Origin of the sequence: Blastococcus saxobsidens DD2, from assembly GCF_000284015.1 — a bacterium.
GTDB classification, from domain to species: Bacteria; Actinomycetota; Actinomycetes; order Mycobacteriales; family Geodermatophilaceae; genus Blastococcus; species Blastococcus saxobsidens_A.
Genome location: NC_016943.1, coordinates 518054 through 630790, shown reverse-complemented (window position 1 = coordinate 630790; position 112737 = coordinate 518054). Strand labels below are relative to the sequence as shown.

Annotated in this window: 114 protein-coding genes, 2 tRNA genes, 3 pseudogenes and 1 riboswitch (2 of these 120 only partly in view); of the genes and pseudogenes, 48 read left to right on the top strand and 71 right to left on the bottom strand. The window is 74.7% G+C overall.

The window, feature by feature from the left end; all coding sequences use genetic code 11:
- A protein-coding gene (locus BLASA_RS02970; protein WP_014374523.1) for an NCS2 family permease crosses the window boundary here: on the bottom strand, nt 1-609 show its start. Its footprint begins 951 nt before the window's first position; only the first 609 of its 1560 coding nucleotides appear in the window; it begins with the start codon at nt 607-609; the stop codon falls past the left edge of the window.
- A 159-nt stretch (nt 610-768) separates the two neighbouring features.
- On the opposite strand from BLASA_RS02970, the gene BLASA_RS02965 reads away from it, so the two are divergent.
- Nucleotides 769-1035, top strand: coding sequence for a DUF2530 domain-containing protein (locus BLASA_RS02965; RefSeq protein WP_014374522.1), 267 nt, complete (start codon nt 769-771; stop codon nt 1033-1035).
- Nucleotides 1036-1047: 12 nt separating this feature from the next.
- Here the strand turns inward: BLASA_RS02965 and BLASA_RS02960 are convergent, their stop codons facing one another.
- A complete protein-coding gene (locus tag BLASA_RS02960; RefSeq protein WP_051004786.1) occupies nt 1048-1857 on the bottom strand; it encodes a DUF3027 domain-containing protein in 810 nt (269 codons plus the stop codon).
- A gap of 64 nt (nt 1858-1921) precedes the next feature.
- Between BLASA_RS02960 and BLASA_RS02955 the strand changes: the two genes are divergently transcribed.
- Both BLASA_RS02955 and BLASA_RS02950 read left to right on the top strand, forming a co-directional pair.
- Complete coding sequence (locus BLASA_RS02955) at nt 1922-3442, top strand: MFS transporter (RefSeq protein WP_014374520.1); 1521 nt, start codon at nt 1922-1924, stop codon at nt 3440-3442.
- Nucleotides 3439-3903 carry a DUF2771 family protein gene (locus BLASA_RS02950; protein WP_231839536.1) on the top strand — a complete coding sequence of 155 codons (465 nt, stop codon included), beginning with the start codon at nt 3439-3441 and terminating at the stop codon, nt 3901-3903. Before BLASA_RS02955 ends, BLASA_RS02950 begins: the two co-directional genes overlap by 4 nt.
- 216 nt (nt 3904-4119) lie before the next feature.
- Here BLASA_RS02950 and BLASA_RS25755 read toward each other — a convergent pair.
- A pseudogene (locus BLASA_RS25755) lies at nt 4120-4320 on the bottom strand (cold-shock protein); the annotation flags it as partial.
- 123 nt (nt 4321-4443) lie between these two features.
- Between BLASA_RS25755 and BLASA_RS02940 the strand changes: the two are divergent.
- A complete protein-coding gene (locus BLASA_RS02940) occupies nt 4444-4800 on the top strand; it encodes a YidH family protein (RefSeq protein WP_014374517.1) in 357 nt (118 codons plus the stop codon).
- A gap of 11 nt (nt 4801-4811) precedes the next feature.
- Nucleotides 4812-5123: a DUF202 domain-containing protein gene (locus BLASA_RS02935; protein ID WP_014374516.1), complete on the top strand. Its 312-nt coding sequence runs from the start codon at nt 4812-4814 to the stop codon at nt 5121-5123.
- Here the strand turns inward: BLASA_RS02935 and BLASA_RS02930 are convergent.
- On the bottom strand, nt 5110-5679 hold the full coding sequence (locus BLASA_RS02930; protein ID WP_014374515.1) for a hypothetical protein: 570 nt from the start codon (nt 5677-5679) through the stop codon (nt 5110-5112). The two genes, BLASA_RS02935 and BLASA_RS02930, sit on opposite strands and share 14 nt — an antisense overlap.
- Nucleotides 5680-5757: 78 nt before the next feature.
- On the opposite strand from BLASA_RS02930, the gene BLASA_RS02925 reads away from it, so the two are divergent.
- Together BLASA_RS02925 and BLASA_RS02920 are read left to right on the top strand one after the other, a co-directional pair.
- Nucleotides 5758-6525 carry an endonuclease/exonuclease/phosphatase family protein gene (locus tag BLASA_RS02925; protein WP_014374514.1) on the top strand — a complete coding sequence of 256 codons (768 nt, stop codon included), beginning with the start codon at nt 5758-5760 and terminating at the stop codon, nt 6523-6525.
- Nucleotides 6526-6574: 49 nt separating this feature from the next.
- The gene (locus BLASA_RS02920) at nt 6575-6880 is read left to right on the top strand and encodes a hypothetical protein (protein ID WP_014374513.1); all 306 of its coding nucleotides are present in this window, start codon (nt 6575-6577) and stop codon (nt 6878-6880) included.
- Here the strand turns inward: BLASA_RS02920 and BLASA_RS02915 are convergent.
- The 3 genes from BLASA_RS02915 to BLASA_RS02905 all read right to left on the bottom strand — a co-directional run bounded on the left by BLASA_RS02915 (nt 6877) and on the right by BLASA_RS02905 (nt 9399).
- Complete coding sequence (locus BLASA_RS02915) at nt 6877-8532, bottom strand: AMP-binding protein (protein WP_014374512.1); 1656 nt, start codon at nt 8530-8532, stop codon at nt 6877-6879. The genes BLASA_RS02920 and BLASA_RS02915 overlap by 4 nt on opposite strands.
- Entirely contained in the window at nt 8529-8759 is a 231-nt protein-coding gene (locus BLASA_RS02910) for a hypothetical protein (RefSeq protein ID WP_014374511.1), read from the bottom strand. The genes BLASA_RS02915 and BLASA_RS02910 overlap by 4 nt, the downstream gene beginning before the upstream one ends.
- A 115-nt stretch (nt 8760-8874) precedes the next feature.
- A complete protein-coding gene (locus tag BLASA_RS02905) occupies nt 8875-9399 on the bottom strand; it encodes a hypothetical protein (RefSeq protein WP_014374510.1) in 525 nt (174 codons plus the stop codon).
- Between the two features lie 52 nt (nt 9400-9451).
- On the opposite strand from BLASA_RS02905, the gene BLASA_RS02900 reads away from it, so the two are divergent.
- Nucleotides 9452-11713 (top strand): helicase C-terminal domain-containing protein, encoded by a 2262-nt coding sequence (locus tag BLASA_RS02900; RefSeq protein WP_014374509.1) that lies wholly within the window; start codon nt 9452-9454, stop codon nt 11711-11713.
- A 64-nt stretch (nt 11714-11777) separates the two neighbouring features.
- A complete protein-coding gene (locus tag BLASA_RS02895; protein ID WP_014374508.1) occupies nt 11778-13463 on the top strand; it encodes a DNA repair helicase XPB in 1686 nt (561 codons plus the stop codon).
- Nucleotides 13464-13530: 67 nt separating this feature from the next.
- Here BLASA_RS02895 and BLASA_RS24785 read toward each other — a convergent pair whose 3' ends face one another.
- Nucleotides 13531-13668 carry a hypothetical protein gene (locus tag BLASA_RS24785; protein WP_014374507.1) on the bottom strand — a complete coding sequence of 46 codons (138 nt, stop codon included), beginning with the start codon at nt 13666-13668 and terminating at the stop codon, nt 13531-13533.
- Between the two features lie 567 nt (nt 13669-14235).
- Here BLASA_RS24785 and BLASA_RS02885 point away from each other — a divergent pair.
- From BLASA_RS02885 to BLASA_RS02875, 3 genes are read left to right on the top strand one after another with little or no spacing between them, the layout of a single operon-like run.
- Nucleotides 14236-15993 (top strand): DEAD/DEAH box helicase, encoded by a 1758-nt coding sequence (locus BLASA_RS02885; RefSeq protein ID WP_231839535.1) that lies wholly within the window; start codon nt 14236-14238, stop codon nt 15991-15993.
- Nucleotides 15994-16015: 22 nt separating this feature from the next.
- Nucleotides 16016-16273 carry a type II toxin-antitoxin system Phd/YefM family antitoxin gene (locus BLASA_RS02880; protein ID WP_014374505.1) on the top strand — a complete coding sequence of 86 codons (258 nt, stop codon included), beginning with the start codon at nt 16016-16018 and terminating at the stop codon, nt 16271-16273.
- A complete protein-coding gene (locus BLASA_RS02875; protein ID WP_014374504.1) occupies nt 16270-16674 on the top strand; it encodes a type II toxin-antitoxin system VapC family toxin in 405 nt (134 codons plus the stop codon). Before BLASA_RS02880 ends, BLASA_RS02875 begins: the two co-directional genes overlap by 4 nt.
- 334 nt (nt 16675-17008) lie before the next feature.
- Here the strand turns inward: BLASA_RS02875 and BLASA_RS02870 are convergent, their stop codons facing one another.
- On the bottom strand, nt 17009-17719 hold the full coding sequence (locus tag BLASA_RS02870; RefSeq protein ID WP_014374502.1) for a phospholipid scramblase-related protein: 711 nt from the start codon (nt 17717-17719) through the stop codon (nt 17009-17011).
- Nucleotides 17720-17781: 62 nt separating this feature from the next.
- Between BLASA_RS02870 and BLASA_RS02865 the strand changes: the two genes are divergently transcribed.
- Together BLASA_RS02865 and BLASA_RS02860 are read left to right on the top strand one after the other, a co-directional pair.
- Entirely contained in the window at nt 17782-19047 is a 1266-nt protein-coding gene (locus BLASA_RS02865) for an ArgE/DapE family deacylase (protein ID WP_014374501.1), read from the top strand.
- On the top strand, nt 19044-19700 hold the full coding sequence (locus tag BLASA_RS02860) for a metal-dependent phosphohydrolase (RefSeq protein WP_014374500.1): 657 nt from the start codon (nt 19044-19046) through the stop codon (nt 19698-19700). Before BLASA_RS02865 ends, BLASA_RS02860 begins: the two co-directional genes overlap by 4 nt.
- Here BLASA_RS02860 and BLASA_RS02855 read toward each other — a convergent pair.
- On the bottom strand, nt 19642-19917 hold the full coding sequence (locus tag BLASA_RS02855; RefSeq protein WP_014374499.1) for a DUF4031 domain-containing protein: 276 nt from the start codon (nt 19915-19917) through the stop codon (nt 19642-19644). The two genes, BLASA_RS02860 and BLASA_RS02855, sit on opposite strands and share 59 nt — an antisense overlap.
- Before the next feature lie 38 nt (nt 19918-19955).
- Here BLASA_RS02855 and BLASA_RS02850 point away from each other — a divergent pair, with 38 nt between their 5' ends.
- From BLASA_RS02850 to BLASA_RS23250, 3 genes are all read left to right on the top strand, one after another.
- The gene (locus BLASA_RS02850) at nt 19956-20951 is read left to right on the top strand and encodes a Gfo/Idh/MocA family protein (protein ID WP_014374498.1); all 996 of its coding nucleotides are present in this window, start codon (nt 19956-19958) and stop codon (nt 20949-20951) included.
- Entirely contained in the window at nt 20948-21769 is an 822-nt protein-coding gene (locus BLASA_RS02845; protein WP_014374497.1) for an SDR family oxidoreductase, read from the top strand. Before BLASA_RS02850 ends, BLASA_RS02845 begins: the two co-directional genes overlap by 4 nt.
- A 100-nt stretch (nt 21770-21869) precedes the next feature.
- Complete coding sequence (locus BLASA_RS23250; RefSeq protein ID WP_014374496.1) at nt 21870-22511, top strand: hypothetical protein; 642 nt, start codon at nt 21870-21872, stop codon at nt 22509-22511.
- A 5-nt stretch (nt 22512-22516) separates the two neighbouring features.
- On the opposite strand, the gene BLASA_RS02835 is transcribed toward BLASA_RS23250, so the two are convergent.
- Complete coding sequence (locus BLASA_RS02835; RefSeq protein WP_014374495.1) at nt 22517-23299, bottom strand: DUF72 domain-containing protein; 783 nt, start codon at nt 23297-23299, stop codon at nt 22517-22519.
- A 55-nt stretch (nt 23300-23354) separates the two neighbouring features.
- Here BLASA_RS02835 and BLASA_RS02830 point away from each other — a divergent pair, with 55 nt between their 5' ends.
- Complete coding sequence (locus tag BLASA_RS02830) at nt 23355-23717, top strand: VOC family protein (RefSeq protein WP_014374494.1); 363 nt, start codon at nt 23355-23357, stop codon at nt 23715-23717.
- 185 nt (nt 23718-23902) lie between these two features.
- Here BLASA_RS02830 and groL read toward each other — a convergent pair whose 3' ends face one another.
- From groL to thrC, 3 genes are all read right to left on the bottom strand, one after another.
- Entirely contained in the window at nt 23903-25528 is a 1626-nt protein-coding gene (gene groL / locus BLASA_RS02825; RefSeq protein WP_014374493.1) for a chaperonin GroEL, read from the bottom strand.
- 381 nt (nt 25529-25909) lie between these two features.
- Complete coding sequence (locus tag BLASA_RS02820) at nt 25910-26110, bottom strand: cold-shock protein (protein ID WP_014374492.1); 201 nt, start codon at nt 26108-26110, stop codon at nt 25910-25912.
- Between the two features lie 200 nt (nt 26111-26310).
- Nucleotides 26311-27612 (bottom strand): threonine synthase, encoded by a 1302-nt coding sequence (gene thrC / locus BLASA_RS02815; RefSeq protein ID WP_014374491.1) that lies wholly within the window; start codon nt 27610-27612, stop codon nt 26311-26313.
- Nucleotides 27613-27624: 12 nt separating this feature from the next.
- A riboswitch (SAM riboswitch) is annotated at nt 27625-27758 on the bottom strand.
- Nucleotides 27759-27815: 57 nt separating this feature from the next.
- Between thrC and BLASA_RS02810 the strand changes: the two genes are divergently transcribed.
- Nucleotides 27816-28637: an HAD family hydrolase gene (locus tag BLASA_RS02810; RefSeq protein WP_014374490.1), complete on the top strand. Its 822-nt coding sequence runs from the start codon at nt 27816-27818 to the stop codon at nt 28635-28637.
- Nucleotides 28638-28747: 110 nt separating this feature from the next.
- Here BLASA_RS02810 and BLASA_RS02805 read toward each other — a convergent pair whose 3' ends face one another.
- From BLASA_RS02805 to rarD, 5 genes are all read right to left on the bottom strand, one after another.
- Nucleotides 28748-29620, bottom strand: a complete 873-nt coding sequence (locus tag BLASA_RS02805) for an ABC transporter permease (protein WP_014374489.1) — start codon at nt 29618-29620, stop codon at nt 28748-28750.
- 25 nt (nt 29621-29645) lie between these two features.
- The gene (locus BLASA_RS02800; RefSeq protein WP_041776046.1) at nt 29646-32513 is read right to left on the bottom strand and encodes an alpha/beta fold hydrolase; all 2868 of its coding nucleotides are present in this window, start codon (nt 32511-32513) and stop codon (nt 29646-29648) included.
- Between the two features lie 77 nt (nt 32514-32590).
- On the bottom strand, nt 32591-33757 hold the full coding sequence (locus tag BLASA_RS23245) for a LytR C-terminal domain-containing protein (protein WP_166486458.1): 1167 nt from the start codon (nt 33755-33757) through the stop codon (nt 32591-32593).
- Between the two features lie 296 nt (nt 33758-34053).
- Complete coding sequence (locus BLASA_RS02790; protein ID WP_014374486.1) at nt 34054-34392, bottom strand: DUF3263 domain-containing protein; 339 nt, start codon at nt 34390-34392, stop codon at nt 34054-34056.
- Nucleotides 34393-34508: 116 nt separating this feature from the next.
- On the bottom strand, nt 34509-35426 hold the full coding sequence (gene rarD, locus BLASA_RS02785) for an EamA family transporter RarD (RefSeq protein WP_014374484.1): 918 nt from the start codon (nt 35424-35426) through the stop codon (nt 34509-34511).
- Between the two features lie 35 nt (nt 35427-35461).
- On the opposite strand from rarD, the gene BLASA_RS02780 reads away from it, so the two are divergent.
- On the top strand, nt 35462-35899 hold the full coding sequence (locus BLASA_RS02780; RefSeq protein ID WP_014374483.1) for a DUF5313 family protein: 438 nt from the start codon (nt 35462-35464) through the stop codon (nt 35897-35899).
- Nucleotides 35900-35906: 7 nt separating this feature from the next.
- On the opposite strand, the gene BLASA_RS02775 is transcribed toward BLASA_RS02780, so the two are convergent.
- From BLASA_RS02775 to BLASA_RS02765, 3 genes are all read right to left on the bottom strand, one after another.
- Nucleotides 35907-36467: a hypothetical protein gene (locus BLASA_RS02775; protein WP_014374482.1), complete on the bottom strand. Its 561-nt coding sequence runs from the start codon at nt 36465-36467 to the stop codon at nt 35907-35909.
- A gap of 48 nt (nt 36468-36515) precedes the next feature.
- Nucleotides 36516-36588, bottom strand: a tRNA-Thr gene (locus tag BLASA_RS02770).
- A gap of 208 nt (nt 36589-36796) precedes the next feature.
- A complete protein-coding gene (locus BLASA_RS02765; RefSeq protein WP_014374481.1) occupies nt 36797-37492 on the bottom strand; it encodes a hypothetical protein in 696 nt (231 codons plus the stop codon).
- Nucleotides 37493-37745: 253 nt separating this feature from the next.
- Between BLASA_RS02765 and BLASA_RS23240 the strand changes: the two genes are divergently transcribed.
- The 4 genes and pseudogenes from BLASA_RS23240 to BLASA_RS02750 all read left to right on the top strand — a co-directional run bounded on the left by BLASA_RS23240 (nt 37746) and on the right by BLASA_RS02750 (nt 41716).
- Nucleotides 37746-38642, top strand: a complete 897-nt coding sequence (locus tag BLASA_RS23240; protein ID WP_014374480.1) for a universal stress protein — start codon at nt 37746-37748, stop codon at nt 38640-38642.
- A 255-nt stretch (nt 38643-38897) separates the two neighbouring features.
- Nucleotides 38898-39083 (top strand): annotated as a pseudogene (locus BLASA_RS26185) (ABC transporter permease); the annotation flags it as partial.
- Nucleotides 39084-39124: 41 nt separating this feature from the next.
- Nucleotides 39125-40393, top strand: a complete 1269-nt coding sequence (locus tag BLASA_RS02755; protein ID WP_014374479.1) for a trypsin-like peptidase domain-containing protein — start codon at nt 39125-39127, stop codon at nt 40391-40393.
- A gap of 42 nt (nt 40394-40435) precedes the next feature.
- Nucleotides 40436-41716 (top strand): DUF445 domain-containing protein, encoded by a 1281-nt coding sequence (locus BLASA_RS02750; protein ID WP_014374478.1) that lies wholly within the window; start codon nt 40436-40438, stop codon nt 41714-41716.
- A 108-nt stretch (nt 41717-41824) separates the two neighbouring features.
- Here BLASA_RS02750 and rlmB read toward each other — a convergent pair whose 3' ends face one another.
- The 5 genes from rlmB to BLASA_RS02725 are packed head-to-tail and all read right to left on the bottom strand — an operon-like array spanning nt 41825 to nt 45922.
- Nucleotides 41825-42811 carry a 23S rRNA (guanosine(2251)-2'-O)-methyltransferase RlmB gene (gene rlmB / locus BLASA_RS02745; protein ID WP_014374477.1) on the bottom strand — a complete coding sequence of 329 codons (987 nt, stop codon included), beginning with the start codon at nt 42809-42811 and terminating at the stop codon, nt 41825-41827.
- Nucleotides 42811-44214: a cysteine--tRNA ligase gene (gene cysS, locus BLASA_RS02740; RefSeq protein ID WP_014374476.1), complete on the bottom strand. Its 1404-nt coding sequence runs from the start codon at nt 44212-44214 to the stop codon at nt 42811-42813. Before cysS ends, rlmB begins: the two co-directional genes overlap by 1 nt.
- A 10-nt stretch (nt 44215-44224) precedes the next feature.
- Nucleotides 44225-44749 carry a 2-C-methyl-D-erythritol 2,4-cyclodiphosphate synthase gene (ispF, locus tag BLASA_RS02735; RefSeq protein WP_051004784.1) on the bottom strand — a complete coding sequence of 175 codons (525 nt, stop codon included), beginning with the start codon at nt 44747-44749 and terminating at the stop codon, nt 44225-44227.
- Nucleotides 44746-45405 carry a 2-C-methyl-D-erythritol 4-phosphate cytidylyltransferase gene (gene ispD, locus BLASA_RS02730; RefSeq protein WP_041775570.1) on the bottom strand — a complete coding sequence of 220 codons (660 nt, stop codon included), beginning with the start codon at nt 45403-45405 and terminating at the stop codon, nt 44746-44748. The genes ispF and ispD overlap by 4 nt, the downstream gene beginning before the upstream one ends.
- Before the next feature lie 34 nt (nt 45406-45439).
- A complete protein-coding gene (locus BLASA_RS02725; protein ID WP_014374475.1) occupies nt 45440-45922 on the bottom strand; it encodes a CarD family transcriptional regulator in 483 nt (160 codons plus the stop codon).
- Nucleotides 45923-46052: 130 nt separating this feature from the next.
- Between BLASA_RS02725 and BLASA_RS02720 the strand changes: the two genes are divergently transcribed.
- The 5 genes from BLASA_RS02720 (at nt 46053) to BLASA_RS02700 (ending at nt 50792) form a co-directional block, all read left to right on the top strand.
- Nucleotides 46053-46901, top strand: a complete 849-nt coding sequence (locus BLASA_RS02720) for a UbiA family prenyltransferase (protein WP_014374474.1) — start codon at nt 46053-46055, stop codon at nt 46899-46901.
- A gap of 162 nt (nt 46902-47063) precedes the next feature.
- Nucleotides 47064-47636, top strand: coding sequence for a copper chaperone PCu(A)C (locus BLASA_RS02715; RefSeq protein WP_014374473.1), 573 nt, complete (start codon nt 47064-47066; stop codon nt 47634-47636).
- 76 nt (nt 47637-47712) lie between these two features.
- The gene (gene radA, locus BLASA_RS02710; RefSeq protein ID WP_014374472.1) at nt 47713-49080 is read left to right on the top strand and encodes a DNA repair protein RadA; all 1368 of its coding nucleotides are present in this window, start codon (nt 47713-47715) and stop codon (nt 49078-49080) included.
- 116 nt (nt 49081-49196) lie between these two features.
- The gene (gene disA, locus BLASA_RS02705; RefSeq protein WP_014374471.1) at nt 49197-50282 is read left to right on the top strand and encodes a DNA integrity scanning diadenylate cyclase DisA; all 1086 of its coding nucleotides are present in this window, start codon (nt 49197-49199) and stop codon (nt 50280-50282) included.
- A gap of 78 nt (nt 50283-50360) precedes the next feature.
- Nucleotides 50361-50792, top strand: a complete 432-nt coding sequence (locus BLASA_RS02700; protein WP_166486457.1) for a hypothetical protein — start codon at nt 50361-50363, stop codon at nt 50790-50792.
- 38 nt (nt 50793-50830) lie between these two features.
- Here BLASA_RS02700 and BLASA_RS02695 read toward each other — a convergent pair whose 3' ends face one another.
- Entirely contained in the window at nt 50831-51517 is a 687-nt protein-coding gene (locus tag BLASA_RS02695; protein WP_014374469.1) for a hypothetical protein, read from the bottom strand.
- A gap of 77 nt (nt 51518-51594) precedes the next feature.
- Between BLASA_RS02695 and BLASA_RS02690 the strand changes: the two genes are divergently transcribed.
- Nucleotides 51595-52509: an A/G-specific adenine glycosylase gene (locus BLASA_RS02690; protein WP_014374468.1), complete on the top strand. Its 915-nt coding sequence runs from the start codon at nt 51595-51597 to the stop codon at nt 52507-52509.
- A 138-nt stretch (nt 52510-52647) separates the two neighbouring features.
- Here the strand turns inward: BLASA_RS02690 and BLASA_RS02685 are convergent, their stop codons facing one another.
- From BLASA_RS02685 to BLASA_RS02655, 7 genes are all read right to left on the bottom strand, one after another.
- Nucleotides 52648-55176, bottom strand: coding sequence for an ATP-dependent Clp protease ATP-binding subunit (locus BLASA_RS02685; RefSeq protein ID WP_014374467.1), 2529 nt, complete (start codon nt 55174-55176; stop codon nt 52648-52650).
- A 357-nt stretch (nt 55177-55533) separates the two neighbouring features.
- A complete protein-coding gene (locus BLASA_RS02680) occupies nt 55534-55884 on the bottom strand; it encodes a histone-like nucleoid-structuring protein Lsr2 (protein WP_014374466.1) in 351 nt (116 codons plus the stop codon).
- Between the two features lie 145 nt (nt 55885-56029).
- The gene (gene lysS, locus BLASA_RS02675) at nt 56030-57487 is read right to left on the bottom strand and encodes a lysine--tRNA ligase (protein WP_197536299.1); all 1458 of its coding nucleotides are present in this window, start codon (nt 57485-57487) and stop codon (nt 56030-56032) included.
- A gap of 77 nt (nt 57488-57564) precedes the next feature.
- Nucleotides 57565-58371, bottom strand: a complete 807-nt coding sequence (locus BLASA_RS02670) for a type III pantothenate kinase (RefSeq protein WP_014374464.1) — start codon at nt 58369-58371, stop codon at nt 57565-57567.
- Nucleotides 58372-58387: 16 nt separating this feature from the next.
- On the bottom strand, nt 58388-58813 hold the full coding sequence (gene panD / locus BLASA_RS02665; protein WP_014374463.1) for an aspartate 1-decarboxylase: 426 nt from the start codon (nt 58811-58813) through the stop codon (nt 58388-58390).
- Nucleotides 58810-59667, bottom strand: a complete 858-nt coding sequence (panC, locus tag BLASA_RS02660) for a pantoate--beta-alanine ligase (protein WP_014374462.1) — start codon at nt 59665-59667, stop codon at nt 58810-58812. The genes panD and panC overlap by 4 nt, the downstream gene beginning before the upstream one ends.
- Nucleotides 59664-60641 carry a Rossmann-like and DUF2520 domain-containing protein gene (locus tag BLASA_RS02655; RefSeq protein WP_014374461.1) on the bottom strand — a complete coding sequence of 326 codons (978 nt, stop codon included), beginning with the start codon at nt 60639-60641 and terminating at the stop codon, nt 59664-59666. The genes panC and BLASA_RS02655 overlap by 4 nt, the downstream gene beginning before the upstream one ends.
- A 281-nt stretch (nt 60642-60922) precedes the next feature.
- Between BLASA_RS02655 and BLASA_RS02650 the strand changes: the two genes are divergently transcribed.
- Nucleotides 60923-61675: an SDR family oxidoreductase gene (locus BLASA_RS02650; protein WP_014374460.1), complete on the top strand. Its 753-nt coding sequence runs from the start codon at nt 60923-60925 to the stop codon at nt 61673-61675.
- Here BLASA_RS02650 and BLASA_RS02645 read toward each other — a convergent pair.
- Nucleotides 61591-63132, bottom strand: coding sequence for a DUF6779 domain-containing protein (locus BLASA_RS02645; protein ID WP_014374458.1), 1542 nt, complete (start codon nt 63130-63132; stop codon nt 61591-61593). The two genes, BLASA_RS02650 and BLASA_RS02645, sit on opposite strands and share 85 nt — an antisense overlap.
- Nucleotides 63133-63214: 82 nt before the next feature.
- On the opposite strand from BLASA_RS02645, the gene BLASA_RS02640 reads away from it, so the two are divergent.
- Nucleotides 63215-63823 carry a DUF1684 domain-containing protein gene (locus BLASA_RS02640; protein WP_014374457.1) on the top strand — a complete coding sequence of 203 codons (609 nt, stop codon included), beginning with the start codon at nt 63215-63217 and terminating at the stop codon, nt 63821-63823.
- A gap of 100 nt (nt 63824-63923) precedes the next feature.
- Here the strand turns inward: BLASA_RS02640 and BLASA_RS02635 are convergent, their stop codons facing one another.
- From BLASA_RS02635 to BLASA_RS02625, 3 genes are all read right to left on the bottom strand, one after another.
- Nucleotides 63924-64922, bottom strand: coding sequence for a glycine betaine ABC transporter substrate-binding protein (locus tag BLASA_RS02635; protein ID WP_014374456.1), 999 nt, complete (start codon nt 64920-64922; stop codon nt 63924-63926).
- A 146-nt stretch (nt 64923-65068) separates the two neighbouring features.
- Entirely contained in the window at nt 65069-65818 is a 750-nt protein-coding gene (locus tag BLASA_RS02630) for an ABC transporter permease (protein ID WP_014374455.1), read from the bottom strand.
- Nucleotides 65794-66492, bottom strand: a complete 699-nt coding sequence (locus BLASA_RS02625; RefSeq protein WP_014374454.1) for an ABC transporter permease — start codon at nt 66490-66492, stop codon at nt 65794-65796. Before BLASA_RS02625 ends, BLASA_RS02630 begins: the two co-directional genes overlap by 25 nt.
- A gap of 26 nt (nt 66493-66518) precedes the next feature.
- On the opposite strand from BLASA_RS02625, the gene BLASA_RS02620 reads away from it, so the two are divergent.
- On the top strand, nt 66519-67706 hold the full coding sequence (locus tag BLASA_RS02620) for an ABC transporter ATP-binding protein (protein WP_014374453.1): 1188 nt from the start codon (nt 66519-66521) through the stop codon (nt 67704-67706).
- A 97-nt stretch (nt 67707-67803) separates the two neighbouring features.
- Here BLASA_RS02620 and BLASA_RS02615 read toward each other — a convergent pair whose 3' ends face one another.
- From BLASA_RS02615 to dacB, 10 genes are all read right to left on the bottom strand, one after another.
- A complete protein-coding gene (locus tag BLASA_RS02615) occupies nt 67804-68316 on the bottom strand; it encodes a DUF3180 domain-containing protein (RefSeq protein WP_041775568.1) in 513 nt (170 codons plus the stop codon).
- 8 nt (nt 68317-68324) lie between these two features.
- Nucleotides 68325-68828, bottom strand: coding sequence for a 2-amino-4-hydroxy-6-hydroxymethyldihydropteridine diphosphokinase (gene folK / locus BLASA_RS02610; protein WP_014374451.1), 504 nt, complete (start codon nt 68826-68828; stop codon nt 68325-68327).
- Nucleotides 68825-69202: a dihydroneopterin aldolase gene (gene folB, locus BLASA_RS02605; RefSeq protein ID WP_041775567.1), complete on the bottom strand. Its 378-nt coding sequence runs from the start codon at nt 69200-69202 to the stop codon at nt 68825-68827. The genes folK and folB overlap by 4 nt, the downstream gene beginning before the upstream one ends.
- Complete coding sequence (gene folP / locus BLASA_RS02600) at nt 69195-70049, bottom strand: dihydropteroate synthase (protein WP_014374449.1); 855 nt, start codon at nt 70047-70049, stop codon at nt 69195-69197. The genes folB and folP overlap by 8 nt, the downstream gene beginning before the upstream one ends.
- 13 nt (nt 70050-70062) lie before the next feature.
- The gene (gene folE, locus BLASA_RS02595; protein ID WP_014374448.1) at nt 70063-70680 is read right to left on the bottom strand and encodes a GTP cyclohydrolase I FolE; all 618 of its coding nucleotides are present in this window, start codon (nt 70678-70680) and stop codon (nt 70063-70065) included.
- Between the two features lie 13 nt (nt 70681-70693).
- Nucleotides 70694-72670, bottom strand: coding sequence for an ATP-dependent zinc metalloprotease FtsH (gene ftsH / locus BLASA_RS02590; RefSeq protein WP_014374447.1), 1977 nt, complete (start codon nt 72668-72670; stop codon nt 70694-70696).
- A gap of 407 nt (nt 72671-73077) precedes the next feature.
- Entirely contained in the window at nt 73078-73602 is a 525-nt protein-coding gene (gene hpt / locus BLASA_RS02585) for a hypoxanthine phosphoribosyltransferase (protein ID WP_041776036.1), read from the bottom strand.
- Nucleotides 73603-73709: 107 nt separating this feature from the next.
- Nucleotides 73710-74687, bottom strand: a complete 978-nt coding sequence (gene tilS / locus BLASA_RS02580) for a tRNA lysidine(34) synthetase TilS (protein WP_014374445.1) — start codon at nt 74685-74687, stop codon at nt 73710-73712.
- A gap of 7 nt (nt 74688-74694) precedes the next feature.
- Entirely contained in the window at nt 74695-75783 is a 1089-nt protein-coding gene (locus BLASA_RS02575; protein WP_014374444.1) for a zinc-dependent metalloprotease, read from the bottom strand.
- Between the two features lie 126 nt (nt 75784-75909).
- Entirely contained in the window at nt 75910-77337 is a 1428-nt protein-coding gene (gene dacB / locus BLASA_RS02570) for a D-alanyl-D-alanine carboxypeptidase/D-alanyl-D-alanine-endopeptidase (RefSeq protein WP_014374443.1), read from the bottom strand.
- A gap of 56 nt (nt 77338-77393) precedes the next feature.
- On the opposite strand from dacB, the gene BLASA_RS02565 reads away from it, so the two are divergent.
- Nucleotides 77394-77888 (top strand): inorganic diphosphatase, encoded by a 495-nt coding sequence (locus BLASA_RS02565; RefSeq protein WP_041775566.1) that lies wholly within the window; start codon nt 77394-77396, stop codon nt 77886-77888.
- 224 nt (nt 77889-78112) lie between these two features.
- On the opposite strand, the gene BLASA_RS02560 is transcribed toward BLASA_RS02565, so the two are convergent.
- From BLASA_RS02560 to tmk, 3 genes are all read right to left on the bottom strand, one after another.
- Nucleotides 78113-78185, bottom strand: a tRNA-Thr gene (locus tag BLASA_RS02560).
- A 58-nt stretch (nt 78186-78243) separates the two neighbouring features.
- Nucleotides 78244-79443, bottom strand: coding sequence for a DNA polymerase III subunit delta' (locus BLASA_RS02555; protein WP_014374441.1), 1200 nt, complete (start codon nt 79441-79443; stop codon nt 78244-78246).
- On the bottom strand, nt 79440-81689 hold the full coding sequence (gene tmk, locus BLASA_RS02550) for a dTMP kinase (protein ID WP_014374440.1): 2250 nt from the start codon (nt 81687-81689) through the stop codon (nt 79440-79442). Before tmk ends, BLASA_RS02555 begins: the two co-directional genes overlap by 4 nt.
- A 204-nt stretch (nt 81690-81893) precedes the next feature.
- Between tmk and BLASA_RS02545 the strand changes: the two genes are divergently transcribed.
- Entirely contained in the window at nt 81894-82550 is a 657-nt protein-coding gene (locus BLASA_RS02545; protein WP_014374439.1) for a methyltransferase domain-containing protein, read from the top strand.
- A 43-nt stretch (nt 82551-82593) separates the two neighbouring features.
- On the opposite strand, the gene topA is transcribed toward BLASA_RS02545, so the two are convergent.
- Nucleotides 82594-85455 carry a type I DNA topoisomerase gene (gene topA / locus BLASA_RS02540; RefSeq protein WP_014374438.1) on the bottom strand — a complete coding sequence of 954 codons (2862 nt, stop codon included), beginning with the start codon at nt 85453-85455 and terminating at the stop codon, nt 82594-82596.
- Between the two features lie 263 nt (nt 85456-85718).
- On the bottom strand, nt 85719-87983 hold the full coding sequence (locus BLASA_RS02535; protein ID WP_014374437.1) for a sodium-translocating pyrophosphatase: 2265 nt from the start codon (nt 87981-87983) through the stop codon (nt 85719-85721).
- Nucleotides 87984-88365: 382 nt separating this feature from the next.
- Between BLASA_RS02535 and BLASA_RS02530 the strand changes: the two genes are divergently transcribed.
- Nucleotides 88366-90849 (top strand): DEAD/DEAH box helicase, encoded by a 2484-nt coding sequence (locus tag BLASA_RS02530; RefSeq protein WP_014374436.1) that lies wholly within the window; start codon nt 88366-88368, stop codon nt 90847-90849.
- A gap of 44 nt (nt 90850-90893) precedes the next feature.
- On the opposite strand, the pseudogene BLASA_RS26480 reads toward BLASA_RS02530, so the two are convergent.
- The 7 genes and pseudogenes from BLASA_RS26480 to ssd all read right to left on the bottom strand — a co-directional run.
- Nucleotides 90894-91229: pseudogene (locus BLASA_RS26480) on the bottom strand (Rv3654c family TadE-like protein); the annotation flags it as partial.
- Nucleotides 91226-91600 (bottom strand): TadE family type IV pilus minor pilin, encoded by a 375-nt coding sequence (locus BLASA_RS02525; protein ID WP_041775565.1) that lies wholly within the window; start codon nt 91598-91600, stop codon nt 91226-91228. The pseudogene BLASA_RS26480 and the gene BLASA_RS02525, both read right to left, overlap by 4 nt.
- 4 nt (nt 91601-91604) lie before the next feature.
- The gene (locus BLASA_RS02520; protein WP_014374434.1) at nt 91605-91850 is read right to left on the bottom strand and encodes a DUF4244 domain-containing protein; all 246 of its coding nucleotides are present in this window, start codon (nt 91848-91850) and stop codon (nt 91605-91607) included.
- A gap of 114 nt (nt 91851-91964) precedes the next feature.
- Nucleotides 91965-92711, bottom strand: a complete 747-nt coding sequence (locus tag BLASA_RS02515) for a type II secretion system F family protein (RefSeq protein ID WP_014374433.1) — start codon at nt 92709-92711, stop codon at nt 91965-91967.
- Nucleotides 92708-93511: a type II secretion system F family protein gene (locus tag BLASA_RS02510; RefSeq protein ID WP_014374432.1), complete on the bottom strand. Its 804-nt coding sequence runs from the start codon at nt 93509-93511 to the stop codon at nt 92708-92710. Before BLASA_RS02510 ends, BLASA_RS02515 begins: the two co-directional genes overlap by 4 nt.
- Entirely contained in the window at nt 93508-94647 is a 1140-nt protein-coding gene (locus BLASA_RS24775) for a TadA family conjugal transfer-associated ATPase (protein ID WP_014374431.1), read from the bottom strand. The genes BLASA_RS02510 and BLASA_RS24775 overlap by 4 nt, the downstream gene beginning before the upstream one ends.
- Nucleotides 94644-95726, bottom strand: coding sequence for a septum site-determining protein Ssd (gene ssd, locus BLASA_RS24770; RefSeq protein WP_014374430.1), 1083 nt, complete (start codon nt 95724-95726; stop codon nt 94644-94646). Before ssd ends, BLASA_RS24775 begins: the two co-directional genes overlap by 4 nt.
- 126 nt (nt 95727-95852) lie before the next feature.
- On the opposite strand from ssd, the gene BLASA_RS02495 reads away from it, so the two are divergent.
- Together BLASA_RS02495 and BLASA_RS02490 are read left to right on the top strand one after the other, a co-directional pair.
- A complete protein-coding gene (locus tag BLASA_RS02495) occupies nt 95853-96692 on the top strand; it encodes an HAD family hydrolase (RefSeq protein ID WP_014374429.1) in 840 nt (279 codons plus the stop codon).
- Nucleotides 96693-96753: 61 nt separating this feature from the next.
- Complete coding sequence (locus BLASA_RS02490; RefSeq protein WP_014374428.1) at nt 96754-97020, top strand: hypothetical protein; 267 nt, start codon at nt 96754-96756, stop codon at nt 97018-97020.
- A gap of 6 nt (nt 97021-97026) precedes the next feature.
- Here the strand turns inward: BLASA_RS02490 and BLASA_RS02485 are convergent, their stop codons facing one another.
- Both BLASA_RS02485 and BLASA_RS02480 read right to left on the bottom strand, forming a co-directional pair.
- Nucleotides 97027-97995, bottom strand: coding sequence for an aldo/keto reductase (locus BLASA_RS02485; protein WP_014374427.1), 969 nt, complete (start codon nt 97993-97995; stop codon nt 97027-97029).
- A gap of 10 nt (nt 97996-98005) precedes the next feature.
- A complete protein-coding gene (locus BLASA_RS02480; protein ID WP_014374426.1) occupies nt 98006-98794 on the bottom strand; it encodes a hypothetical protein in 789 nt (262 codons plus the stop codon).
- Between the two features lie 68 nt (nt 98795-98862).
- Here BLASA_RS02480 and BLASA_RS02475 point away from each other — a divergent pair, with 68 nt between their 5' ends.
- The gene (locus tag BLASA_RS02475) at nt 98863-99414 is read left to right on the top strand and encodes a histidine phosphatase family protein (protein WP_041775564.1); all 552 of its coding nucleotides are present in this window, start codon (nt 98863-98865) and stop codon (nt 99412-99414) included.
- A 335-nt stretch (nt 99415-99749) separates the two neighbouring features.
- On the opposite strand, the gene BLASA_RS02470 is transcribed toward BLASA_RS02475, so the two are convergent.
- The 3 genes from BLASA_RS02470 to BLASA_RS02460 form a co-directional block, all read right to left on the bottom strand.
- On the bottom strand, nt 99750-100253 hold the full coding sequence (locus BLASA_RS02470) for an FKBP-type peptidyl-prolyl cis-trans isomerase (protein WP_014374424.1): 504 nt from the start codon (nt 100251-100253) through the stop codon (nt 99750-99752).
- A 137-nt stretch (nt 100254-100390) separates the two neighbouring features.
- On the bottom strand, nt 100391-100717 hold the full coding sequence (locus BLASA_RS02465; protein ID WP_014374423.1) for a tetratricopeptide repeat protein: 327 nt from the start codon (nt 100715-100717) through the stop codon (nt 100391-100393).
- A gap of 40 nt (nt 100718-100757) precedes the next feature.
- A complete protein-coding gene (locus BLASA_RS02460) occupies nt 100758-101936 on the bottom strand; it encodes a glucose-1-phosphate adenylyltransferase family protein (protein ID WP_014374422.1) in 1179 nt (392 codons plus the stop codon).
- 124 nt (nt 101937-102060) lie between these two features.
- On the opposite strand from BLASA_RS02460, the gene BLASA_RS02455 reads away from it, so the two are divergent.
- Nucleotides 102061-103263, top strand: coding sequence for an IS30 family transposase (locus BLASA_RS02455; protein WP_014374421.1), 1203 nt, complete (start codon nt 102061-102063; stop codon nt 103261-103263).
- A gap of 57 nt (nt 103264-103320) precedes the next feature.
- Here the strand turns inward: BLASA_RS02455 and def are convergent, their stop codons facing one another.
- Entirely contained in the window at nt 103321-103878 is a 558-nt protein-coding gene (gene def, locus BLASA_RS02450; RefSeq protein ID WP_014374420.1) for a peptide deformylase, read from the bottom strand.
- A gap of 67 nt (nt 103879-103945) precedes the next feature.
- Between def and BLASA_RS02445 the strand changes: the two genes are divergently transcribed.
- The 4 genes from BLASA_RS02445 to BLASA_RS02430 all read left to right on the top strand — a co-directional run bounded on the left by BLASA_RS02445 (nt 103946) and on the right by BLASA_RS02430 (nt 108090).
- The gene (locus BLASA_RS02445; RefSeq protein WP_014374419.1) at nt 103946-104959 is read left to right on the top strand and encodes a cobalamin biosynthesis protein; all 1014 of its coding nucleotides are present in this window, start codon (nt 103946-103948) and stop codon (nt 104957-104959) included.
- A gap of 107 nt (nt 104960-105066) precedes the next feature.
- Nucleotides 105067-105789, top strand: coding sequence for an ANTAR domain-containing response regulator (locus BLASA_RS02440; RefSeq protein WP_014374418.1), 723 nt, complete (start codon nt 105067-105069; stop codon nt 105787-105789).
- 121 nt (nt 105790-105910) lie between these two features.
- Nucleotides 105911-106576 carry a lysophospholipid acyltransferase family protein gene (locus BLASA_RS02435; protein WP_014374417.1) on the top strand — a complete coding sequence of 222 codons (666 nt, stop codon included), beginning with the start codon at nt 105911-105913 and terminating at the stop codon, nt 106574-106576.
- Nucleotides 106573-108090 (top strand): cobyric acid synthase, encoded by a 1518-nt coding sequence (locus BLASA_RS02430; protein ID WP_014374416.1) that lies wholly within the window; start codon nt 106573-106575, stop codon nt 108088-108090. Before BLASA_RS02435 ends, BLASA_RS02430 begins: the two co-directional genes overlap by 4 nt.
- Here the strand turns inward: BLASA_RS02430 and BLASA_RS02425 are convergent.
- On the bottom strand, nt 108077-108466 hold the full coding sequence (locus BLASA_RS02425) for an acyl-CoA thioesterase (protein WP_014374415.1): 390 nt from the start codon (nt 108464-108466) through the stop codon (nt 108077-108079). The two genes, BLASA_RS02430 and BLASA_RS02425, sit on opposite strands and share 14 nt — an antisense overlap.
- A gap of 38 nt (nt 108467-108504) precedes the next feature.
- Between BLASA_RS02425 and BLASA_RS02420 the strand changes: the two genes are divergently transcribed.
- Nucleotides 108505-109104, top strand: a complete 600-nt coding sequence (locus BLASA_RS02420) for an MSMEG_1061 family FMN-dependent PPOX-type flavoprotein (RefSeq protein ID WP_014374414.1) — start codon at nt 108505-108507, stop codon at nt 109102-109104.
- A gap of 7 nt (nt 109105-109111) precedes the next feature.
- Here the strand turns inward: BLASA_RS02420 and BLASA_RS24765 are convergent, their stop codons facing one another.
- Complete coding sequence (locus BLASA_RS24765) at nt 109112-109309, bottom strand: hypothetical protein (RefSeq protein ID WP_166486456.1); 198 nt, start codon at nt 109307-109309, stop codon at nt 109112-109114.
- Nucleotides 109310-109480: 171 nt separating this feature from the next.
- Between BLASA_RS24765 and BLASA_RS02415 the strand changes: the two genes are divergently transcribed.
- A complete protein-coding gene (locus BLASA_RS02415) occupies nt 109481-109981 on the top strand; it encodes a type II toxin-antitoxin system PemK/MazF family toxin (RefSeq protein ID WP_014374411.1) in 501 nt (166 codons plus the stop codon).
- 6 nt (nt 109982-109987) lie between these two features.
- On the opposite strand, the gene BLASA_RS02410 is transcribed toward BLASA_RS02415, so the two are convergent.
- Both BLASA_RS02410 and BLASA_RS02405 read right to left on the bottom strand, forming a co-directional pair.
- Nucleotides 109988-110203, bottom strand: coding sequence for a hypothetical protein (locus BLASA_RS02410; RefSeq protein ID WP_014374410.1), 216 nt, complete (start codon nt 110201-110203; stop codon nt 109988-109990).
- Nucleotides 110204-110324: 121 nt separating this feature from the next.
- Entirely contained in the window at nt 110325-111386 is a 1062-nt protein-coding gene (locus BLASA_RS02405; protein ID WP_014374409.1) for an AbrB family transcriptional regulator, read from the bottom strand.
- 197 nt (nt 111387-111583) lie between these two features.
- Between BLASA_RS02405 and BLASA_RS25750 the strand changes: the two genes are divergently transcribed.
- Together BLASA_RS25750 and cobA are read left to right on the top strand one after the other, a co-directional pair.
- Nucleotides 111584-111757 (top strand): L-threonine O-3-phosphate decarboxylase (fragment), encoded by a 174-nt coding sequence (locus tag BLASA_RS25750; RefSeq protein WP_014374408.1) that lies wholly within the window; start codon nt 111584-111586, stop codon nt 111755-111757.
- Nucleotides 111758-111798: 41 nt separating this feature from the next.
- Nucleotides 111799-112737, top strand: partial view of a uroporphyrinogen-III C-methyltransferase gene (gene cobA, locus BLASA_RS02400; protein WP_014374407.1) — the 5' portion only. The gene runs 255 nt beyond the window's last position; the window shows 939 of its 1194 coding nt (coding positions 1-939); it begins with the start codon at nt 111799-111801; its stop codon lies beyond the right edge, outside the window.

The window sequence follows — 112737 nt, the reverse complement described above, 5'->3', positions numbered from 1 at the left end:
CCCGATGATGGTGAGGAAGAAGCCGATGCCGACGGCGATGGCGGTCTTCAGCTGGGGCGGGATCGCCTCGAAGACGGCCTTCCGGAAGCCGGTGAGCACCAGCACGGTGATGAGCAGACCCTCGAGCACGACCAGGCCCATGACCTCCGGCCAGGACAGCTGCGTGGCCGCGAAGACCGCGACGATCGCGTTGATCCCCAGCCCGGTGGCCAGCGCGAAGGGGTACCGGCCGACGACGCCCATGAGGATCGTCAGGGCGCCGGCGAGCAGCGCGGTGACGGCGGCGATCGAGCCGAACGGGAGCACCGTGCCCTCGACGTCGGCACCGGGCACGCCGTCGGGCCCCGCGATGCTCGTCAGGATGATCGGGTTGAGCACCACGATGTAGGCCATCGTGAAGAACGTGGTGAGCCCGCCGCGGACCTCACGGCTGACGGTCGACCGGCGGGCGCTGATCTCGAAGTACCGGTCCATGCCGTTCTTCGGCTTGACCCGGGGGCCCTCGCTGCGGCGTGGCGTGGTCGGGGGGGTGCCGGCCGAGACGTCGGCAGGGGTGTCGCCGGTGGCGGTGACGGAGGCACCCGCGGACGGGCGGGACTTGTCGGGCATGCGGTCTCCCGGTGACGAGGCTGCGGAACCTGGCGGGCGGCCCTGCCCGCGCCCGGCCGGTCGGGCGGCATCGAGCGGCGACAGCGTGCCACACGATCGTTGCGGTCTTGCAACAGCCGACCTCACCCCGCCGGAACCCTGACGCCCTAAGGTCGCGACGTGCCCCGCCCGACGAAGCAGGCCCCGCCGCCGCTGCAGGTGGACACCCTCCGGGTGGTCCTCGTCGGGATCGCCGTCTGGGCCGTGGCGCTGGTCGTGCTGCTGATCCTCGGCGACCGGGTCGACCGGATGTGGACCTGGACCTGCCTGGCCGCCATCGGGCTGGCCGGCCTCGGCATCTGGGTCATGCACGCCCAGGGGCAGCTGCGCCCCCGGGGCGACCGGACGCCGCCCCCGGCGACCGACGACGGAACCCCGGAGGGCTGAGCGGCCGCCTGGCTAGTCGCTGATGACGTCGTACTCGGAGGTGTCGTAGCGGGCGGAGGTGACCACCTCGGTCTCCTCGACCACCACGAGCGTCGCCTGGCTGTGCGCGCCGCACCCGTAGTCGGCGGTCACCACCCGGCCGTCGGCGGGGGCGTAGGCGTTGCCGCAGGCCCCCAGCACCTGCCGCAGCGAGCCGGCCAGCGGCAGGTAGAAGCCACAGGTCACGCAGGGGCCCGGCGCCTGCCGGGCCATCGGTGCGGACGGGCCGAAGTTCCCGGCGGTCCAGCGGGCCACCGCCGCCGAGCGGCCGTCGCGGGACATGACCCGCTCGCGGCCGAGCCCGATCTCGCGCGCGACGACGCGCCCTTCCGGATCGTCCGCGGCGTCATCGTCGACCGTGTACGCCGGGGCCAGGCGGGAGTCGTCCTCGGTGGCCGGCAGGACGTCGCCCACCGCCAGGTCCCCGGGGCGCAGCCGCTCGTGCCACGGCACCCAGGCCGGCGCGAGGAGCGCCTGCTCGCCGGGGAGCAGCACCACCTCGTCGACGGTGACGCCGTCCTCGCCGGGAACACGCGCGATCGTAACCGCCCAGTGCCAGCCGACGTAGCCGGGGAGGCGGCTGGCGAAGGTGTGCGTGAGCACCTCGCCCAGGCCGGCACCGACCTCGGCCTCGGCGACGGCGACCAGGTGGTCGCCCACCAGATCGGGGTCGCCGGCCGTCTCGACGGCGGCCGCGCGGGCCGGCTCGATCGCGGCGGTCAGCGGGTCGACCGCCGCAGAGGCGGGCCGGACGGCTGCGAGGGACTCGGACACGCCCCCCATTGTGGCGGACGACCGCTCGAACGTCTCCGACCGGACTCCTCCGCCGGTGCGGCACCATGGTCACGTGTCCGCCGCCCGCCGTCCGCCCGGAGCGCCCCGGCGGTCCCGGCTGTCCCGGCGCGCGGTGCCGCCCGCCCCGGACCGGCTGGACACCACCCCGCTCGGGGTACCGCGGCCGCAGACCCGGCCCATGCCCGCCGCAACCGCCACTCCCCCGCTGCCGGGCGGCCCGAAGGTCACCGTCACCCGCGTGGCCGCCGCCCGCAGCCGGGAGCTCACCGTCGCCGCCGCCCGCCGGGTGCGTGCGGCCAGCCGGGCCGACGGTGCCGCCGAGACCGGGCTGGCCCAGCTGCTCTGGGTCAACGCCCTGCACATGGCCGGCGATGCGATGATCGCCGTCTCGCTGGCCGGCACGCTCTTCTTCGCCGCCACCACCGACGCCCAGCGGGGCAACGTCGCGCTCTACCTGCTGGTGACCATGGCGCCGTTCGCCCTGCTCGCCCCGGTGATCGGCCCCGCGCTGGACCGGCTGCAGCGGGGCCGCCGGTGGGCCCTGGCGGTGTCCCTGGGCGGCCGGGCGGTGCTGGCGCTGGTCATGGCGGCGCACTTCGACGACCTCTGGCTCTACCCCGCGGCGCTCGGGGTGCTGGTGCTGTCCAAGGCGCACAACGTGCTGCGGGCCGCGGTCGTCCCCCGGGTGCTCCCTGGGGCGATGTCCCTGACGTCGGCCAACGCGCGGCTGTCGGTGTTCGGCCTGGCGACGGCGGGGGTCGCCGGCGGCCTGGCCGCCGGGGTCGCCGCATTCCTCGGCTTCGACTGGGAGCTCTGGGCCACCGCGGCGGTGTTCGTCAGCGGGGCGGTGCTCGCCGTCCGGCTGCCCCGCCACGTCGACGTCCCCACCGGCGAGGAGCCGGCCGACGTGCTCACCACCACGACCGAGATCCCGCGGCCCGGCCGGCGCCGCCGCCGGGTCAGCCCGCACGTCGTCCTCGCGCTGCGGGCCAACGCGGCGCTGCGCGGGCTCGGCGGGTTCCTCACGATCTTCTCCGCGTTCCTCGTCCAGGCCACCTTCGCCGACGGCTGGGAGGCCACGCTGGCGCTGGGTGCGATCGCGGCGGCCGCCGGGGCGGGCAGCTTCGCCGGGACGGCCGTCGGCTCGCGGCTGCACACCGCCGCCCCCGACCGGCTGGTGCTCTACGCCGCCGGGACGGCCGCGGCGATCACGGTGGTCGCCGCGGTGTTCTACGGCTTCGGCATGGCGGTGCTGGTGGCCGGCGTCGCCGCCGTTGCCAACGCGCTGGGCAAGGTGTCCCTGGACGCGATCATCCAGCGGGAGGTGCCCGAGAGCCTGCGGGCCTCGGCGTTCGCCCGGTCGGAGACGATGCTGCAGCTGTCGTGGGTGGCCGGCGGTGCGCTGGGGATCGCCCTCCCGCCCACCGGCTGGCTGGGGTTCACCGTCGCCGCGGTGCTGCTCGGCCTCGCCGTGGCGCTGATCCTGTGGAGCCTCCACCGCAGCCGGCGACCGGCCGCGCCGGCGGGGCCCCCGGAGCTGCCGACGACGCCGGTGGGACCGTCGTGGTCGTGAGACGCCCCGCCCCCGCACTCCTGCTCGTCCTCTGCACGGCCGGCACGCTCGCCGCGTGCGCCGGGGAACCCGAGGCCCCCGGCGACGTGCGGGTGCGGGCCGGTGGCCAGGACATCACCGCCCAGCCGACCCAGTACTGCCTGGACGGCGAGGGACAGCGCTACGAGACCACGCCGCCGGTCGTCGAGGTCTCCCCCGACACCGCGATCCGCCTCACCGTGCCGGAGGGCATCGCCGAACGCGGCTGGCAGGTGCAGGTGTTCGACGAGTCGCTGCAGGAGGTGATCGGCGAGGTCGACGTGCCGCAGGGCACGGAGACCTTCGACGGGATCAACTCCTCCGATGTCCTCCCGCCGGCCTTCTACCTCGTCGTGGTCGAGGACAAGGGCGGGGACTGCGGCGAGTTCAGCGCCGCCTGGCCGATCGGCTTCCTGCGGGCCGGCGGTGACCTGGGGACCTGACCCCGGTCAGCCCTCCAGGTCGGTGGCCACGGCGCGCAGCACCGAGGCGACCTTGCGCGACTCGGCGCGGTCGGGGTGCCGGCCGTGGCGCAGGCCCTCGCCGACGTCGTCGAGCAGCTTGATCAGGTCCTCGATGATGGGGACCAGCTCGTCGGGCTTCTTCCGGCTCTTCGCGGCCACGGTGGCCGCCACCGACGGGAGCGGGTCGAGGATGCGCACCTGCAGCGCCTGGTCACCGCGCCGCCCGGCGACGATGCCGAACTCGACCCGCTGCCCCGGCTTGAGCTCCGACGTCCCGGCCGGGAGCGCGTCCTTGTGCACGAAGACGTCGGGCCCGTCCTCGCGGGACAGGAAGCCGAAGCCCTTCTCCGCGTTGAACCACTTCACTCTGCCGGTGGGCACGGTGGGATCCCTCATCCTCGATGGGCACGGCCACGCGGGCCGGGGAACGACGGCGGCACAGCACCGCTCGTTGCACAGGTTAACCGTCCGCCGCCCGCGCCCCGTCCCGCCTTTTCCGGCAGTCCCTACCCTGACCCGGTGCCCGAGCCCACCGACGGCCCCGACCACCCCGACTACCGGTTCACCCTGGCCAACGAGCGCACCCTGCTCGCCTGGCTGCGCACCGGGCTGGCGCTCGTCGCCGGCGGGGTCGCCGTCGCCACCTACGCGCCCGACCTCGGGGTGTCCTGGGGCAGCGCGGCGATCGCTCTCGCGCTGGTGCTGATCGGGCTGGGAGCAGCCCTGGCGGGATACCACCGCTGGCGGCAGAACGAGGCCGCCATCCGCGCCGACCAGCCCTTGCCCCAGGGCTGGGTGATGCCCGCTGCGACCGCCGCCGTCGCCGCTGTGGTGGTCGTGGTGGGCGTGCTCGTCGCCCTCGAGGTGCTCCGCTGACCCGGCCGGAGGTGCCCGGGGCGGCGGGTGAGCGCACCGACCTGTCCTGGCAGCGCACGGGGCTGGGGGTCCTGGCCGTCGCCGGGCTGATCGGGTTCCGGGCGGTGGCCGCCGACCGCCCCGCCCTCGTCGTCGCCGCCGGCCTCGCCGCCCTCATCGGTCTGGGCATCCTGGGCGGCCTGGCGCCGCTGCGCTACCGGCGACTCCGCGACCACCGGGCCGCGGGCGCCGGCGTGTCCTGCCCCGCGCTGATCCGGGCCGTCACCGCCGGCGTCGTGCTCACCGCGCTCGCCGCCGCGGTGGCCGTGCTCATCCCGGGCTGACGCCCGGCACGATGTCCAGCCGGTCGAGCAGCGCCAGGAAGACGACGGCGAAGTCGTTCTCGGCGACCTCGCGCGACACCTGCGCCCAGTCGACCTGCTCGCGCACCGCCCGGGCCACCGGCAGCAGCCGGCCGAAGTCGCAGTAGTGCTCGTCGAGGGCCATGAGCTTCGAGGCGATCAGGTCGGTGGCGTCGAGCACCGGCATCTGCACCGAGAGGACGGGCAGCGTCTCCGCCCGCTGGATGAGGTCGGTCTCCACGGGGCGGCCGCACGTCCGCCAGATGACGTCGACGAAGGCCTCGCCCTGGACCACCTTGAGCAGCCAGTCCTCCGCGGGGTCGACCACCTGCAGCCCGGCGTCGGCCAGCGCCTTCGCCGCCCGCTCGGACTCGGCGGCCGGCACGATGAAGTCGGCGTCGTGGTCGGGCTCGGGGGCGCCGCGCACCCACGCGGCGTAGCCGCCGCACAGGGCGAAGGGCACCTCACCCTCCTTGAGCGCGACGGCGGTCCGCTTCAGCAGGTCACGCACCTGGTCGCGGGGGAAGAGCGGCTCCACGCGTCCCTCGCTACCCGCTGGTAGCGCCGGCACGCACGGCCCCGGGTAGATGCGGCGGTGACCGGGCACAGGGACCGGATGCGCATCGCTACGTTCAACCTCCTGCACGGACGCTCGCTCGACGACGGCCGGGTGGACGTGGACCGGCTGGCCGCCGCGGTCAAGACCCTGGACGCCGACGTCCTCGGCCTGCAGGAGGTCGACCGCGACCAGCCGCGCTCGCTGGGTGCCGACCTGACCGCGGTCGCCGCCGAGGCGATGGGCGCCCCGGAGCACCAGTTCGTGGCCGCGCTCTCCGGGACGCCCGGCGGCACCTGGATGGCCGCGACCGGCGACGAGCAACCGGGGTCGGCCAGCTACGGGGTCTCGTTGCTGTCGCGCTACCCGGTGGTGTCCTGGCGGGTGGTCCGCCTGGCACCGCTGCAGGTGAGCGTGCCGCTGTGGTCCCCGCAGTCCCGGCGCCCCTTCCTGGCCCGCGACGAACCGCGGGTCGCCGTCGCCGCCGTGCTGGACGGGCCGTTCGGGCAGTTCACCGTCTGCAACACCCACCTGTCGTTCATCCCGCGGTGGAACGCCCACCAGCTGCGCACCCTCGTCCGGTCGCTGGAGGGCACCCGTGAGCCGCTGGTGCTGATGGGCGACCTCAACATGCAGCAGCGCGCGGCGGCCCGGCACAGCGGGCTGCGGCCGATCGCCACCGCGGCCACGTTCCCGGCGCCCCGGCCCACCCGGCAGCTCGACCACGTCCTGGTTCGCGGGAGCATCCGGGCGAGCGGACCGGCCGAGGCGGTCCACCTGCCGCTGTCGGACCACCGGGCGCTCGTGGTGCCGGCCGAGAGCGCCTGACCAGCGACGACGGGTCGCGGATCGGGGCCGCGCAGTGGATCATGCCCGCATGGCCCGTGTCCTCTCGCTCCTCGCCACGGTCGTCCGGGTCGTCGCCTCGGTGATCGCCGGGCTGATCGTGGTGTACGCCGTCTTCGTCTTCTTCGAGGCCAACCCGGCGAACCCGCTGGTCGAGCTCACCCGGGGCGTCCGGGAGGACTTCGGCTGGTTCACCCAGGACCTGTTCGCGCCGGAGGACCCGAGGATCGCCGAGACGGTCAACGCCGCGCTCGCCGCCCTCGTGTGGGTGGTCGCCGGCACGCTGATCTCGAAGCTGATCGTCCGGCTGACGCCCGCGTCCCGGGCGAGGGTCTAGGCGTTCCGGACCGCCGCCGCTCCCTGGAGCCCGAGCTCCTCGACCGACACCTGGCGCATCTCGACCTTGCGGATCTTGCCGGTGACGGTCATCGGGAACTCCTCGACGACCTTCACGTAGCGGGGCACCTTGTAGTGGGCGAGCTTGCCGGAGCAGTACTCCTTGAGCGCGTCGGCGGTGAGCGGCTCGGCGCCCTCGCGCAACCGCACCCAGGCCATGAGCTCCTCGCCGTACCGCTCGTCGGGGACGCCGATGACCTGCGCGTCGACGATGTCGGGGTGGGTGTAGAGGAACTCCTCGATCTCCCGCGGGTACACGTTCTCCCCGCCGCGGATCACCATGTCCTTGATCCGGCCGACGATGTTCAGGTAGCCGGCCTCGTCCATGACGGCGAGGTCGCCGGTGTGCATCCAGCGGGCCGAATCGATGCTCTTCGCAGTGACGTCAGGTTCCTCCCAGTACCCGAGCATCACCGAGTAGCCGCGGGTGCAGAACTCCCCCGGGGTGCCGCGCGGCACGGTGAGCCCGGTGGCCGGGTCGACCACCTTCACCTCGAGGTGCGGGTGCACCCGGCCGACGGTGGCGGTGCGCCGCTCCAGGTCGTCGTCGGCGCCGGTCTGGGTGGAGACCGGTGAGGTCTCGGTCATCCCGTAGCAGATGGTCACCTCGGTCATGCCCATCTCGGCGACCACCCGCTTCATCACCTCGACCGGGCACGGCGAGCCGGCCATGATGCCGGTGCGCAGGCTGGACAGGTCGTACTCGGCGAAGTTCGGCAGCCCGAGCTCCGCGATGAACATCGTCGGGACGCCGTACAGCGAGGTGCAGCGCTCGTCCTGGACCGCCCGCAGGGTCAGCGCGGGGTCGAAGCCCGGCGCCGGGATGATCATCGTCGCGCCGTGCGAGGTGGCCCCGAGGTTGCCCATGCCCATGCCGAAGCAGTGGTAGTACGGCACCGGGATGCACACCCGGTCGGCCTCGGTGTAGCCGCAGCCCTCGCCCACGAAGAACCCGTTGTTGAGCAGGTTGTGGTGGGTGAGCGTGGCGCCCTTCGGGAAGCCCGTCGTCCCTGACGTGTACTGGATGTTGATCGGGTCGTCGGCGGAGAGCTGGGTCTCCCGCTCGGCGAGGAGCGCGCGGTCCCCCGCCCGGCCGGTGTCCAGCAGCCGCTCCCACTCCGGGGAGCCGAGGAAGACGACCTCGCGCAGGTCGGGGCAGTCACCCCGCACCTCCGCGACCATCGCGCGGTAGTCGCTGGTCTTGAACTCCGGGGCCGAGACCAGCACCGAGATGCCGGCCTGCTTCAGCACGTAGGCCAGCTCGTGCGTCCGGTAGGCCGGATTGATGTTGACCAGGATTGCGCCGAGCTTCGCCGTCGCGTACTGGACGAAGACCCATTCCGCGCAGTTGGGCGCCCAGATGCCGACCCGGTCGCCCTTCCGCACCCCGACGGCGTCGAGGCCGAGCGCGCAGGCGTCGACGTCGGCGACCAGCTGCGGATAGGTCCAGCGGCGACCCGAGGCGCATTCGACCAGCGCCTCGTGGTCGCCCACCCGCGCTGCCGTCCGGTCGAGGTTCGCCCCGATCGTGTCGCCGAGCAGGGGAACCGTGGCGGTTCCGCTGCTGTAGGACGGCAGCACGGGAGCGCTCACCGCCGACGCCGCCCCTCGGGCGTCTGGAGACCGGCGCGGTTGGGCTTGTCGGTCGGGTGCGCGTAGCGCAGCCGCTCCGCCGGCAGCGGGAAGCTGTGGTCCTGCCCGAAGGGGGACAGCGAGCCGGCGACCGAGGCCGAGAGCTCGGTCAGCGGCGGGCCGCCGTCCTCGGACTCGCCCCAGGTCGGTTCCACCAGGTGGGCGTGCTTCTCGTTGCGCTTGGCCATGACGCCTCCGTCTGCGGTACCGGCGCACCGCGCGGTGCGCCTTCTCCGCTCATCTTGGCCGATCACCCCCCGCGGGCGCACGCCACCGCCCCGGGCGGGCGACCCGGTGTCGTCCTCAGCGCCGGCCAGGCACCTCGCGGGCGCCCCAGACGGTGCCGGCGCCATCGGCGGTGAGGACCCACCGGTCGCCCCCCACCGGCGCGGCGCGGACCGTTCCCCCGTCGAGGGCCTGCACCGCCCGGGTCCGCCACACCGCCGTGCTGAGCAGCCGCAGCCGGACCGGCTCGTCGGCCAGCTCGTCGTAGCCGGCGGGCTCGAAGGACAGCGCGGCCGGCCCGGCGATCCGCAGCGTCCCGGTGCGCCAGGTGGTGGCCGCCAGGGCCTGGCGCCAGCGGTGGGTGCGCAGCAGGGCGCCGGCACCGACGCCGACGGCGACCAGCCCGCCGACCACCAGGACGACGACGGCGACCCCGGCGGCGGGCACCCGCCGGCCGTCGTCGCCCGCCATGGCCACCGCCGCGACGGCCAGCAGCACCCCCAGGACGACGGCGATGACCCCGCCACCGAGCCAGCGCAGCGCGCCGACCTGGTGGGTGGCCAGGGCGGTCCGGGTGTTCGGGTCCTCGCTCGCGGGGTGCACCTGCCCATGCTGGCAGCAGCGTCGGCGGGTACCGCGACGTAGCGTGGACCGGATGTCCACGGATGCTCCTGCGACGCTCGCCGCCTGGCTGCGCACGCGCAGCGACGAGCAGCTGGGCGCCTTGCTGGCGGCCCGGCCCGACGTCGCCCGCCCCGCGCCCTCCGACGTCGTCGCGCTGGCCAGCCGGCTGGCGGTACCGGTGTCGGTCGACCGGGCGCTGGACGAGCTCGACGCCGCCACCCTGCAGGTGCTCGACGTGGTCCTGCTGGCGCCGACCGACGGCCTGGCCCCCGACGAGCTGATCGCGGCGCTGCCCGAGGTGCCCGACGACGTGCTCGAAGGCGCGCTGGAGGCGCTCACCACCCGGGCGCTGCTCTGGGGCGACGACGTCCTGCACGCCCCCGACCCGGTGCGCCGCGCCGTCCGCCACCCGGCGGGCCTGGGCCGGCGCGCCACCGACCTGCGCGTCCAGCTGCCCGCCGACCTGCCGGCCGCCGTCGCCGAGCTCGCCCCGGAGGAACGCGCCGTCCTGGAGAAACTGGCCGGGGACCGTCCCGTCGGCCACCTCCCGGACAGCCCGAGCGGTGGATCGACGCCGGCCCGGCGCCTCCTGCAGCGCGGCCTGCTCGCGCGCATCGACGCCCTCAACGTCGAACTCCCCCGCGAGATCGGTCTGCTGCTCCGCGGCGACTCCCCCTACGGCCCACCGCGGCGCCGTCCCGAACCTGCCGTGGTCACCCGCGACCCGCAGGTGACCGACCGGCAGTCCGCCGGCGCCGCGCTGGAGAGCGTCGGCCGGATCGGGGAGCTGCTGACGTTGCTGGAGGAGGAGCCGGCCGGGCTGCTGCGCAGCGGTGGGGTCGGCGTGCGCGACCAGAGGCGGCTGGCCCGGTCGCTGCACGTGACCGAGCCCGACCTCGCGTGGTTGCTGGAGCTGGCCTTCGCCGCCGGGCTGCTGGACGTGGGCGGCCCGCACCGCGACGAGTGGCTGCCCACCCGCGCCTACGACGTCTGGCGGGAGCAGGACCTCGCCGACCGGTGGGCGGCGCTGGCCGCCGGCTGGCTGGACGGCGTACGGCTGCCCTCGCTGGTCGGGGTGCGCGACCTCGCGGGCAAGGCGGCCAACGCGCTCGCCCCCGATCTGGTGCGGCACACCGCACCGGCGATCCGGCGCTCGGCGCTGCGCGTGCTGGCCGAGCAGCCGGCCGGCTCGGGCCTGGCACCCGACGACCTCACCGCGCTGCTGCGCTGGCGCACCCCGCGACGGGCCGACCGGCTCGCCCCGGTGCCGGACATGCTGGCGGAGGCGGCGCGGCTGGGCGTCCTGGTGTCGGGGGTGCTCTCGACCGCCGGCCGCGGGCTGCTGAGCGGCGGTGCGGACGGCGCGGCGATGCGGATGCGCGGGCTGATGCCCGAGCCGGTGGACCACGTGCTCGCGCAGCCGGACCTCTCGCTGATCGCGCCCGGGCCGCTGGTCGCCGAGCTGGCCGACACCCTCGCCGTCGTCGCCGACGTCGAGTCCTCCGGCGGGGCGACGGTGTTCCGGGTGTCGGAGGGCAGCGTGCGCCGCGCGCTGGACGCCGGGTGGTCGGCGACCGACCTGCACGACTTCTTCGCCAAGGCGTCGCGCACCCCGGTGCCGCAGGCGCTGGACTACCTGGTCGACGACGTCGCCCGCCAGCACGGCCGGCTGCGGGTCGGGGCGATCGAGTCCTACGTCCGCTCGGACGACCACGGGTTGCTGTCCCAGGTGCAGGGCGACCGGCGGACCGCATCGGCCGAGCTGCGCCGGCTGGCGCCGGGCGTGCTGGTCAGCGCCCTGGGTGCCGACGAGGTGCTCACCGTGCTCCGCGAGGCCGGCTACGCGCCGGCCGGGGAGCACCCCGGGGGCACCGTCCTCACCCGGCCGCCGGCCCGCCCGCGCGCCACCGGCCGCCGGACGGGGAGCGAGTCGCACCCGGCACCGCGGGCGTTGAACGCGGAGGACCTGGCCGCCACGGTGCGCGAGATCCGGGCCGGCGACGCCGCGCTGGCCGCCCGCCGCGGCGAGGCGGTGCGCCAGGTGCCCGGGGTGACGACGGCCTCGACGCTGGAGCTGCTGTCCCGGGCCGTGCGCGAGGGCGTACCGGTGTGGCTCGGGTACGTCGACGCCCAGGGCAGCGGCAGCCAGCGCGTGGTGCAGCCGGTGTCGCTGGCCGGTGGCTTCCTCTCCGGCTACGACGAGCGGCGCGGGGAGAACCGCACCTTCGCCGTGCACCGGATCACCTCGGTGGCCCTGGTCGAGGGGGAAGCTCCCGAGGGCTCCGGCGGTTGACCCCGACGAGCCCGCCGGCCGCGCCGGTACGCACGATCCCCAGCCCCTGCCAGGAAGGCCTGCGTTGAACGACGGTCCGCTCATCGTCCAGTCGGACAAGACCCTGCTGCTCGAGGTCGACCACCCGCTGTCCCGTGACTGCCGGGCGGCGATCGCCCCGTTCGCCGAGCTGGAGCGCTCACCGGAGCACGTGCACACCTACCGGGTGACGCCGCTCGCGCTGTGGAACGCCCGGGCCGCCGGCCACGACGCCGAGCAGGTCGTCGACGCGCTGGTGCGGTACTCGCGCTACCCGGTCCCGCACGCGCTGCTGGTCGACGTCGCCGACACGATGGACCGGTTCGGCCGGCTGACGCTGGCGAACCACCCGGTGCACGGGCTGGTGCTCACCACCACCGACCGCGCGGTGCTGGAGGAGGTCATCCGCTCCAAGCGCGTGGCCCCGATGCTCGGTGCGCGGATCGACGCCGACAGCATCGCCGTGCACGCCGCGGAGCGCGGCCGGCTGAAGCAGGCGCTGCTGAAGATCGGCTGGCCGGCCGAGGACCTCGCCGGCTACGTCGACGGCGCCGCGCACCCGATCGAGCTCGACCAGAGCGGCTGGCACCTGCGCGACTACCAGCAGGAGGCCGTCGACGGCTTCTGGGCCGGCGGATCCGGCGTCGTCGTCCTGCCGTGCGGAGCCGGGAAGACGCTGGTCGGCGCGGCGGCGATGGCCGAGGCGAAGGCCACGACGCTCATCCTGGTGACCAACACCGTCTCCGGCCGGCAGTGGAAGCGCGAGCTGATCGCCCGCACATCGCTGACCGAGGAGGAGATCGGCGAGTACTCCGGGGAGCGCAAGGAGATCCGCCCGGTCACCATCGCGACCTACCAGGTGATCACCACCCGCCGGAAGGGCGAGTACCGGCACCTGGACCTCTTCGACGCCCAGGACTGGGGCCTGATCGTCTACGACGAGGTGCACCTGCTGCCCGCACCGATCTTCCGGCTGACGGCCGACCTGCAGTCCCGCCGCCGGCTGGGCCTCACCGCCACCCTGGTCCGCGAGGACGGGCGGGAGGACGACGTCTTCTCCCTCATCGGCCCGAAGCGGTACGACGCGCCGTGGAAGGACATCGAGTCGCAGGGCTACATCGCACCGGCCGAGTGCGTGGAGGTGCGGGTCTCCCTCGACGACGAGGAGCGGATGACCTACGCCGTCGCCGAGCCCGAGGAGCGGTACCGGATCGCGGCGACCGCGCAGTCGAAGCTGCCGGTGATCCGCCGGGTGCTGGAGCGGCACCCCGAGGAGCAGAAGCTCGTCATCGGCGCCTACCTGGACCAGCTCGAGGAGCTCGGCACCGCGCTGGACGCCCCGGTGATCCAGGGCTCGACGACGAACAAGGAGCGCGAGCGCCTCTTCCAGGCATTCCGAGTCGGGGAGATCAAGACCCTCGTCGTCTCCAAGGTCGCGAACTTCTCCATCGACCTGCCCGAGGCCGCGGTCGCCGTACAGGTGTCGGGGACGTTCGGCTCGCGGCAGGAGGAGGCGCAGCGGCTCGGCCGGGTGCTGCGGCCCAAGGCCGACGGGCGGCAGGCGCACTTCTACACGGTGGTCAGCCGGGACACCCTCGACAGCGAGTACGCCGCCCACCGGCAGCGGTTCCTCGCCGAGCAGGGCTACGCCTACACGATCGTCGACGCCGCCGACCTGGCCGGCCCCGGTGAGGTCAACGGCCCCGACTGGGTGGACGAGCCCGCCGACTGAGAACTGCCGAGCGTGTGCGCCGACGCCCCGTTCCGATCATGTGGGTCCGAGGAGTCGACGCACCTCGTCAGGCCTGGAGCCGGCGCGCGAGGTCGAGCCCCATCAGCACCTCGTCGCGCCGGTCGTCCGGGGTGATCTGCAGCGCGCCGGGCCAGCAGCCGGTCACCGCCCAGCCGAACCGCTCGTAGAACGCCTCCAGGCCCATCCCGCCGCGCACCTCGAGCCGGAGGGAGTCAGCCGACGGGCGAACCCGCCCGCTCCCCCGGCGTTGGCGACATCCCGCCAACAGGCGACGAGGGCGGATCGCAGGCCGTCCTCGACCGGCGGCGAGGTCGACCAGCGCAGCGACACGGGAACCACCGGCGCAGTCTGCCAGCGGGGGTTCCGGGCTCCGCGCCGATCACCGACCGCATCCTGCGGCGGCGCCGAAGCCGCGCCGGGCAGCCCTGTGCTGCTGCTCCGCCGACAGTCCGTCTCTGCCCAACTCCACTGGGCAGAGGCCGACTCGCCCGGGGAACGTCATCACTCCAGGGCGATCACAGGAGGCGGTTGGGATGCCCGTGACCGGCGGGACGTGACGTTCCGGTCCCTCACGAGCATGAGGATCCCCACAGGTCGGCCCTGTTGACACGCATCAGCGCAGGTCAGCGGCTCACGCGCTGTCCCCATACGTCGTGGGCGGCGGCGCGCGCGGGAGGCATCCGGTTGGGCGTGTTGGCCTCCCGCCGGTGAAGATGGTCCCGACATGGGGAGCGCAGCACGTGCGGAGGCCTTGAGCCCGCAGACGACCAGCCGACCGCTCCGGGCGTGGCAGCAGACCGCGCTCAGCCAGTACGAGGAGAGCTCCCCCAAGGATTTCCTGGTCACCGCTACGCCGGGCGCCGGCAAGACGACCTTCGCCCTGACGCTCGCCGCGCGGCTGCTCTCGCGGCGCGAGGTCGCCCGGGTCGTCGTCGTCTGCCCGACCGACCACCTGCGGTTGCAGTGGGCCGAGGCCGCCGATGCCATGGGCATCGTCCTCGACCCGAACCTGACCAACGCCGTCGGCCCGGTCCGCGCCGGTACCCAGGGCTACGTGACCACCTACGCGCAGGTGGCGGGCAAACCGATGCTGCACGCGGCCCGGTCCACCGCCGTCAAGTCGCTGGTGATCCTCGACGAGGTGCACCACGCCGGTGACGGCCTGTCCTGGGGTGAGGCGGTCGAGGAGGCGTACAGCATGGCCGCGCGCCGGCTCTGCCTCACCGGGACGCCGTTCCGCACCAAGCCCGACGAGCGCATCCCCTTCGTCCGCTACGAGGAGGACAGCTTCGAGGGCGACGACGGCTCCGGTGGCATCGGGCTGATCAGCCGGGCCGACTACACCTACGGCTACAAGGAGGCGCTGGCCGACAGCGTCGTCCGCCCCGTCGTCTTCGCCGCCTACACCGGGACGTCGCGCTGGCGGAACTCCGCCGGCGAGGTCGTCGCCGCGTCCCTGAGCGAGGCCGGCACCAAGTCGGTCGAGATGCAGGCCTGGCGCACCGCGCTGGACCCCAAGGGCCAGTGGGTGCCGCACGTCATCGCCGCGATGGACGACCGGATCACCCACCTGCGCGAGGAGGGCGGCATGCCCGACGCCGCGGGCCTGATCCTCGCCAGCGACCAGGACGACGCGCGCGCCTACGCCAAGATCGTCCGCCGGGTGACCGGCAAGGCCGCCGAGCTCATCCTCTCCGACGACCCGAAGGCGTCGAAGAAGATCGAGCGCTTCGCCACCGGGTCGGCGCGGATCGCCGTCTGCGTGCGCATGATCTCCGAGGGCGTCGACGTCCCACGGGCCGCCGTCCTGGCGTGGATGACCTCCTACCGGACGCCGCTGTTCTTCGCCCAGGCCGTCGGCCGCGTGGTCCGCTCCCGGGCGTCGCACGAGTCGGCGACGGTGTTCCTCCCCGCCGTCCGCCCGCTGCTGTCGCTGGCCGCCTCCATGGAGGAGCAGCGCAACCACGTCATGCCGCCGCCGAAGACGGTGCAGGGCGACGAGCTCGACCTCGAGCCGCTGCCGCCCAAGGAGAAGGACCCGGACGGCATGAAGCAGTGGGAGGCCCTGGAGGCCGACGCCCGCTTCGCGCACGTCCTCCACGGCGGGACGGCGCACACCGGCGAGGGCCGCCCCGCGCTGGTGGCCCCCGAGGAGGAGGACTTCCTCGGCATCCCCGGCCTGCTCACCCCCGAGCAGACGGCGTCGCTGCTGGCCAAGCGGGACGAGGAGCTGCGGGTCCGCATCGCCTCCCGCCAGCACTCCGACGACGAGGAGTTCATGCTCGTCGAGGACCACCCCGACGAGGACGACACCGGCCGCTCGTGGCGCGACGCCGCGGAGCTGCGCCGGGAGGTCAACCGCCTGGTCAACCGGGTGGCCGCGCGCACGTCCCAGCCGCAGGCCGTGGTGCACACCCAGCTGCGCCAGTCGGTGCCGGGCCCGCCCTCGGCATCGGCGTCGGTCGACGTGCTGCGCGCCCGCCGCGAGCGCCTCCGTACCATGCTGTAGCAACCCTGCTACGCTCATGCTCGTGAGTACGGACGTTCCCGCTCGCGAGCTTCGTAACGACGTCAGCGGCGTGCTGCGCCGGGTCCAGGCAGGAGAGCGTCTGCGGGTCACGGTCAGCGGTCGCCCCGTCGCCGAGCTGGTCCCGTTGCCCAGCCGCCAGCCCAGCATGGCGTGGGATCACTTCGTGCGGCACATCTCCGGAGGGCTGGCAGACGCTGCGCTGGCCGACGATCTGGCCGCCCTCCTTCCCGACACCACCGACGACGTGCCCGTCCGATGACGATCGATGCGGACCGAGCGGCTCTCGGTCTCGCGGACACGTCTCTGTTCAGCGCCGTCGAGCAGCAACGCCCGCTGTCCGGACATCCGCCTGAGCGGATCGCTGTCTCGGTCGTCACGATCGCGGAGCTACGGCTCGGCGTGCTTGCGGCCCCTGATGGCGCGACCCGCGCCCGGCGGCTCGAGACGCTGACACTCGCGGACGACCTGGAGCCGTTGCCGATCGACCGGTCCGTCGCAGCCGCTTGGGCCGGCCTGCGCCTGACTCTGCGCGACACCGGCCGGCGGATGCCGCTCAACGATTCGTGGATCGCCGCCACGGCACTCGCGCTGGACCTACCCGTCGTCACGCAGGACGCCGACTACGACGGCGTGCCGGGTCTCCAGGTCATCCGCGTCTGAGGAAAAGCCCTGTTCCCCCTTGCAACGATCGGCCTCACCCGGAGATGGGGCCGATCGGCAGCTGAGGTCCGGACCGGATGACGGCCGCCTCGCGGCGAGATGCACAACACGGCTCCAGGCCCCCGACCGAAGTCGGGGCGGTAGTCCGTGAAGGCGTAACCAAATGGCACCCGGGGGCACGTGGCACCCGGCCCGGACACAGTCGAGGCTACCCGCGCAGGGCGGATCGTGTCGTGCCGAGTGGGGGCACGGAGGATTCCGCGCAGGCGCGACGAAGCGGCTCCACGCGCGCCGGGGCGGCACCTGGCCGCGGTGCGGTCCGGAGGATCGCGATCTAGTTGAAGCCGCGCTCGTCCTGCTTGAGAGCGGTGTCCACGGTCAGCGCCGAGGCGATCACCATGCTGGCCAGCGGCTCGGGCAGCCGGTAGTGCACCAGGACGACGTACCGGTCGGCCGTGGTGAACATCGTTCTCGCCAGGCCCTCCCACTTCTTCGTGATCCGGGCGACCTCGGTGCCGGCCGCGTCGGTGATCGCGAAGTCCCAGGCCCGCCAGTTCTCCGCCTGGATCGCCCCCACCAGCTGACCGCCGGCGACCAGGTCGAACCGGATCCTGCCGAACACGCCGGCCTGCACGATCTCGCCGATCGGCTGCCCGTCGGGCCGCTCCACCACCACCCGTGACTTCACCAGCTTCGCCGGCCGGGTGAGCACCAGCACGGGCCCCCGGGCGTCGCGCACCTCCAGCCGGTGGGTGAGGAACTGGTCCAGGCTCGACAGCAGCCGGACCGCCTTCTGCACGCCGCTCTGGCCCACCTGGACGACGGCGCCGATCTGCCGACCCTCGCCGTCGAGAACGGCGTACTCGTTGGTGAGCTCGACCAGCTTGGTCTTCTGGTTCACCAGGAGCACCGGCTGGTCGTAGAGCGACGGGCCGGCCGGCGCCTGCTGGACGTGCCCGGTCCAGCTCTGGCCGTCCCACCAGCGGGTGCCCGGGCTGCCGGCGGGGTCGGGGTACCAGCCGGGCGGCGGCGGGGCTTGGCTCACGGCCGCCAAGTTAGTTGCCGGCACCGCCCGGGACCGTCGGCGACGCGTGCCAGACTCCGAGCGTGGCCGAGCTGACCGCCGTCGAGGCGCGCGTGCTCTCCGCTGTCGACGAGCGGTGGGCGGTCGAGCGGCTGTGCGCGCTGATCGCCGTCCCGTCGGTCGGTGGCACGCCCGCCGAGAGCGAGGTGCAGCAGCTGCTCGGCGACTGGCTGGAGGAGCTGGGCTGCACGGTCGATCGCTGGCCGATCGAGCTCGCCGAGGCGTCCGCGGCTCCCGACGCCCCGGGCCAGGAGGTCCTGCGCACCGAGGCGTGGGGCGTCGTCGGCACGGTGGGCGGTGCGGGCAGGCCCGCGCTGGTCCTGTCCGGGCACACCGACGTCGTCCCGCCCGGCGACCCCGCCCGCTGGGCCGGCGACCCGTTCGTGCCCCGGATCGCCGACGGCGCGGTGCACGGCCGCGGCGCCTGCGACATGAAGGCCGGCGTCGTCGCCTCGCTGGCCGCCGTGCACGCCCTGCGGGCGGCGGGGGTGCGCCTGGTCCGGCCGCTCGCGCTGCACGGCGTGATCGGCGAGGAGGACGGCGGGCTCGGCGCATGGGCCACCCTGCGCCGCGGCCACACCGGCGACCGCTGCGTCATCCCCGAGCCCACGGCGCAGGCCGTCGTCACCGCCAACGCCGGGGCGCTGACCTTCCGGCTGGAGATCACCGGGCATGCCGCACACGCCGCCATGCGCGACCGGGGCGTCAGCGCGGTCGAGCTGTTCGCGCACGTGCACGCCGGGCTGATCGCGTACGAGGCCGAACGGCAGCGCGACGCCGACCCGCGGTTCGGCGACGCGCGCTTCCCCTACGGCATCTCGATCGGCCGGGTGCAGGCCGGCGACTGGGCGAGCTCCGTACCGGACCGGCTGGTCGCCGAGGGCCGGTATGGCGTCCGCGTGGGCGAGCCGGTGGGGACGGCGAAGGCGGCGCTCGAACGCCGGCTGGCCGAGATCTCCGCCGGCCACCCGTGGCTGGCCGAGCACCCGGTGCGGCTGACCTGGACCGGCGGGGCGTTCGCCAGCGGCCAGCTCCCGGCGGGGCACCGGTTGCTGGACGACGTCCGTGCGGCCGTCACCGACGCCGGCGGTCCGCACCCGGGGGAGGGTGCGGTCGCCGCGGGCAGCGACCTGCGCCAGTACGCCGCCGCCGGCATCCCCACCCTGCACTACGGCCCCGGCGACCTGCACCTGGCGCACGGCCCGCTGGAGCAGGTGCCCATCACCGAGCTGGTCACCGCCGCCCGCGCCTTCGCGCTGCTGGCGCTGCGCACCTGCGGGGTGCGGTGAGCGGCCCCGTCGGGTTCGACGCCTGGGCGGCGCTGGCCGACGACTCCCCCACCTCGCGCACCGAGTGGGCCGCCGTCCTCGCCGCGTGGAGCGAGCCGCACCGCCGGTACCACGACCTCGCGCACCTGGCGGCCGTCCTGGGGTTGCTCGACCGGCTGAGCACCGACGTCCCCGACCCCGCCGCGGTCGCGCTGGCCGCCTGGTACCACGACGTGGTGTACGACCCCCGGCGTCCGGACAACGAGGAGATCAGTGCCGCCCGCGCGCGGGCCGGGCTGCGCGGGCTGGCGCCCGACGAGCGGGTCGACGAGGTCGTCCGGCTGGTGCTGCTCACCGCCGGGCACGATCCCGAGCCCGGCGACGCCAACGGCGCGGCGCTGTGCGACGCCGACCTGGCCGTGCTGGCCAGCCCGCCGCAGGCCTACGCCGGCTACGCGTCGGCGGTCCGCGCCGAGTACGGCCACCTCTCCGACGAGGTCTTCACCGCCGGCCGGATCGCCGTCCTGGAACGGCTGCTCGCTCTCCCCCGGCTCTACCGGCTGCCCGCTGCCAGGGAGTGGGAGCCCCTGGCGCGCGCCAACCTGGCCGCCGAGCTCACCCTGCTGCGGTCGCGCGCTTCCGCTGACGGAGCCCTGCCGCCAGCAGCCGGCTGAGCAGCTCCCGGCACTCGACCGGCTCCGCCCCGGCGGCGACGGCGACGGCGTAGAGGTCCTCCGGGATGTCGTAGTGGTCGCCCTGGAACGCCCGGCGCGGGATGCCCAGCTCGGCCGCGACGAAGGCGTGCAGCTCGTCGTAGCTGACGTCGCTCACCAGGTGCGACCAGCGGCGGCCGCGCCACGGCCACACCGGGGAGTCGATGAGCACGGCCACGGCGAGCAGTCTGCCTCGCCCCGACTAGCGTCTGCCGGGTGAACAGGGAGATCCGCTGGGGTGTCGTCGGGCCGGGCCGCATCGCGGAGAAGGTGGTCGAGGACTTCGCCGTCGTCCCCGATGCACGCGCGGTGGCCGTCGCATCCCGCTCGCAGCAGCGGGCCGACGCCTTCGCCGCCCGCCACGGACTGGAGCGGGCCTACGGCTCCTACGCCGAGATCATCGCCGACCCCGACGTCGACGTCCTCTACGTCGCGACCCCGCACCCGCAGCACCACGCGATCGCGCTGGCCGCCCTGCGGGCGGGCAAGGCGCTGCTGGTGGAGAAGGCGTTCACCGCCACCACCGCCGGCGCCGTGGAGGTGGTCGACACCGCACGGCAGGCCGGCGTCTTCGTCATGGAGGCGATGTGGACCCGGTTCCAGCCGGCCGTCGTCGCGCTGAACGAGCTGGTGGCCGACGGCGCCATCGGCGAGGTGCGGTCGGTGCAGGCCGACCTCGGCGTCGCCCGCGAGTACGACCCGGTCGACCGGCTGTTCGCCCTCGCGCTCGGCGGCGGCGCGCTGCTGGACCTGGGGGTGTACGTGGTCTCCTTCGCCCAGATGCTGCTGGGCACTCCCGACCGCGTCGTGGCCACGGGCTCGCTCTTCCCCTCCGGCGCCGACGCCGAGGCGGCGATCCTGCTCGGCTGGGACGACGGCCGCAACGCCGCGCTCACCACCTCGCTGAAGTACGCCCTACCCGGGACGGCGCGCGTCGTGGGGACGACGGGCTGGATCGACGTCGTCCCCCGCTTCCACCACCCCGACACGATCGTGCTGCACCGGACCGGCGCAGAGCCCGAGACGATCGCCCGCCGGCAGACCGGCGCCGGGTACGCGCACGAGCTGATCGAGGTCACCGAGTGCCTGCGGGCCGGCCGCACCGAGAGCGCCGTCATGCCGCTGGCCGACACCCTCGCGGTGCAGGAGGTGCTCGGCCAGGCCGCCGAGCAGCTCGGGGTGCGGCACGCCGAGGCCGTGGAGGCCCCGTGATCGCCGTGACCGCAGCCGGCGGGGTCACCGGCACCGCCGTCGTCCGGGCGCTGATGGCCCGCGGTAAACGGGTTCGCGCGGTGGTCCCGTCCCGGCGCCCGCGGCCGGCACTCGATGCGCTGGGCGCCGAAGTGGTCGTCGGCGACCTCACCGGCGACCTCACCGCCGCGCTGACCGGCGCCGAGGCCCTGTACCTGATCTGGCCGAACTTCGACCCGGCGGAGGCGACCGGCGCGCCCGCCGTCCTGGCGGCAGCCGCACACGCCGGGGTGCCGCGCCTGGTCTACCACTCGGTGCTCCGCCCCCAGACCCGGGCGATGCCGCACCACGCGGCCAAGGACCGCGTCGAGGAGGCCCTCGACGGCGCGGTCGCCGGCACGGCCGCGCGGTGGCGGGTGCTGCAGCCCTGCGCCTACGCCGACAACCTCGACGGGCAGCTGCCCGGAGCCGTGGAGACCGGCGAGCTGCGCAGCCCGTGGGGCCTCGAGCAGGCGCAGTCGTTCGTCGACCTGCGCGACGTCGCCGAGGCCGCCGCGGTCCTGGTCACCGAGGACGGGCTCGACAGCGGGACCTTCGAGGCCGCGGGCCCCGAGGCGCTCACCGCACCCGACGTCGCGGCGCTGCTGTCCCGGCACTCGGCGCGCCCGGTGACCGCCGTCGACGTCGCGGCGATGGACGACGGCACCTACGCCGGCCGCTGTCGCACCGCGATGTTCGACTGGTACCGGGCGCACGGCTTCGCCGGCAGCCCCCGGGTGCTCACCACCCTGCTCGGCCGGCCGCCGCGCACCGTCGCCGAGCACCTGGAGACCATCTGAACGGGTGATTCCTTCCCGACGACTCCAGCCGCCTGCCGGAGGTGCCGATACCGGACGAAGGAGCCGCACCCGGCGGCCGACGTTCGGAGGAAACCGCTCGATGGCACTTCTCGAAAGCCTGGCCGTTGTCGCCGCCAAGATCGCCGGCGCGAGCACCGTGGCGCAGGTGGCGACCGGGCTGGGCATCGCGGCCGCCGGGGTGACCGGCGCCGGTGCCGCCGGCGTGCTGCCGGAACCGGTGCAGGACGTCGTCGCCGACGCCGTGGAGACCGTGTCCCCGTTCGAGCTGCCCGACTCCGGCGACCCGGACCCGGACGACGCGACGGAGACGGATGACTCCGGCGTGGACGGCCCCGGGGACGTCGAGGGGACCGACGACTCCTCCGCCGACAGCACCGAGGCCCCGACCGGCGACTCGACGGACGACGCGACCGCCGACGACGGCGCCGGCACGCGCGGCCTGGACAACGCCATCGCGCACGCCGACGAGCACGCCCAGGAGGCGCTGGAGGCGGCGAAGGCGCGTCAGGACGCTCACGACGCGGAGAAGTCCGCGCGGGACGCCGCCAAGGAGGCCGAGAAGGCGGCCCGTGAGGCCGCCAAGGCCGCGCGCGACGCCGCGCAGGAGACCCGGAAGGCCGCCGAGCAGGCCGCCGAGCAGGCTCAGGAGGACGTCGCCGAGGCCGCCGACCAGGCCCGTAGGAACGCCGAGCGCCCCGCCCAGGGGTCCAGGGGCGACTGACCGCGTCAAGCAGGCGCCCAGGCCAGCCCGGTCGCCTGGTCGGCCGTGGGCACGCGCGTCGGGTTGCCCCCGGCCCGGCGGACCGCCTGGGCGAACACCACCGCGTCGATGACGGCGTTGCAGCCGGGGTCGTTGTTGAAGTAGACGAGCACGTCCTCGTCGCCGTAGGCGGCCACGATCCGGTCGGCCCACAGCTGCAGCGTCTGCGGGCGGTACCCCCAGCCCTCGAACCCGTGGTGGAGCCGCAGGTACCCCCAGTCGGTGGTGCGCCACAGCGGCGCCACCGGCTGCTCGTCGCGGTCGGCCCAGCACAGCGCGGCGCCGTAGCGCTCCAGCAGCGCGCGGACCTCGTCGGTCCACCACGACTCGTGCCGCGGCTCCACGGCCACCCGGGTGCCGGTGGGGAACTGCGCGAGGCACTCGCGGAGCAGCTCCGGGTCGGCCTTCAGCGTGGGCGGCAGCTGCAGCAGGATCGTGTCGAGCTTGTGCTCCAGGCCCGCGACCCGGCCCATCAGCCGCGCGACCGGCTCCTCGGGTTCACGCAGCCGCTTGATGTGGGTGAGGAAGCGGCTGGCCTTGACCGCCCACCCGAAGTCCGGCGGCGTGCGCTCCCGCCACTTTCCGAACGTCTCGTGCTCGGGCAGCCGGTAGAAGGCGTTGTTGCTCTCCACGGTCGCGAAGTGCTGGACGTAGTGCTCCAGCCACAGCCGCTGCGCGAGCTTCGGCGGGTAGAAGGCACCGCGCCAGTCGCGGTACTGCCAGCCCGAGGTCCCGATGATCACAGCCACGCCGATGATCGTTCCCCGGGTGCGGCCGGCTCGCCTCCTGTGCTGAGCTGGTCGGGTGACTGCTCCGGCCCGCTTCAAGGACCTCTGCCTCGACGCCCGTGACCACCAGGCCCTCGCGAACTGGTGGTGCGCCGCCATCGGCTACACCCGCAAGGACACGCTCGACGACGGCACGCCCCGCGAGGACGACTGGCCGGCGCTGATCATCGACCCGTCGGGCGCGGGGCCGGACATCTGGATCAACCCGGTTCCCGAGCCGAAGACGGCGAAGAACCGCCTCCACTTCGACGTCGACGGCGACCGGGACGCGCTGCTGGCCGCCGGCGCCACGCTCGTGCGGGGACAGGACGACGACATCGACTGGGACGTGCTGGCCGACCCCGAGGGAAACGAGTTCTGCGTCTTCGCGCCGGAGTGAGGAGCGCCGCCGGTCCGGGTCGAGCCGCGTCGCCCGACGTACGGCCGGACCGTGGCGCGGCTGCACGTCCGCCCGGCCGGACCGAGCCGGGCGGCGGCACCGGCCCGTGGAACGCCGACAGGGACGGCCCGCTCGGAAGCGGACCGCCCCTGCCGGGCAGTGCTGGTGTTACGGAGAGACCGGACTCAGAAGTCCATGCCGCCCATGCCGTCGCTGTTCGGCATCGCCGGCGCGTTCTTCTCCGGCTTGTCCGCGATGACGGCCTCGGTGGTGAGGAAGAGCGCCGCGATGGAGGCGGCGTTCTGCAGCGCCGAGCGGGTCACCTTGGCGGGGTCGATGATCCCGGCGGCGACCAGGTCCACGTACTCGCCGGTGGCGGCGTTGAGGCCCCAGCCGGTCTCGGAGTTGCGGACCTTCTCCGCGACGACGCCACCCTCGAGGCCGGCGTTGATCGCGATCTGCTTCAGCGGCGCCTCGAGCGCGACGCGCACGATGTTGGCACCGGTGGCCTCGTCACCCTCGAGCTCGAGCTTGTCGAACGCGACGGTGGTGGCCTGCGCCAGGGCGACGCCACCACCGGCGACGATGCCCTCCTCGACGGCGGCCTTGGCGTTGCGCACCGCGTCCTCGATGCGGTGCTTGCGCTCCTTGAGCTCGACCTCGGTCGCGGCACCGGCCTTGATGACGGCGACGCCACCGGCCAGCTTGGCCAGGCGCTCCTGCAGCTTCTCGCGGTCGTAGTCGGAGTCCGACCGCTCGATCTCGCTGCGGATCTGGTTGACCCGACCCTGGATCTGGTCGGCGTCACCGGCGCCCTCGACGATCGTCGTCTCGTCCTTGGTGACGACGACCTTGCGGGCGCGGCCGAGCAGCTCGACGCCGGCGGTGTCGAGCTTGAGGCCGACCTCCTCGCTGATGACCTGGCCACCGGTGAGGATGGCGATGTCGCCCAGCATGGCCTTGCGGCGGTCACCGAAGCCCGGGGCCTTGACGGCGACGGACTTGAAGGTGCCACGGATCTTGTTCACGACCAGGGTCGCGAGGCCCTCGCCCTCGACGTCCTCGGCGATGATGGCCAGCGGCTTGCCCGACTGCATGACCTTCTCCAGCAGCGGGAGCAGGTCCTTGACCGAGCTGATCTTCGAGTTGACGACGAGCACGTACGGGTCGTCGAGGACGGCCTCCATGCGCTCGGCGTCGGTGACGAAGTAGGGCGAGATGTAACCCTTGTCGAAGCGCATGCCCTCGGTGAGCTCGAGCTCGAGGCCGAAGGTGTTGCTCTCCTCGACGGTGATGACGCCTTCCTTGCCCACCTTGTCCATCGCCTCGGCGATGAGCTCACCGATGGCGGGGTCGGCGGCGGAGATCGACGCGGTGGCGGCGATCTGCTCCTTGGTCTCGACGTCCTTCGCCGTGGCGAGGAGGTACTCGGTGACCGAGGCGACGGCCTTCTCGATGCCCTTCTTCAGGGCCATCGGGTTGGCACCGGCGGCGACGTTGCGCAGGCCCTCGCGCACGAGCGCCTGGGCGAGCACGGTGGCGGTGGTGGTGCCGTCACCCGCGACGTCGTCGGTCTTCTTGGCGACCTCCTTGACCAGCTCGGCCCCGATCTTCTCCCACGGGTCCTCGAGCTCGATCTCCTTGGCGATGCTCACGCCGTCGTTGGTGATCGTGGGGGCGCCCCACTTCTTCTCCAGCACGACGTTCCGGCCCTTGGGACCGAGGGTCACCTTGACGGCGTCGGCGAGGGTGTTCATGCCCCGCTCGAGGCCGCGGCGCGCCTCTTCCTCGAAGGCGATCATCTTGGCCATGTGGTGATGTCCTCCATGCATTGATCGCTGCACGGCCGGGTTGGTGCCCGCGACGGACGACACCAGCGACGTGGGCGCTCCGTCGGCCCACGGACCGGTGCCTCACCGTTCCGACCTGATTGGCACTCAGGAGCCCCGAGTGCCAGAAACGAGTTTGGCACTCGACCCCGGCGAGTGCAAGAAGTGGGGGTAGCGAGGCCCCGCTCCCGGCGCATCCACGGCCCGGCCGGCGCTCAGGCATAGGAGGCTTTGCCTACGGATGCGGCCCCGGATGCATAGGCAAAGCCTCCTATGCCCGGAGGGCGCGGGCAGCACCCTGGCTGACCAAAGGGGCCCGGTTCCCCTCTCAGGGGGAACCGGGCCCTCAGTGCTGGTGCGGGCTCAGGCGGCGGTGACCGCGTCGGCCTGCGGGCCCTTGGCGCCCTGGACGACCTCGAAGCTGACCCGCTGGCCCTCCTCGAGGCTCTTGTACCCGTCCATCTGGATGGCCGAGTAGTGGACGAAGACGTCCTGGCCGCCGTCGACGGCGATGAAGCCGAAGCCCTTCTCGGCGTTGAACCACTTCACGGTGCCCTGTGCCACGTGTGCTCCCACGTTTCGTGCGTACGGACGGTCCCTCTGGGTCGGGGAACCGGGTCTAGCTCTTCCGCCCGTCGATCACGAACCTGGAACTGAAACCGCGCGAGAACGTACAACAGGAGACACCTGGTCGCGTACATGGTTGCCGGACCGTTGCCCGGATCGGACGACGTGTCCGGCGGCCGATCCGCGGTCGGCGCCGCTCAGCCGATGAGCCCGGCTGCCCGCGCCGACTTCAGCGACGGCTCGACCCGGTGGGTCGGGCCGACGACCGGCTCCAGCGGGTCGAGGGTCTTGAGGCCCTCACCGGTGTTGAGGACGACGGTCTCCTTGGCCGGGTCCAGCCGCCCGTTGCCCACCAGCTGGCGCAGGACGGCGACGGTCACACCGCCGGCGGTCTCGGCGAAGACGCCGGTGGTGCGGGCGAGATCGCGGATGCCCTGGACGATCTCGTCGTCCCCCACCCGGCCCACGGCGCCACCGGTGCGGCGGATGGCATCGAGGGCGTACGGGCCGTCGGCGGGGTTGCCGATGTTCAGCGACTTGGCGATGCCCGTGGGCTTCACCGGCTTGACGACGTCCCAGCCGTTGTCGAAGGCGGTGGCGATCGGGTCGCAGCCGGCCGACTGCGCGCCGAAGATGGTCCACTCGGTGGCCTCGACGATGCCGGCGGCGACCAGCTCGCGGAACGCCTTGTCCACCTTGGTCAGCAGCGAGCCCGACGCCATCGGGATGACCACCTGGGCCGGGATCCGCCAGCCGAGCTGCTCGGCGAGCTCGTAGCCCATCGTCTTGGAGCCCTCGGCGTAGTACGGCCGGACGTTCTGGTTCACGAAGGCGGTGTCCTCGAACTCGTCGGTCTCGGCGAGCTCGCTGGTCAGCCGGTTGACGTCGTCGTAGGACCCGTCGACGGCGACCAGCGTCTGCCCGTAGACCGCGGACTGGACGACCTTGCCCGGCTCGAGGTCGGCGGGGATGAACACGTAGGACGGCAGCCCCATGCGGGCGGCGTGCGCGGCCACGGAGTTGGCCAGGTTGCCGGTGGAGGCGCAGGCGATCTTCCGGTAGCCCAGCCCCTTGGCGGCGGTGGCGGCGAGGCTGACCACCCGGTCCTTGAACGAGTGGGTGGGGTTGGCCGAGTCGTCCTTCACCCAGAGGCCGCCGGTGAGGCCCAGCTCCGCGGCCAGCCGGTCGGCGCGGACCAGCGGCGTCATGCCCGGGTCGAGGGACACCCGGTCGGCCGGGTGCTGGCCGACCGGCAGCAGCGCCGCATAGCGCCAGATGTTCTGCGGCCCGGCCTCGATCTGCTCACGGGTGACCGCACGCATCACCTCGGGGTCGTAGTCGACCTCCAGCGGGCCGAAGCACTCGGCGCAGGCGTGCTCGGCGATCAGGCCGAACGTGGCGCCGCAGTTGCGGCAGACCAGCCCGCGGGCCGGGCACGGGGGAACCGGACCGCCGGCAGACGAGTCGGCCTGGGCGGAACCGGGAGCGGTGAGAGTCATGCGACGACTACCTCCTCATCTTCCCCGCTGCGGGCCGTCGAGCCGCGCGGGACGGAATTGGCACCTCCCGTCGGCGCGGAAATCGCGTCGGACGGCGGTTGCCGGGGCTTCATCGGGCCGTGTCCCTCTGCCCCTCTGGATGAGTGAACGGGTGCAGCGTACCCGCGGGCGGTACCGGCTCCGGCGCCGGACAGGATGGTGTCGTGGCAGCCCGCATCGTCTACACCGATCTCGACGGCACCATGGTCGGCCCCCGCGGCTCCTTCTGGCACACCGCCGGCCGCGAGCTGACCGACGGGCCGGCCGGTGCACTGCTCGACCTGCATCGGGCCGGGGTGGCATTGGTGCTGGTGAGCGGCCGGACCTACGAGCAGGTCGTGGAGGCCGCACGGATCTTCGCCGCCGACGGTGCGATCGCCGAGCTGGGCGCCACCATCGGCTGGGGCTCCGGGCGGAACACCCACCGGCTGCGCGGCGAGCTGCCCGAGGAGTTCGGCGACCGGACGCCGATGGCGGTGATGGCGCAGCTGGGCGTCGTCGAGGAACTGATCGCCGCCCACCCCGGACGGCTGGAGTGGCACGCCCCCTGGCACGCCACCCACGACACCGACGCCCTGCTGCGCGGTCGCGTCGACCCGCTGTCGGTCGACGCCTGGCTGGCCGAGCGGGGTGCCGGCTGGCTGACGCTGAAGGACAACGGCGCGATCCCGGCGGCGTCCTGGATGGGTCTGGACGCCGATCCCGCGCCGCCGCGGGTCTACCACCTGATGCCGCGCGGCATCTCCAAGGGCGCGGCCATCGCGTGGGACCTGGCGCGCCGCGGCCTCTCCCCCGCCGACGCCGTGGCCATCGGCGACAGCGTCAGCGACCTCGACATGGCGCCCGCGGTGGGCCGGCTGTGGATCACCGCGAACGGCGCGTCCGTCGACGGCATGACGGGGCTGATGGGCGCCGTCCCCAACGTGGCGATCACCGACGCCGCGATGGGTGAGGGCTGGGCACAGGCGGTGCGGGCGAGCTTGTGAGGGCTCTGTCGCGCCGAGTGGGCCCCGGAGGGGTCCGCGTAGGCGCGACGCAGCGGCTCCACGCCGGCCGGGACGGCACCTGGCCGCGGTGTCGCCCGGTAGGGCGACAGTTATGACGTGACGTCGCGGCGGGCGAAGTGCCGGAAGCCGAGCGCGGTGAAGACGGCGACGTAGACCAGCGACTGGATGACGCCACGGAAGAGGTCACCGGACTCGATCGGCGTCTGCAGCAGGTCGGTCCAGGCGAACTCCTCCGCCGTCGGGAACCAGTCGCGGATCGAGCCCAGCTGCTCCACCTGGTCGAGGATCGCGAAGACGAACATGGTGAACACCGAACCGCCGACCGCCGCCAGCGGCGCGTCGGTGATCGTGGAGAACCAGAACGCCAGCGCGCCGACGACCAGCAGGTGAACGGCGAGGTACCCGAGCATCCCGGCCAGCCGCAGCATCCCGTCACCCTGCGGGATGGCGACCCCCACCGGCGTCTGGATGTCGCCGAAGCCGAACGCGATACCGCCGGCGACCACGGCCACCGCCGCCAGCGTCAGCAGCGCCGCCACCGACTGCACGAGTGCGGCCAGCCACTTCTGCCGGAGCAGCCGCATCCGCGGGATCGGGGTGGCGAGTGCGTACCGCAGCGACCCCCACTGCGCCTCGACGGCCACCGTGTCGCCGAAGAACAGCGCGTACACGACGACCAGGAAGAACCCCGTCGTCGCGAACAGCACGAACAGGGTGAAGTTCAGCCCGCTCGCCGTCGCGACGTCGACCAGGTTGATCCGGCTGTTCTCCGCCGCCTCCTCGCTGGCGCCCAGCTGCAGCGCCGCGATCAGCACGAGCGGGAGCGCGATCATCAGCGCGAAGACGCCGATGGTGCGCCGCCGCTTGAACTGCCGGCGCAGCTCCACCGACAGCCGCAGCGTCCGCTCCGGCCGGTAGCCGGCGACGGCGCCGGTCGGTTGCACGTGCTCGCTCGGTCTCATCGGCTCGGCTCCGGCCTCGCGGCACTCATGACTCCCCCACCAGCGCCAGGAAGGCGTCCTCGAGCCGCCGGCGCGGCGTGAACTGATCGACGGCGATGCCCGCCCCCACCAGTGCCTGGAGCACGTCGGCCCGCCGGGCGCCGTCGAGCTCGGCGACCAGGCCGTCGTCGGTACGGCCCGCGGTGACGCCGGGCAACGCGGACAGGACGGCGATCGCCCGGTCGGTGTCGGCGTCGTCCGCCAGCCCGACCAGCACCGAGCCCCCGCTGCCGACGATCTCCTCCACCGTGCCCTGCACGATCTTCTGCCCCTTCGCCATGACGACGACGTGGCTGCAGGTCTGCTCGATCTCGCTGAGCAGGTGGCTGGAGACGATCACCGTGCGGCCGGTCGCGGCGTAGTTGCGCAGCACCTCGCGCATGGCGTGGATCTGCGGCGGGTCCAGCCCGTTGGTCGGCTCGTCGAGGACCAGCAGGTCGGGCAGCCCGAGCATCGCCTGGGCGATCGCCACCCGCTGGCGCATGCCCTGGCTGTACCGGCGCACCGGCCGGTCCAGCGCCGCGCCGAGCCCGGCGACCGCGATCGCCTCCTCCATGTGCGCGTCCTCGGCCGGCCGGCCGGTCGCGGCCCAGTAGAGGGTCAGGTTGTCGCGGCCGGACAGGTGTGGCTGCAGGCCGGTGCCCTCCACGAAGGAGCCCAGCCGGGACAGCACCGGCGCGCCCGGCCCGGCGGCGTGCCCGAAGACGCTGATCCGCCCTTCGGTCGGCCGGATGAGGCCCATGAGCATGCGCAGCGACGTCGTCTTACCGGCCCCGTTGGGGCCCAGCAGGCCGAGGACCTGGCCACGGCGCACCTCGAAGGACAGGTCGCGGACGGCGACGAAGCCGTCCTTGTACGCCTTGGTGACCCCCTCGAAGCGCAGGGGGACGTCCTCACCGTCGGGCTCGACGTGCGAGACCTGGCGCCGGCGGTGCCGGCCCCACAGGAGTGCAGCTGCCCAGCCGAGCAGGCCCAGGGCGACGACGGCGGCGAGCAGCGCCCACCAGCGCAGCGAGCCGGCCTCGGCCTCGGTGCGGCCGTCGACCTGCGGGACGGCGAGCACCGACTCGCCCGCGACCGTCCCGTTGGCCGCCCCCGCCGAGGCGAGGCCGACCGAGTAGACCGCCGCCTCGTCCGGGAGCGCGTAGGCCTGGTCGGTCGAGGAGACCACCAGCCGCATCGCGTGCCCGGCCTCGAACCGGTGCACGATGCCTGGCAGCGTGACGCTGATCCGGGTGGGCGCGCTGGGGTCGGTGGAGATGCCGGTGAGCGACAACGGCGCCACGAGACCGCCCGGCAGCGTCGTGCCGCCGTTCGGCGTGACGTCGTAGAGCTTGGCGAAGAGGGTGGCCGATCCGGTGGGCGAGGCGACCACCAGGTCGACGGTCGAGGCGCCGACCACCTCGACCGCGGTCGCGAGCGGCTCGCTCTCGAAGGCGGCGAACTGGCCCGGGATCTCGGCGGTCGTACCGCCGAGGGCCGCGGTGAGCGCACCGAGGCCGGGCACGGTCGTGAGCGCCGCGGGCGCGCCGCCGGCCGGGGTGACCACCGGCTGCACCGGGCCCGCCAGGCTCACCGACCCCCGGTCGGCCGGCTCGGCGTCGGCCAGGCCCGGGTACTCCTCGGCGACGACCGTCTGGCCGCCGCCCTGCACCCGGCCGACCGTGGCGCCCAGACCGGTCGGGGCGGGGAACTCGAAGCCGGTGCCCGGCTCCTCGCCCGCACCCCGCAGGTACCAGTCGAACCAGCCGGCGACCTGCTCGCGCAGGTCCTCCTGCTGACGGCCCGACCCGGGGGCGTCGTGGCCACCGGCGAACCAGACGACCTTGACCGGCGTGCCGTCGCCGGCGATACCCCGGGCGTTGGCGTCGGCGTGGCCGAGGCCGAACAGCGAGTCCTGCGTGCCCTGGACGAGCAGGGTCGGCGCCTCGATGCGGTCGAGCACCCCGGCCGGGCTGCTGCGGTCGAGGACGGCGGCGACCTCCGGCGTCAGGGTGCCGGTGGAGGCGGCCGACTGGTAGGCCGCGCAGATCTCGGGCCGGAAGCGGCCGCAGGTGAGCAGCTGCTCGACGACCTCCGGGTTCTGGGCGGCGCGCTCGAGCAGCTCCTCCGGCAACGCGGCCGCGGCGCCCTGTGCCCCGCTCGGTCCCCCGCCGACGGCGTCGAGCAGGCCACCCGCCGCCGAGCCGATGCCGAAGAACAGCCCGGCCCACAGCTGCTTGAAGACACCGTCGTCCACGGTCGGGGGTACCGCGGCGACGGTCCCCGTCTCCAGGTCCCCGGTGTGGTCGGGGAACAGCGCGGTGGTCAGCGAGTGCCAGGTGATCTGCGGCGCGATCGCGTCGATGCGCTCGTCGTAGGCGGCACCGAGCAGGGCCAGCGCCCCGCCGTAGGAGCCGCCGGCGACCCCCACCCGCGGGTCGCCGTCATCGTCGAGCTGCACCTCGTCGCGCTCGGCGAGCAGGTCGAGCAGGGTGGAGAGGTCGGCGACCTCGTAGCGCGGGTCGTTCAGGCCGATCCGGCCGCTGCTGTCGCCGAAGCCACGCGCCGAGTAGGTGAGGACGACGTAGCCGCGCTCCACGAGGTCGAGCGCATCATCGGCGACCGAACGCTTGCTGCCACCGAACCCGTGCGCCAGGACCACCGCGGGCGCCGGCTCGTCGGTGTCGGGCAGGTAGATCGTCGCGTCGAGTTCCACGGCGTCGGGACCGGAACCGGACGGCACCCGGATGTCCTCCGTGCCGACCTCCGCCGCACCGGCGGGGGACGTGAGCACGAGAAACCCCAGGGACAGGGCGAGGGTGAGCAGGGCCGCGAGCGTGGCGCGCGCACCGGGGCGCGGGCGGGAACGCACGAGCCCGCAGAGGGGGCGCACGCTGCGCCCAACGGCCGGCAGGCCGTGCGTGTTCCGCGCCGGCCCGGAGGCACCGATCAGGGCTGCCAGTTGCCGGTGGCGACGATGACCAGACCGGGCGCCGGCACGTCGGCGACCTCGAAGAACCGGGGCGCGGGGCCCGCCAGGTCGGGGAACTGCTCGACCAGCTGGAGCGCGGCCTGCCGCTGCTGCTCGTCGCCCTCGGTGAAGAAGACGGTCGTGGCCGCCACGTCGGTGCCGGGGTAGGCCCCCGCGCCCGGGGACTCCCAGCCGCCGGCGACGACGGTGTCGGAGATCTTGCCGGCCAGCCCGGTGATGGTGGTCGCGTTGAGGACGGTGACCGGTACCCGGACGGGTGTGGTCGCGGCGGCCTCGACGTCCAGCGGCAGCGTGTTCAGCGGCGGCAGGGCCTGGGTCGGCGGGGCGACGGTGGGCGCGACGGGCGGGGCCGCGGCCTCGGCCTGCGCCGCGGGCGCCGTGGGCCCCGGCTGCGTGACCGTGTAGACGCCGAGCACGGCGCCGGCCACGACCGCCATGGCGACGAGGCCCTTGAGGACGCGCCGGGGCTTGCGGTCGGGTTCGTCCTCGAACAGCACGTCGGGGGTGCCGTTGCGCTTGGCGGCCTTGCGGCGCGCCGCGTCGGCGACCTGCCGCTCGGCACGGTAGGTGGCCCGGCTGCGCTTCGCCGGCCCGGCCCCCGGCCCCGCGACCACGGCGGCCCCGCCGGTGGTGAGCTCGACGTCGTCGTAGTCGTGGTCCGCGTCGGCGTAGTACTCGTGCGCGTCGAGGTCGTCGTCGACGCCGGCGACCTGGTCGCGACGGGCCGCCGTCTCCCGCTCGGGGATCGCGCTGGTGGCGGGCGCCGGCGGAACGCGCTGCAGCTCCGGCCCGGCGTCCAGGCCGAGCCGCGAGCGGCCGGTCTCGTCGGTCCGGGACGGCTTGGTCCAGTCGCCGTAGGAGGAGGAGGGGGTACCCCCGGGCGTGGTCTGGCGCGGGACACGCGGCACCCGCGGCGCGGCGGTGCGCACGTCCTGGCTGGGACCGGCGGTCGCCAGCGGCTCGTCCGGCACCCGCGTGCGCGACGGCATGACGTCCGCGACGCCGGCCTTCCCGGCCAGGTGGGCCGGCTGCTCGCCGAACGCGTGCGGCGCCGAGACGGGGGTCAGGACGTCGGCGCCACGGACCGGAGCCGGCCGCTCGACGCGCGGCTCGGCTGCGGGCACCGCCTGGAAGGGGACGGCACCGCTGCGTGCGGCTGCGGGATGAGGCCCGGCCGGAACCGGAGGGAGCGGGAGCCGGGAACGCGACATCTGCCGCGGCGGCTCGGCGGGGGCGTCGAGCCGCACGTCGCGACCCCGCTCGCGCCCGGGGGCCGTCGGGTGGTCGGACAGCCCCTGAGCGATGCCCGGCCGCGCACCGTCGACCGGATCGGTCCGGCGCCGCCCACCGGCTGCAGACGCGTTTCCCTGGCTCAGTCCGTCACTGCCTGACGCGGCGTGCCTGCCCACGGTGACTGAATCTAATCCATGTCATTCCCCTTGCCCAGGACCTGGGACGAACGCGTTCGTTGCCGTGCCGTCCGGAGCCGGCGCAGCCGCCGCACCAGGAGCGGGTCGCTGGCGAGCGCCTCGGGACGGTCGACCAGGGCGTTGAGCGCCTGGTAGTAACGGGTCGGCGTGGTGTCGAAGAGGTCCCGGATCGCCGTCTCCTTGGCGCCGGCGCGGCGCCACCACTGCCGTTCGAAACCGAGCATCTCGTGCTCGCGTCGCGACAGGCCTACCGTGCTGACCTGCGCGGACATCTCCCCTGACCCGTCGGCCCGGGGCGGGGAGACCGCGGGGGCTGGGTCGCTGTTCATGGGTCGTCCCTCTCCTGGCGTGCTGGGCTCCCGGGTGTCCCCGGCGCTCGAGCACGACCGTAGCGCCGCCCACCGACGTTTCCGGCCGCGCGCCGCGGCGGGCCCGCGACGCCGCGTCAGGGGGTGACGACCACCGCGTCCGCCGGCGCGCGCCGGGCACCGGCTCGGGCGTGTCGGAGCGTGTCGACGGTGAACACCGCCAGGGCCAGCCAGACGATCACGAAACCGGCCAGCCGCGCGGGCGGCATGGGCTCCCCGTAGACGAAGACGCCGATGGCCAGCTGCATCAGCGGGGTCAGGTACTGCAGCAGACCCACCGTCGACAGCGGGATCCGCCGGGCCGCGGCCGCGAAGAGCAGCAGCGGCACCGCCGTCGCCACCCCGGCGCTGGCCAGCAGCAGCGCATGGCCGGTACCCGCGTTGGCGAACGTGCCGGTGCCGCCGGAGTGCAGGAGCGCCAGGACGACCGCGGCAGGAGCCGCCACCAGCGCCGTCTCGAGGAACAGCCCGGGAGCCGCCTCGACCCGCACCACCTTCTTCATCAGCCCGTACAGCCCGAAGGACAGGGCGAGACCGAGCGCGATCCACGGCGGGCGCCCGTAGTCGACGGTCAGCACGGCGACGGCGACGGCGGCGATGCCGACCGCGACCCACTGGAGGGGCCGCAGCCGCTCGGCGAAGACGACGAGGCCGAGCACGACGCTCACCAGCGGGTTGATGAAGTACCCGAGCGAGGCCTCCACCACCTGGCCGGAGTTGATCCCGTAGACGTAGATCAGCCAGTTGATGGCGATCAACACCGCGGCACCGGCGAGCACCAGGAGGGCGCGGGGGCTGCGCACCGCCGCCCGCACGTGCCCCCAGCGGCGGACGACGCTCAGCAGCACGCCGATGAACACCAGCGACCACAGCACCCGGTGGGCGACGATCTCCAGCGCCCCGGCGGGCTCCAGCAGGGGGAAGTACAGCGGGAAGAGGCCCCAGAGCGCGTAGGCGCCGAGCCCGGAGATCACCCCCAGGCGACGCTCGTCCACACGACGCACCGTACGCGCGGGGACGAGGCCGATCCGTGCCCCCGGTCGGCGCCACCGCGGCCTACCTTCTGGACGTGCGCAACGAGCGGCCGAACCCCGTGCAGTGGGTCTGGTACGCCCTCGGCGGGCGGCTGCCCCGTGAGCTCTCCCCCTGGGTGCTGGCGGACACGACCGGCAGCACGTGGGTGTGGCGGCACCTGGCCCGGGCGGTCGTCCAGCTGCTGCCGCTCGTCGCCCTCTGCCTGCTGGTGGTGCCCGTCCCGCTGGCCTACCGGCTCTCGGCCGCCGTGGGCGGCCTCCTGCTCGGCCTGCTGTTCTCACTCGCCTTCATGGTGGAGACGACCGAGCACCGGGTGGTCAAGGCCGGGTACGAGCCGGGGACGGCCGCTCACGTCCGCGCGGAGCGGGTCGAACGCGCGCGGGTCGAGCGGCTGTCGCGCTACCGGCGCGACGGCGCGGGCAGCTTCGACTGAGCGACGCCTAGGGATCGCGGTACTCGCGCGACGAGGACGCACGGAGGGGCACCCGCCCGAGCTCCTCGCCCGACGCGTCCAGCGCCGTGACGGTCGGAGGCATGCCGGCCCAGACGACCACGGCCATGCCGTGCCCTGCGACCGGCACGTGGCGGTCTCCGACCCGCACGAGGGCCACCTCCTCCGCCGCCCGGAACTCCGCCCAGCTGACCCAGGTGGTCCGGCGCCGGCCCAGGAGCCCGCGCCGGCTCCCAGCGGTTCCGCCGCCGCCGAGGCTCACCGCAGGCCCCGGGAGGTCGGCCAGTGCCGGACGAGGGTCCAGGGCCTCGTCGCCCGGCCCGCCGCCTCCCCCGAGCAACCGCCAGCCGCCGCCGGTCAGCTCCAGCGAGTGCAGGTCGAGCAGGGGCTGCCCGCTGACCCCCCGGCGCAGGAACATGGTGATGGCGACGTCGCCGTCGCGATCCACCGCGAGGGCGGCGTAGCGGACTCGGCGGCTCAGCCGCGCGTCACTGGCAGGAGGCGCACCTTCGAGAAGTCTCACGCTCTCGGCGAGGGCGTCGTAGCTCACGCGGCGACGCTACGTGCGTCACCCACGTCGCTGAACCGGTTGTCGCTGAGCCGACGAGGGGACTCGAACCCCTAACCGCCCGATTACAAGTCGGGTGCGCTACCAATTGCGCCACGCCGGCGGGACGTACAGCTCAGCCCCGGGACAGTCTAAGGACCACTCACGGGATCGGTTCCGCGGCGACGGATCCGATAGGCCGGGCCCTGACCTGTCAGCGCCGCAACGGGCTCCACCAGACGGCGATCACCAGCGTCGCGATGAAGCACGCCACGGCGGCGCGCCCCCCGCCACGGCCGACGGCGGGGTCCACCTCACGGAGGGCACGGCGGTCAGGCGGCCTCGGCCTCGGTGCCGGGGGCAGCGCGCGGGGGCTCGCTGCGCACGAAGCCGGCGGGGTCACCGGCGTGCAGCGGGCCGGCGGCCAACCAGCGGGCGAACCCGGCCGGGTCCCGGCGCTCGAGCTCGTCGAGCACCTGCGCCCGCCGGGTGACGATCCGCTGCCGCGCTGCGGGCGCGAGCGCGCCCTGCAGGGCGGCACCCGTCCGCAGCCACTCCTCTCCCAGCGCCGCGGTCGGCAACCCCGCCACTGCCGGCGCCGGCGACGGCCACGGCGGGCCGGGAAGCGGGCGGACCGCCGGGAAGGGCGACGTCACGGCAGCGGAGCCGGCGGCGGTGGCCTCCTGGCGGTCGTGGAACCAGCGGACCGCGGCCCAGCCGGCGACGAGAGCACCGGCGAGCAGGAGCGCCATCGCCCCACCCGCGAGCACGGCGGTGCCGCTGACGACCAGGAGCGCCCCGATGGTGATCGCGGCGGCCTGACCGGCCGCCTCGACGGTCGACCGGCGGGGCGGACCGGGCGTCTCCCGGGCCACCCCAGCGGCGATGCAGCCGGCCAGCCCACCGGACACGCAGACGGCGACCAGTCCCGGGCCGCGCAGCGCGATGCCGCCGACGACGGCCACCACGGCGGCACAGGCCAGACCCAGGCCGAGGAGGAACCGGAGCAGGGGACGACGGGCGGGCACGGGCAGCCTCCACGGCGCCGACGGGACGGGACGGGCGACCGGCGGGGACTGCCCCCGCCCGGCCACCGGGCACCCCACTACCCGGCTCGCGCCGTCCCTGCACACGCAGCCACCGATCGATCGCCCAGGAGTCGATCGCCGACACGGGACGGGACCCCGAGGACGCGCGACAGGCCCAGAGGTCTTCCCTCCGGGCGTCGCCCGGAGGACCCTCGGAGAGGCGACAACGCCCGCTGTGCTCCGGAGGTGCGCCGTGCCGACCTCGACCCCCCTCGTCCCGTCCCAGCGGCAGACGGCCGGTGGACCGGATCCCGGTGCCCGCGAGGTCGTGGTCGGGGTGGACGGCAGCGAGTGCGCGCTGAACGCCGTCCGATGGGCCGCCGCGGAGGCGCAGCGCCGCGGCGCCCCGCTGCGGATCGTGCATGCGGCCCCCTACCTGGCGCACCGCCGCGGCTCGGGTGCGGAGCCGCCACCGCAGCTGGCCCGGGCCCGGCAGATCGTCGGCGCCGCCTTCACGGTGGCCCGGCACGCCGAGCGCGACCTGCCGGCCACCACGGACATCGTGGCCGACAAACCTGCTCCCGCGCTGCTGCGCGCCGCGGCCGCCGGGCAGCTGGTGGTGCTGGGCAGCGCCACCACCGGAGCGGTCGACGAGATGGTCCTGGCCCCGGTGGTGCTGCGGGTGGCCGCCCGCTCGCCGCAGCCGGTCGTCGTCGTCCCCCGCCGCCGGGGCGGGTCCGCCCCGGGCCGACCCGTCGTCGCCGTGCTGGGCATCGGGGACCCCGACGACGACGCCGCCGTCGCCGAGTTCGCCGCCTCCGCCGCGGAGCGCACCGGCACCCCGCTCTCGCTGCTGCTCACCCCCTCGGTCGACGGCTGGGCGGGGGACCCGGCCGAGTGGGACCGTCGCTTCCCGGGAACCGACGTCGAGCGGACCGAGCTACCCTCCGCCGGCGCACGGCGGATCCTCGAAGCCGCCTGTCCCGCACCGTTGCTGGTGTTCAGCGCCGGACACGGCGACCTGCTCCACCGCGGGCTCGACGGGCCGCACCGCTGGCTGCTGCGGCACTGCACCTCGCCGATGGCCCTGGTCCCGCCCGTGCACCGCCCGGAGCTGGAGCCGCACGAGGAGATCGTCGCCGTCGGCTGACAGCCCCGGGAGCATCGCAGCGAGCGCCAGCGAGCGAGGAGCGGACCGCGGCGCGGAAGCCGACCAGTGTGATCGTCGGCTGATCCGGCCATTCCGGCGCACGTGGGGTCCTCCGTGGTCGGCGTCGATCTGCGCGTCGCCGTCGTCTCGTCGTCCTGACGCGCTCGCCGCGGGAAGCGGGCGGCTCTCCGGGCTCGGCGAGGGCAGCCCGGTCCTGGTGGCCGCCCTCCTGCTGATCGTCGTCGCCACCGCCGCCGCGGGCCGACCACCGCGCTGGTGCCTCCGCTCGATCGGACCCGCACCGTGGGGCTGGCCACCCTGCCGGGCGCCGTCACGAGGGTGCTCCTGGGTGGCGGCAGTCCGCTGGAGGTCGGCGCCGCACCCAGGAAGTTCACAGCCTCCCCCCAGCGTTGGAGCAGAGGCGGGTCGGACAGTGGGTAGCGACGCAGCAGCGCAGAGCACTGCGCGAGGAGAGGACACCAGTGAGCGAGCACCAGTACCCCGGCGCGGGCCAGCAGTTCGCCTGGCAGCCACCGCAGCAGCCGACGGCGACGCAGCCGACCACCCCGCAGCCGGTGGCGCCCCCCGTCTACCCGGGGTACGGCGGGCTGCCCTCCCCGACGATCCCGCTGCAGGAGCGCCCGGAGCCCCGCCGCGGTGGGCGACTGCGGATCGGCCTGGCCGGCCTGGTCGCCGGTGCGCTGATCGGCGGCGGCGCCGGCGCCGGCGTCACCGCGCTGATCGACGAGCCGGCGGCCGGCGGCGGCACGTCGGCGTCCACCCAGAGCGTGACCATCGAGAACCCCGAGCGCGCCACGACCGCCACGGCGGCCGCCGCCAAGGCCGCCCCGAGCGTGGTGACCGTGTACGTAAGCAGCGGGGCCGGAGCCGGCAGCGGCTCAGGCGTCGTCCTCACCGCCGACGGCTACGTGCTCACGAACAACCACGTCGTGGCCGGTGACGGCGGGAGCACCGGCACCGTGCAGGTGCGCACCGCCGACGGCACGCTCTACGACGCCGAGGTGGTCGGCACCGACCCCGCCTTCGACCTCGCCGTGCTGCGCCTGGCCGACGCCCAGGACCTCGTCGCCGCCGTGTTCGCCGACTCCGACGAGGTGCAGGTGGGTGACATCGCCGTCGCCATCGGCGCTCCCCTCGGCCTGTCCAACACGGTCACCGACGGCATCATCAGCGCCACCGGCCGCGCCGTGGCCACCGGCTCCACGCAGGACGACGCGACGGTCCTGGACGCCATCCAGACCGACGCCGCCATCAACCCCGGGAACTCCGGCGGGGCGCTGGTCGACGGCGCCGGCGAGGTGATCGGCATCAACACCGCGATCGCCACCGTCGCCTCCGGTGTGCCGGGCGGCCAGTCGCAGAGCGGCAACATCGGTGTCGGCTTCGCGATCCCGGGCAACAGCGCTCAGCGCATCGCCCAGGAGATCATCCAGACCGGCAGCGCCACCCGCGCACTGCTCGGGGTCCGGGCGAGCACCGCCACCGACGACGGGAACCGCGAGGTCGGCACGGGTGCCGAGGTGGTCAGCGTCGAGCCGGGCAGCGCCGCCGAGGCCGCCGGGCTGCGCGAGGGCGACGTCGTCAGCGCCGTCGGCGAGCGCCCGGTGACCACCTCCACCGAACTGACCGCGGCGATCCGCAGCCAGGCTCCTGGGAACACCGTCGAGCTGACGGTGCGACGGGGTTCGGGCACCCGCACGGTCGAGGTCACCCTCGGCACGACCAGCTGACACCCGGCGGCCGCCCGCGGCCCGGTCCCTAGGCTGGGCCGGGTGGCCGCTCCCCGACTGATCGCGCCCCTGGCCGGGTCGCTCGACGACCCGGCCCGGGCGCGTGACCTCACCCGGATGAAGCGGCTGGCGAGCGGGCTCTTCCTGCTCGCCGCCGCCGTCTTCTTCGCGTGCCTGCTGCTCGGGGACGACGCCGGCGCATGGGTGGGCTACGTCCGTGCGACCGCCGAGGCCTCCATGGTGGGCGCGCTGGCCGACTGGTTCGCCGTCACCGCGCTGTTCCGGCACCCGCTGCGGCTGCCGATCCCGCATACCGCGATCATCCCGCGGAAGAAGGACCAGATCGGCACCAGCCTGGGCGCCTTCGTCCAGGAGAACTTCCTGACCGCGGCCGTCGTCGACCACACGCTCGAGACGATCGACCTCCCCGGCCGGCTGGGCACGTTCCTCGCCGCCCCCGGCCGGGCCGAGCGGCTGGCCGGTGACGCCGGGGTGGCCCTCTCCGGGCTGGGCGACCTGATGCGCGACGACGACCTGCGCCCCGCCGTCGCCGCGCTCGTCGAGCGCAAGCTGCACGAGACCCCCGCCGCGCCGGCCGTCGCCCGGGCGCTGGAGCTCGTGGTCGACGGGGACCGGCACCAGGAGGTGCTGTCGGCCGGCCTGCGCGGCCTGGCCCGGTTCCTCGAGGAGAACCGCCTGGTCTTCCGGGCACAGCTCGGGGACGCCTCCCCCGCGTGGGTGCCCGACTGGGTCGACGACCGCGTCTTCGACCGGGTGTTCGCCGGCCTGCAGGGCTTCCTCGACGAGGTGGGCGACGACCCGCGGCACGAGCTGCGCCGCTCCTACGACGCCCGGCTGCGGGCCTACGTGCACGCGCTGCGCACCGATCCCGCCACCGCCGCCCGGATCGAGGAGCTCAAGGCGGAGCTGCTCCAGCACCCGGCCGTGCGCACCTGGTCGGGCTCGCTGTGGACCCAGGCCAAGGACGCCGTCCTCGCGGCCGCGGCCGACCCCTCGTCGGAGCTGCGCAGCCGGGTCGCCGGGCTGATCACCGACACGGCCCAGCTGCTGCAGACCGACCCCCGGGTGCGGGAGCTGGTGCAGAAGCAGGGCCGGCGGGCCGCCGTCTACCTGGTCGAGCGGTTCTCCGGCGACCTCGCCGACCTGGTGGGCACCACCGTCGCCCGCTGGGACACCGACGAGACCAGCCGCCGCATCGAGCTCCAGGTGGGCCGAGACCTGCAGTGGATCCGGGTCAACGGCACCGTCGTCGGCGGCCTCGCCGGCCTGGTGATCTACACCGTCGCCCAGCTGCTGTCGTGACGAGCGGGGCCCGGAGGGTCCCCGAGGAACGACAGGGAGCCGCCCTGCGAGGGCGGTCGAGGAGCGTGGCCCGGAGGGTCACCGACGAGAGCCGCGGAACGGCTCAGCTCAACGCGAGGAGCTACCTGGCCGCGGTGCGGCCCGGAGGGACGCGATCTGGTAGAGCGCGATTCCCGCCGCGACGCTGACGTTGAGCGACTCGGTGTCGCGGTCGATCGGGATGCGAACGACGACGTCGCACCGCTCGCGCACCAGCCGCGACAGGCCGGTGCCCTCGGCGCCGACGACGAGCGCGACCGGGTCGGCGAAGCCGTCGAACGCGTGCAGGTCGACGTCGCCGTCCCCCGCCAGGCCGACGGTCATCAGGCCCGCGTCCTGGTAGGAGCCGAGCGCGCGGGCCAGGTTGACCGCCCGGGCCACCGGGATCCGGGCCGCGGCGCCGGCGCTGGTGCGCCAGGCCGACGCCGTCATCCCGACCGCCCGCCGCTGCGGGACGACCACCCCGTGCGCGTCGAAGGCGGCCGCGGAGCGGACGACCGCGCCGAGGTTGCGCGGGTCGGTGACGCCGTCCAGCGCGACGATCAGGGGCGGCCGGCCGGAGTCGCGGGCGATGTCGACCAGGTCGTCGGGGTGCGCGTAGTCGTAGGGCGGGACCTGCAGGCCGATGCCCTGGTGCAGAGCGCCCTGCGACATCCGGTCGAACTCGGCCTTGCCCACCTCGAGCAGGGGCAGCCCGCGGTCGGCGGCCAGCGCCAGCGCCTCGGCGATCCGCTCGTCGGTGGCGCGGTGAGTGTCGCCGGTGACGACGTACAGGGCGGTGGCGGGGATCCTGGCCCGCAGCGCCTCTACGACCGGGTTGCGACCGAGCAGCAGCTCCGGCTGCTCCTCGGACTTCGCGCGGGCACGGGCCCGGTCGGCCCGCTGACGCTGCTCGGCGGCGGCCCGCCGCTGAGCCGGGTGGCCGGGCCGCGCCTCGGCCGGCGGGGTCGCGCCCCGGCCGGCGAGGGACCGGCGGTTCTTGCCGCCGGTCCCGGCGGTCGCACGCTTCTTGCCCGCGCCGTCGCTGCGGCCGCGGCGCTGGCTGTTGCCGGCCATCAGGAGGTCAGCTCCCATCGGGGTCCCTGGGGGGTGTCCTCGACGGAGACGCCGAGGTTGGCGAGCTGGTCGCGGATCGCATCCGCGGCCGCGAAGTCCTTGCGGGCCCGGGCGGCCTGGCGCTGCTCGAGGACCAGCGCCACGAGGCCGTCGGCCGCCCGGCCGAGCTTCTCGTCGCCGCCGCTGGTGGCCCACTGCGGGTCCATCGGGTCGAGGCCGAGCACGCCGAGCATCGCGCGCACCGAGCCCAGCGTGCCGGCGACCGCGGCGTCGTTCCCGTCGGCGAGCGCCGTGTTCCCTTCCCGGACGGTCTCGTGGACGGCCGCGATGGCCGCCGGCGTCGCGAGGTCGTCGTCGAGGGCGCTGCTGAAGTCGGCGCAGAAGACCGGGGCACCGGCGCCCGCCCCGACCCGCTCCGCCGCGCGCTTCACGAAGGACTCGATCCGCCGGTAGGCCGAGCCGGCCTCCTCCAGCGCCGCATCGGTGAACTCGATCGTCGAGCGGTAGTGCGGGGCGACCAGGTAGTAGCGCAGCTCCACCGGCCGGACCCGCGTGACCACCTCGTCGACCAGCGCGGTGTTGCCCAGCGACTTGCTCATCTTCTCGCCGCCGAGGGTGACCCAGCCGTTGTGCAGCCAGTACTGGGCGAACCCGTCACCGGCGGCCCGCGACTGCGCCTGCTCGTTCTCGTGGTGCGGGAACCGCAGGTCCAGGCCACCGCCGTGGATGTCGAACTCGGGACCGAGGTAGCGCTCGGCCATCGCCGAGCACTCGAGGTGCCAGCCGGGGCGGCCGCGGCCCCACGGCGTGGGCCACGAGGCGGTCTCCGGCTCCCCCGGCTTGGCGGCCTTCCACAGCGCGAAGTCGCGCGGGTCCCGCTTGCGGTCGTCGGTCTCGGTGTCGGCCGCCGGCTGGAGGTCGCCGAGCTTCTGGCCGGTCAGCGCCCCGTACTCGGGGAACGACCGGACGTCGAAGTAGACGTCGCCGTCGACGGCGTAGGCGTGGCCCCGCCGGATCAGCCGGTCCATCAGCTCGACCATGTCGGGAACGTGCCCGGTGGCCCGCGGCTCGTACGTGGGCGGGAGCACGCCGAGGATGTCGTACGCCCGGGTGCAGGCCCGCTCGTTGTCGTACGCCCACGCCCACCAGGGGACGCCGTTGGCCTCGGCCTTCGCCAGGATCTTGTCGTCGATGTCGGTGATGTTGCGGACGTAGGTGACGTCGAGCCCCTGCGCGGTCAGCCACCGGCGCAGGACGTCGAAGGCGAGCGCGGCGCGCACGTGCCCCACGTGCGGCGGGCCCTGGACGGTGAGCCCGCAGACGTAGACCGACGCCTTTCCCGGACGCAGGGGCACGAAGTCCCGGACCGCACGGGCCGCGGTGTCGTAGAGGCGGAGGCTCACTGCGCGGAGTCTACGGAGCGGGGCTCGCCGACCGCGGGGGCTCCGCTGCCGTCTCCCCCGTCCGGACCACCAGGGCGGTGGCCACCGCGGCACGTCCCTCGCCCCGGCCGGTGAGCCCGAGGCCGTCGGTGGTGGTGGCGGTCACGCTGACCGGGGCGCCGAGCGCGGCGGAGAGCACGGCCTCGGCCTCCGCCCGCCGGGGGCCGAGCTTCGGCGTGGTCGCGATCAGCTGGACCGAGGCGTTGCCCACCTGCCAGCCCCCGCGGGCCAGCACCTCCCGGACGTGCTCCAGCACCGCCGGCCCCGTCACGCCGGCCCAGCGCGGGTCGTCGGTGCCGAGCAGGCCGCCGATGTCGCCGAGACCGGCGGCCGACAGCACCGCGTCGGTCAGCGCGTGGGCGACGATGTCGCCGTCGGAGTGACCGGCGCAGCCGTCGACCCCGGGCCACTCCAGGCCGGCCAGCCGGCACGGCTTCCCCGGCTCGATCGGGTGGACGTCGGTGCCGATGCCGACCCGCAGGCTGGCGGCCGTCACCGGCGCACCTGCGCCTCGGCCAGCACCAGGTCGTGGGGGATGGTGATCTTGGCGGCGCGCTCGTCGCCGGGGACGGTGTGCACCGCGACGCCGGCGGCGCGCACGACAGCGGCGTCGTCGGTGAGTTCGGTGCCGTCGGGGAGCGCCGCGTAGGCGGCGACCAGGGTGGCCCGGTCGAAGCCCTGCGGCGTCTGCACCCGGCGCAGGGCCGCGCGAGGCAGCGACCCGGTGACCACACCGTGATCGCCGACCACCACGGTGGTGTCCACGACGGGCAGGACCGGGACGACGGCGGGTGCGCCGGCGGCCAGCGCCGCCACCACCCGGGCGACGACGTCGGGCGGGGTGAGCGGCCGGGCGGCGTCGTGCACCAGGACGACGTCGGCGTCCCCGGCCGCGGCCAGCCCCGCGCGGACGGAGGCGGTGCGGCTGGCCCCGCCGTCGACGAGGCGCACCTCCGCGGGCAGCACCGCGGCGAAGGCGGCGCGGTCAGCGGCCGGCACGGTCACGACGACGTCCGCCACGCCCCCGGCGAGCAGACCCTCGACCGCCCAGCTGACCAGAGGCCGCCCGGCGAGCGGGACCAGCGCCTTCGGGCGGTCGGCCCCCAGACGCGAACCGCTCCCGGCCGCTGCGATGATCGCGACAGCGTGCACGGGAGCGGTTCGGTTCGTCCTGAGAAGGTGCAGCTCAGCTGGCGAGGACCTCGTCGAGCAGGATCTCGGCCTTGTCCTCGTTGGTGCCCTCGGCGAGCGCGAGCTCGCTGACCAGGATCTGCCGGGCCTTGGAGAGCATGCGCTTCTCGCCGGCGGAGAGCCCGCGGTCCTTGTCGCGACGCCACAGATCACGCACGACCTCGGCGACCTTGTTCACGTCACCGGAGGCCAGCTTCTCGAGGTTCGCCTTGTAGCGGCGCGACCAGTTGGTCGGCTCCTCGGTGTGGGGAGCGCGCAGCACCTCGAAGACCTTGTCCAGGCCCTCCTGACCGACGACGTCACGGACGCCGACGATCTCTGCATTGTCGGCCGGCACGCGCACGGTGAGGTCGCCCTGGGCGACCTTCAGCACGAGGTAGGCCTTCTCTACGCCCTTGATCGTCCGCTTCTCGATCGCCTCGATGAGCGCGGCACCGTGGTGCGGGTAAACGACGGTCTCGCCGACAGTGAAGCCCATGTGGATGTGACCCCTTTCGCTATCCCCAGGTTAGCACGGCAGACTGACCAACGGATCCGACCCGAGCAGTAAATCTGCAGGTCAGAGCCCTGATCGATGGACCCGGAGGGGTTGACAGAGCGTGATTGATGTGCCTGCGGGAGCCTTCCGGCTGCTGGCGGCCGCCCGCGCGCTGGCCCTCGCCACGCACCCCGGCCCGGCGGTCGCGGTCACCGCCGTCGCCACCCTCCTGGCCATCTCCGCCGGCCTCCCGGCCGGCCGGGCAGCCCTGCTCTGCGTCGCCGTCCTCGCAGGTCAGGCGTCCATCGGGTGGAGCAACGACTGGCTGGACGCCGACCGCGACCGCGCCGTGGCACGGCCGGACAAGCCGGTGGTGCAGGGGGCGGTGACGCCGGCCAGGCTGCGCCGGGCGGCCCTCCTGGCGGCGGGCGCGGCCGTCGTCCTCTCCTTGCTCCTCGGCCTGGTCCCCGGCCTGCTGCTGCTGCTCCTCGTCGCCAGCGGCTGGGCCTACAACGCCGGCCTCAAGCGCACGGTGTGGTCCGGCGCGGGGTACGTCGTCGGGTTCGGCGCCCTCCCCGCCGGCGTGGTCGCCGCCGCGCCGGGTGACGCCGCCGCCCCGTGGTGGCTGATCACCGCCGGCGCCGCCCTGGGGGCGGCCGCGCACCTGGCCAACGTCGCCCCCGACCTGGAGGACGACCTGGCCACCGGCGTCCGCGGCCTCCCCCACCGGCTGGGCGCCCGGATGTCGGCGGTGGCCGGCGCGCTGCTGCTCGCCGCGGCGTCCCTCGTGCTGGTGCTCGGCCCGGCCGGCGACCCCACCGCCTCCGGGTGGATCGCCCTCGCGCTCGCGGCCCCGGCGGCCGCCGTGGCCGCCCTCTCGGGCACACCCCGCTTCCGGCGGCTCGCCTTCCCCGCCGTGATGCTGCTGACCGTGCTCGACGTCGTCCTGCTGGTGGCCGGCGGCGCCGCGCTCACCTGAGCGCGCGCCGGTCGCCGGGAGCGCATCGCGAACCCCGGCGGGAGGGACGCGCGGCCGGCACCGCTCCCTGCGGGCGGCGCGCTGGAGCGACCGTTAGGCTCCGGGGGTCTCGGTGCCACCGACCCCCGGTGGCCGGCACGGTCCTGCTGGAGGTCGACGGCTGTGAACCGCGCTCTGCGCGCCGCCACCATGGGCGTTCTGCTCTTCTCTCCCGTCGCGCTCGCCGCGTGCAGCGCGGGACAGGTCACGCAGACCGCCACGCAGCTGCGCGACCAGCGGGGCGCGATGGCGGAGGTCGGTGACCTGAACCTGCGCGCGATCACCCTGGCCTATCCCGAGGAGGGCCTCTACGAGGCCGGTGAGGACGCCACGGTGCGGCTGGCCATCGCGAACCCCGGCACCGAGGACGACACCCTGACCGGCATCTCCGGCCAGGGTTTCGGCGGGGCGGTCGTCGAGACCTCGGGCTCCGACACCGGGTCCGGGTCCGAGGACCTGGAGATCCCGGCCGGGTCGACGGTGTTCGTCGGCGCCGAGGACGGACCCACGATCACCCTCACCGACCTCGACGAGGAGCTCACGACCGGCGAAGCCGTCGAACTGCAGCTCACCTTCGCCAACGCCGGCGAGGTGACGGTGCCGGCCGTGGTGGCCACCCCCGAGGACGTGCTCGAGCGCGGCGAGGCCTTCGACTTCCACCACGAGGAAGAGGCCGCCGGCGAGGCCCACGGCTGACCTGGGCTGCTGACCGGCGCTACCGGCCGGCGCCCGTTCCCCGGAACTGTCGGTGCCGGCGGATAGCGTCCTCGACGTGCCGTCCCCCGGAGTGAAGTCCGCTCGCCCCGCCCACCGCTGCACCGAGTGCGGCTACGCCTCCGCGAAGTGGGTCGGCCGCTGCCCCGAGTGCCAGGCCTGGGGCACACTCCGGGAGAACGGCGCCCCGGCGACCGGTCTGCGGGCGGTCTCGGCCGGTCAGGTGAGCGCGCCCGCCCGCCCCATCGCGCAGGTCGAACTCGCGGGGGCCCGCGCGGTACCCACCGGCATCCCGGAGTTCGACCGCGTGCTCGGCGGGGGGCTGGTGCCGGGTGCGGTGCTGCTCGTCGCCGGTGAGCCAGGTATCGGCAAGTCCACCCTGCTGCTGGAGGTCGCGCAGCGGGTCGCGGCGTCGAACGGCCCGGCGCTGGTGGTGTCCGGCGAGGAGTCCGCCGGCCAGGTTCGGCTGCGCGCCGAGCGGATCGGTGCACTGCACGACCAGCTCTACCTCGCCGCCGAGACGGAGCTGTCCGCGGTGCTCGCCCACGTCGAGGCGGTGAACCCCTCGCTGCTGGTCCTGGACAGCGTGCAGACCGTCCGCTCACCGGCCGTCGAGGGCACCGACGGCGGTTCCACCCAGGTACGCGCCGTGGCGTCCGCGCTGACCGGGGTGGCCAAGACCCGCGGCATGACCACCATCCTGGTCGGCCACGTCACCAAGGACGGCGCCATCGCCGGCCCGCGCACCCTCGAGCACCTGGTCGACGTGGTGATCTCCTTCGACGGCGAACGGCACTCCACCCTGCGCATGGTCCGCGCCACCAAGAACCGCTTCGGTCCGGCCGACGAGATCGGCTGCTTCGAGATCGGCGACAGCGGGGTGGTCGGCGTCCCCGACCCGTCGGCGCTGTTCGTCTCCCGCCGCGCCGATCCGGTGCCCGGCAGCTGCATCACCGTCACCCTGGAGGGCAGCCGGCCGCTGCTGGCCGAGGTGCAGGCCCTCGTCGCGAGCACCGGCGGCGGTGGCTCGCCCCGGCGGGCGGTGAGCGGGCTGGACTCGCAGCGCGTCGCCATGGTCAACGCCGTGGTGGAGCGGCGGGGCCGCGTCAAGCTGGCCGACGCCGACGTGTACGCCGCCTCGGTCGGCGGCGTCCGGATCGCCGAGCCCGCAGCCGACCTGGCCCTCGCGCTGGCGATCGCGTCGGCGGCCAAGGACACCCCGCTGCCGGCCGGGATGGTCGCCTTCGGCGAGGTGGGGCTCTCCGGCGAGATCCGCCGGGTGGGGGGCGCCGGGCGCCGGCTGGCCGAGGCCGCCCGCCAGGGCTACCGCTCCGCACTGGTCCCGCCGGATGCCGGATCCGCACCCCCCGGAATGCGGTTGATCGAGGTGCCTGATCTGGGCGCGGCCTTCCACCGCCTCTTCTGAGCCCGTAAGGTCTCGTATCATAGCCGCGCCACCGGCCGCCTGTACCCGAGCGCGCCCGGGCCACCCCCCGGGCACGTAGACTCAACCGCCGTACCACTCGACCGTCAGGAGCGCTCGTGCCCGCCGCCGTGGACCCCGAGGTCGCGCTGCGCGAACTCCTCGGTCGCATCGCTCCCGGGACGGCACTGCGCGACGGCCTGGAGCGCATCCTGGCGGGTCGCACCGGCGCGCTGATCGTCCTCGGGTACGACCGGGTGGTCGAGTCCCTGTGCACCGGCGGGTTCGCCCTCGACGTGGCGCTCTCGGCCACCCGCCTCCGCGAACTCGCGAAGATGGACGGCGCGGTGATCGTCTCCTACGACGGCACGCGGATCGTGCGGGCCGGCGTCCACCTCATGCCCGACCCGACGGTGCCCACCGAGGAGTCGGGCACCCGGCACCGGACCGCGGAGCGGGTCGCCGTCCAGACCGGCTTCCCGGTGATCTCGGTGAGCCAGTCGATGCACATCATCAGCGTGTACGTCGCCGGACGCCGGTACACCCTCGAGCACCCCACCACGATCCTCGCCCGCGCCAACCAGGCCCTGGCGGCGCTCGAGCGGTACAAGCTGCGCCTCGACGAGGTCGCCAGCACGCTCTCGGCGCTGGAGATCGAGGACCTGGTCACCGTGCGCGACGCGATGAGCGTCAGCCAGCGGCTGGAGATGGTCCGGCGCATCGCCGACGAGATCGAGGGATTCGTCGTCGAACTCGGCACCGACGGGCGGCTCCTGGCCCTCCAGCTGGACGAGATGCTCGCCGGCGTCGAGGAGGACCGCGGCCTCCTCGTGCGCGACTACCTCCCGCCGACCGGCCGCCGGCCGCGCACCATCGACCAGGTGCTCACCGACCTGCGGGCGCTGACGGCCACCGAACTGCTCGACCTGTCGGCCGTGGCGCGCTGCTACGGGCTCCCCACCTCCCCCGACGCCCTGGACTCCCCCGTCAGCCCGCGCGGGTACCGCCTGCTGGCGCGGGTCCCCCGGCTGCCGGCCGGAATCATCGACCGGCTCGTCGACCACTTCGGCGGGCTGCAGAAGCTCCTGGCGGCCACCATCGAGGACCTGCTGGCGGTCGAGGGCGTCGGCGAAGCCCGAGCCCGCGGCATCCGCGAGGGGCTCTCCCGGCTGGCCGAGACCTCGATCCTCGACCGCTACAGCTGACCCGTGGGACCTCGCGAGCGGGAAGGGGCGGAGCCCCGCCCTGGGTACGGCCGGCGAGTCATGGCCACCTTGCTGATCATGGCTGCTGCGATTGCCGTGGGGATCGTTCTGGCGTACGCCTCGTGGTCGGTCCTGGGGCCGCTGCTGGCCGGCCGGCCCGGGGTGCTGCAGGGGACGGTGGGCGCGATGTGCGGAGCGGTCGCCGCCGCTCCCACCGTGCTGCTGCTGTCCGCGCGGACGCGTCGCCGGGTGCTGGTGCCGACGATGTGCTGGCTCCTGGCGGCGGCGGTGCTCTTCCTGTGGGCCGTGCCGTTCCGCCGCGGGGACATCGAAGGCAGGGCGGCCTTTCTCGCGGACGCCGGCATGTACGTGCCCTTCTCCGTGCTGGTCTTCTTCGCCCTCGCGGTGGTCCTCCTCCGTCAGGTACCGGACGACGGCTTCCGCCCGATGACACAGTGGCTCGAGGGGGATCCACCCGCCCGGGAGCGGACCCGAAGACGCGGCAGGTAGCCGCTCAGCTCCACCGGCGTGAGTGGCCGGCCCCGCGCCTAGCCGAGGACGATCGGGGCGTCGCCGGAGACCTTGGTGTCGAGCCGGCCACGTAGGACGTACTCCCCCGGCGCCGGATTCACCCGCGGCGCCGTGCAGGTCGGCTCGCTGGTCAGCCCGCCCCAGACGATCAGGAACACCACCGCCTCGCCGGGCGCGAGGATCCGCTGGTCACTGCTGCTCTCCGGGAAGCAGTCGTTGCTTCCCCACACGCGGGTGCGGGCGGCATCCACCATCACCAGCTCCTGCAGTTGCTTGTCCAGCGTCCGGACGCACGGCACCGAGGCGGTGTTCACCACGACCAGTTCGAACGTCGGCTTGGTGCCCACGGCGACCTGACCGGGCGTGCGCACCTCCAGGCCCAGCATGTCGTCGGTGCACGGCCCGCCCGGGGTGGGTCCGGCCGGGGCCGGGTCGCTGACCGGCTCCGGCGCCGGAGCGGGGGCCGAGACCGGCGCGGTGGCCGGCGTCCGGAGCTCGGACACCGTGGGCACCACGCGCTCCAGCGCGGGCACCTCGGCGGGCGCCGCCGTGCCGCTCGCCGCCGCTGCACCGGCTCCGGACCCCGCGACCAGGCTCACCGTCAGCCAGGACACCCCGCCGAGGACGAGGAGGAGGACGACGAGCACGGTCAGCCGTCGCCGCCAGTAGACGGCGGCGGGCAGCGGGCCGACCGGGTGCAACACGCCGGGAACGCTAGTGCGCCCGGGGCGGACTGGTCCGGTCGGCACGCCGCACCGAGGGCACGGCAGACTGGCTGCCCGTGACCGGTCCTTCCCGCGCCGCCGCGGCGCCTCCGGCCGGAGAAGTCATCGTCGACTGGTACGCGACCGCCGCCCGGGACCTGCCGTGGCGAACGCCGGGGGTGGACCCCTGGGCGGTCCTGGTCAGCGAGGTGATGCTCCAGCAGACCCCCGTGGCGCGCGTGGAGCCCGTGTGGCGCTCCTGGATGGCCCGGTGGCCGGCCCCGGCCGATCTGGCCGCTGCGCCGCCCGCCGAGGTCATCCGCGCCTGGGGCAAGCTGGGCTACCCGCGGCGCGCCCTGCGGCTGCGGGAGGCGGCCGCCGCGATCGCCGAACGGCACGGGGGCGTGGTGCCCGACGACGTCGCCGCCCTCGAGGCGCTGCCCGGTATCGGCGCCTACACCGCCCGGGCGGTGGCGTGCTTCGGGTACGGGCAGCGGCAGCCCGTCGTCGACACCAACGTCCGTCGGGTCGTCGCGCGGCTCGTGCACGGTCGCGCGGAGGCCGGCAACGCCCGGGCCACGGACCTGGCCGACATCGCCGCCCTCGCGCCCGAGGACGACGCCCGCGCGGTGCGCTTCTCCGTGGCGGTCATGGAACTGGGCGCCCTGGTCTGCATCGCCGGGACGCCGCGGTGCGCGGCCTGCCCGGTGCGCGACCGCTGCGCCTGGCGGCTGGCCGGGTACCCGGCGCACGACGGACCCCGGCGGCGGGTGCAGCAGTTCGCCGGCACGGACCGGCAGGTCCGTGGCCGGCTGCTGGACGTGCTGCGGGCGGCGGACGCGCCGGTGACCGCAGCGGCGCTGGCGACCACCTGGGACGACGCGGTGCAGCGCAGCCGATGCCTGGACTCGCTGCTCACCGACGGCCTGGTCGAGCAGACCGCCGACGGCCTGTTCCGCCTCCCCACCGGAGATGTTGATCAGGTGACCTGATCGTTCTGGGTCCTGGCTCACCGTCGACGGTGAGCCAGGACCCCTTGTGATCAGGCGACCTGATCACGACGCGACGCGCACGACGAAGGGGCCGCCCCCACCTGTCGGTGGGAACGGCCCCTGCCGTCGGTGCTGTCGTTACTCGGCCGAGGCCGCAGGGCCCTCGTCGCCGCCGGAGAGCGCCACCGGCGGGGTGTCGGGCAGGTCGAGCGGCTTGGGCTCGCCGCGGAAGGTGAACTTCTGCGCGGGACCCTCGGCGTCGTCGACGTCCACCACCACGATCTGACCGCTGGTCAGCTCGCCGTAGAGGATCTTCTCGCTCAGCGCGTCCTCGATCTCGCGCTGGATGGTCCGGCGCAGCGGCCGGGCACCCAGGACGGGGTCGAACCCACGGGTCGCCAGCAGCTTCTTCGCCGCCGGGGTCACCTCGATCGCCATGTCCTTGTTCTTCAGCTGCGTCTCGAGTCGGGCGAGCATGAGGTCCACGATGTGGACGATCTCGTCCTCGGTCAGCTGGTGGAACACGACGATGTCGTCGATGCGGTTGAGGAACTCCGGCCGGAAGTGCTGCTTGAGCTCCTCGTTGACCTTGAGCTTCATCCGCTCGTAGTTGCTCTGGTTGTCATTCCCGGCCTGGAATCCGAGGCCGACGGCCTTGGAGATGTCCCGCGTACCGAGGTTGGTCGTGAGGATCAGGATCGTGTTCTTGAAGTCCACGATCCGGCCCTGACCATCGGTGAGCCGACCATCCTCGAGAACCTGCAGCAGCGTGTTGAACACATCTGCGTGCGCCTTCTCGATCTCGTCGAAGAGGACCACCGAGAACGGCTTGCGCCGCACCTTCTCGGTCAGCTGACCGCCCTCGTCGTAACCGACGTAACCGGGAGGCGCACCGACCAGACGCGACACGGTGAACTTGTCGTGGAACTCACCCATGTCGATCTGGATCAGCGCGTCGTCCTCACCGAAGAGGAACTGCGCGAGCGCCTTGGCCAGCTCCGTCTTACCGACACCCGAGGGGCCGGCGAAGATGAACGAACCACCGGGACGGCGCGGGTCCTTGAGGCCCGCTCGCGTGCGCCGGATCGCCTGGCTGACGCTCTTGATGGCCTCTTCCTGGCCGATGATCCGCTTGTGGAGCTCGTCCTCCATGCGGAGCAGCCGCGAGGTCTCCTCCTCGGTCAGCTTGAAGACCGGGATACCCGTCCAGTTCGCGAGGACCTCGGCGATCTGCTCGTCGTCGACCTCCGCGACGACGTCCATGTCGCCGGCCTTCCACTGCTTCTCGCGCTCGGCCTTCTCGCCCAGGAGCTGCTTCTCGGTGTCGCGCAGCGACGCGGCCTTCTCGAAGTCCTGCGCGTCGATCGCCGACTCCTTCTCGCGGCGGACGGCCGCGATCTTGTCGTCGAACTCGCGCAGGTCCGGCGGCGCGGTCATCCGCTTGATCCGCATCCGGGCGCCGGCCTCGTCGATCAGGTCGATCGCCTTGTCGGGCAGGAAGCGGTCGGAGATGTACCGGTCGGCCAGCGTCGCGGCAGCCACGAGCGCGCTGTCGGTGATGCTGATCCGGTGGTGCGCCTCGTAGCGGTCCCGCAGGCCCTTCAGGATCTCCACGGTGTGGGCGAGGGTCGGCTCGCTGACCTGGATGGGCTGGAAGCGGCGCTCCAGCGCGGCGTCCTTCTCCAGGTGCTTGCGGTACTCGTCCAGCGTGGTGGCACCGATGGTCTGCAGCTCACCGCGGGCGAGCATCGGCTTGAGGATGCTGGCGGCGTCGATCGCGCCCTCCGCGGCACCGGCCCCGACGAGGGTGTGGATCTCGTCGATGAACAGGATGATGTCGCCGCGGGTGCGGATCTCCTTGAGGACCTTCTTCAGCCGCTCCTCGAAGTCACCGCGGTAGCGCGAACCGGCGACGAGCGCCCCCAGGTCGAGGGTGTAGAGCTGCTTGTCCTTGAGCGTCTCGGGCACCTCGCCCTTGACGATGGCCTGGGCCAGCCCCTCGACGGCGGCGGTCTTGCCGACGCCGGGCTCGCCGATGAGGACCGGGTTGTTCTTGGTGCGGCGGGACAGCACCTGCATGACCCGCTCGATCTCCTTGGCCCGCCCGATCACCGGGTCGAGCTTCTGGTCGCGAGCGGCCTGGGTGAGGTTCCGGCCGAACTGGTCGAGCACCAGCGAGGTCGACGGCGTGCCCTCGGCGGGGCCGCCGGCCGCGGCCGGCTCCTTGCCCTGGTAGCCGGAGAGCAGCTGGATGACCTGCTGGCGGACGCGGTTGAGGTCGGCGCCGAGCTTCACGAGGACCTGGGCGGCGACGCCTTCGCCCTCGCGGATCAGGCCGAGCAGGATGTGCTCGGTGCCGATGTAGTTGTGGCCGAGCTGCAGCGCCTCGCGCAGCGACAGCTCCAGCACCTTCTTCGCCCGCGGGGTGAAGGGGATGTGACCGGAGGGGGCCTGCTGGCCTTGGCCGATGATCTCCTCGACCTGCTGGCGGACGCCCTCGAGCGAGATGCCCAGGGATTCCAGCGCCTTGGCAGCGACGCCTTCACCCTCGTGGATCAGGCCCAGGAGGATGTGCTCGGTGCCGATGTAGTTGTGGTTGAGCATCCGGGCCTCTTCCTGGGCCAGGACAACAACGCGGCGGGCTCGGTCGGTGAACCGTTCGAACATCTGCTGCTTCTCCTCTGACCGGCTGGTCCGGCGCTGCCCTCCCCCGATATGGAGAGGAGCACCCGACGTCCGTCGGCGCGCGGGGGCACCGGTCTTTCCACTGTAGTCGCGGACCACGCCGTCCCGTCGTCGCCGACAGGTGCGGTGGGTGGCTGCCCGTTCCAACCACCCCCCGGTAGGTGGTGTTCCGACGCTGTTACGCCGTGAGCGGACACCCAACGCCCCCGGCAAGCGAAGCGACGGTGAAGGCCCCGGCAAGCGGAGCTTCCCGGGGCCTTCGTCGTCGCCGGCGGAGCCGGCATCTGTCTTTCGAGGGATCAGCCCGCCGAAGGCGGTCGGCTCCCCAGCGGAGCTGTGTCAGTGGGCGGCCTCGTAGGCCTCGACGACGCTGGCCGGAATGCGGCCGCGGTCGCTGACCGCGTGGCCGTTCTTGCGCGCCCAGTCGCGGATGGCACCGGCCTGCTCGCGGTCCATGCGGCCACCGCCACCGGTGGCCCGGGAGCGGCCACCGCCGGAGGCACGCGTACCGCGGCCGACCTTCCGCGCCGCAGAGACGTACCGGGCGAAGACGTCGCGCAGTTCCTGGGCGTTCTTCTCCGCGAGATCGATCTCGTACGACGTGCCGTCGAGCGAGAAGCTCACGGTCTCGTCGGCCGGCAGATTCTCGTCGAGGTCGTCGCTCAGGATGACCTGGACCTTGCGCGCCATTCGTTCCTCGCTCTTCGCAGCGGCCCGGGAGCCGGTCGGAAATAGCACCCGACGGGTGCGCGGCCCATTAGATCACAAGTCGCGGCAATTCGGTAATGGCGGAGAACCTTCGCCGATCTATTGCGACCCGATGGGTCGGCTGAGTTCAGGAACTAATTCGCCTGACCAGCGGAAAGAGGATCGTCTCCCTAATGCCGAGCCCGGTGAGCGTCATCATCAACCGGTCCATGCCCATCCCCATACCACCGGTCGGCGGCATGCCGTATTCGAGCGCCTCGAGGAAGTCCTCGTCGAATGCCATGGCCTCGGGGTCGCCGGCCGCAGCGAGCGCGGCCTGGGCGGTGAACCGCTCCCGCTGGAGCACCGGGTCCACCAGCTCGGAGTACGCCGTGGCCCGCTCGATGCCCCCGATGTAGAGGTCCCACTTCTCCGCCACCCCGGCCTGCGTCCGGTGCGCACGCGTGAGGGGCGAGGTGTCGACCGGGTAGTCGATGACGAAGGTGGGCTCCTGCAGCGTGTGCTGCACCAGCGCCTCGAAGATCTCCTCGACGAGCTTGCCGTGGATCCAGGCCGGGTCGACGCCGACCTCGTGCCGCTCGGCGAGCTGCCGCAGCCGCTCGATCGGGGTCCCGGGGGTGACCTCCTCCCCCACCGCCTCCGACACCGCCGTGAAGAGCGGGACCTGCGGCCACTCGCTCGACAGGTCGATCTCGGTGCCGTCGTGGTGCCGGGCCACGTGGTCGCCGAAGAGGGCGACCGAGCACTCCTGGATGAGCTCGCGGGTGACCGTCGCCATCACCTGGTAGTCGGCGTAGGCCTGGTAGGCCTCCAGCATCGCGAACTCCGGCGAGTGCGAGCTGTCGGCGCCCTCGTTGCGGAAGTTGCGGTTGATCTCGAACACCCGGTCCAGCCCACCGACGATGCACCGCTTGAGGAACAGTTCCGGGGCGATGCGCAGGTAGAGGTCCAGGTCGAAGGCGTTCATGTGGGTGCGGAACGGCCGGGCGGCCGCGCCTCCGTGCACGGTCTGCAGCATCGGGGTCTCGACCTCGAGGTAGCCGCGGGCGGCGAGGCCGGCCCGCAGCGTCGACATCACGGTGGCCCGCTGGCGCACCGTGCGCCGGGCCTCGTCGCGCACGATGAGGTCGACGTAACGACGGCGGACCCGCAACTCCTCGCTCATCGGCTTGTGCGCCACCGGAAGCGGCCGCAGCGCCTTGGCGGTGAGCTGCCACGAGTCGGCGAACACCGAGAGCTCGCCGCGGCGCGACGTCCCGACCTCGCCTTCGACGAAGACGTGGTCACCGAGGTCGATGTCGGATTTCCAGGCGGCGAGCGACTCCTCGCCGACCCGGTCGCGGGAGAGCATCGCCTGGAGCTCGGCGTCGCCCTCGCGCAACGTCGCGAAGCAGAGCTTGCCGGTGTTGCGGACGAAGATCACCCGGCCGGTCACTCCCACCCGCTCGCCGGTCATGGTGTCCGGCTCCAGCTCGGAGTGGGCGGCACGGACGCCGGCGAGCGTGGTGGTGCGCGGCACGGTGACCGGGTACGGGTCGATGCCCGACTCGCGCAGCCGGTCGAGCTTGGCCCGCCGGACCCGCATCTGCTCGGGCAGCTCCTCCGCGCCGGTGTCGTCGCTGGCGGGGCCGTTCGGTCCTTCGTCGGTCACGGGGGCCCAGCCTACGGGGCGCTTCCCCGCCGCTCGGCGGCCTGCTGCCGCTCGAAGGCCAGCCGGAGCCCGTGCACCGTCAGGTCGGGCTCGCGCTCAGCGATGGTGCGGCAGCTGCCGGCCACCACCGGGGCCAGCCCCCCGGTGGCGACCACGACCGGTGCGGTACCGAACTGGGTGACGATCTCCGCCGCGATCCGCCCGACCAGCCCGTCGACCAGGCCCGCGAACCCGAGGACCAGCCCGGACTGCAGCGCGGCCACGGTGTTCTTGCCGATGGCGTGCGGAGGGCAGGTCAGCTCCACCGACCGCAGCTGGGCGGCCCGGCTGGCCAGCGCGTCCAGGCTGACCTCGACGCCCGGCGCCAGCGCGCCGCCGAGGAACTGCCCGCCGGGGCCCACGGCGTCGACGTTGGTGGAGGTGCCGAAGTCGACGACGACCACCGGGCGGTCGCCGCCGTCGGCCGTCCGGCCGAACAGCTCGTGCGCGGCCAGCGCGGTGACGACGCGGTCGGCACCGACCTCGCGCGGGTTGTCCACGTGCAGCGGGACCCCGGTCCGCACGCCGGGGCCGATCAGCACGACCGGCACCTCGAGGGAGTCCAGCAGCTGGCGCAGCGACGGCAGCAGCGCGGGGACCGTCGAGCAGGCGGCGACGCCGGTGACCTCGGTGTCGCGGAGCAGGCCGCGCCACACCATCCGCAGCTCGTCGGCGGTGGCGCGGGGCGCGGTGGTCACCCGCCAGGAGCCGACCAGCCGGTCGCCGTCGAAGGTCGCCAGGACGGTCTGGCTGTTGCCGACGTCGACGGTCAGCAGCACGGGAGGACCCAGCCGGTCACCGGACCGGTACGCCGAGGTCGCTGCGCTGCTGGTCGGACGCGCCGGGCACCGGGGCCGACGGGTCCCCGCCGAGCTCGACGACGCGGTTGGCGCCGTCGACGTGCACGACCTTGGGGATGTAGCTCTTGGCCTCCGTCTCGTCCATGACGCCGTAGCTGATCAGGATGACCATGTCGCCGGGGTGCACGAGGTGGGCCGCGGCCCCGTTGATGCCGATCACGCCGGTCCCGCGCTCACCGGGGATGACGTAGGTCTCCAGCCGGGCGCCGTTGGTGATGTCGACGATCGCGACCTGCTCGCCGGGCAGCAGGTCCGCGGCGTCGAGCAGGTCCTCGTCGACGGTCACCGAGCCCACGTAGTGCAGGTCGGCCTGGGTGACCGTGGCGCGGTGGATCTTGGACTTGAGCATGGTGCGCATCATCGGGGGTCTCCCAGCGTGATCGGGGCGTTGTCGAGCAGTCGGGTGGCGCCGGCGCGGACGGCGACCAGCAGCCGGGCGGGCCCGGCGGCGGGCGCCGGCCCCAGGTCGGTATCGGTGAGTTCGAGGTAGTCCTGGACCAGCTCCGGCGCCTCGGCCAGGACGGCCCGGGCAGCGGCGAGGACCGCGCCGGCACCGAGGGGGCCCGCGGCGGCCCCGGCCCGCAGTGCGCGGCTGACCACGGCCGCGGTGCTGCGCTGGTCCGGGTCCAGGTAGCGGTTGCGGGAGGACAGCGCCATCCCGTCGGCCTCCCGCACGGTCGGGACACCGACCACCTCCACACCGAGGGCCAGCTCCCGCGCCATCGCCCCGATGAGGGTGAGCTGCTGGTAGTCCTTCTCGCCGAAGAGGGCCAGGTCCGGCCGGACCAGCCCGAACAGCTTGGCCACGACGGTCAGCACCCCGGCGAAGTGACCGGGGCGCACCGCGCCCTCCAGCACGGTTCCCAGTGGCCCGGGGTCGACCGTCACGCCCAGCGCACCGGACGGGTAGACCTCCTCCACCGGCGGGTGGAAGACCACGTCGGCCCCCTCCTCGGCCAGGGTGGCCAGGTCGGCGTCCCAGGTGCGCGGGTAGCGGTCGAAGTCCTCCCCCGGGCCGAACTGCGTCGGGTTCACGAAGACGGACACGACCACGCTGCCGGCACGGGCCCGCGCGGTACGGACCAGGGCCCGGTGCCCCTCGTGCAACGCGCCCATGGTGGGGACCAGCGCCACCGGGCCGGGCAGCGCGGCGACCAGCCGGCGCAGCTCGGAGACGGATTCGGCGACGACGGGGGCGGTCCGGAGACCGGTCACCGGGAGCCCGCGGGGTCGTCGGAGCGGTGCGTCGGGGTGGTGGGGCGGGCAGGTGGCTCGGCCAGCAGGTCGAGCAGCGGCGCGGCCTCGTGCGCCTTGAGACGGCCGGCGGCGAGCGTCCGCTCCGCGGTGCGCTGGGCCATGGCCACGTAGGCGGCGACCGAGTCGGGGGCGCGCTCGGCGAGGGTGGCGAGGTGCTGGGCGACGGTGCCGGCGTCCCCCCGGCTGACCGGCCCGGTGAGCCCCCGGTCGCCCCGCCGCAGTCCGTTGTCGAGGGCAGCGGTGAGCAGCGGGGCGAGCACCCGCGCCGGATCCCCCACGCCGGCGGTGCGCAGCAGGTCCGACGCCTCGGCCACCAGCGTGACCAGGTGGTTGGCACCGGTGACCAGGGCCGCGTGGTACAGCCCGCGGTCGGCCTCGGCGACGAAGAAAGGCTCCCCGCCCATCTCCAGGACCAGGGTCTCGGCCACGGGCCGGTGCTCGGGGCGGCTGGTCACGCCGAACGGCGCGCCGACGAGCCGCTCGCCGTCCTCCGCGGCGCCGGTGAAGGTCATCGCGGGGTGCAGGGCGAGGGCGAGGACCCCCGCTCGCTCGGCGGGGCCGAGGACGGCCAGCCCGTGCGCGCCGGACGTGTGGAAGGCCAACTGGCCGGCCCGCCAGGCGCCGGTGCCGGCGAGCCCGGAGACCAGGCCCGGGAGGGTGTCGTCGGGGACGGCCAGGACGACCAGGTCGGAGGCGGCGACGACCTCGTCGGCGGGGACGAGGGGTGCGCCGGGGAGCAGGCGCGCGGCCCGCTCGGCGGAGGCGGCGGAGAGGCCGGAGGCGGCGACCACCTCGTGGCCGGCGGCGGCGAGAGCGGCGCCCAGGACGGCGCCGACGCGACCGGCGCCGATCACCCCCACCCGCAGGCGGGCGGGCGCGGACGAGGCCGCCGGCAGTCCGGCGGCACGGACGGTCCTGCGGGAAGCAGGCATCGATGCACCTCTCGTTCCAGTCCCTGGCGGGTACCGGACGTCGGGCGCGATCTCCACCATCGGAGATCGCGGTGGGTCATGCGGGTGGTGCGTTCGGCCGGCGTCCGCTGCAACCGGATGTGTCACGCGGAGGTCGTGCCTATGGCGAGTGTTGCGACCAGTGTGCGCCCCCGCAACGCCTGGTTGCTGTGGCGTGGCTCACGCTCGGCCGGAGACCCGGCGGTCGCGGCGCCACCGCGCCGTCCTACCGTGACGGCCGGCACATCGGCGAGGGAGGCACCGTGCACACGTTCGAGGGACGCACCGCTCTGGTCACCGGCGGCAGCCGGGGCATCGGCCTGGGCATCGCCCGCAGCCTGGTCGACCGGGGCGCCCGGGTGGTGCTCACCGCCCGCAAGCCCGACGCTCTCGCCGAGGCGGTCGAGTCGCTCGGCGGCCCCGAGGTGGCCGTCGCCGTCCCCGGGAACGCCGGTGACCCGGAGCACCGGGCCGCGGCGGTGCGCACGGCGGTCGAGACGTTCGGCAGCCTGGACGCGCTGGTCGGCAACGTGGGCATCAACCCCGCCTACGGGCCGCTCATGGACCTGGACCTGGACGCCTGCCGCAAGATCCTGGACACCAACGTGGTCGCCTCGCTCGGGCTGGTGCAGGAGGCATGGCGGGCGTGGATGTCCGAGCACGGCGGGTCGGTGCTCTTCGTCGCCTCGGTTGCCGGTCTCCGCTCCTCGCAGCAGATCGGCGCCTACGGCGTGAGCAAGGCGGCGCTGATCAACCTGACCACCCAGCTGGCCGTGGAGCTCGCCCCGAAGGTGCGGGTGAACGCGGTGGCGCCGGCGGTGGTGAAGACCCGGTTCGCCGGCGCGCTGTTCGAGGGCCGCGAGGCCGAGGCGGCGGCGTCCTACCCCATGGCCCGCCTGGGGACGCCGGAGGACGTCGGCGAGGCCGCGGCCTACCTGCTCGGCGACGGCGCCGGGTGGGTCACCGGCCAGACCCTGGTGCTGGACGGCGGCGGGCTGTCGCGCGGCCCGCGCTGATCCGGTTCAGTCCCGGCCGAGGACCCGCGCCAGGACGTCGTCGGACTCCCCGTCCTCCCGGTACCGCCGCCGGCGGCGTCCACCCGAGGACGTGCTGACGCCGTTCTCGGCGAGGATCTGCGCCAGCCGGTCCGAGGTGTCCTGACCCGGGGCCCGGCCGTCGTCGGCGGGCTGCGGGGCCGCCCAGGACGGCGCCACCGCGGGGTGCTGCGTCGTCGGCACGAACTCGCCGGGCACCGGCGGCTCGAGGGTGTCGTCGGTACGCCGGCGGCGCGGGGCGCCCTCCAGCCGGGGAGGCGTGGGCGGGCCGAGCAGGGACGGAGCGGCCGGCCACTCCAGGGGGGACCGGGGAGGGTCGGCCGGCGGCGGCTCCGCCGAGGGCGGGACCACGGGTGCGACCACCGTGCGCGGGGGCACCGGCGGCAGCGCGTCGGGCACGTGCCGCGACCACCCCGACCCCAGGTACGGATCACCCTCGTGCGCCGCGGCGCGGTCGTGCCGGCCGAACGCCGGGGAGACGGGCTCGGGAGCCGACGGGAGCGGCGGCACCGGCGGCCGCGGCGCGGCCGGCGGTGGGCCGGACGTGGTGGTGCCGGCCGGCGGGGTGTGGCCGGGAACGCGGTGGTGACCGGCGGTGCCGGCGCGGACCAGGTGCTGGTGCGGACCTGCTCGAACTGCTGGACCTCGCGCGGCTCGTCCAGCCGGATCGCCGGCCATCCGCCGGTCAGCTCCCGCGGGGGCGCCTCGTCGCTCCACGGAGCACCACCGTCCAGGACGCGGGCCGGCCCGTCGAGCCGGCTTCCCTCCCCCGGCAACCGGCTGGCCTGCGTGCGCATCACGACCCGCTCGACCAGCATCTCGCTGGACAGCTGCTCGGCGAGCTCGGCGCGCAGCCGGCCCATGTCCTCGCGCAGCGCCGCCAGCTGCTCCAGCTCCGACCGCATGCCGGTCAGGGCGGCGACGTCGTCACGGAGGGCCGCCACCCGGGCCACCTCGTCCCGCAGCCCGCCCAGCGCGGCGAGGTCACCGCGCATGCTGGACACGCGCGCCACCTCGTCCCGGAGGTCGGCCAGCGCCGCGATGTCCCCGCGGAGCGCCTGGAGCTCCCCCCGCATCGCGCCTTCGGTCTCCCGGCGCAGCTCGTTCTCCAGCTCGAGCTCGAACTCACGGCGCGCGGCGACCTCGCGCTCCAGCTCCCGCTCGTAGGCCCGCCGCAGGTCGGCCTCGCGCGCGGCGGCGCGCACCCGGTCGGCTCCGCCGCGGCCGGCGGCGAACGTGGCGAGCACGAATGCCCAGGCCACGGCGACGACGGCGATCTTCAGCAGCTGGGCGTCGTCGGTGAGCAGGACCGCCAGGGTGGCGCCCACGGCGAGGACGAAACCGCCGGCCTGCAGCAGCATCCGGGGACCTGGAGCGGCCGGGCCGCGGTCGACGTCGTCGTCCTCGCGGCGGGGCATGGCCCCAGGGTAGCGACGAGCGGCGCTCACGGGCAGCATCCGCGCCCGTGCCGAGCGTGGCCGCAGATGTCACAGTGCTGGGGTGACCCTCTCCCTCCTCGACTGGCGCCGCCGGGTGGCCGCCCTGCACGCCGCGGTACGCGACACCGCCGATCCGGAGGCCGGCTGGCGCCGGTGGCGGGACGGGCGGGACGAGCTGTTCGCCGGCCATCCGCAGTCACCGCTCGACACCGCCGCACGGGCCGCGTTCACCGGACTGCCGCACGCGCCGTACGAACCGGCGCTGCGCTTCGAGCCGGTGGTGGAGCCGGCCGCGCCCCTGCGGCTCGAGGTGCCGACGGCCGCCGACGGCGTGGTGCCCCTGGAGCGGATCGGCGCGGTGACGCTGCCGGGCGTGGGCCGGCTCGACGTCTGGTGGGTGGCGCTCTACGGCGGCGGGGTGTTCCTTCCGCTGCGGGACGGCAGTGCCGGGGACACCACGTACGGCGGGGGACGCTACCTGCTGGACACCGTGAAGGGCGCCGACCTGGGCGGGAACGACGACCGGCTGGTGGTCGACCTCAACTTCGCCTACCACCCGTCGTGCGCCTACGACCCGCGCTGGTCCTGCCCCCTGGCCCCGGAGGGCAACCGGGTCGGCGCCGCCGTCGCCGCCGGGGAGCTGCTGCCCCCCGGCGGCTGGTACCCCTGATGATCAGGTGACCTGATCATCGGGGGTCCTGGCTCAGCGTCGACGGTGAGCCAGGACCCCCGACGGTGAGCCAGGAGAGGGTTCAGCCCTGGGCGAGCGTTCAGCCCTGGGCGAGGGCGCCGTCGGAGCTGAACACCAGGCCCAGGGAGATCTCCCCCTGCTCGAGGGCAGCCTTCGTCAGCGGCCCACCGGCGTCGAGCTCCCGGAAGCTGTCGAACTCCAGGCCGTAGGTCTCCTCCAGACCCGGCTGGCAGAACGGCCGCTCCGGGCATTCGCCCGGGCCGCCCAGGACCAGGGAACCGTCCCCACAGGCTTCGGCCAGCTCGGAGAGGGTGCTGACCCCCAGCTCGTCGGCGAAGGCCTGGGTGACGGCGAAGGCGTTCTGGTCGGCCGCCTCGGAGGGCTGGCCGAACACCAGCCCGGCCTCCTCGGCCAGCGGCGTGAGGGCCTCGACGGTGGCGTCGACGTCGCCGGACGCGACCTGGTTGGCGTCGTCGCCCTCGAGGAACTCCGTGGCGGTCGAGAGGTACTCCGGGAAGACCTGGATCTCCCCGCTCTGCAGCGCCGGCAGGTACAGCTCCCGGTTGCCGACCTCCTGCACGGAGGCGTCGAAGCCCGCGGCGTCGAGCACGTCGGCGTAGATGGTGGCCAGGATCGTGGACTCGGTGAAGTTCGCGCCGCCGACCACGACGGTTCCGCTCCCCTGCTCCAGGCCGGCGGTGTCGATGTTCTCCTCGACCCACGCGGCGGCGACCTCCTCGGCGCTCTGCCGCTGGACGTCGACGGCGGCGTTCATCGCCACCAGCTCGTCGGTGGTGAGAGCCGCGGACACCTCGTCGAGGGCCGGCAGCAGGGCGGGGTTGGCCTGAGCTGCCGCCGCGTTCACCGCCGGGATGATGTTGTCGGCGTTCTGCAGGTTGCGGTCGTCCTCGAGGACCACCAGCTGGTCGCCGGGGACCGGGGCGCAGGCGTCGCCGGAGGCCGCCGTCTCGCCGCCCGCGCCACCCCCGCCGGTGCCCGAGGAACCCGACTCGCCGCAGGCCGCGGTCAGGGCGACCGCGACGGCGAACGGAGTGATGTACCGGATGCGTGCGCGCATGTCCTGACGCCCCGCCTTCTGTGTCCCGTGGCAGCCGGCTGCCACGCGTGTCTGGCGGGAGTTCCCGCGAGCCACATGCAACCTGCCCGACCAGTTGTGTGCAACCGAGACCGGGACCTGTTGCACTTCCGTTACCGCACCCGCGGCTACCGCGGTCGCGCGAATGCAGAGAGTCGGGGGTCGCTCGCTGTCCGTCCGCGCGCCACGGGCCAGAGCCGCCGGGGTCCGGGCGTCATTGCCCAGGCGAGCGTGGCGAGCACCGCCTCGGTGAGCACCGCCAGGAGCGCGACCAGGACGGCGCCGGCGAGCACCGCCCCGTAGTCCTGCTGCGCGAACGCCAGAGTGATGATCCGCCCGAGCCCGCCGCCGGCGACCAGGGCCGCCAGCGTCGCCGTCGCGACGACCTGGACCGCGGCCGTCCGGACCCCGGTCATCACCAGCGGGGCCGCCAGCGGCAGTTCGGCGCGCAGCACCACCTGGCGGCCGTTCATGCCCATCGCGCGCGACGCCTCGACGACGTCCCGGTCGACGGAGCGGAAACCCACGTACGTGTTGGTGAGGATCGGCGGGACGGCGAACACCGCCAGGGCGATCGTCGTGGCCGTGGGCCCGAAACCGATGGGGGTGACCGCGAAGATCGTGAGCAGCGCCAGCGTCGGAATGGCCCGGGAGACGTTCGACAGCGCCACGGTGAAACCGCCGCCGCGGCCGGTGTGCCCGAGCAACATGCCCACCGGCAGGGCGAGCAGCATCGCGACCAGCACCGCGGAGGCCGAGATCCGCAGGTGCTCTCCGAGCAGATCCAGGATGCCGCCATCACGGGTCCAGTTGAACGGGTCGTTGAGGTAGCGGAGCGCCTCCTGGAACAGGTTCACGAGCGCGCCCGCCTCGCCCACGGGGTCAGCACGCGCTCGGCTCCGGCCAGCAGCAGGTCGGCCAGGAGGGCCAGCAGCACGCAGCCGACGGCGCCGGTGACGATCTCCGCCCGGTAGAAGTTCGCGTTGAACCCGCCCACGATGAGCTGCCCCAGGCCCCCGTGGCCGACGATGACACCCACCGTGGTGAGCGCCACGGTGGACACGGTGGCCACCCGGAGCCCCGCGATGAAGGCCGGCAGCGCCAGCGGCAGCTCGACCTGCCACAGCAGCCGGCCCGCCCCGTAGCCCATGCCGCGGGCCGCTTCGCGCACGTCGGCCGGCACGGACTGCAGCCCGGTCAGGAAGTTCCGGACCAGGATGACCAGCGTGTACAGCACCAGCCCGATCAGCACCGTCGTCGCCGTCAGGCCGGTGAACGGGAAGACGAACGCGAACATCGCCAGCGACGGGATGGTGTAGATCAGCGTCGACAGGCCGAGCACCGGCCCGGCGAGCCAGCGGCTGCGCCGCGCCAGCAGGGCCAGGGGCAGCGCGATGAGCGCGCCCAGCAGGACGGCGGCGGCGGTCAGCCTGACGTGCTCGCCCAGGTAGCCCACAATGGAGTCCCAGTTCGACGTCACGTAGGACGGGTCGAACCACGGGTTCGGCGCCGCATCGACCGCGAGCGCGTTCCGGCTCGCCGCGCTCAGCACCGGGCGCTCCCCAGGAAGGCCATCTCGTGGACGCTACTGCCCCTCCGCACTCCCCCGCACGCGCCGGGGGCGCCGAGGCCATCCGGCTCGAGGGCGTCAGCAAGGTCTACCCCGACGGCACGGTGGGGGTCCAGGAGCTCGACCTCACCTTCGCCGCCGGCGAGCTGACCGTCCTGGTGGGCCCCTCGGGCTGCGGCAAGACCACCACGATGAAGATGATCAACCGGATCATCGAGCCCACGACCGGCCGGATCCTGCTCGGGGAGGACGACGTCACCGCAGCCGACCCGGTGAAGCTGCGCCGCCGCATCGGGTACGTCATCCAGAACGTCGGGCTCTTCCCGCACCAGACCATCCGGGTCAACGTGGGCACCGTGCCGCGCCTGCTGGGCTGGGACAAGCGCCGGATCGCCGACCGGGTGGAGGAGCTGATGGTCCTCGTCGGCCTGGATGCCGACGTCCACGGCGACCGGTACCCGCACCAGCTGTCCGGCGGTCAGCGCCAGCGGGCCGGGGTGGCCCGGGCGCTGGCGGCCGATCCCACCGTCCTGCTGATGGACGAGCCCTTCTCCGCCGTCGACCCGATCGTGCGCGAGCGCCTCCAGTCGGAGTTCCTGCGGCTGCAGGCCGCCGTCGGCAAGACGATCGTCTTCGTCACCCACGACATCGAGGAGGCGGTGCGGATCGGTGACCGGATCGCGGTGATGAGCGAAGGCGGACGGGTGGAGCAGTTCGCCACCCCGGCGGAGTTGCTGGGCCGGCCGGCGAACGCCTTCGTGGCCGACTTCGTCGGCGCCGACCGGGGCCTCAAGCGGCTGGCGGTCACCGGGATCGACGTCGCCGACCTCGAGCGGCCACCGGTGGTGCATGTGGCCGACGGCCTCGCCGACGCCCGGTCGACGCTGCGGAGCTCCGGTGCGCGGTGGGCCGTCGTCCTCGATGACGACGGCAACCTGCACGGCTGGCTCTCCCTCGAGCGGGCGGAGGGCGCCGGCACGGTGGGCTCGGCGGCCCGGCGGATGGAGGCCTGGGTGCCGCGCGAGGCCTCGCTGAAGACGGCGTTCGCGACGATGCTGCAGCACGAGGCGGGCTGGGTGGCGGTGCTCGACGGCGAGCACTTCCTCGGCGTCCTCACCCCCGAGTCGCTGCACGCGGCGCTGCGCCGCTCCATCGAGGGCGCCGCTCCGGAGACCGCGGGCGCGCTCCTCGCCTGATCACGCGAGTGGGGCCCGGAGGGTCTCGCGCAGGTGCGATGGACACGCTCATCGCACCGGGGGCTCCGGGTCGCGGTGTCGTCCGGAGGACGACGGATCACACGGCGCTGACGCCTTCGTTCGGGCCCTCCTCCTCCGGCGGGATCCGGCAGGCGCTCTCCAGCCACAGGGCGGCGGCGACCAGGGCGAGCGAGCTCAGCAGGCCGATCAGCGCGGCGACGGTGTCGCTGCCGGCGTACTGCAGCCGGCCCACCGCCGGCCCGACGTGCAGCAGCACGCCGGCCCAGATCCCGGCGAACACCGCGCCCACGTAGGCGCTGGCCTGGGCGAGCACGGCGAGGCGGGCCACGAGCATCGGTTCCACCGGCCGGACGGCGGCGCTGTCCGGCCCGGTCGGGCCGCGCCCGGCGCGGGCCGCCCGCAGTGCGTCCAGCCTGGTGCGGAGCGTGCGGGCCCCCAGGGCCTCGACGACGGCGAGGACGGCGAGCGGGACCGGCAGCCACCAGCGCAGCGGCGGGAGGTCGCCGTACCAGGTGCGGACCAGCAGCCAGGCGGCCACGGCCAGCCCGAGGGCGAGCACGGCGAGGTCACGGCGACGGACGGGGGTCACGGCCGGCCTCAGTGCAGGTGGTCCCAGCGCACGACCGCGGCCACCTCGGCCGGGTCGAGCGCCGCCACCAGGTCGGCGACCGCGCCGCGCCCGGGGAGGACGGCGGTGGGGTCGAGCGTCTGCCATGGGACCAGCACGAAGGCCCGCTCGTGCGCCCGCGGGTGCGGGAGGGTGAGCTCCGGGTCCTCGGAGATCAGGGGTGCGCCGTCGTCGCCGGCCACGGTGACCACGTCGACGTCGAGCGTGCGCGGGCCCCACCGGACCTCCCGGGTGCGGCCGGCGGCCTGCTCCAGCTCGTGGGCCAGGGTGAGCCAGCCGCGGGCGTCGCGATCGCCCCGGACCACGGCGATGGCGTTCAGGTACGGCGACTGCTCGACCGGACCCCACGGCGGCGTCTCGTACAACGTCGAGCGGGCGACCAGCCCCGCGTCCTTGAGTGCGGTCAGCGCGGTCCGGATCGTGCCGGCGCGGTCGCCGAGATTGGCCCCCAGTGACAGGACGGCGCGGCTCATGCGCGCTGGCGCCGGATGGTGACCGTGACGTCGTCGAACGGGACGCCGAGCTCGGCCTCCGGCTTGTGCACGGTGATCTCCACCGCCTCGACGAGCTGGTTGCGCAGGCAGACGTCGGCCAGCCTCTGCGCGAGGGTCTCCAACAGGTTCACCGGCTCCCCGTTGAGGACGGCGTGCAGCTGCTGGGCGAGGTCGGCGTAGTCGACCGTCCGCGTCAGGTCGTCACCCATGGCCGCGGCGGTGGTGTCCAGCTCCAGGACGGCGTCGACGCGGAACATCTGCCCGCGCTCGCGTTCGAAGGCGTAGACCCCGTGGTGGGCGTGCGCCCGGATGCCGTGGACGGCGATGCGGTCGGGGGTGCGTCGCTCAACCATGTCGGGCTCCCTTCGCACTGCGGATGGCGTCGAGGGTGCGTACCGCGTCGACGGAGGCCGCGGCGTCGTGCACCCGCACCCCCCATGCTCCCGCCTCCGCGGCGAGGACGGTGGTGGCCAGGCTGGCGTCGTCCCGCTGCTCGGCCGGCCGGGGTGTCCCGTCCGGCCCGGCGAGCAGCCGGCCGAGGAAGGACTTCCGCGAGGCCCCGACGAGCACCGGGAGACCGAGGGCCACCACCCGGTCGAGTCCGGCCAGCAGCGCCCAGTTGTGCTCCGGCCGCTTGGCGAACCCCAGCCCCGGGTCGAGCACCAGCTGCTCGGGACGCACGCCGGCGGCGACGACGTCCTCCGCCCGGGCGGTGAGCTCGGCGCACACCTCGGTCACGACGTCGCCGTACTGCGCGGCCGCGTACATCTCCCGGCTGTGGCCGCGCCAGTGCATGAGCACCCACGGCGCGCCGGTCTCGGCCACCAGCTTGGCCATGCCCTCGTCGGCCAGCCCGCCGCTGACGTCGTTGACCAGCACAGCGCCGGCATCCAGCGCCGCCTCGGCGACCTCGGCGCGGGTGGTGTCGACGCTGGTGCGCACCCCGGCGGCCGAGAGCTCGCGGATCACCGGCAGCACCCGCCGGCACTCCTCGGTGGCGTCCACCCGGTCGGCGCCGGGGCGGGTGGACTCCCCGCCGACGTCGACGTAGTCGGCACCGGCCGCGTGCATCGCCATCCCGTGCGCGATCGCGGTCGCGGCGTCGGCGAAGCACCCGCCGTCGGAGAAGGAGTCCGGCGTGACGTTCAGGACGCCCATCACCAGGCAGCGTCCCGGCCGCGGCAGGGGGGCCGTGGTCATCGCCGGGCCGTGCTCACCGGCCGAGCACCAGACTCATCGCCTCGCTGCGGGTGGCCGCGTTCTCCCGGAAGATCCCGCGGACCGCGGAGGTGACGGTCGAGGACCCGGGCTTGCGCACCCCGCGCATGGCCATGCACAGGTGCTCGGCCTGGACGACGACCAGCGCGCCGCGTGGCTTGAGGGCGTCGTTCAGGGCGTCGGCGATCTGCCGGGTCATCCGCTCCTGGACCTGGGGGCGGCGGGCGTAGACCTCGACCAGCCGCGCCAGCTTGGACAGCCCGGTGACCCGACCGTCGTCGCCGGGGATGTAGGCCACGTGCGCGACCCCGTGGAAGGGCACGAGGTGATGCTCGCAGGTCGAGTACATCGGGATGTCCTTGACCAGCACCAGTTCGTCGTGGTCCTCGTCGAACGTCGTCGCGAGGATGTCGTACGGGTCCTGGGCGAGTCCGGCGAAGGTCTCCGCGTACGCGCGGGCGACCCGGTCCGGGGTGTCCCGGAGGCCGGGCCGGTCGGGGTCCTCCCCGATGGCGAGGAGCAGCTCGCGCACCGCCGCGGCCGCCCGCTGCTGGTCGACGCCGCGGACCGGCTCCAGCAGCTGGTCGGCCGGCTCGGCGGGCACCTCGCTCATCGCCGCTCCCGGCTCATCGCTGCGCCGGGGCCCCGATGTCGCCCACCGGGGTGGTGTCGTGCGTGGCACCGTTCCCGGCGGCCCGCTCGGCGGGGGTGAGGACCGGTGGCTCGCTCGACGGAGTGCGCTTGCCGAAGCCGTTGTACGGCGCGAGGGAGGGCCGCTTGGCGACCGGCGCGCAGATGCGGGCCATGTCCTCCTTGGAGAGGGTCTCCTTCTCCATCAGCTCGAGCACCAGCTGGTCGAGCACGTGCCGGTACTCCACCAGGATCTCCCAGGCCTCGTCGTGGGCGGCCTCGATGAGCGCGCGGATCTCCGCGTCGATGTCGGCCGCCACGGCCTCGGAGTAGTCCGGGCGGGAGTGCATGTCCCGGCCCATGAACGGCTCGGCGTCGCCGGTGCCGTACTTGACCGCGCCGAGCTTGGCGCTCATGCCGTACTGGGTGACCATCGACCGGGCCATCGCGGTGGCCTTCTCGATGTCGTTGCCGGCGCCGGTGGTCGGCTCGTGAAAGACCAGCTCCTCGGCCGCCCGCCCGCCGAGGGCGTACGCCAGGGTGTCGATCATCTCCGACCGGGTCTGGGTGTACTTGTCCTCGGTCGGGAGCACGAGGGTGTGCCCGAGCGAACGGCCGCGGGGCAGGATCGTCACCTTGTGCACCGGGTCCAGGTTGGGCAGCGCGTGCGCCACCAGGGCGTGCCCGCCCTCGTGGTAGGCGGTGACCTTCTTCTCCTTCTCGCTCATCGCCCGCGTCTTCCGCTCGGGGCCGGCGATGACCCGGTCGATCGCCTCCTCGAGGGTCTCGTCGGTGATCAGCGACCCGTTGTTGCGCGCGGTCAGCAGGGCGGCCTCGTTGAGCACGTTGGCCAGGTCGGCGCCGGTGAAGCCGGGCGAACGACGGGCCACGGTCTCCAGGTCGACGTCGGGCGCCAGCGGCTTGCCCTTGGCGTGCACCTCGAGGATCTTCTTGCGGCCCAGCAGGTCGGGCCGGTCGACGGCGATCTGCCGGTCGAACCGGCCGGGGCGCAGCAGCGCCGGGTCGAGGATGTCGGGACGGTTGGTCGCCGCGATCATGATCACGCCGCCCTTGACGTCGAAGCCGTCCATCTCGACGAGCATCTGGTTGAGCGTCTGCTCGCGCTCGTCGTGGCCGCCACCCATGCCGGCGCCGCGGTGCCGGCCGACGGCGTCGATCTCGTCGACGAAGATGATCGCCGGGGCGTTCTCCTTGGCCTGGGTGAACAGGTCGCGGACCCGGCTGGCGCCGACGCCGACGAACATCTCGACGAAGTCCGAGCCGGAGATGGAGAAGAACGGCACGCCGGCCTCGCCGGCCACGGCGCGGGCCAGCAGGGTCTTGCCGGTGCCGGGCGGGCCGAACAGCAGCACGCCCTTGGGGATCTTCGCGCCCACGGCCTGGAACTTGACCGGGTTCTGCAGGAAGTCCTTGATCTCATGCAGTTCCTCGATGGCCTCGTCGGCACCGGCCACGTCGGAGAACGTCGTCTTCGGGGTGTCCTTGGTGACCTGCTTGGCCTTCGACTTGCCGAAGGCCATGACGCCGCGGCCGCCACCCTGCATGGAGTTGAACAGCCAGAAGAGCAGCAGCAGCAGGATCAGGAACGGCAGGAAGCTGAAGAGCAGGCTGACGAGCAGGCTCTCCTGGGTGACGTTGGTGTCGAACTCGGCGTTCTCGCCGTCCTCGGCGCGCAGCAGCTCGACGATGTCGCCCTCGATGGCCACCGGGTAGGACGTCATCACCTCGGTGCTGTCCTCGACCGCGTCGGTGAGCACCAGCTCGAGCGTCTGCTCCTTGGTGTTCAGGGTCGCCGACTCGACGTTGCCCTCCTCGATCTGCTCGAGGGCCGTCGAGGTGGGGATCTCGTCGAGCTCACCGTCACCGCTGAACAGCGAGGAGACGGTGAGGGCCAGCAGGATGACCAGGACGACCCAGAACCAGACCGAGCGGAAGATCTTCTTGCGTTCCATACACCGATGCCGGGCGCCGGCAAGCCGGCCTGCCCGTCGTCCCTCCTGCTCATCCCGGGACACCGCCAGCGGCCCGGGTACGGACCCGGCGCTCGGTGCAACTCGTCGGGACCGAAGGTACACCGGGGAACCTGGCGAACTCCTGCGTGCGAGCTGGGAACGCACCCGGGCGAGCTACGCCGGAGGGGGGTCGGTGCGCCGAGCGGGGGCCGGAGGCTCCCCGAGGCGTGCCGAGGAGCCGCGGGCCCGAGCCGGGGACGGCTGGTAGTCGCGGCACCCGAGGTGAGTCGCCTCGCGAGGGTCGTAGCCGGCGACGGGCCCGGAGGGCCCTCGCCGGGTGCGGCGGGTGGGCTCAGCGCCAGTCGGGGACGCACCTGGCCGCGGTTGTCGTCCGGAGGACGACAGTGTCATTGATAGACCGAGGGCTTCAACGTCGCGATGTAGGGCAGGTCGCGGTACCGCTCGGCGTAGTCCAGCCCGTAGCCGACGACGAACTCGTTGGGGATGTCGAACCCGATGTACTTGACGGGTACCTGGACCTTGACGGCGTCGGGCTTGCGCAGCAGCGCGCACACCTCGAGCGACGCCGGCGCCCGGCCACCGAGGTTCTTGAGCAGCCAGGAGAGCGTCAGCCCGGAGTCGATGATGTCCTCGAGGACGAGCACGTGCTTGCCGGTGATGTCCCGGTCGAGGTCCTTGAGGATGCGGACGACGCCCGAGGAGCTGGTGGAGGACCCGTAGGAGGAGACCGCCATGAACTCCATCTGCGTCGGGAGCTGCAGCGCCCGGGCGAAGTCGCTCATGAACAGCACCGCGCCCTTGAGCACGCCGACCAGCAGGACCTCCTTGCCCGCATAGTCGGCGGCGACCTGGGCGGCGAGCTCGCCGATCTTCTCCTGGATCTGCGCCTCGGTGAGCGTGACGTGGTCGATGTCCGGCCCGTAGCCGTGGTCGGGACCGAGCGCCCCGGGGGTGGTGGCAGGCTCCGTCACGGAAGGGGCTCCTCATGGGGTGCGGGTCCGGGGATGCCGCCCCGGGCTCACGGCGACAGCACCACCAGAGTGCCAGACGCCCGGGCGACGCCTGCGCCGCCGGGTAGGTCCACCGGACCCTGCCCGCGCCAGCGCGTGACCAGGCTCTCGACCGCGCGCAGGTGCACGGCCTGCAGGTCGGGGACGCCGGCGGCACGCAGCCAGCCCCGGAGCACCCGGCGGCGCACCGCGGCGGGCAACGGCTCCAGCGGGCGGGCGGGCAGGCCGCCGTCGCCGACCTCGGCGGCCAGCCGGGCCAGTTCGACCGCGGCGAGCGCGTCGAGGGCCTCGAGGTCCTCCCGGAGCAGGGCGGCGGTGCGGGCGAGCGCCGGCGCGACCCCGCCGCCCAGCACCTCCTCGAGCAGGGGCAGCACCTCGGTGCGCAACCGCACGCGCGTGTAGGCGGGGTCGGTGTTCCACGGGTCGTCCCACACCGGCAGCCCCTGGTCGGCGCAGGCCTGGCGGGTGGTCTCGCGGCGGACCCCGAGCAGCGGGCGCCACCAGGTTCCCGCGCCGTCGGCCCGCTCGGGGACCATCCCGGCGATCGACCGCGGGCCCGAGCCGCGGCCCAGCCCGAGCAGGACGGTTTCGGCCTGGTCGTCCAGGGTGTGCCCGAGGGCGATCCGGGCACCGTGGTCGGCCGCCGCCGCGGCCAGGGCCGTGTACCGGGCGGTGCGGGCCGCGGCCTCCGGGCCGCCGGCGCCGGTGACCTGCACCCGCAGGGCGAGCACCGGGTCGAGACCCAGTTCGCTCAGCACCGCCGCCGTGGTGCGGGCGCGCCGGTCCGACCCCGGCTGCAGCCCGTGGTCGACGGTCACCCCGCCGACGCGGACACCGGCGGCGCGCCCCTCGAACGCGAGCGCCGCGGCCAGGGCCATCGAGTCCGCTCCCCCGCTGCAGGCCGCCAGCACCGGGCGGTCGCTGCCGCGCAGCCCCGCGCGGACGGCGTGCCGGAGCTCTGCGACCGCGGGGGGTGGCCCGCTCACGCGGCGGTCAGGCGGGGAGCGCCGGGCGGCCGAGCACCCGCTCCACCCACAGGTGCGGAGCGGTGAGCTCGTCGAGGAGCGGCAGGTTATCCGGCCCCTGCCAGACCCGGTTGAAGCCCTCCATGCCGGCGAGCTCCACGACGCCGCCGACGAAGTGCCGGCCGTCGGCGTACTGCTTCATCTTCTGCTCCAGGCCGAGCAGCCGGCGGAGCACCCGGTCGATCGGGCCGCGGCCCTTGCGACGCTGGGCGAACCGCTTGCGCAGGGTGCGTACCGACGGCACGACGTCCGGTCCGACGCCGTCCATCACGTACTCGGCGTGCCCCTCGACCAGGCTCATCACCGCCGTGACCCGGTCCAGCACCGCCCGCTGCCGGGGGTCGCGCACCAGCGCCATCAGCCCCTCGGCCTGGCCGTCCCCGTCGCCACCCCGCACGGCGTCGGCGACGCTGCGCAGCACGTCCTGCAGGCGCTCCCGCAGCACGTCGGGGCTCAGGTCGGTGGCCGCCACGAACTCCGCGATCTGCGCCTCCACGTACTCGGCGAGCCACGGGACGCCGGTGAACTGCAGCTGGTGGGTGACCTCGTGCAGGCAGACCCAGAGCCGGAAGTCCGAGGGGTCCACGCCCAGCTTCCGCTCGGTGGCGACGATGTTGGGCGCCACCAGCAGCAGCCGGCCACCGGTGCCGAAGATCTCGTACTGACCGAGCACCCGGGAGGAGAGGAACGCCAGCAGGCCACCGGCCTGGAGGCCGGTGGCGCGGGAGCCGATGGCGGTGGACAGCACCCCCGGCCGGGTCTCCTGGCGCTCGGCCAGCTTCTCGACCAGGGGATCCAGGAGTGCCGCCATGCCGCGGGCGTTGGCGTCGGCCCAGCCGGGCCGGTCCACGACGACCACCTCGGGCACCGCCCCACCGGGCACCGGTCGCAGACCGGTGAGCGCCTCGACGTGCGCCACCGCCGTGGCGGCGGCCTCGTGCAGTTCGGCGACGACGGCGGCGGCCTCCTCCCGCGTGGTCTGCGGGCCGGCGTTCACCAGGCGGCGGGCCGTGCGTCCGGCGAGGTCCCAGTCGACCATCGAGGAGGCGCTGCTCATCGACCCACCTCCGGTGTAGGAGCGGAGTGGCTGCGCCACGCTGGAGAACACATTGCCCCACACCGTAGGCCCTCGTGCAGGGACCCGCCGCGAGCCTGCGAGCGGCGGGGGCAGGAGGGTCCTCTCTCAGCTGCAGCCGCAGGCGGCGAGGGTCGCGGCGAACTGGTCGAGGGCGGCCTCCGCCGCCGCCGCGCTGCTGGTCGCCTCGTCGGCCACGACCGCGAACGCCAGGAGCCGCCCCTCGGCGGTGACGACGGTGCCCGCGAGCGCGTGCACGCCCAGCAGGGTCCCGGTCTTGGCGCGCACGGTGCCCGGCGCGGTCGCGGGGTCGTCGTCGCCGCGGTCGGCGAGCGTGCCGTCGTACCCCGCCACCGGCAGGCCGGCGAGCAGCCCGGAGGCGTTGCCCAGGCTGCCGTCCGCCGCCCCGCTGATCAGGTCCGTCAGCACCTCGGCGGTCAGCACGTTCTCGCGGGAGAGCCCGCTGCCGTCGGCGAGGGTGACGCCGGAGACGTCCAGCCCGGCGTCGTCCAGCGCGTCGACGACCGCCTGCGCGGCCCCCTCGAAGCTGGCTGCTTCGCCCCTCGCCAGCGCGACCTGCCGGGCCAGCGCCTCGGCGAGCACGTTGTCCGACATCGACAGGGCCTGCTCCACCAGCCGGGACACCGGTGCCGACTGCACGGTGCCGAGCGTCTCCGCCCCGGGAGGCGCCTGGCCGAGCACGACGGTGGCCCCCGGGGCGCCGAGAGCGTCGGCGAGTGCGGCACCGGCGTCGAGACCGGGCTGGCCGCTGCGCGCCACCGCCCCGGGGCCGACCCGTGCGCCGTCGACGGCGGTGGCGGTGATCGGCGCGGCATAGCTGGACGGGGCGTCGCCCGGCCCCCAGCCGGAGGCGGTCAGCGGCCCGCTGAACAGCGAGCTGTCCACGACCACGCGGGACACCGGCGTGCCGGCGGGCAGCGCGGCGACCACCTGGGTGGCGAGGTCGGCCATGGTGGGCGCGTCCGGGTAGGTCTGCGACGGATCGGTCCGGGACAGCGTCGGGTCGCCGCCACCCACGAGCACCACCTCACCCGGGACGGCACCACCGACCACCCGCGTCTCCAGCCTGGTGGCGGGGTCGAGGGTGGTCAGCGCGGCGGCGGCGGTGAGCAGCTTCACGGTGGACGCGGGGGTCAGGGGCGCGGCGGCGTCCTGCTCGAACAGCACCTGGCCGGTGGCGACGTCGACGACCTGGGCCGTGGTGCCGGGCCCCAGCGCGGGGCCGGTGACGATCGGGGTCAGGAGGGTCGAGAGGACGTCGGGATCGGGGACGGGGGCGTCGGTGGAGAGAGCGGCGAGGGCCGGCTCCGCCTCGCCGAGCCGGGGCAGCTCCGCGCCGGGGACGGCGGCGGCGTCGCCGGCGCCGCCTGGGTCGGTACCGAGCAGCACACCGAGGCCGATGCCGCCGCCGACGAGGAGCAGGACCAGCGCCACGATGCCCAGCGCCATGCGCCGCCGGAAGCGCCCGTAGTTGGCCGTGACGACCGTCGATCCGCTCGACGAGATGCTGTCCACCCCCTGAGAGGGGGCCTGCGCCGACCCTAGGGGCCCCCGTGGGCCACACTACGTTCGTGCAGTTCGACGTGACGGTAGAAATCCCGAAGGGCCAGCGGAACAAGTACGAGCTGGACCATGAGACCGGACGCATCCGCTTGGACCGGATGCTGTTCACCTCCACCCGCTATCCGGCGGACTACGGCTACATCGAGAACACCCTGGGCATGGACGGCGACCCGCTCGACGCCCTGGTGATCCTCGAGGAGCCGACGTTCCCCGGGTGTCTGGTCACCTGCCGGGCGATCGGCATGTTCCGCATGACCGACGAGGCCGGAGGGGACGACAAGGTCCTCTGCGTGCCGGCGACGGACCCGCGGGTGGCGCACCTCAAGGAGATCCACGACGTGTCGGAGTTCGACCGTCTGGAGATTCAGCACTTCTTCGAGACGTACAAGGACCTCGAGCCGGGCAAGTCGGTCGAGGGCGCCGAGTGGGTCGGCCGCGACGCGGCCGAGGCCGAGATCCTGGCCTCGATCGAGCGCGCCAAGGAGAACTCCCCGCACCACTGACATCCGCCCGGCCCTCCGGACCGGGCGCCGAGCGCACCGACGGCGGCACACCCCCACGGGGGCGTGCCGCCGTCAGCCGTTCCCGCGACCAGGACTCGTCGAACCCCGCCCGGTGCGCACGGTGGCGATCTCCGGGGACGGGCCGGCCGCCCTCGTGCGCACCTCCGGCGCCCCGCGGACGACGCAGCGGGCCCGTCCTGGTGGACGGGCCCGCTGGAGTGGAGAGCCGCCTGTCGGAATCGAACCGACGACCTTCTCATTACGAGTGAGATGCTCTACCGACTGAGCTAAGGCGGCGAACTGCCCGCACAGCCTACGACACCGGACCACCGGCCTCACGCAGGGGCGGTGGGTGTCAGGCGGGCAGTCGCAGCGCCACGGTGAGGGCCTCCAGCGCCACCTGCGGCTTCACGTTGCGCTCCAGCGCCTGACGGCAGGCGAGGATCGCGTCGATGCGGCGCAGCGCCCCCTCCGCGCCGATCCGGCGGGCGAGCTCCTCCGCGTCGGCCCGGCGGTCGGGATGGTTGAGCGTCGGCGCGGGGTGGTCGGGGGACGACTGCGCCGCGTCGAGCACCAGGGCGTCGCGGTAGAGCCCGGCGAGGTCGACCAGCGCGCGGTCGAGGGAGTCGCGGCCGATGCGGGTGGCCCGGGACTTCTGCCGGCGCTCGAGCTCCTTGAGCTGGCCGGCCCCGCCGCGGGTGGCCGCGACGACGCCGGGCCCGCGGGCACCGACGCCCAGGCTGGTCTTCAGCGCCTCGGTCTCGGAGCCGTCGAGGGCGTCCGTGGCGGCGTCGGTCTCCTCCTTCGCGGACCCCACCAGGTCATCGGCGGCGTCGAGGCAGGCGGCGAGCGAGACCAGCCGCAGCGGGACGTCGAGCACCGCCTTGCGCGCGAGCCGCGCCTCCTCGTCCCGGGCGAGCCGCCGGGCCCGGCCGACGTGCCCGCCGGAGGCGGCCGCCGACCAGGCGGCCAGCGCCGGGTCGACGCCGTCGCGGCGGGCCAGGACGTCGGCGATCGCGCCGACCGGCGGGGTGCGCAGGCCGATCACCCGGCACCGGGACCGGATGGTGACCGGCACGTCGTCGGGGTGCAGGCTGGGGGCGCACAGCAGGAACACCGTCCGCGGCGGCGGTTCCTCGATCATCTTGAGGATGGCGTTGGACGCCGACTCGGTCATCCGGTCGGCGTCCTCCACGACGACGACCTGCCAGCGCCCGCCCGACGGCGCCCGGCCGGCCACCCGGATCAGCCCTCTGGCCTCGTCCGCGCCGATCGACAGCCCGTCGGGGACGACGACGTGCACGTCGGCGTGCGTGCCGGCGAGCACCGTGCGGCACTCGTGGCAGGTGCCGTCGCCGCCCGCCGGGCACTGCAGCGCCGCGGCGAAGGCCCGCGCGGCCACCGACCGGCCCGAGCCGGGCGGGCCGGTGAACAGCCAGGCGTGCGTCATCGCCGTGGGATCGGCGATCGCCGCCCGCAGGTCGGCCACGACGGCCGGCTGGCCGACCAGCTGGGTCCAGACGCCCTCCGTGGGCGCCTTCACCGGCGCGCTCACGGGTGCAGCTGGGGGGTGGCGCCGGTCTGCGCGTGCGGGTGGTGGGGCGCCGGGTCCGGCCGGCCGTCGTGCCGCACCGGGGGCGCTACCTCGACCTGCCGGACCGGGTGCGCGAGGTTCTGCAACGGCAGACCGGAGAGGAACCGGGCCACCCGCATGCGGATCGCGGCCGCGATCTCGTCGGGGGACTGCCGCGCGTCCAGCACCAGGTACCGATCGGGGGCGGCCTCGGCCAGGGCGCGGAAGGTCTGCCGCACCCGCTGGTGGAAGTCCAGCGACTCGGATTCCAGCCGGTCGGCGGCGGCCCGTCCGCGGGCCCGCGCCAGCCCCACCTCCGGCGGCAGGTCGAGCAGGATGGTCAGGTCCGGCTGCAGCCCCTGGGCCGCCCAGCGGGAGAGCATGCGGACGTCGTCGAGCGGGATCGTGCGGCCGGCGCCCTGGTAGGCCAGCGAGCTGTCGATGAACCGGTCGGTGATGACGACCTCGCCGGCGTCCAGCGCCGGCCGGAGGACGTCGTGCACGTGCTGGGCGCGGTCGGCGGCGTACAGCAGCGCCTCCGCGCGCGGGGCGAGCCCCGCCTGCGCCTTGTCCAGCACGATGCCCCGGATCCCCGCGCCGGCGGGTGTCGCGCCGGGCTCGAAGCTGGCGCGGGCGACCAGTCCCTCGTCGGCGAGCCACTCCTGCAGCCGGCGCACCTGGGTGGACTTGCCGGCGCCCTCGCCGCCCTCGAAGGCGATGAGCACCCCGCCCCTGGCCAGCCGGCGCCGGGCGGTGGTGTCCCGCCGCAGCGCCGTCACGACGTCGGCCAGCAGCGGCACCGGCCGGCCGTCGTCCATCTGCCGGTAGGCCAGCAACCCGACCCCGACCGCGATCAGGCCGGCCACGAACAGCATCACCCGCTCGCCGGAGAGGGGCAGCGCGACGGCGCCGAGGTCCACGTCGTGCTGCCCGATCAGACCGACCCCGAACGGCACGACGCCGAGCGACACGATCAGCGCCGCCCGCACGAGCGACTGGACGATGGCGAACGTCCGGCCGCGGATCTCGTCCTCGACCTCCGTCCCGAGCAGGGTGAACCCGGCCAGGTAGGCCATGCCGGCGAAGAAGCCCATGAGGACGACGAGCACCAGCGAGATCCACAGGGTCGGCGACGCCGACAGCAGCAGGACGGCGATGCCGGCGAAGACGATGGCCACCCCGAACACCCGCTCGCGGGCGAGATCGCGGGCGATGCTGGGCCCGACGCCGATGCCCAGGCCGAGACCGACGAAGACGGCGCCGAAGAGCAGGCCGTACGCAGCGTCGCCGCCGCCCAGGGCCTGCACGTAGAACTGGCCGGTCGCGATGATCGCTCCGGCGGCCACGAAGGCGCCGGTGATGCCGACGACCAGCCCCCGGACCAGCGGGGTGTGCCCGGCGAAGGAGAAGCCGTCCTTCAAGGAACCCAGGAAGCTCTCCTGCTGCACCACGGCTCCGGCGGCCCGCCGCCCGCTGATCGAGGGCAGGTTCCAGATGACCAATGCGGCGACGAGGAAGGTCACGGCGTTCACGTAGAGCGCGAGGTCGACCTCGTCGATCGACGGCAGCTCCGCGTTGATGACCGCGAGGAGGGCGAACACGATGGCCGCGAGCACCGGCGTCAGGCCGTAGGTGGTGACCAGGGAGAGCTGGTTCGCCGGCTCCAGCTGGTCCTTGCGCAGCATGTTCGGGACGGCGGCGTCCTTCGCCGGGATCCAGAACAGGCTGAACGCCTCGATGAGGAACTGGGCGATGAACAGCCACACCAGGTTGTCGACGATCGGGATCGACGCGAAGAGGCCGAACCGGATGATGTCGGTGACCACCATGGTCTTGCGCCGGTCGAACCGGTCGGCGAACGCACCGGCCAGCGGGCCCAGCACGATCGCCGGCAGCAGGCGGAACAGCAGCACCCCGCCGAGGGCGAAGTTCGACGCCGCGAACCCGTCGACCATCGACGCGGCCATCGCGGTGATCGCCAGCAGGCCCAGCCAGTCGCCGAAGCTGGACAGCGACATCGACAGCCAGAGCTTCCGGAAGTCCCGGACCCGCAGCACCGCCCGGATCTTGGCCACCGAACCCACCGCACCGGCGCCATCGCCCCGGTCGGACGTGTCGGCTTCGCCGGCATCGGTCAGCGGCAGCTCCGCGTCCGGGGGCACCGGCGTGCCGGCGGGCGGGAGACCGTCACCCGCTGCGGCGTCCTCCTCGACCGGCGCAGCCGTCACCGCCTCGTCGGGCGAGGGTGCCGGTGAGGTCTGGTCGGGCGGGATGAGGAGCTCCTCGGGTCGATGGACGGCGGGGCGGAGCCGGCCCCGGCGGGGGCCACGGTACCGGGCCGCCGGGACGATTTCGCCGACCAGCCGCCCGGAAGCAGGAAGCGGCTACCGCCGGTTCCGCAGCCGGGCGTCGCGGGACCAGGGTCCGGGGCGATGGCACCACCCGACGATGCGACGCGCCCGGCCGCCGAGAGCTCGCCGGGTGGCTGGCAGCCGGACACCTATCTCCGGTTCGCCGGAGAGCGGGCCCGGCCGTTCACCGATCTCCTCGCGCGGGTGTCCGCGGAGTCCCCGCGCAGGATCGTGGACCTCGGCTGCGGGGAGGGTTCGCTGACCGCGTCGCTGGCGCGCCGGTGGCCGGGTGCGGCCGTCACCGGTGTCGACTCCTCCCCCGAGATGCTCGCCGCCGCCGCGTCCTCCACCGTGCCGGGCCGGGTCATGTTCGAGGCCGGCGACGTGCGGACGTGGGCTCCCGACGGGCCGGTCGACGTCGTCGTCAGCAACGCCGTCCTGCACTGGGTGCCCGGGCATCCGCAGCTGATGGCCCGCTGGGCCGCGGGCCTGCCGCCTGGCGGGTGGCTCGCCGTCCAGGTGCCCGGGAACTTCCGCGCTCCCACCCATGCGCTGCTGGCCGCACTGTGCCGCTCCCCGGAGTGGGCCGACCGGCTGGCCGAGGCGGCACCCCACCCCGACACGGTCCTCGAGCCGGCCGGGTACGCCGACGTGCGGGCCGCCTACCCCGCGCGCCCCGACGGCACGACGCTGCTGCCCTTCCGGCGGGTCTTCGCCGTCGGGACCCGTCCGTCCTGATCCCCGGACGCCCCCGCGCCGGATCCCCGGCGCGGGAAGGCGATCAGCCGGCGGTGACCGCGTCGGCCGCTGCCTTCGCCGCCGTCTTCTTCGCCGTCGCCTTCTTCGCGGGAGTCTTCTTGGCGACGGTCTTCTTCGCCGTCGTCTTCTTGGCGGCCTTCTTCTTGGTCGCCGGCCCGCGCGCCCGCCGGTCGGCCAGCAGCTCGGCCGCCCGCTCGATCGTGATCGACTCGACCTCGTCGCCCTTGCGCAGGCTCGCGTTGGTCTCACCGTCGGTGACGTACGGGCCGAACCGGCCCTCGCGCACGGTGACCTGGCCCTGGGTGACCGGGTCGGTGCCCAGCTCCCGGAGCGGGGCCTTGGCCGCCGCGCGACCGCGCTGCTTGGGCTGGGCGAAGATCGCCAGCGCCTCGTCGAGGGTGACGGTGAACAGCCGGTCCTCGCTCTCCAGGGAGCGGGAGTCGGTGCCCTTCTTCAGGTAGGGCCCGTACCGCCCGTTGAGCGCCTGGATCTCCTCGCCCTCCGGCGTCGTCCCGACCGTGCGCGGCAGGGTGAGCAGCGTCAGCGCGTCGTCGAGGGTGAGCGTCTCCGGCGACATGGAGGAGAACAGGCTGGCCGTCCGCGGGGCGTCCTTGCTGCCCTCGGGGACGACGGTGGTGACGTAGGGGCCGTAGCGGCCGGCCTTGACCACCACCGGGTGGCCGGACTCCGGATCGGTGCCCAGCTCCCGGTCGCTCGACGGCGCCTCGAGCAGCTCGCGCACCTTCTCCTCGGTCAGCTCGTCGGGCGCGAGGTCCTCGGGGATGCTGACCCGCGCGCCGTCGTCGCCGTCGACCTGCAGGTACGGGCCGTAGCGCCCGACGCGGACGACGACCGGGCGCCCCTCGGGGTCGGTGGCGCGCAGCGGGATCGAGTTGATGCCGCGGGCGTCGATCTCCTCCAGCCGCTGGCCGATCACGTGCTTGAGACCGCCGGACTGCGCGATCGCGCCGGCGTGCCGGCCCTCGCCGCCGAAGTAGAACTCGGTCAGCCAGGTGACGCGCTGCAGGGTGCCACCGGCGATCTCGTCCAGCTCCTCCTCCAGGGAGGCGGTGAACTGGTAGTCGACCAGCTGGGCGAAGTACCGCTCCAGCAGGTTGACCACGGCGAACGCGACGAACGACGGGACGAGCGCGTTGCCCTTCTTCCAGACGTACCCGCGGTCCTGGATGGTCTGCAGGATCGAGACGTAGGTCGACGGCCGGCCGATCCCGAGCTCCTCCAGCCGCGCCGTCAGGCTCGGCTCGGTGTAGCGGGACGGCGGCTGGGTGGTGTGCCCCTTGGCGTCCAGCGCCCGGGTGTCCAGCTGCTGGCCGCGCTCCAGGCGCGGCAGCCGGCGCTCGGCGTCGTCGCTGCCGTGGTCCTCGTCGCCGGCGCCCGAGGCGCCCTCGTCACGGGACTCGACGTAGGCGCGGAGGAAGCCGGGGAAGGTGATGGTCCGGCCGCTGGCGGTGAACTCGACCGCCTCGTCGGTGCTACTGCGGCCGGCCAGCCGGACGCTGACGGTCTGGCCGACGGCGTCAGCCATCTGCGAGGCCACGGTGCGCTGCCAGATCAGCTCGTAGAGCCGGAACTCGTCGCGGGCGAGCCCTGCGGCCAGCTGCCCGGGGGTGCGGAAGTTGTCGCCGGCCGGGCGGATGGCCTCGTGCGCTTCCTGCGCGCCCTTGGCCTTCTTCGCGTAGCGCCGCGCCTCCGCGGGGACGTAGGCGTCGCCGTACAGCTCGCGGGCCTGCTGGCGGGCGGCGTTGATGGCCTCCTGCGACAGGTTGGTCGAGTCGGTCCGCATGTAGGTGATGTGGCCGTTCTCGTACAGCCGCTGGGCCACCCGCATCACCTGCGCCGACGACCAGCCGAGCTTGCGGCCGGCCTCCATCTGCAGCGTCGACGTCGTGAAGGGCGCGTACGGACGACGGCGGTAGGGCTTCTCGTCGACCCGGCTGACGCTGACCTGGCGGCCCTCGAGTCGGGCGGCCAGCCCACGCGCGCCGGCCTCGTCGAGGTGCACGACCTCACCGGTGGTGCGACCGGTCGAGGGGTCGAAGTCGCGGCCGGTGGCAACCCGGCTGTCGTCGACGCTGACCAGCTTGGCCCGGACGGTGGTGGGCTCGCCCTCGTCGGCGCCGGCGGCGCGTCCGGGAACGGCGAACGTGCCCTCCAGCGACCAGTAGTCGGCGGCGTGGAAGGCCATCCGCTCGCGCTCGCGCTCGACGACGATGCGGGTGGCCACCGACTGCACGCGGCCGGCCGAGAGCTTGGGCAGCACCTTCTTCCAGAGCACCGGGCTGACCTCGTAGCCGTAGAGCCGGTCGAGGATGCGGCGGGTCTCCTGGGCGTCGACCAGCGCGGTGTCCAGCTCCCGGGGGTTGGCCACGGCACGGGCGATCGCCTCGGGGGTGATCTCGTGGAAGACCATCCGGCGCACGGGGACACGCGGCTTGAGGGTGTCGATCAGGTGCCAGGCGATGGCCTCGCCCTCGCGGTCCTCGTCTGTCGCGAGGTAGATCTCGCTGGCGTTCTTGACCAGCTGCTTGAGCCGGGTCACCTGCTGCTTGCGGTCGGGGCTGACCACGTAGAGCGGCTCGAACGAGTTGTCGACGTCGACGCCGAGCCGCGCCCACGCGGCGCCCTTGTGCTCGGCCGGGACGTCGGCGGCGTTGCGCGGCAGGTCGCGGATGTGCCCGACGCTGGCCTCGACGACGTAGCCGCTGCCCAGGTACCCGGCGATCTTGTTGGCCTTGGTGGGCGACTCGACGATGACCAGCGGCCGCCCGCCGGACGCGGCCGAGCCCCGGCGGGCAGGCTTCTTGGCCGCCCCGTCGGTCGTCGGGTCGCTCTCGGCGGCGGGCTGCGTGGTCTTCGTGGGCACGGGACTCCTGTCGGTGGTGCTGAGGTGGTGCGGTCGCGGCGTACCGGTCCGCACCAGGTCGCCCTGCTGCGTCGACCCCGGGGCTCCGGGACCGGGCGGGCGCCACCGCGGAACGCCCCTCGGCGGGCCACGGTAAGCCACCCCGGCACCCGGGCGCCGGGGGCAACCCTCCGCGGGCGTGCCGTCACCCCGACCAACGCGGATGCTGCGGCCCTGTTCCCGGGGACGGAAGCGGGCGTCCCGCCAAGGGGTCAGTGGCGAGATCAGGGCGCGCTGGTGGTGAGCGAGGCGTCGGTGGGCGTGCTGGTCACCTCGCCGGCCACCACCGAGCGACGCTTGGACACCACGACGGCCGCCACGATGACGGCGACCGCGGCCAGCGCCAGCCCCACCCGCAGGCCGGTGTTGGCGTCCTCGCCCACCGACAGCCCGACGACCGCGGGCGCGATCAGCAGCGCCACCAGGTTCATCACCTTGATCAGCGGGTTGATCGCCGGGCCGGCGGTGTCCTTGAACGGGTCGCCCACCGTGTCGCCGATGACCGTCGCCGCGTGGGCCTCGCTGCCCTTCCCGCCGTACGCGCCGTCCTCCACCATCTTCTTGGCGTTGTCCCAGGCGCCGCCGGAGTTGGCGAGGAAGACCGCCATGAGCGTGCCCGCGGCGATGGCGCCGACCAGGTAGGCGGCCAGCGGCCCGATGCCCAGCCCGAAGCCCACGGCCACCGGGGCGAGCACGGCCAGCAGGCCCGGCGTGGCCAGCTCGCGCAGCGAGTCCTTGGTGCAGATGTCGACGACGGCGCCGTAGTCGGGGCGCTCGGTGTAGTTCATGATCCCCGGCCGCGTGCGGAACTGCTCCCGCACCTCGAAGACCACGCGGCCGGCGGCGCGGGAGACCGCGCTGATGGCCAGCCCGGAGAAGAGGAAGACCACCGCGGCCCCGAGCACCGCGCCGACCACGTTGTTCGGGTTGACCAGGCTGAACGCGTCGCCGAGCGTGGTGCCCGCCTCCTCGAGCGCGACCTCGACCTGGGCGTTGTAGGAGCCGAAGAGAGCCGTGGCGGCGAGGACGGCGGTCGCGATGGCGATGCCCTTGGTGATCGCCTTGGTGGTGTTGCCGACGGCGTCGAGGTCGGTGAGCACCCGGGCGCCGTCGCCGTCGATGTCGCCGGACATCTCGGCGATGCCCTGGGCGTTGTCGCTGACCGGCCCGAAGGTGTCCATCGAGACGATCACGCCGGCGGTCGTCAGCAGACCGGTGCCGGCGAGCGCGACGGCGTAGAGGGCGGCACCGCCACCGATGAGGAAGGCGCCGTACACGGCACCGCCGATGAGCAGCGCGGCGTAGACGGCGGACTCGAGGCCGAGCGAGATGCCGGAGAGGATGACGGTGGCCGGCCCGGTCAGCGAGCTGCGGCCGACGTCCTGGACCGGCTTGCGGCTGGTCTCGGTGAAGTAGCCGGTGAGCTGCTGGATGGCCGCGGCGAGGACGACGCCGACGAGCACGGCCACGAAGCCCAGCACCGGCAGGCTGACCGGGAGGTCGACGCCGACGACGGTGCCGGGCAGCACCGTGAAGGACGCGACCGCGACCAGCAGCAGCGAGACCACCGCGGAGACGAAAAAGCCCCGGTTGATCGGGGCCAGCCCGCTGCTGTCCCGCTCCCCGGGCCTGGTGGCCAGGATGCCGGCGATCGAGGCGATCACCCCGATCGCGGCCACGACCAGCGGGAACACCATGCCCACGGAGCCGAAGAACACCTGCCCGAGGATGAGCGCGGCCACCAGCGTCACGGCGTAGGACTCGAAGAGATCCGCGGCCATGCCGGCGCAGTCGCCGACGTTGTCCCCCACGTTGTCGGCGATGGTCGCGGCGTTGCGCGGGTCGTCCTCGGGGATGCCGGCCTCGACCTTCCCGACCAGGTCGGCGCCGACGTCGGCGGCCTTGGTGAAGATCCCGCCGCCGACCCGCATGAACATCGCCAGCAGGGCGCCGCCGAAGCCGAAGCCCTCCAGGACCACCGGCGCCGTCTCGTCGAACAGCAGCAGCGCCAGCGCCGCCCCGAACAGGCCCAGGCCGACCGTGATCATCCCGCAGACGCCGCCGGTGCGGTACGCGATCCGGAACGCCGGCTGGTACCCGCCGTCCCGTGCCGCGGCGGCGACCCGCACGTTGCCGCGGGTCGCGAGCGTCATGCCGATGAAGCCGACGGCGGCCGAGAACGTCGCGCCGACGAGGAAGAACAGTGCCCGCCCGATGCGCGTACCCCACCCGCCGTCCGCGACCGGGAGGAGCAGCAGCACGAGGAAGACGAGGACGGCGAACACGGCGAGGGTGCGGAACTGCCGCCGGAGGAAGGCCGCCGCGCCTTCCTGCACCGCCCGGGCGATCTCCTGCATCTTCTCCGTGCCCGGGTCCGCGGCCGTGACGGCCCGCACCAGGTAGCCGGCGAACGCCAGCGCGGCCAGGGAGATGACGAGGATGACGGCGACCAGGGCCATCTCCCCGCCGGACAGGGAACTGTCGGGCATGAATCCTCCAGGCGTCGGCAGCCGCCCGGGAGGCGCCGTGCTCCCCGGTACGGCGGAGGTGGGCGTTCCGGCGCCGGTCTGGGTGGACCGGCTCCGGAACGGGGCGAAGTGTAAGGGAGATCACACGTCCGGTAGTCGTCTCGCGCTCCGCTTTCCTCGGCGGACGGCGAGGACATCTCCCTGACCGCCGTCCGAGCACGTCGGTCGAGTGCAGTGGCCGCCGCCCTGACCAGCGCCGGTCACTCCCCTTCTCCCCCCGGAGTGCTCCTGGAGGGCGGCGCCTTGCCACCAGGTGTGACAGTGGGGTGGTGACCGAGCGTGCGAGGTCACCCAGAGCGACAGCACCCGTGGGCACGCGGACGAGCGCCATCGAGGAGGATGCGTGACCACGCTGCACCCGGTCCGGTCGGCTCCCCCTCCCGGCACGGACGACGGTCTCCTGGATGGGGACCCGCCCTCCGGCGCCCGGCCGGTGCCGCCTGGTGGCGAGCTGCTGGCGGCCGTCCTCGCCGCGACGCCGGAGGAGGAGCAGCCGGTCACCCACGTGCACCACCTGCCGGTGCGCCCGAGCCGGACCACCGACTGGCCCGCGTGGACCGATCCCGCGCTGCGCGACCGGCTGGCGGCCCGCGGCGTCGGTGCCCCGTGGCAGCACCAGGTGGCGGCGGCGCAGCTGGCCCGCGAGGGCCGGCACGTGGTGGTGGCCACCGGCACGGCGTCGGGGAAGTCGCTGGCCTACCAGCTGCCGGCGCTGACGACGCTCGCCGAGGACCCGCGGGCCTGCGTCCTCTACCTGGCACCGACCAAGGCGCTGGCCCGCGACCAGCTCGCCTCGGTGGCCGCGCTGGCCGATCCGTCGGTGCGGCCGGCCGCCTACGACGGCGACACCCCCGCCGAGGAGCGGGACTGGGTCCGGCGGCACTCCCGCTGGATCGTCACCAACCCCGACATGCTGCACCGCGGGATCCTGCCGGCCCACCAGCGCTGGTCGAGCACGCTGCGACGGGTGGCCTACGTCGTCATCGACGAGTGCCACGCCTACCGCGGGGTCTTCGGTTCGCACGTCGGCCACGTGCTGCGCCGGCTCCGGCGGATCTGCCGCCGGTACGGCGCCGACCCGGTGTTCGTCCTGGCCTCGGCCACGGTCGCCGACCCGGCGGCCGCCGCCACCCGGTTGGTCGGTACCGAGGTGGTGGCGGTGACCGACGACGGCTCGCCGCGTCCTGGGGCGACGTTCGCCCTGTGGGAGCCCCCACTGACCGAGCGGACCGGCGAGCACGGCGCACCGCTGCGCCGCTCGGCCGCCGCCGACGCCGCCGGCCTGCTCGCCGACCTGGTGGAGCGGGGCGCGCGGACGCTGGCATTCGTCCGCTCCCGGCGCAGCGCCGAGTCCGTCGCGGAGCAGGCCCGCCGGATCCTCGCCGACCGGGGGCGGGCCGATCTGGTGCGCCGGGTGGACTCCTACCGGGGGGGCTACCTGCCGGAGGAGCGGCGCGAGCTGGAGCGGGCGCTCTCGGCGGGCGACCTGCTCGGCGTCGCCACCACCAACGCCCTCGAACTGGGCATCGACATCGCCGGGCTGGACGCCGTCGTCCTGGCCGGTTACCCGGGCACGCTGGCCTCGCTGTGGCAGCAGGCCGGCCGGGCCGGCCGCGCGCAGCGCGAGTCCCTGGTCGTCTTCGTGGCCCGCGACGACCCGCTGGACCACTACCTGGCGCACCATCCGCGGGCCGTCTTCGGCCGGCCGATCGAGGCCACCGTCACCGACCCGGCCAATCCCTACGTCCTCGGCCCCCAGCTGTGCTGCGCCGCGGCCGAGCTGCCGCTGACGCCGGACGACCTCGCCGACTTCGGCGGTCCGGTGGCCGAGGCGCAGCTCGAGGAGCTCGTGGCCGCCGGTCAGCTGCGGCGCCGGCCGACCGGCTGGTACTGGGCCGGACGCGGGCGTCCCGACGTCGACATCCGCGGCAGCGGCGACGAGCCGGTCGCGATCATCGAGGCCGGCACCGGACGGCTGCTGGGCACCGTCGACGGCGGCGCCGCGCACGCGACCGTGCACGAGGGCGCGCTCTACGTGCACCGCGGGGACACCTTCGTGGTGGACGAGTACGACGTCGAGGACGCCTGCGCCGTCGTGCACCCGGAGAGCCCCGACTGGACGACGGTCGCCCGGGACGTCACCGACCTCGCGATCGTCTCGATCGAGCAGACCCGCCCGCTCGGCGCGGTCACCGCGCACACCGGCGTCGTCGACGTGACCAACCAGGTGGTGGCCTACCAGCGGCGCCGCCTGGGCACCGGCGAGGTGCTCGCCGAGTTCCCGCTCGTCCTGCCGCCGCGCCAGCTGCGCACGCGGGCGGTGTGGCTGACGCTGGACTCCCGCGCAGTACAACGGGCCGAGGTGGACGATGCGGCGCTGCCCGGCTCGCTGCACGCGGCCGAGCACGCGGCGATCGGCATCCTGCCGCTGCTGGCCACCTGCGACCGCTGGGACCTCGGCGGCCTGTCCACCGCGGTGCACCCCGACACCGGGACGGCGGCGATCTTCGTCTACGACGGTCATCCCGGCGGGGCCGGCTTCGCCGAGCGCGGGTACGCGGCGCTGCGCCGCTGGCTGCAGGCCACCCGGGCCACCGTGGCCAGCTGCGAGTGCGAGACCGGCTGCCCGTCGTGCGTGCAGTCGCCCAAGTGCGGCAACGGCAACGACCCGCTGGACAAGGCCGGGGCGGTGCGGGTGCTGGACGTGGTCCTCGACGAGCTGGCCGCCCGGGACCACGCCGACCCCGACACCGACGACACCGACGACCGCACGGTGGGTACCGGGGACGGGGCTCCGGCCGCCGCGGAGCCCGATCTGGTGTTCTGACCGCCGAGCCGCGCCCCGCCCGCGTCGGCCACCGGCCCGGCGCGGGCCCGTCCGGTGGCGGCGTGGCCGCCGAGCCGCCCCAGCCGCAGGGTCACCCGGGTGGTGACCTCGACGACGCTCCCGTCCACCACGCGGCAGCCGGTCAGCTCGGCGCCGTTGGCGGCGGCGATGTCGGCGGCCACGGCGCAGGCGCTCGGGTCGCCGAGCACCGAACGTCCCGCGGCGGCCAGGGCGCTGAGGTCAGCGGCGCTCGCCGCCCGGTGCCGGGCGACCGCCGCAGCGCCTCCCAGCACACCGGCGATGGCCAGCAGGGCCAGCACCGCGGACAGCGCGAGCACCCACACGGTCGCCGATCCGCGTTCCGGCGAGTCGCGGATCACGGCCGTTCCCCGAGCGGCTCCGGCAGCGCCACGGCCTCGGCCGTCACGGTCACCCGCCAGGGCAGCGGACCGAGCGGGGTCACCTCGGCGGTCACCCGCACGCGGACCTCGCCGGCGCCGGTGGCCACGGTGGTGCGCGCTCCGTCGGGCGCCGCGCGGCCGGCCCATCCCGCCACCGTGGCGACGTCCTCACCACGCGCCGCTGCCCGCGCGCCCTCCCGGGCCGCGTCGACGCAGCGGAGCTGAGCGCCCACCACCGTCACCGCGGCGACCGCGCCGACCAGGACCAGCAGCAGCACCGGGAGCACGACCGCGGTCTCGGCCGTGACCATGCCGTCCTCGGCACGCCCTCTGCTCAGCACCCGGCGCATCGGCTCAGGACAGCGTCGCGAGCGCCGTGTCCACGAGCGCAGTGAGCCCCGTGACGATCGAGTCGCCGGTGACCACGCGGTACAGGACGGCGGCGAAGGCGCAGGCGGCCACGGTGCCGACCGCGTACTCCGCGGTGCTCATGCCCGCCTCCGCCGCGGCCTGGAGCCGCGCCCAGCGACGGACCGGGGAACCGTGCCGGGGCGTCTCCGGTGCGGGATCGGGATCGGCAACGGGCAGCGGTGCGGTCATGGAGTTCCTCCTCGGACGGGGCCCCGGCGGGGCCGTGCCCCGAGCCTGCTGGCCGGGTGGGACCCGGCCGAGGGCCGCGGACAATCTGTGGAGGGCGCCTGCGGCTGTGGACGCTCAGCCGAAGACATCCCCGGCGATGCCAAGCACCAGCGGGACCACGCCGAGGCAGACGAACGCCGGCAGGAAGCACAGCCCCAGCGGCGCCAGCACCCACACCCCGGCCCGCTGCACCGCCGCCTCGGCGCCCGCCCGGGCCCCGGCCCGGCTCTCCGCCGCCAGGGCCCGCAGCGCCGGTACCGCCGCGGCCCCGGACTCCCCCGCCCGCACCAGCGCGCGGCCCAGACCGCCCAGCTCGGCGGGTGCGTCGGCCCACGCCTGCCGCGGCTCGGCGCCCAGCCGCTGGAGCGCGGCCACGTGCCGCAGCCGCGGCCCGAGGGGCGCCGGCACGGCGTCGGCCACGGCGGCCAGCGCACCGGCGACGGGCAACCCCGCGGCCAGGCAGACGGCGAGCAGGTCGCAGGCGGCCGGCAGATCGCGGGCCAGCGCAGCCCGCGCGGCGGCGTCCGGATCCGGGCCGGCGCGCCGCAGCAGGTGTTCCACACCCACGGCCACCGCGGCGGCGGCGGTCAGCCCGAGGACTCCTCCGAGCAGCAGAGCGGTCGCCAGCCCGGCGGCCCCGCTCAACAGCCACCGACGTCGCCGGTCGCCCACCGCGCCGGGCGCCGGCTCCCCGCGCGCCCGCGCCGTCCCGCCTCCGCGCACCAGCCGGCGCACGCGGGCGCCGACGACGGCGGAACCGGGGGCCCACGCCACCACCGCTCCGGCCAGCAGCAGCACGGTCAGCCATGGCCCGGGGATCATCGGCCGAGCCGCCGGACCAGCCGACCGGTCCAGGCGATCCCGGCGACCTCGAGCAGCACGCCCACGACGAGCAGCACCTGCCCGGTACCGGTCGCGGTGAGCACCTGCCACGGATCGGCGCCGATCCCGCTGCCCATGGCCAGCCCGAGCACCGGCAGCCCCGTCAGCAGCCGGGCGCTGGAGCGGGGGCCCGCGGTCGCGACCAGCAGCGCCCGCCGCTGCCGGAGCCGGGTCCGCAGGTCGTCCTCGACGGCGGTCACCACGGTGGCCAGCGAGCAGCCGGTGCGGCTGCTGAGCACCACGGCCGCCGACAGCCGGGCGAGCTCGGCCGACAGTTCGTCGCCGCGGGCCTGCGGACCGCCCGCCCCGGTCCCCGCGGCACCGGGTGCCCGGACCGCACGCACCAGCGCGGCACCGCACTCCCGGTCGGGACAGGCGCCGGCGGCACCGCGGGCCGCCTCCTCGAGCGCCCGCCCGGCCCGCAGTTCGGCGGCCAGCGCGCCGAGCGCCTCGGCCAGCGCCACGAGCCGGGTCTCGGCGGCGGTACCGGCCCGGCGAGATGCCCACGCCCGCGCGGCCAGTGCTGCGCTCCCGCCGGCGAGCAGGGCCACCAGCGGGGTGCTGACGAGGGCAGCCGCGCCGGCCGCACCGGCCGCGGTCAGGAGCGGCAGGCGGGCCGGCCACCGCTGCACCCCACCCGCAGCATCGCCGGTGGCCGCCCGCAGCCGCCGGTGCAGGCCCGTCCGCGCCCCGGGCCACAGGACGGCGGCGCAGGCGGCCGCGAGCAGGGCCGCGGTCACCCGCCGGCCAGGCGGGCGCGCAGCGCGTCGCCGGCGGGACACGGGCCGCCGTCGGCCCGCCAGCCCGCCTCGACCACGACCAGTTCCCCGTGCCGGCGCACCACGGCGATCTCGTCGACCTGCCGCCCGTCACGGGCCCGCCGCACGTGCACCACCACCTGCAGGGCGGCGGCCGCCTGGCTGTGCACGGCGGCTCGCCCCAGTCCCGCGGCGACCCCGAGGGCCTCCAGCCGGGCCGGCACCTCGGTGGACCGGTTGGCGTGCAGGGTGCCGCAGCCGCCGTCGTGCCCGGTGTTGAGCGCGGCCAGCAGGTCGACCACCTCCGCGCCGCGCACCTCCCCGACCACGAGCCGGTCGGGGCGCATCCGCAGCGCCTGGCGCACCAGGTCGCGCAGTCCCACCGCTCCGGCGCCCTCCACGTTCGGCGGCCGGGTCAGCAGGCGGACCATGTGCGGGTGCGGGGGGCTGAGCTCGGCGGCGTCCTCGCACAGCAGCAGCCGCTCGGCCGGGTCGACCTCCCCGAGCAGGGCGCTGAGCAGGGTGGTCTTCCCGGAGCCGGTCCCCCCGGTGACGAGGAAGGCCAGCCGGTGCGCGACGACCGACCGCAGCAGCGCTCCGCTCTCTCCCGGCAGCGCACCCGACCGGTCCAGGTCGGCCAGCGTGTGCGCGCGCCGCCGCAGCACCCGCAGGGAGATGCAGGTGCCGCCGCCGGACACCGGAGGGAGGACGGCGTGCAGCCGCGTCCCGTCGGGCAGGCCGACGTCCACCCAGGGTGCGGCGTCGTCGAGCCGCCGCCCGGCGGACGCGGCGAGCCGCACGGCCAGCCGCCGCACGGCGTCCTCGTCGGCGAACCCGACACCCGGAGCCGGCTCGAGGCCGGCGCCGCGGTCCATCCACACCTGGCCCGCCCCGTTGACCAGCACGTCGGTGACGCCGGGCAGGCGCAGCAGCGGCTCGAGCGGTCCGGCTCCGGCCAGCTCGTCGACGGCGGTCCGGACGGCGAGCAGCACGTCGTCGTCGCCGATCAGCCCGCCCGCCTCCTGGCGCACGAGCGCGGCGACACCCGCGCGGGACGGCACCTCGTCGGCGAGTGCCAGCCGTTCCCGCACCCGGTCCAGCAGCGACGGCACGCTCACCGGCGCTCGTCCCCGGACAGCGCGGTCCGCACCCGTTGCGCGAGGGAACCCAGCGGCGACCGCGTGCCCGTGCCCGGCGGTTCGCCTCGCTCGGCGCGCGCCACCGCGCCGCGGTCGTGCGGCAGTTCGGCGAACACCGGCCGGCCCACCACCTCCTGGACGTCCTCGGGTGCGAGCCCGCCGGGCACCGACCGGACCACCAGCCGCGCCGACGACCACGGCCGTCCGTCGGCGGCCACGAGCAGCCGCGCGGCCGTGGCCGCGCGCAGGCGCGCGGGCACGACGAGGAGGGCGAGGTCGGCGTCGGCGAGCACCGCCTGCGGCCCTCCGCCCACGCCGCAGCAACCGGGCCGGGGCAGGTCGACGACCACGCACCGGCCGGTCGTCCGGGCCGCCTCCACGACCGTGACCAGGGCCTCCTCCGGGACCGGCTCGGCTGATCCCCTGCCCGCCGAGAGCAGGTGCAGGCCCTGCACCTCGGGGAGCGCGGCGAGCAGGGCCTCCCCCGCCACCCGGCCGCGGAGGCCGCCGACCTCCGGCCAGCGCAGCCCGCCGGTGAGCTCGGCGCCCAGGAGCAGGTCGAGTCCGCCGCTCCACCCGTCCGCGTCGACCAGCACCGCGGGCCCCGCGGCGGCGGCCAGCGCAGCGGCGACCGTGCTGGCGCCCGCGCCGCCGCAGGCCCCGCCCACGGCGACCAGCGGGCCGCGCTCCACCGGAGCGCGGACCGCGGCCGCCGCACGGGTGAGCAGCCAGGCCTCGTCCGCCGGGAGCACCACGACCCGCTCGGCCCCGACCTCCACCGCGGCGGCCCACCCGGCCGCCGGCAGCTCCCGGGTGGCGACGACGACCACGCCCGGGCGCCGGGGCAGCGCCCGCGGTCCGGCCAGGGCCAGGGCGTCGGCGCCGAGCAGCACCAGCGGCGCCTCCCGGTGTGCCCGGCGCAGCGCCGGCCCGCCGGTGCAGAGCTCCGGCTCCGCGCCGGCGGCGGCCAGCACCCGGAGCAGCTCGTCGAGCAGCTCCTCGTCGGCGCTGACGACCAGGGGACGGGGCGGCCGGGGAGGCGGCGGGAAGTCGGGCACGCGGTCGACTCCACCGGAGGTTCGGCAGACAGTGCCAGAACGGCGGGCGAACTGTGGATGACCCCATCGGGTGTGGACGGTGTGCGGTCCACGTCACACCGCGCCGACACACCTACAGTGACTGACGTGTCCCGTGCCGCGGCGTTCTTCGACCTCGACAAGACGGTCATCGCCAAGTCCAGCACCCTGGCCTTCGGCCGGCCGTTCTTCCACGGTGGGCTGATCAACCGCCGCGCCGTGCTCAAGACCGCCTACGCGCAGTTCGTCTTCTCCCTCGCCGGCGCCGACGCGCAACAGATGGACCGGCTGCGGGCGCAGCTCACCGCCATGGTCACCGGCTGGGACGCCGCCACGGTGCACGAGATCGTCCGGGAGACCCTGCACGAGATCGTCGACCCGCTCGTCTACGCCGAGGCCGCCGACCTCATCGAGGAGCACCGCGCCGCCGGCCGGGAGATCGTCATCGTCTCCAGCAGCGGGGCGGAGATGGTGGAACCGATCGGCGAGATGCTCGGCGTGGACCGCGTCGTCGCGACCCGGATGGTCACCGTGGACGGCCGCTACACCGGGGAGATCGACTTCTACGCCTACGGCGAGCACAAGGCCGAGGCGATGCGGCAGGTCGCCGCCGAGGGCGGGTACGACCTGGCCGACTGCTACGCCTACAGCGACTCGATCACCGACCTGCCGATGCTGTCGGCCGTCGGCCACCCGACCGCGGTGAACCCCGACCGGGGGCTGCGCAAGGCGGCCCTGCAGCACGGCTGGCCGGTGCGGCGCTTCGAGCGGCCGGTGAGCATGCGCGCCCGCTTCTCGGTGCCGCCCGCACCGGTCGTCACCGGCGCTGCCATGGGCGTGGGCGCCGCCGTCGTCGGGCTGGCCTGGTACGCCCGGCACCGGGCGGTGCGCGCGGGGTTGGTCCCGGAGGCACCGGCCCCTTCCCGTCGCCGCCACCGCGGGGCCTGACCCCTCCGCTCCTCCGGCGAGGCGCCCCGGGCCCCGGCCCGCGCTGCGCCATCCTGCCGACGTGTTCACCGTGGTCGTGGCGTGGCTGGCCGTCCTGGCCGTCTGCGTCGCCGCGGCCAGCTTCGGGCAGGCCGCGCGGACCTCCGCCCGGCAGTGTCCGGCACGACGGCGGACCGGGTTGTTCGTCTCCCGCTCCGGGCCGTGGCTGACCGCACTGGCTGCCGCAGCAGCGGGCGCGGCCACCGGGGCATGGCTCCCCGCGGCGGCCGCCGGAGCGGGAGGGATCGTGCTCGTCGCCCTCCTCGGGCTCGGGCTCAGCCCGCACTGAGAGACGTCAGCGGCCGAGGCGCTCCCGGACGCCGTCGACCAGCGTGCGTGCACCCGACACCGGCCGGAAGGCGCGCGCCGCCGCCGTCAGCGCCGCCACCTCGTCGTCGGCCAGGCCGAGCCCGTCGGCCGCGGCGTTGGACTCCAGCTGCGCCACGCTGGACGCACCGGGGATGACCACCACCCGCGGCTGCGCGATCAGCCAGGCCAGCGCCACCTGCGCGGGAGTGGCGGCGTGGGCGTCGGCCACCTCGCGGAGGACGTCGAGCAGCGGTGCGACCCGGCGCAGGTTCTCGGTACCGAACAGCGGGTTGACCGCCCGCACCCCACCGGGCCGGTTCGCCGCCGAGTAGCGCCCGCCCAGCAGCCCCTGGGCGAGCGGGCTGTAGGCGATGACCAGCCGGCCCTCCTGCTCGGCGAAGGGCACCAGGTCGTCCAGCGGCGCCGCGCTCGCCAGCGAGAACTGCACCTGGTTGCTGGCGACGGGCCCACCGAGCGCGGCGTCGGCCGCCCGCCAGCGGCCGAGCGAGTAGTTGGAGACGCCGGCCGCGCCGATCCGGTCCGCGTCGAGCAGGGCGCGCATCCCGGTCATGGTCACCGAGTCGGGCACCACCGGGTTGGGCTGGTGCACCTGGTAGAGCGGGATGCGGTCCAGGCCCAGCCGGCGGGCGCTGCCGGCCCAGCGCTGCCGCACCACCGGCGGGAACGGGGCGACCGGGAAGATCTTGCTCGCGACCACGACGCGGTCCCGCTCCTCGCCGAGGGCCGCGCCGAGGATCCGCTCGCTGCGCCCGAAGCCGTAGATCTCCGCCGTGTCGAACAGCGTGATCCCCAGCTCGCGCGCCCGGCGGACGATGTCGCGGGCCGCACGGTCGGCGTAGCTGTCCCCGTAGCCCCACTCGCGGGACCCGAACTGCCAGGTGCCCAGGCCGATCCGGCTGACCGGGCCGAGCCCGGGGACGTCGAGGGAGCGCATGGCCCCAGTGTCAGCCCCGCAGCAGGCTCTCGCAGATGGCCAGGCCCTCCAGGGCACCGTGCTCGGTGGCGCGGCAGCAGTGCACCAGCCACGCGGCGACGCCTTCGGGCGTGCCGGAGCGGTACCCGGCCAGCGCGTCGGCGTAGGCGTCCCGACCCAGCTCGGCGAACCCGACCTCAGGCACCGACACCGCCTTGGGGTCCAGCCCGCGGGTGATCCCGGTGAGCCGGGCGGCGGCACGGGCGACGACGCCGTCGGCGACCCCGAACGGCGCGAGCGCCGCCAGCTCGCCGTGCACCAGGCCCGCGACGAGCACCGCCGGCACCGTGGTCGCGCCGGTGACGAGGGAGAACAGCCCACCCAGCCGGGCGCCGGCGTGCGGGGCCGGCCGGCCCAGGTCCCCGCTGTCGGCGAGGTCGGCCGCGGCCAGGACGTGCAGCCGGGCCAGCACCTGCCCCGGCGCCTTCGGCCAGGTCTCCACCATGGCGCCGAGCGCCACCGAGGCCCGCAGCGCGCCCTGCACCACCGGGTCGGTCACCGACCCGGCGCGCAGCTCGGCCAGCGGGACGTCGACCCCCGCCAGCGCCGCCGAGGCGCGGGCTCCGCGCAGCGCCGACTCGGTGCTCACGCCGGCCGACTCCCGCCGCAGGACCCGGTGCCCCAGCAGCCGGTCGATGCCGGCCCGGGCGCCGTCGGCGGCCTCCCGGACCCCCGGCAGGTCCAGCAGCGGGGCCAGCGGGTCGGAGGCGCCCGGACGGGCGGCGGGGCGCGCGGCGCCGGGGCGGACGGGGATGCTCACGGCCACGACGGTACGAGGCGGGGCCGCCCGCTCCGCCGCAGGCCCCTGCCCTACGCTCGCTCCTTGCCATGGCCCGACCCGTCACCCTGCTGCTCGTGCGGCACGGGCAGAGCGAGTGGAACGCCGTCGGCCGCATGCAGGGTCAGGTCGCCCATGTGCCGCTGACCCCGCTGGGGCACACCCAGGCGGAGGCGGCCGCCGCCGAGCTGGCCGACCTGCGGCCCGGCGCCGTGCTGTCCAGCGACCTGCTGCGCGCGATCCAGACCGCGGAGCACTGCGCCCGGGCCACCGGGCTGCCGTTCACCACCACCCCGGCGTTGCGGGAACAGGGGTACGGCGTCCTCGAGGGCCGGCCGTCCCGGGAACTGTGGGACGTCGTCGACTGGTCCGACGCGCACTGGGCGGCCGAGGGCGGCGAGAGCCTCGCCGAGCTGCACGCGCGGGTCGCGGCGTTCCTCACCCAGCTGTGCGCGGAGCCGCCGGCCGACGTCGTCGCGCTCGTGACGCACGGGGACACGATCCGGGCGGCGCAAGCGGTCGCAGCCGGGCTGGGGCCCGACGCGATGCCCGCGGTCACCCCGCACAACGGCACGGTGACCCGGCTCGAGATCTGCGGGTGACCTCCCGGCCCGGGCGTCGCTCAGCGGCGGCGGAGCAGGCTTCCGAGCATGCCGGCGATACCACCGGAGGAGGCAGGCGTCCCACGGCCCCGGCGGCCGGTCGTCCGCCCCATGGCGCTCCGGGGCACCCCCCGGCCCGGTCGTCCGGTGGCCCGGCCGCCGCGTGCCGCGCCCCGGGCGGCGCCTCCCGCTGTTCCCAACAGCTTGCCGAGAATGCTCATGCGGCCCCCCTTACCCACGGCCGGCCGGGAGGATCCCGCTGCGCACAGGACCCTGCAGCGAACGGCGCGGCGTGACGGTGCGCACCCAGAAGCCGCCGCTGCGATGTCGGACGGTCAGCCGCTGACCTCCACGAGGTCGATCACGAAGACGAGCGTGGAGCCGCCGGGGATGGGGCCGCTGTCGGCCTCGCCGTAGCCCAGCTCGCTGGGGATGGTGACGACCCGTCGTCCGCCGACCTGCATACCGGTGATCCCCTGATCGAAGCCCGGGATCACCTGCCCCGCACCGAGCGTGACCGGCAGCGTGTCGTCCGCCCCGCGGCTCCAGGAGGAGTCGAACTCCTCCCCCGTCTCGTAGAACGCGCCGACGTACTTCACCGCTACGGACGTGCCGTCCACGGCCTCCTCGCCGTCGCCGACCACGACGTCCTCGACCACCAGTTCGTCCGGCGCGGGCGCGTCCGTCGGCGGGACGTCCGGCGCCTCGGACAGGTCGGTCGAGACCTCCTCGGCCACCTCGGCCGCCGCCGGGGGCGTGGCCTCCTCCTCGCCACCGCCGCAGGCGGCGAGGGAGAGGGTCAGGGCGAGCAGCGCCCCGGGAACGGTGCGGCGGGTCATGGGATCTCCTGGCCGAGCAAGGGCTCGTGTCGGTGCGGCGGACCGGGACGGTGCTCGCGGCGGGCAGTCGGGTCGAGGCGCGTGCAGTGCCCTCGGGCCATCGTCCCAGAGGACGCCGGACCGCCGGCTGGACCGGTTCAGGCAGCGCCGAGCGCGTCCGCCATCCGGTGGTGCACCGCCGCCTCGGCCGGCCGGCTCTGCCGCTCCAACGTCCGGGCCAGCGCGCGGCGGGCCCAGCCGTTGCTGGGCGCGAGCTCCACCAGCCGGCTCAGCGACTCCTCGGCGGGACCGAGCTGGGCCGAGCCGTAGTAGGCGCGAGCGAGCAGCTCCAGCGCCGCCTCGTTGCGCGGCTCGGCGTCGACGACGGGCTGCAGCATGCGCGCGGCCTCGGCGGGCTGACCGATGTTCAGGAAGAGGTCGGCCCGCAGGAACTCGGAGTGCAGGTCGAGTTCGAACTGGGACATGGCCGGTGCAACGCGCCCCCGGTCCGGCCGCTTCCCGGCCTCACTTCTCCGGCTCGGGGTACCGGGCGCCCGCCGCCAGCTCGGTGCCGTCGGCGACCCGCGCCTCCCGGCCGACGAGGGTGATCTCCCCGTCGCCGCCGACGGAGGCGTCCGCGCCCACCTCGACCCGGTCGTCGAGCACCGCGCGGGTCACCGTCGCGCCCGAGCGCACCCGGACGCCGGGCAGGAGCACCGAGTCGACCACGGTCGCGCCCCGCTCGATGACCACGCCCGGCGAGATGACCGAGCCGCGCACCTCCCCGCCGACCCGGGTGCCACCGGAGATCAGGCTCTCCTCGACCACCGAGCCGCTCAGCACCCGCGCCGCGCTGTGCCGGCCACCCCGGGTGTGCACCGGCCACCGCGGGGCGTCGAGGTCCAGCGGCGGCTCCTCGGCGATGAACTCCCGGTGGGCATCCCAGTAGGCCGGGATCGTGCCGACGTCGCGCCAGTAGCCGCCCAGCGGGTAGGCGCGGGCGAACCCGTCGGCGGTCTGCGCGGGCAGCAGGTGGGTGCCGAGGTCCTCCAGCCCCTCCTCCCCCACCTCGGAGTTCAGCGCCTCCAGCCGGTCGAGGGTGGGGGTCGGGGAGAAGACGAAGACCTCGTTGGTCGCCGTCGTCGTCGCCGGGTCGTCGGGCTTGTAGGCGTAGCCGGTGATCCGGTCGCCGTCGGCGACCTCGACGATGCCGTAGCGCGGGGCGTCGTCGGCGGCCACCTCCGTGGTCACCATGGTCACCTCGGCGCCGGAACCGAGATGGGCCTCGACCACCTCCCGGTAGTCGAGCTTGTAGACGGCGTCGGCGCTGACGACGACCAGCGCGTCGGCCTCGAACTCGCGGATCTGCGCCGCCTGCCGCCACAGCGAATCGGCGGTGCCGGTGTTCCACCCGCCACGCTCGGTCCCCTTGTAGGGCGGCAGGGTCAGCAGCCCGCCGGCCGTGCGGTCGAGGTCCCACGGCCGGCCGTTGGACAGGTGGTCGTGCAGCGAGGTGGGGTGGAACTGGATCGACACCCAGACGTCGGCGATCTGGGAGTTCTGGCAGTTGCTCAGCGGGAAGTCGATGAGCCGGTAGATCCCCGCGAACGGCACGGCGGGCTTGGCCCGCTGCTCGGTGAGCAGTTCGAGGCGGCCGCCGGCACCACCGGCGAGCACGAGGACGAGAATCCGCGGGAGGGCCATGCTGCCCCCGCTACCCCGTGCCCGCCGGGCACACCCGCGCCCCGACGATGTGCGCTGGTGCGCAGTTCCACCGACTTGGGTTCAAGGAGTCGACGCAACACCTCGATGAGACGGGGTGGTGTCGATGGGAGCAACGGGACATGTACCGCTGCCGCAGGAGGTGCGTCGGCGGTTCTGGCAGCTGATCGCCGCGGGATCCTCGACCGAGGACGCCTCGGCAGCCGTCGGGGTCACCGGCAGCACCGGGCGGCGATGGTTCGTCGAGGCCGGCGGCATACCCCCTGTGCAGCTGGCCGAGCCCAACGGCCGCTATCTGTCCGTCAGTGAGCGTGAGGAGATCGCGCCGGATCGGGCGGCCGGTCTGGGCGTCCGCGAGATCGCCCGGCGGTTGGAGCGCAGCCCCTCGACGATCAGCCGGGAACTCGCTCGCGGCTGTCTGACGCGCCGTCCGGCCGGCCGCTACAAGGCATCGGTCGCCCAGGCCCGCGCCGAGGCCCGGGCGCGCCGGCCCAAGCCGGCCAAGCTGACCCAGCATCCGGTGCTGCGCGACTGGGTGGCCGACAAGCTCGAGCACCTGCAGTGGAGCCCGGAGCAGATCAGTCATCGGCTGCGGCTGGCGTTCCCCGACGATGAGTCCATGCGCATCAGCCACGAGGCGATCTACCAGTCCCTCTACGTGCAAGGCCGGGGTGCGCTGCGCCGTGAGCTGGCCGTCTGCCTGCGCACCGGCCGGGCGCTGCGCAAGCCGCGGCGGCGAGCCGATGGCCGCCGTGAGCGGATCAAGGACAAGGTGATGATCTCCGAGCGGCCCGCCGAGGTCGCCGACCGCGCGGTGCCCGGACACTGGGAGGGCGACCTGATGGTCGGCAAGGACAGCGGCTCGGCGGTCGGCACGCTGGTCGAGCGCACCACCCGGTTCACCATGCTGCTGCATCTGCCAGCCGATCACGGCGCCGAAGCCGTCGCCGCCGCAATCACCGCCAAGATCACCACCATGCCGGTCGCGCTGCGCCGCACGCTGACCTGGGACCAGGGCATCGAGTTGGCCCGGCACGCCGAGATCACCATCGCCGCGGACCTGCCGGTCTACTTCTGCGATCCGCACAGCCCCTGGCAGCGCGGCAGCAACGAGAACACCAACGGCCTGCTGCGCCAGTACCTGCCCAAGGGCACCGACCTGTCCGGGCACAGCGCCGCCGACCTGGACGCCATCGCCGACAAGCTCAACGGCCGCCCTCGCAAGACCCTCGGCTTCCACACTCCGGCCGAGGAACTCGCTCGACTATTGTCTGATGATCAACTAGCCGGTGTTGCGTCGACCAGTTGAATCCGCCCGACTCGAACTGCACATCCGCGCACACCGTCGCTGGGGCCGGCACCCCGGTCAGGCGGGCAGGTCGCCGCCCGGCCCGGCGGCCTCGGCGAGCAGCCGCTCCCGCTGCTCCTCCGGCAGGAGATCGACGTAGACGGTGCCGTCCAGGTGGTCCACCTCGTGCTGGAGGCAGCGGGCCGCCATGCCGGTCGCCTCGATCGACACCGGGTCGCCGTGCAGGTCCACCCCGTCGACGCGCGCCCGGAAGGCACGCGGCAACTCGGCGTAGGGACCGGGCACCGACAGGCAGCCCTCCTCGGTGACCTCCTCCGCCGGGTCCTCGCCCACCGGGTCGAGGACGGTGAGCGAGGGGTTCACGACGTAGCCGACGACGTCCGCACCCTCGGCGTCGGGGCAGTCGATCACGAACACCCGGGCGTCCACACCGATCTGGTTGGCCGCCAGCCCCACCCCGTCGGCGGCCTCCATGCTGGCGAACATGTCGAGCACCAGCCGGCGGAGCCCGTCGTCGAAGGCGGTCACCTCCACGCAGCGGCGGTGCAGGACCGGGTTGCTGCCGTAGGTGACGATCGGCCGGGCGACGCCGTCGTAACGGCCGAACAGGCGCATGACGCACGATCCTAGGGACGCCGGACCGGCCCGGCAGCGGCCACCGGGCGCTTGGCACCATGACGCCGTGCCGCGCCCCGCCCCCGATCCGGCGACCGCGCTGGGCCTGGCCCTCGGCGTGCTGGCCGACGTCGCCCTGGCCGACCCCCGGCGGGGGCACCCGGTGGCCGGGTTCGGGACCGTCGCCGCGGCGGCCGAACGCCGGCTCTGGCGCGATTCCCGTCCGGCCGGCGCCGGCCACTGGGCGCTGCTCGTCGGCGGCACGACGGCGATGGGGGCCGCGGCCGACCGGAGCACCAGGCAGCGGCCGGTCCTGCGCACGGTGACCACGGCGGCCGCCACCTGGGCCGTGCTGGGTGGCACGTCCCTGGGCCGGACGGCCGGCCGGATGCACGACGCCCTGGCGGCGGGCGACCTGGACGCCGCACGGGCGATGCTGCCGAGCCTCGCCGGGCGGGACCCCAGCGCTCTGGACGAGGCGGGGCTCGTCCGCGCGACCGTGGAGTCGGTCGCCGAGAACACCGCCGACGCCGCCGTCGCCCCGCTGTTCTGGGCCGCGCTGGCCGGGCTGCCCGGCCTCCTCGGCTACCGCGCGGTCAACACCCTCGACGCGATGGTCGGCCACCGCTCGCCGCGGTACGCCCGGTTCGGCTGGGCGGCCGCGCGGGCCGACGACGTCGCCAACTGGGTGCCCGCCCGGCTCACCGCGGCGCTGACGGTGGCGTGCGCCGCGCCGGCCGGCGGCTCGGCGGCCGGGGCGTGGCGCGCCTTGCGGCGGGACGGCGCCGCGCACCCCAGCCCGAACGCCGGTCGCTGCGAGGCCTCCCTGGCAGGGGCGCTCGGGCTGCGGCTGGGCGGCCGGAACGTGTACGGCTCGCGGGTGGAGGACCGGCCCGCGCTGGGAAACGGACGTGCACCCGCGACGGCGGACATCCCCCGCGCGGTGCGGCTGTCCCGGGCCGTCTGGCTCGCCGCCGCGGGGCTGGCCGTGGCGGTCCGCGCGGTGCGCGGTCGCGGAGCCGGGCGGTACCGCCCCGCAGCGGCGGGCCACAGGGCTGCGACGGGAGCAGCGCGGACGTAGGGTCCTGCCATCGGAGCGGCCGGCCCGGTGGGCCGGTGGACACCTCGTCGAGCCCGCGGCGCCGTGGACCTGCCCTGCCGGGTACGCCTCGGCCGAGGAGTTCGACCATGTCGTCACCGACCCTTGCCCGTTCCCGGTCGACCACCCGCCGTTCTCCCGTCGGCGGCCCGGACCCCTCCTGCGCCGTTCCCCGGCGCACGGACGCCGCGCCGGGCACGGCCGGGCGCTACCGCTACGACCCGCGGGCCGACACCTGGTGGTGGTCCGCGCAGATGCACGCCGTGCTCGGTCTGGACCCGGCCGTCACCGCGCCGTGCACGGAGACGCTGGTCGCCGCCCACCACCCCGACGACGGCGGGCGGGTCCTCGCCGCGCTGACCGACTGCGGCGCGGGCCAGGCGTTCGTGCTGGAGACCCGGGTGGTGCGGCCCGGCGGAGCGGAGCGCGTGGTGGTGCTGCAGGGGAAGCCGGCCCGGGACGACGCCGGGAACGTCCGCGCCGTCGAGGGCACGTGCCTGGACGTCACCGGCTGCCGCCCGCCCGGGCCCGACGCGGAGGTCCGGTCCCTGCGGACGGAGGTGGCGCAGCTGAAGACCGCCATGGCCAGCCGCGCGGCGATCGAGCAGGCCAAGGGCATCCTCATGCTGCTGGTCGGCTGCGGCGAGCAGGCGGCGTTCGACCTGCTGGCCCACATCTCCAGCCACACCCACCGCAAGATCCGGGACGTCGCCCAGGCGATCAGCGGGTCGGCCGCGGGCGACGCCCCGCTGCCCGCCGAGGTCGGGCGGATCCTGCGCGACGCCTGTCCCCCGGCGCGGCCGCTTCCCTGAGGCGGGTCCTCGGGCCGCCGCCCGGTCGTCGCGCCGGTTCGGGCAGGATCGTGGGCAGCGCGTGGCGTCCGCAGCAGCGGTGCCCGCCGCCGCGGCGCGGAGCCGCCGAGGAGGGAGCCCGATGTTCTACGTCCTGGCCACTTTCGTGCTGCGGCCGCTGTTCTTCGTCCTGTGCCGGCCGCACATCACCGGCCGCGAGAACGTGCCGCTCGACCGACCGGTGATCCTCGCCAGCAACCACCTGTCCTTCATCGACAGCATCGTCATCCCCCTGACCGCGCCCCGCCGCGTCGCCTACCTGGCGAAGGCGGAGTACTTCACCGGCCGGGGGTTCAGCGGCTGGGTCACCCGCACGCTGTTCACGGCGCTGGGCGCGTACCCCGTCGAGCGGGAGACCCACCGGGCCGCGCAGTCCGCCCTCGACACCGCCCTGGGCATCCTGCGGGACGGGACCGCCTTCGGCCTCTACCCCGAGGGGACCCGGTCCAAGGACGGCCGGCTGGCACGCGGCAAGACCGGCGTGGCCTGGCTGGCGCTGACCGCCGACTGCCCCGTCGTCCCGGTCGCGGTGCACGGCACCGACCGGGTGCAGCCGGTGGGCGCCAGCTGGCCGCGCCCGCACCGCGTCACGATCACCTTCGGCAAGCCGCTGACCTTCCCCGAGCACCGCGGTCAGGCCAACCGCAATCGGGCCCGCCGCGAGGTCACCGACCGGATCATGGTGGCGATCGCCGAGCTGTCCGGTCAGGAGACGGCCGGCTGGGACCTGCCCCGAGAGGCGGTGTGAGCGGCGCGCTGCTCGTCGCCGGCACCACCTCCGACGCCGGGAAGTCCGTGGTCACCGCCGGCATCTGCCGGTGGCTGGTGCGCCAGGGCGTCTCGGTGGCGCCGTTCAAGGCGCAGAACATGAGCAACAACTCCATGGTCACCGCCGACGGCGCGGAGATCGGCCGGGCGCAGGGAATGCAGGCGGCCGCGGCCCGGGTCCAGCCCGAGGCGGCCATGAACCCGGTACTGCTGAAGCCGGGCGGCGAGGACTCCAGCCAGGTGGTGGTGCTGGGCCGGCCGGTCGCCGAGGTCACGGCGCTGTCCTACCGGCCGATGAAGGCAGCGCTGCTCGAGCAGGTCCTCGGCAGTCTGGCCGACCTGCGCGCCCGGTTCGACGTCGTCGTCTGCGAGGGCGCCGGCTCCCCCACCGAGATCAACCTGCGGGCCGACGACATCGCCAACATGGGCCTGGCCACCGCGGCGGAGCTGCCGGTGCTGGTCGTCGGCGACATCGACCGCGGCGGCGTCTTCGCCGCTCTGCACGGCACCGTCGCGCTCATGCCGCCGGCCGACCAGCGGCTGGTCGCCGGCTTCCTGGTGAACAAGTTCCGGGGCGACGTCCGGCTGCTCCGCCCGGGCCTGGACCGGCTGAGCGAGCTCACCGGGCGGCCCACCCTCGGTGTGCTGCCCTGGCTGGGCGGCCTCGACCTCGACGTCGAGGACTCCGTCGGCATCGGACGGACGCCCGCGAGCGCCGGGCCGCCGCACGGCGAGGAGGTGCTGCGCGTCTCCGTCCCCCTGCTCCCCCGGCTCTCGAACGTCACCGACCTCGACGCGCTGGCTGCCGAGCCGGGTGTGCTGGTGCGCTACGCCACCCGCCCCGAGGAGCTCGCCGACGCCGACCTGGTCGTGCTGCCGGGCAGCCGGGCGACGGTGGCCGACCTGGCCTGGCTGCGCTCGACCGGCCTGGCCGACGCCGTGGCCCGGCGGGCGGCCGACGGACTGCCCGTGCTCGGCATCTGCGGCGGGCACCAGATGCTGGCCCGCACCATCACCGACGACGTGGAGTCGCGGGCCGGGACGGTGCCGGGGCTGGGGCTGCTGCCGACCGACGTCCGCTTCGCCCCGGAGAAGACGCTGGCCCGCCCGGTGGGCACCGCCCTCGGCCACCGGGTGCGCGGCTACGAGATCCACCACGGCGTGGTGACGGTCGACCTTGCCGGGGAGGCTGCCGCCGAGGCATTCCTGGACGGGGCGCGGGCCGGATCGGTGTTCGGCACCACCTGGCACGGGGCCCTGGAGAACGACGGGTTCCGCCGGGCCTTCCTCACCGAGGTCGCCGGGCTCACCGGCCGCCGGTTCGTGCCCGCGCCGGACACCGACTTCGCCGCCGTGCGCGAGGCCCGGCTGGACCGGCTCGGCGACCTCGTCGCCGAGCACGCCGACACCGACGCGCTGTGGCGGCTGATCGAGGCCGGGCCTCCGGAGGGGCTGCCGCTGCTGCCGCCGGGCGCCGGGTTCAGCCCTCCGTGAGCCGCGCCCGCACGTCGTCCGGCCAGGGGGTGGGGCGGCCGTCCGCGAGGGCGACGTAGGTGTTGCGGACGACGCAGCACACCCGCTCGCCCACGCGCACGGTGAACCGCACGGTCACGCTGGTGCGGCCCACCTTCTCCGTCTCGGCGTCCACGGTGACGGTGTCGCCCCAGCGGGCGGACGCCGTCCACTCCAGCGAGCTGGCCTTGACCACCGGGTCGATGCGGCGGGCGACCAGCTCGTCCCACGCCAGCCCGTGGGCGGCCCACCACCCGTTGGAGGCCTCGTCGGCCCAGGTCAGGTAGTGAGCGTTGAAGACGACGCCCTGCTGATCGCACTCCACGTAGCGGACGGGGGAACTCCAGACCTCGGGCACGGTCGCCCACGCTAGCCGGGGCCGACTACGGTCTCGGCGTGGATCCCGCCCCCGCCGCCCTGACCGCCTACCGCGCGCCCTCGCAGCGGGTGCTCGACAAGGAGATCCACGCCCTCGACGCCTACTGCCGCGACTTCATCGGGCTGTCGCCGTTCGCCACCCTCGCCACCGCGACGGCCGACGGCTGGCCGGACGTGTCACCGCGCGGCGGGGATCCCGGCTTCGTGCACGTGCTGGACGAGCGGCGGCTGGCACTGCCCGACCGGCTGGGCAACAACCGGATCGACAGCCTGCACAACCTGGACGCCAACCCGCGGGCGGCGCTGATGTTCTTCGTGCCGGGGTTCGACGAGACGCTGCGGGTCTACGGCACGACGTCCGTGGTGGACCCGGGCGAGCTCGACGTCGACCTGACCGAGTTCGGCAAGCCGCCGCTGTCGGTGCTCGTGCTGTCGGTGGTGCGGGCCTACTTCCAGTGCCCGAAGTCGGTGATGCGGTCGGGGCTGTGGGACCCCGAGCGCCGGGTGGACCGCTCGGCCTACCCCTCGTTCGGCACGGTGCTGCGCGAGCACTGCCGGGACACCACGATCCCCACCGACGACGCCGTGATGCGGGCCGCGCTGACCGAGGAACTCTGATCGCGGCCTAGCTGGCGCGCAGGTCGCGGGCGAGCCTGCGGTCGGCCACCGCCCGTTCGGCGAGCGCGCGCACGCGCACCCGGCGGGGTCTGCGGTCGGAGCCGAAGTACCGGGCGTCCTCCACCAGCTGGAAGGCGGCGAGCACGCTCGCCTTCACCTCACGTGCCCGCGGGACGGCGGGTCGTGCCGGCTCTGCCGATGTCATGGAGACCCCCTTCTCCCGGGGAGCCGCGACGCTCCCCGCGGCTCCATGGTTGCCCCCCTTTCGGCGCACCGAACCCTCACGGTGACCAATTGGTGTCGATGGGTCACATGTGGCACGGGGTGACCGATTCGTGTCCGGGCACCGGCCGGAAGGGTCCGTACGGTGCTGCCCATGGCTGCACCTCGACGACTCGGGCGGACGGCGGCGCGGCTGGCGGGGCGCCTGCTCGGACACCTGTCGCGCGGCCGCCGGGCGCCCGCCGGGTCCCGCCCCGCACCGCGAGGCGACGCCGTCGACGTCTCCTACCGCCCGCACGACGACGACCGGCCCGACCCGGGTGAGGTGGTGTGGGCGTGGGTGCCGTACGACGAGAACGACGGCCGGGGCAAGGATCGCCCCGTGCTGGTCATCGGCCGCCGCGGGGAGGAGCTGGTCGGGCTCATGCTCAGCAGCCAGGACCACGACCGGGACGCCGCCGACGAGGCCCGGCACGGGCGGCGCTGGACCGACATCGGCACCGGCGCCTGGGATCCCCGGCGGCGGCCGAGCGAGGTCCGGCTGGACCGGTTGCTGGTCCTCGACCCCGCCACCGTCCGGCGCGAGGGCGCCGCGCTGGACCGCGCACGGTTCGAGCGGGTGGTCGCCGAGGTGCGGCGCGTGCAGGGCTGGTGACCGCCGTCAGTCGGCGAGCCGGTCCTCGCGGGTGAGCTTCTGGGCGGGCGGGCGCAGGTGGTAGACCCCGGCCTGCTCACCGACGACCTGCAGGTCGTACCGGTGCACCACCTTGGGCCCGCCGTGCAGGTGCACGTGGGTCACCGTGGGCAGCGGGTCGCCGTGCCGCGCCGCCCGGATCTGCACCCTGCCGTCGAGGGGCCCGCCGACGAACAGCAGCACCGCATCCTGGTCGCCGGTGTCGGACCCGGGCCCGATCTCCTCGGACAGTTCGCTCTCCTCCCGCTCGCGCGCCGGTCCACGAGAGTAGGCCCGCCGCGGCGGTTCGGGCAGCGCTGCACGCTCAGCCGGGCCGCGACCGCCGCAGCCAGCGGGCGACCAGCGGCGCGCTGAAGAGCATCACGAACAGCCGCAGCACCTGCACCGACAGCACGAAGGTCGTGTCGGCGCCCGAGTCGCGGGCCGTGGCGAGGACGGCGTTGAGGCCACCGGGTGTCGTCGCCAGGTAGCCGTCGAGCGCACTGGCACCGGTGACCCCGGCCAGCAGGACGCCGAGCCCGGCGCACGCCACGATCAGCGCGGTGGTGATCCCCAGGGCGACGGGGAGCACCCCGCCGATGGCGCGCAGGCTGCCCCAGGTGAAGCTGACACCCACCTGCAGGCCGATCCCCAGGAAGGCGGCGTCCTCCAGCAGGCCGGGCACCTCCGCGCCCCCGGAGAGCCCGGTGAGGTCGACGATCGCGGCGACGACGAGCGGGCCGAGCAGCGCGGCGACCGGCAGCCGCAGCAGCCGCCCGCCGGCCACGCCGGCGACCGCGCAGGCCCCGGTGAACGCCAGACCGGCGACCCAGCCGGCCCCGCCACTGTCCGGGACGATGCCCGCATCGGCGGTGGCGCCGTAGGCGGTGGTGGCGACCACCGGCATCAGCAGCACGATGAGCAGCACCCGCAGGTACTGCAGGACGGCGACCGTCCGCTCGTCGGCGCCGAGTTCGCGCGCCATCACCGCGATCCCCGCCGCCCCACCGGCGATCATGGCGAAGGCACCGGTGACCGGGCTGATCCCCCGGTGCAGCTGCAGCGCCGACCCCGCCAGCAGGCTCAGCGCGAGCGTGCCGAGGGTGACCAGCAGGACCGGCAACCAGTCCGCCGCCACGGCCCGCAGCGCGCCCGGCTCGACCAGCGCACCCACTGCCACCCCGATGACGGCCTGCGCGGCGATGCCGGCGGGCTCGGGCACCCGCGCGGGGCTCCGGACGGCCAGCGCCCGGACCAGGCCGGCGGCGAGACCGCCGAACAGCGCCGGAGTGGGCATCCCCGCCAGGTCGAGCAGCAGGCCGACGACGACCGCGCCGGCCACGACGAGGGCGGCGTCGAGCAGCTTCGCACTCCGCCGTCCCCGCACGGCGGTCACTCTGCCGGTGCCCCGCAGGGGGGCGCGCGAGGGGGCAGCCGGAGGTGATCCGCCGCAGCTCGGGCAGCGTGCGTGTCGAAGGCCGCCCATCGTTCTCCGACCCGTCCCATGACCGCGACGGGGGCGTGTCCCGCTCGCCTGCCAGAGTGGGGACGTGACCCCTGGCCCTGCGGGAGGCCGGCTGGGCGGTGCGGCGCGGGGAGACCTTCCCGGGCCTGACCGCCGACCACCTGCGGGTCGCCGTCCGCGATCCGGACACCTCCCGCGCCGTCGCCGCAGACCTCGCTGCGATCCTGGGCGGGACAGCTCGGCCCCGCTCCGCAGCGGTGGCCGTCCCCGCCGGCCCCGAGGAGATCCGCTGAACGCCACCCCGGTCCCCCCGGAGTCGGGCTCGGTCTACCCGGTGGGCCTCCGGCTGCGCGACCGCCTGGTGGTGGTCGTCGGCGGCGGCCGCGTCGCGCACCGGCGGGTGGCCGGCCTGCTGGAGGCCCGTGCCCGGGTCACCGTGGTGAGCCCGGAGGTCACCCCGGCGGTGGAGTCGCTCGCGGCGGCCGGGCGGATCACCTGGCTGCGGCGCCCCTACCGGTCCGGCGACCTCGACGGCGCCTGGTACGCGATCGCGGCGACCGACGACCCGGGGGCGAACGCGGCCGTGGCGGAGGAGGCCGAGCGGGCCCGCATCTTCTGCGCCCGGGCCGACGACCGCGCCGCCTCGAGCGTGTGGACGCCGGCCATCGGCCGCCAGGGCGACCTGGTCATCGGCGTGCACGGCGGCGGCGACCCGCAGCGCGCCATCGGCGTCCGCGATGCGATCATCACCGGGCTGACCGACGGCACCGTCGGCGACCGCGCCGCCCGGCACGTCGCGGGCGGCAGCGTGGTGCTCGTGGGCGGTGGGCCCGGCGACCCCGGGCTGATCACCGTGCGCGGCCGGCAGGCCCTCGCCCACGCCGACGTCGTCGTCGCCGACCACCTCGGGCCCCAGGCGCTCCTGGCCTCGTTGCCCCCCGAGGTCGAGGTCATCGACGCGTCGAAGCTGCCCCGTGGCCGGTCGATGGCCCAGGAGCGGATCAACGAACTGCTGGTCACCCACGCCCGCGCCGGGCGCCGCGTCGTCCGCCTCAAGGGCGGCGACCCCTTCGTCTTCGGCCGCGGCATGGAGGAGCTCCAGGCCTGCGCGGCAGCCGGCATCCCCGTCGAGGTCGTCCCCGGCATCACCAGCGCCGTCGCCGTCCCCGCCCTGGCCGGCATCCCCGTCACCCACCGCGGCCTCACCCACGAGTTCGTCGTGGTCTCCGGCCATCTGCCCCCCGGCCACCCCGACTCGCTCGTCGACTGGCCG

What these genes read in the sequence shown, in the direction of transcription:
- BLASA_RS02465 (WP_014374423.1), bottom strand. Translation starts at nt 100,717, where the DNA reads ATGTCCCAGTTCGAACTCGACCTGCACTCCGAGTTCCTGCGGGCCGAC.
- BLASA_RS24785 (WP_014374507.1), bottom strand. Translation starts at nt 13,668, where the DNA reads ATGGGCCTGGAGGCGTTCTACGAGCGGTTCGGCTGGGCGGTGACCGGC.
- BLASA_RS02805 (WP_014374489.1), bottom strand. Translation starts at nt 29,620, where the DNA reads ATGAGACCGAGCGAGCACGTGCAACCGACCGGCGCCGTCGCCGGCTAC.
- BLASA_RS02725 (WP_014374475.1), bottom strand. Translation starts at nt 45,922, where the DNA reads ATGGGCTTCACTGTCGGCGAGACCGTCGTTTACCCGCACCACGGTGCC.
- BLASA_RS02575 (WP_014374444.1), bottom strand. Translation starts at nt 75,783, where the DNA reads ATGAGCAGCGCCTCCTCGATGGTCGACTGGGACCTCGCCGGACGCACG.
- groL (WP_014374493.1), bottom strand. Translation starts at nt 25,528, where the DNA reads ATGGCCAAGATGATCGCCTTCGAGGAAGAGGCGCGCCGCGGCCTCGAG.
- BLASA_RS23250 (WP_014374496.1), top strand. Translation starts at nt 21,870, where the DNA reads ATGGCACTTCTCGAAAGCCTGGCCGTTGTCGCCGCCAAGATCGCCGGC.
- folK (WP_014374451.1), bottom strand. Translation starts at nt 68,828, where the DNA reads ATGAGCCGCGCCGTCCTGTCACTGGGGGCCAATCTCGGCGACCGCGCC.
- BLASA_RS02440 (WP_014374418.1), top strand. Translation starts at nt 105,067, where the DNA reads ATGTCGTCACCGACCCTTGCCCGTTCCCGGTCGACCACCCGCCGTTCT.
- lysS (WP_197536299.1), bottom strand. Translation starts at nt 57,487, where the DNA reads ATGCGGGTCCGGCGGGCCAAGCTCGACCGGCTGCGCGAGTCGGGCATC.
- BLASA_RS02790 (WP_014374486.1), bottom strand. Translation starts at nt 34,392, where the DNA reads ATGAACAGCGACCCAGCCCCCGCGGTCTCCCCGCCCCGGGCCGACGGG.
- BLASA_RS02515 (WP_014374433.1), bottom strand. Translation starts at nt 92,711, where the DNA reads ATGATCCCCGGGCCATGGCTGACCGTGCTGCTGCTGGCCGGAGCGGTG.
- BLASA_RS02700 (WP_166486457.1), top strand. Translation starts at nt 50,361, where the DNA reads ATGGCTGCTGCGATTGCCGTGGGGATCGTTCTGGCGTACGCCTCGTGG.
- BLASA_RS02435 (WP_014374417.1), top strand. Translation starts at nt 105,911, where the DNA reads ATGTTCTACGTCCTGGCCACTTTCGTGCTGCGGCCGCTGTTCTTCGTC.
- rlmB (WP_014374477.1), bottom strand. Translation starts at nt 42,811, where the DNA reads ATGGCCGGCAACAGCCAGCGCCGCGGCCGCAGCGACGGCGCGGGCAAG.
- BLASA_RS02645 (WP_014374458.1), bottom strand. Translation starts at nt 63,132, where the DNA reads ATGCCCCGCCGCGAGGACGACGACGTCGACCGCGGCCCGGCCGCTCCA.
- BLASA_RS02685 (WP_014374467.1), bottom strand. Translation starts at nt 55,176, where the DNA reads ATGTTCGAACGGTTCACCGACCGAGCCCGCCGCGTTGTTGTCCTGGCC.
- BLASA_RS02470 (WP_014374424.1), bottom strand. Translation starts at nt 100,253, where the DNA reads ATGACCCGCCGCACCGTTCCCGGGGCGCTGCTCGCCCTGACCCTCTCC.
- folP (WP_014374449.1), bottom strand. Translation starts at nt 70,049, where the DNA reads ATGACCACGGCCCCCCTGCCGCGGCCGGGACGCTGCCTGGTGATGGGC.
- BLASA_RS02455 (WP_014374421.1), top strand. Translation starts at nt 102,061, where the DNA reads ATGGGAGCAACGGGACATGTACCGCTGCCGCAGGAGGTGCGTCGGCGG.
- panD (WP_014374463.1), bottom strand. Translation starts at nt 58,813, where the DNA reads ATGATGCGCACCATGCTCAAGTCCAAGATCCACCGCGCCACGGTCACC.
- BLASA_RS02485 (WP_014374427.1), bottom strand. Translation starts at nt 97,995, where the DNA reads ATGCGCTCCCTCGACGTCCCCGGGCTCGGCCCGGTCAGCCGGATCGGC.
- BLASA_RS02545 (WP_014374439.1), top strand. Translation starts at nt 81,894, where the DNA reads ATGGCACCACCCGACGATGCGACGCGCCCGGCCGCCGAGAGCTCGCCG.
- BLASA_RS02475 (WP_041775564.1), top strand. Translation starts at nt 98,863, where the DNA reads ATGGCCCGACCCGTCACCCTGCTGCTCGTGCGGCACGGGCAGAGCGAG.
- folB (WP_041775567.1), bottom strand. Translation starts at nt 69,202, where the DNA reads ATGGTTGAGCGACGCACCCCCGACCGCATCGCCGTCCACGGCATCCGG.
- BLASA_RS24765 (WP_166486456.1), bottom strand. Translation starts at nt 109,309, where the DNA reads ATGACATCGGCAGAGCCGGCACGACCCGCCGTCCCGCGGGCACGTGAG.
- def (WP_014374420.1), bottom strand. Translation starts at nt 103,878, where the DNA reads ATGCGCCTGTTCGGCCGTTACGACGGCGTCGCCCGGCCGATCGTCACC.
- BLASA_RS02655 (WP_014374461.1), bottom strand. Translation starts at nt 60,641, where the DNA reads ATGCCTGCTTCCCGCAGGACCGTCCGTGCCGCCGGACTGCCGGCGGCC.
- BLASA_RS02925 (WP_014374514.1), top strand. Translation starts at nt 5,758, where the DNA reads ATGCGCATCGCTACGTTCAACCTCCTGCACGGACGCTCGCTCGACGAC.
- folE (WP_014374448.1), bottom strand. Translation starts at nt 70,680, where the DNA reads ATGAGCGAGGTGCCCGCCGAGCCGGCCGACCAGCTGCTGGAGCCGGTC.
- BLASA_RS02415 (WP_014374411.1), top strand. Translation starts at nt 109,481, where the DNA reads ATGGCTGCACCTCGACGACTCGGGCGGACGGCGGCGCGGCTGGCGGGG.
- BLASA_RS02635 (WP_014374456.1), bottom strand. Translation starts at nt 64,922, where the DNA reads ATGCGCGCACGCATCCGGTACATCACTCCGTTCGCCGTCGCGGTCGCC.
- BLASA_RS02680 (WP_014374466.1), bottom strand. Translation starts at nt 55,884, where the DNA reads ATGGCGCGCAAGGTCCAGGTCATCCTGAGCGACGACCTCGACGAGAAT.
- ftsH (WP_014374447.1), bottom strand. Translation starts at nt 72,670, where the DNA reads ATGGAACGCAAGAAGATCTTCCGCTCGGTCTGGTTCTGGGTCGTCCTG.
- BLASA_RS02900 (WP_014374509.1), top strand. Translation starts at nt 9,452, where the DNA reads ATGTCCACGGATGCTCCTGCGACGCTCGCCGCCTGGCTGCGCACGCGC.
- BLASA_RS02875 (WP_014374504.1), top strand. Translation starts at nt 16,270, where the DNA reads ATGACGATCGATGCGGACCGAGCGGCTCTCGGTCTCGCGGACACGTCT.
- BLASA_RS02960 (WP_051004786.1), bottom strand. Translation starts at nt 1,857, where the DNA reads ATGGGGGGCGTGTCCGAGTCCCTCGCAGCCGTCCGGCCCGCCTCTGCG.
- BLASA_RS02520 (WP_014374434.1), bottom strand. Translation starts at nt 91,850, where the DNA reads ATGACCGCACCGCTGCCCGTTGCCGATCCCGATCCCGCACCGGAGACG.
- BLASA_RS02525 (WP_041775565.1), bottom strand. Translation starts at nt 91,600, where the DNA reads ATGCGCCGGGTGCTGAGCAGAGGGCGTGCCGAGGACGGCATGGTCACG.
- thrC (WP_014374491.1), bottom strand. Translation starts at nt 27,612, where the DNA reads ATGACTCTCACCGCTCCCGGTTCCGCCCAGGCCGACTCGTCTGCCGGC.
- BLASA_RS02460 (WP_014374422.1), bottom strand. Translation starts at nt 101,936, where the DNA reads ATGGCCCTCCCGCGGATTCTCGTCCTCGTGCTCGCCGGTGGTGCCGGC.
- BLASA_RS02920 (WP_014374513.1), top strand. Translation starts at nt 6,575, where the DNA reads ATGGCCCGTGTCCTCTCGCTCCTCGCCACGGTCGTCCGGGTCGTCGCC.
- BLASA_RS02910 (WP_014374511.1), bottom strand. Translation starts at nt 8,759, where the DNA reads ATGGCCAAGCGCAACGAGAAGCACGCCCACCTGGTGGAACCGACCTGG.
- BLASA_RS02535 (WP_014374437.1), bottom strand. Translation starts at nt 87,983, where the DNA reads ATGCCCGACAGTTCCCTGTCCGGCGGGGAGATGGCCCTGGTCGCCGTC.